Origin of the sequence: Streptomyces sp. NPDC007896 (assembly GCF_042959425.1) — a bacterium.
Taxonomy (GTDB): domain Bacteria; phylum Actinomycetota; class Actinomycetes; order Streptomycetales; family Streptomycetaceae; genus Streptomyces.
Genome location: NZ_JBIBKX010000028.1, coordinates 1 through 115,343 on the forward strand (window position 1 = coordinate 1; position 115,343 = coordinate 115,343).

At 69.1% G+C, this 115,343-nt stretch carries 89 protein-coding genes and 9 pseudogenes (1 of these 98 running past the window's edge); 44 read left to right on the forward strand and 54 right to left on the reverse strand.

Annotated elements, in window-relative coordinates:
* The first annotated feature begins 255 nt into the window (after positions 1-255).
* On the forward strand, positions 256-2,007 hold the full coding sequence (locus tag ACFZDJ_RS50460) for a cellulase family glycosylhydrolase (protein WP_391069679.1): 1,752 nt from the start codon (positions 256-258) through the stop codon (positions 2,005-2,007).
* 131 nt (positions 2,008-2,138) lie between these two features.
* Here the strand turns inward: ACFZDJ_RS50460 and ACFZDJ_RS50465 are convergent, their stop codons facing one another.
* Positions 2,139-3,440 carry a cellulose binding domain-containing protein gene (locus tag ACFZDJ_RS50465; protein ID WP_391069681.1) on the reverse strand — a complete coding sequence of 434 codons (1,302 nt, stop codon included), beginning with the start codon at positions 3,438-3,440 and terminating at the stop codon, positions 2,139-2,141.
* A 31-nt stretch (positions 3,441-3,471) separates the two neighbouring features.
* Positions 3,472-5,118 (reverse strand): ricin-type beta-trefoil lectin domain protein, encoded by a 1,647-nt coding sequence (locus ACFZDJ_RS50470; RefSeq protein WP_391069683.1) that lies wholly within the window; start codon positions 5,116-5,118, stop codon positions 3,472-3,474.
* 466 nt (positions 5,119-5,584) lie between these two features.
* Here ACFZDJ_RS50470 and ACFZDJ_RS50475 point away from each other — a divergent pair, with 466 nt between their 5' ends.
* The 3 genes from ACFZDJ_RS50475 (at position 5,585) to ACFZDJ_RS50485 (ending at position 10,374) form a co-directional block, all read left to right on the forward strand.
* On the forward strand, positions 5,585-7,219 hold the full coding sequence (locus tag ACFZDJ_RS50475) for a family 43 glycosylhydrolase (RefSeq protein ID WP_391069810.1): 1,635 nt from the start codon (positions 5,585-5,587) through the stop codon (positions 7,217-7,219).
* Positions 7,220-7,269: 50 nt separating this feature from the next.
* Positions 7,270-9,312, forward strand: a complete 2,043-nt coding sequence (locus tag ACFZDJ_RS50480; protein ID WP_391069685.1) for a non-reducing end alpha-L-arabinofuranosidase family hydrolase — start codon at positions 7,270-7,272, stop codon at positions 9,310-9,312.
* Positions 9,313-9,408: 96 nt separating this feature from the next.
* Positions 9,409-10,374 (forward strand): glycoside hydrolase family 6 protein, encoded by a 966-nt coding sequence (locus ACFZDJ_RS50485; RefSeq protein WP_391069687.1) that lies wholly within the window; start codon positions 9,409-9,411, stop codon positions 10,372-10,374.
* A gap of 47 nt (positions 10,375-10,421) precedes the next feature.
* Here the strand turns inward: ACFZDJ_RS50485 and ACFZDJ_RS50490 are convergent.
* Positions 10,422-10,643: pseudogene (locus tag ACFZDJ_RS50490) on the reverse strand (FCD domain-containing protein); the annotation flags it as partial.
* A gap of 5 nt (positions 10,644-10,648) precedes the next feature.
* Here ACFZDJ_RS50490 and ACFZDJ_RS50495 point away from each other — a divergent pair.
* A complete protein-coding gene (locus tag ACFZDJ_RS50495; RefSeq protein ID WP_391069812.1) occupies positions 10,649-11,083 on the forward strand; it encodes an RICIN domain-containing protein in 435 nt (144 codons plus the stop codon).
* Positions 11,084-11,114: 31 nt separating this feature from the next.
* On the opposite strand, the pseudogene larC reads toward ACFZDJ_RS50495, so the two are convergent.
* The 13 genes and pseudogenes from larC to ACFZDJ_RS50560 form a co-directional block, all read right to left on the reverse strand.
* Positions 11,115-11,818 (reverse strand): annotated as a pseudogene (gene larC, locus ACFZDJ_RS50500) (nickel insertion protein).
* Between the two features lie 36 nt (positions 11,819-11,854).
* The gene (locus tag ACFZDJ_RS50505; protein ID WP_390939062.1) at positions 11,855-12,577 is read right to left on the reverse strand and encodes an FCD domain-containing protein; all 723 of its coding nucleotides are present in this window, start codon (positions 12,575-12,577) and stop codon (positions 11,855-11,857) included.
* Between the two features lie 2 nt (positions 12,578-12,579).
* Positions 12,580-13,581, reverse strand: coding sequence for an aldo/keto reductase (locus ACFZDJ_RS50510; protein ID WP_391069689.1), 1,002 nt, complete (start codon positions 13,579-13,581; stop codon positions 12,580-12,582).
* A gap of 34 nt (positions 13,582-13,615) precedes the next feature.
* Positions 13,616-14,653, reverse strand: coding sequence for a PfkB family carbohydrate kinase (locus tag ACFZDJ_RS50515; RefSeq protein ID WP_391069691.1), 1,038 nt, complete (start codon positions 14,651-14,653; stop codon positions 13,616-13,618).
* On the reverse strand, positions 14,650-15,297 hold the full coding sequence (locus ACFZDJ_RS50520) for a bifunctional 4-hydroxy-2-oxoglutarate aldolase/2-dehydro-3-deoxy-phosphogluconate aldolase (protein ID WP_391069693.1): 648 nt from the start codon (positions 15,295-15,297) through the stop codon (positions 14,650-14,652). The genes ACFZDJ_RS50515 and ACFZDJ_RS50520 overlap by 4 nt, the downstream gene beginning before the upstream one ends.
* Positions 15,294-16,055, reverse strand: coding sequence for an SDR family NAD(P)-dependent oxidoreductase (locus ACFZDJ_RS50525; RefSeq protein ID WP_391069694.1), 762 nt, complete (start codon positions 16,053-16,055; stop codon positions 15,294-15,296). Before ACFZDJ_RS50525 ends, ACFZDJ_RS50520 begins: the two co-directional genes overlap by 4 nt.
* Positions 16,052-17,095 (reverse strand): alcohol dehydrogenase catalytic domain-containing protein, encoded by a 1,044-nt coding sequence (locus tag ACFZDJ_RS50530; protein WP_391069696.1) that lies wholly within the window; start codon positions 17,093-17,095, stop codon positions 16,052-16,054. Before ACFZDJ_RS50530 ends, ACFZDJ_RS50525 begins: the two co-directional genes overlap by 4 nt.
* The gene (locus ACFZDJ_RS50535; RefSeq protein ID WP_391069698.1) at positions 17,092-17,529 is read right to left on the reverse strand and encodes an RbsD/FucU domain-containing protein; all 438 of its coding nucleotides are present in this window, start codon (positions 17,527-17,529) and stop codon (positions 17,092-17,094) included. The genes ACFZDJ_RS50530 and ACFZDJ_RS50535 overlap by 4 nt, the downstream gene beginning before the upstream one ends.
* Complete coding sequence (locus tag ACFZDJ_RS50540) at positions 17,520-18,422, reverse strand: amidohydrolase family protein (RefSeq protein ID WP_391069700.1); 903 nt, start codon at positions 18,420-18,422, stop codon at positions 17,520-17,522. Before ACFZDJ_RS50540 ends, ACFZDJ_RS50535 begins: the two co-directional genes overlap by 10 nt.
* Positions 18,415-19,749 carry an enolase C-terminal domain-like protein gene (locus ACFZDJ_RS50545; RefSeq protein WP_390939078.1) on the reverse strand — a complete coding sequence of 445 codons (1,335 nt, stop codon included), beginning with the start codon at positions 19,747-19,749 and terminating at the stop codon, positions 18,415-18,417. The genes ACFZDJ_RS50540 and ACFZDJ_RS50545 overlap by 8 nt, the downstream gene beginning before the upstream one ends.
* A 94-nt stretch (positions 19,750-19,843) precedes the next feature.
* Positions 19,844-20,881: an ABC transporter permease gene (locus tag ACFZDJ_RS50550; protein ID WP_391069702.1), complete on the reverse strand. Its 1,038-nt coding sequence runs from the start codon at positions 20,879-20,881 to the stop codon at positions 19,844-19,846.
* Positions 20,874-22,436: an ATP-binding cassette domain-containing protein gene (locus ACFZDJ_RS50555; protein ID WP_391069704.1), complete on the reverse strand. Its 1,563-nt coding sequence runs from the start codon at positions 22,434-22,436 to the stop codon at positions 20,874-20,876. Before ACFZDJ_RS50555 ends, ACFZDJ_RS50550 begins: the two co-directional genes overlap by 8 nt.
* A 45-nt stretch (positions 22,437-22,481) precedes the next feature.
* On the reverse strand, positions 22,482-23,543 hold the full coding sequence (locus tag ACFZDJ_RS50560; RefSeq protein WP_391069706.1) for a substrate-binding domain-containing protein: 1,062 nt from the start codon (positions 23,541-23,543) through the stop codon (positions 22,482-22,484).
* Positions 23,544-23,966: 423 nt separating this feature from the next.
* Here ACFZDJ_RS50560 and ACFZDJ_RS50565 point away from each other — a divergent pair, with 423 nt between their 5' ends.
* From ACFZDJ_RS50565 to ACFZDJ_RS50575, 3 genes are all read left to right on the forward strand, one after another.
* Entirely contained in the window at positions 23,967-26,198 is a 2,232-nt protein-coding gene (locus ACFZDJ_RS50565; RefSeq protein WP_391069708.1) for an alpha-L-fucosidase, read from the forward strand.
* A gap of 117 nt (positions 26,199-26,315) precedes the next feature.
* Positions 26,316-26,450: a hypothetical protein gene (locus tag ACFZDJ_RS50570; RefSeq protein WP_391069710.1), complete on the forward strand. Its 135-nt coding sequence runs from the start codon at positions 26,316-26,318 to the stop codon at positions 26,448-26,450.
* A 275-nt stretch (positions 26,451-26,725) separates the two neighbouring features.
* Positions 26,726-27,757 (forward strand): SGNH/GDSL hydrolase family protein, encoded by a 1,032-nt coding sequence (locus tag ACFZDJ_RS50575; RefSeq protein WP_391069712.1) that lies wholly within the window; start codon positions 26,726-26,728, stop codon positions 27,755-27,757.
* 22 nt (positions 27,758-27,779) lie between these two features.
* On the opposite strand, the gene ACFZDJ_RS50580 is transcribed toward ACFZDJ_RS50575, so the two are convergent.
* The 3 genes from ACFZDJ_RS50580 to trpC form a co-directional block, all read right to left on the reverse strand.
* Entirely contained in the window at positions 27,780-28,154 is a 375-nt protein-coding gene (locus ACFZDJ_RS50580) for a hypothetical protein (RefSeq protein ID WP_391069714.1), read from the reverse strand.
* 244 nt (positions 28,155-28,398) lie between these two features.
* Positions 28,399-29,811, reverse strand: a complete 1,413-nt coding sequence (locus tag ACFZDJ_RS50585) for a non-reducing end alpha-L-arabinofuranosidase family hydrolase (protein WP_391069716.1) — start codon at positions 29,809-29,811, stop codon at positions 28,399-28,401.
* Positions 29,812-30,461: 650 nt separating this feature from the next.
* On the reverse strand, positions 30,462-31,247 hold the full coding sequence (gene trpC / locus ACFZDJ_RS50590; RefSeq protein WP_391069718.1) for an indole-3-glycerol phosphate synthase TrpC: 786 nt from the start codon (positions 31,245-31,247) through the stop codon (positions 30,462-30,464).
* Between the two features lie 369 nt (positions 31,248-31,616).
* On the opposite strand from trpC, the pseudogene ACFZDJ_RS50595 reads away from it, so the two are divergent.
* From ACFZDJ_RS50595 to ACFZDJ_RS50620, 6 genes and pseudogenes are all read left to right on the forward strand, one after another.
* Positions 31,617-32,330 (forward strand): annotated as a pseudogene (locus tag ACFZDJ_RS50595) (SGNH/GDSL hydrolase family protein); the annotation flags it as partial.
* A 460-nt stretch (positions 32,331-32,790) separates the two neighbouring features.
* Entirely contained in the window at positions 32,791-34,776 is a 1,986-nt protein-coding gene (locus tag ACFZDJ_RS50600) for a beta-galactosidase (RefSeq protein WP_390939093.1), read from the forward strand.
* A gap of 36 nt (positions 34,777-34,812) precedes the next feature.
* Entirely contained in the window at positions 34,813-36,948 is a 2,136-nt protein-coding gene (locus ACFZDJ_RS50605; protein ID WP_391069720.1) for an alpha-galactosidase, read from the forward strand.
* A 74-nt stretch (positions 36,949-37,022) separates the two neighbouring features.
* Complete coding sequence (locus ACFZDJ_RS50610) at positions 37,023-38,504, forward strand: family 43 glycosylhydrolase (protein ID WP_391069722.1); 1,482 nt, start codon at positions 37,023-37,025, stop codon at positions 38,502-38,504.
* Between the two features lie 131 nt (positions 38,505-38,635).
* Entirely contained in the window at positions 38,636-40,405 is a 1,770-nt protein-coding gene (locus ACFZDJ_RS50615) for a cellulase family glycosylhydrolase (protein ID WP_391069724.1), read from the forward strand.
* Positions 40,406-40,588: 183 nt separating this feature from the next.
* Complete coding sequence (locus ACFZDJ_RS50620; RefSeq protein ID WP_391069726.1) at positions 40,589-41,539, forward strand: expansin EXLX1 family cellulose-binding protein; 951 nt, start codon at positions 40,589-40,591, stop codon at positions 41,537-41,539.
* A gap of 126 nt (positions 41,540-41,665) precedes the next feature.
* On the opposite strand, the pseudogene ACFZDJ_RS50625 reads toward ACFZDJ_RS50620, so the two are convergent.
* Positions 41,666-41,914: pseudogene (locus ACFZDJ_RS50625) on the reverse strand (hypothetical protein); the annotation flags it as partial.
* Positions 41,915-42,002: 88 nt separating this feature from the next.
* Here ACFZDJ_RS50625 and ACFZDJ_RS50630 point away from each other — a divergent pair.
* The gene (locus ACFZDJ_RS50630) at positions 42,003-44,291 is read left to right on the forward strand and encodes an alpha-L-fucosidase (protein ID WP_391069728.1); all 2,289 of its coding nucleotides are present in this window, start codon (positions 42,003-42,005) and stop codon (positions 44,289-44,291) included.
* 305 nt (positions 44,292-44,596) lie between these two features.
* Here the strand turns inward: ACFZDJ_RS50630 and ACFZDJ_RS50635 are convergent.
* The 6 genes and pseudogenes from ACFZDJ_RS50635 to ACFZDJ_RS50660 all read right to left on the reverse strand — a co-directional run.
* A pseudogene (locus ACFZDJ_RS50635) lies at positions 44,597-45,325 on the reverse strand (helicase-related protein); the annotation flags it as partial.
* A gap of 550 nt (positions 45,326-45,875) precedes the next feature.
* Positions 45,876-46,946, reverse strand: a complete 1,071-nt coding sequence (locus ACFZDJ_RS50640; RefSeq protein ID WP_391069730.1) for a metallophosphoesterase — start codon at positions 46,944-46,946, stop codon at positions 45,876-45,878.
* A 181-nt stretch (positions 46,947-47,127) separates the two neighbouring features.
* Positions 47,128-47,475: pseudogene (locus ACFZDJ_RS50645) on the reverse strand (fibronectin type III domain-containing protein); the annotation flags it as partial.
* Between the two features lie 364 nt (positions 47,476-47,839).
* Entirely contained in the window at positions 47,840-48,532 is a 693-nt protein-coding gene (locus ACFZDJ_RS50650) for a M24 family metallopeptidase (protein WP_391069732.1), read from the reverse strand.
* A 130-nt stretch (positions 48,533-48,662) separates the two neighbouring features.
* Entirely contained in the window at positions 48,663-49,862 is a 1,200-nt protein-coding gene (locus tag ACFZDJ_RS50655; RefSeq protein WP_391069734.1) for a molybdopterin-binding protein, read from the reverse strand.
* Between the two features lie 205 nt (positions 49,863-50,067).
* Complete coding sequence (locus tag ACFZDJ_RS50660; RefSeq protein WP_391069814.1) at positions 50,068-50,673, reverse strand: methyltransferase domain-containing protein; 606 nt, start codon at positions 50,671-50,673, stop codon at positions 50,068-50,070.
* A gap of 311 nt (positions 50,674-50,984) precedes the next feature.
* Here ACFZDJ_RS50660 and ACFZDJ_RS50665 point away from each other — a divergent pair.
* Positions 50,985-51,284 (forward strand): annotated as a pseudogene (locus tag ACFZDJ_RS50665) (helix-turn-helix domain-containing protein); the annotation flags it as partial.
* A 6-nt stretch (positions 51,285-51,290) separates the two neighbouring features.
* Here the strand turns inward: ACFZDJ_RS50665 and cynS are convergent.
* From cynS to ACFZDJ_RS50680, 3 genes are all read right to left on the reverse strand, one after another.
* Positions 51,291-51,734 (reverse strand): cyanase, encoded by a 444-nt coding sequence (gene cynS, locus ACFZDJ_RS50670; protein WP_391069735.1) that lies wholly within the window; start codon positions 51,732-51,734, stop codon positions 51,291-51,293.
* 113 nt (positions 51,735-51,847) lie between these two features.
* Positions 51,848-52,414 (reverse strand): flavin reductase, encoded by a 567-nt coding sequence (locus ACFZDJ_RS50675; protein ID WP_390939167.1) that lies wholly within the window; start codon positions 52,412-52,414, stop codon positions 51,848-51,850.
* A gap of 158 nt (positions 52,415-52,572) precedes the next feature.
* The gene (locus ACFZDJ_RS50680; RefSeq protein WP_391069737.1) at positions 52,573-53,445 is read right to left on the reverse strand and encodes a helix-turn-helix domain-containing protein; all 873 of its coding nucleotides are present in this window, start codon (positions 53,443-53,445) and stop codon (positions 52,573-52,575) included.
* A 241-nt stretch (positions 53,446-53,686) separates the two neighbouring features.
* On the opposite strand from ACFZDJ_RS50680, the gene ACFZDJ_RS50685 reads away from it, so the two are divergent.
* The 3 genes from ACFZDJ_RS50685 to ACFZDJ_RS50695 all read left to right on the forward strand — a co-directional run bounded on the left by ACFZDJ_RS50685 (position 53,687) and on the right by ACFZDJ_RS50695 (position 56,732).
* Positions 53,687-54,562, forward strand: a complete 876-nt coding sequence (locus ACFZDJ_RS50685) for a helix-turn-helix domain-containing protein (RefSeq protein WP_391069739.1) — start codon at positions 53,687-53,689, stop codon at positions 54,560-54,562.
* A gap of 376 nt (positions 54,563-54,938) precedes the next feature.
* On the forward strand, positions 54,939-55,778 hold the full coding sequence (locus ACFZDJ_RS50690) for an SDR family NAD(P)-dependent oxidoreductase (protein ID WP_391069740.1): 840 nt from the start codon (positions 54,939-54,941) through the stop codon (positions 55,776-55,778).
* A 171-nt stretch (positions 55,779-55,949) separates the two neighbouring features.
* Entirely contained in the window at positions 55,950-56,732 is a 783-nt protein-coding gene (locus tag ACFZDJ_RS50695; RefSeq protein ID WP_391069742.1) for an SDR family NAD(P)-dependent oxidoreductase, read from the forward strand.
* Positions 56,733-56,805: 73 nt separating this feature from the next.
* On the opposite strand, the gene ACFZDJ_RS50700 is transcribed toward ACFZDJ_RS50695, so the two are convergent.
* Positions 56,806-57,645, reverse strand: coding sequence for a UTRA domain-containing protein (locus ACFZDJ_RS50700; RefSeq protein WP_390939177.1), 840 nt, complete (start codon positions 57,643-57,645; stop codon positions 56,806-56,808).
* Positions 57,646-57,946: 301 nt separating this feature from the next.
* Between ACFZDJ_RS50700 and ACFZDJ_RS50705 the strand changes: the two genes are divergently transcribed.
* From ACFZDJ_RS50705 to ACFZDJ_RS50730, 6 genes are all read left to right on the forward strand, one after another.
* Positions 57,947-59,176: an extracellular solute-binding protein gene (locus ACFZDJ_RS50705; protein ID WP_391069815.1), complete on the forward strand. Its 1,230-nt coding sequence runs from the start codon at positions 57,947-57,949 to the stop codon at positions 59,174-59,176.
* Positions 59,177-59,205: 29 nt separating this feature from the next.
* Positions 59,206-60,195 carry an ABC transporter permease subunit gene (locus tag ACFZDJ_RS50710; protein ID WP_391069744.1) on the forward strand — a complete coding sequence of 330 codons (990 nt, stop codon included), beginning with the start codon at positions 59,206-59,208 and terminating at the stop codon, positions 60,193-60,195.
* Positions 60,192-61,031 (forward strand): ABC transporter permease subunit, encoded by an 840-nt coding sequence (locus ACFZDJ_RS50715; protein ID WP_390939181.1) that lies wholly within the window; start codon positions 60,192-60,194, stop codon positions 61,029-61,031. Before ACFZDJ_RS50710 ends, ACFZDJ_RS50715 begins: the two co-directional genes overlap by 4 nt.
* A gap of 43 nt (positions 61,032-61,074) precedes the next feature.
* Positions 61,075-62,607 carry a family 20 glycosylhydrolase gene (locus ACFZDJ_RS50720; RefSeq protein WP_391069746.1) on the forward strand — a complete coding sequence of 511 codons (1,533 nt, stop codon included), beginning with the start codon at positions 61,075-61,077 and terminating at the stop codon, positions 62,605-62,607.
* Between the two features lie 48 nt (positions 62,608-62,655).
* On the forward strand, positions 62,656-64,083 hold the full coding sequence (locus tag ACFZDJ_RS50725) for a cellulose binding domain-containing protein (RefSeq protein WP_391069748.1): 1,428 nt from the start codon (positions 62,656-62,658) through the stop codon (positions 64,081-64,083).
* A gap of 171 nt (positions 64,084-64,254) precedes the next feature.
* Positions 64,255-64,590 (forward strand): hypothetical protein, encoded by a 336-nt coding sequence (locus ACFZDJ_RS50730; protein WP_384926825.1) that lies wholly within the window; start codon positions 64,255-64,257, stop codon positions 64,588-64,590.
* 54 nt (positions 64,591-64,644) lie between these two features.
* Here the strand turns inward: ACFZDJ_RS50730 and ACFZDJ_RS50735 are convergent, their stop codons facing one another.
* A complete protein-coding gene (locus ACFZDJ_RS50735; protein WP_391069749.1) occupies positions 64,645-67,545 on the reverse strand; it encodes an alpha-L-rhamnosidase in 2,901 nt (966 codons plus the stop codon).
* 613 nt (positions 67,546-68,158) lie between these two features.
* Here ACFZDJ_RS50735 and ACFZDJ_RS50740 point away from each other — a divergent pair.
* The 3 genes from ACFZDJ_RS50740 (at position 68,159) to ACFZDJ_RS50750 (ending at position 71,341) form a co-directional block, all read left to right on the forward strand.
* Positions 68,159-69,781, forward strand: a complete 1,623-nt coding sequence (locus ACFZDJ_RS50740) for a glycoside hydrolase family 76 protein (protein WP_391069816.1) — start codon at positions 68,159-68,161, stop codon at positions 69,779-69,781.
* 432 nt (positions 69,782-70,213) lie between these two features.
* A complete protein-coding gene (locus ACFZDJ_RS50745) occupies positions 70,214-70,564 on the forward strand; it encodes a winged helix-turn-helix domain-containing protein (RefSeq protein WP_391069751.1) in 351 nt (116 codons plus the stop codon).
* A 204-nt stretch (positions 70,565-70,768) separates the two neighbouring features.
* Positions 70,769-71,341 (forward strand): dihydrofolate reductase family protein, encoded by a 573-nt coding sequence (locus tag ACFZDJ_RS50750; RefSeq protein ID WP_390939192.1) that lies wholly within the window; start codon positions 70,769-70,771, stop codon positions 71,339-71,341.
* Here ACFZDJ_RS50750 and ACFZDJ_RS50755 read toward each other — a convergent pair.
* The 10 genes from ACFZDJ_RS50755 to ACFZDJ_RS50800 all read right to left on the reverse strand — a co-directional run bounded on the left by ACFZDJ_RS50755 (position 71,274) and on the right by ACFZDJ_RS50800 (position 80,387).
* The gene (locus tag ACFZDJ_RS50755) at positions 71,274-72,008 is read right to left on the reverse strand and encodes a helix-turn-helix domain-containing protein (RefSeq protein WP_391069753.1); all 735 of its coding nucleotides are present in this window, start codon (positions 72,006-72,008) and stop codon (positions 71,274-71,276) included. The genes ACFZDJ_RS50750 and ACFZDJ_RS50755 overlap by 68 nt on opposite strands.
* A 220-nt stretch (positions 72,009-72,228) precedes the next feature.
* Positions 72,229-72,783: a dihydrofolate reductase family protein gene (locus ACFZDJ_RS50760; RefSeq protein ID WP_390939196.1), complete on the reverse strand. Its 555-nt coding sequence runs from the start codon at positions 72,781-72,783 to the stop codon at positions 72,229-72,231.
* A gap of 96 nt (positions 72,784-72,879) precedes the next feature.
* Positions 72,880-73,608: a helix-turn-helix domain-containing protein gene (locus ACFZDJ_RS50765; RefSeq protein WP_391069755.1), complete on the reverse strand. Its 729-nt coding sequence runs from the start codon at positions 73,606-73,608 to the stop codon at positions 72,880-72,882.
* 280 nt (positions 73,609-73,888) lie between these two features.
* On the reverse strand, positions 73,889-74,083 hold the full coding sequence (locus tag ACFZDJ_RS50770; RefSeq protein WP_391069757.1) for a hypothetical protein: 195 nt from the start codon (positions 74,081-74,083) through the stop codon (positions 73,889-73,891).
* Positions 74,084-74,215: 132 nt separating this feature from the next.
* Complete coding sequence (locus ACFZDJ_RS50775) at positions 74,216-74,350, reverse strand: hypothetical protein (protein WP_391069759.1); 135 nt, start codon at positions 74,348-74,350, stop codon at positions 74,216-74,218.
* 265 nt (positions 74,351-74,615) lie between these two features.
* Positions 74,616-74,759, reverse strand: coding sequence for a hypothetical protein (locus ACFZDJ_RS50780; RefSeq protein ID WP_391069761.1), 144 nt, complete (start codon positions 74,757-74,759; stop codon positions 74,616-74,618).
* A gap of 82 nt (positions 74,760-74,841) precedes the next feature.
* Entirely contained in the window at positions 74,842-75,204 is a 363-nt protein-coding gene (locus ACFZDJ_RS50785) for a cation:proton antiporter (RefSeq protein WP_390939204.1), read from the reverse strand.
* A 290-nt stretch (positions 75,205-75,494) separates the two neighbouring features.
* Positions 75,495-76,652, reverse strand: a complete 1,158-nt coding sequence (locus ACFZDJ_RS50790) for a SpoIIE family protein phosphatase (protein ID WP_390939206.1) — start codon at positions 76,650-76,652, stop codon at positions 75,495-75,497.
* Positions 76,653-76,952: 300 nt separating this feature from the next.
* Positions 76,953-79,823 (reverse strand): type 2 lanthipeptide synthetase LanM, encoded by a 2,871-nt coding sequence (locus ACFZDJ_RS50795; RefSeq protein WP_391069762.1) that lies wholly within the window; start codon positions 79,821-79,823, stop codon positions 76,953-76,955.
* Between the two features lie 363 nt (positions 79,824-80,186).
* Positions 80,187-80,387 (reverse strand): DUF6229 family protein, encoded by a 201-nt coding sequence (locus tag ACFZDJ_RS50800; RefSeq protein WP_390939210.1) that lies wholly within the window; start codon positions 80,385-80,387, stop codon positions 80,187-80,189.
* A gap of 743 nt (positions 80,388-81,130) precedes the next feature.
* Between ACFZDJ_RS50800 and ACFZDJ_RS50805 the strand changes: the two genes are divergently transcribed.
* The gene (locus ACFZDJ_RS50805) at positions 81,131-82,135 is read left to right on the forward strand and encodes a substrate-binding domain-containing protein (protein WP_385383304.1); all 1,005 of its coding nucleotides are present in this window, start codon (positions 81,131-81,133) and stop codon (positions 82,133-82,135) included.
* A 77-nt stretch (positions 82,136-82,212) separates the two neighbouring features.
* Here the strand turns inward: ACFZDJ_RS50805 and ACFZDJ_RS50810 are convergent, their stop codons facing one another.
* Entirely contained in the window at positions 82,213-83,214 is a 1,002-nt protein-coding gene (locus ACFZDJ_RS50810) for a LacI family DNA-binding transcriptional regulator (protein WP_389601573.1), read from the reverse strand.
* A gap of 215 nt (positions 83,215-83,429) precedes the next feature.
* On the opposite strand from ACFZDJ_RS50810, the gene ACFZDJ_RS50815 reads away from it, so the two are divergent.
* From ACFZDJ_RS50815 to ACFZDJ_RS50830, 4 genes are read left to right on the forward strand one after another with little or no spacing between them, the layout of a single operon-like run.
* Positions 83,430-84,380 carry a TIM barrel protein gene (locus tag ACFZDJ_RS50815; RefSeq protein WP_391069764.1) on the forward strand — a complete coding sequence of 317 codons (951 nt, stop codon included), beginning with the start codon at positions 83,430-83,432 and terminating at the stop codon, positions 84,378-84,380.
* A 9-nt stretch (positions 84,381-84,389) separates the two neighbouring features.
* Positions 84,390-85,835 (forward strand): sugar porter family MFS transporter, encoded by a 1,446-nt coding sequence (locus ACFZDJ_RS50820; protein WP_391069766.1) that lies wholly within the window; start codon positions 84,390-84,392, stop codon positions 85,833-85,835.
* 11 nt (positions 85,836-85,846) lie between these two features.
* Positions 85,847-86,866, forward strand: coding sequence for a Gfo/Idh/MocA family oxidoreductase (locus tag ACFZDJ_RS50825; RefSeq protein WP_391069767.1), 1,020 nt, complete (start codon positions 85,847-85,849; stop codon positions 86,864-86,866).
* The gene (locus ACFZDJ_RS50830; protein WP_391069769.1) at positions 86,863-87,732 is read left to right on the forward strand and encodes a TIM barrel protein; all 870 of its coding nucleotides are present in this window, start codon (positions 86,863-86,865) and stop codon (positions 87,730-87,732) included. Before ACFZDJ_RS50825 ends, ACFZDJ_RS50830 begins: the two co-directional genes overlap by 4 nt.
* 94 nt (positions 87,733-87,826) lie before the next feature.
* Here the strand turns inward: ACFZDJ_RS50830 and ACFZDJ_RS50835 are convergent, their stop codons facing one another.
* A complete protein-coding gene (locus ACFZDJ_RS50835; RefSeq protein ID WP_168504942.1) occupies positions 87,827-89,272 on the reverse strand; it encodes a glyceraldehyde-3-phosphate dehydrogenase in 1,446 nt (481 codons plus the stop codon).
* Between the two features lie 536 nt (positions 89,273-89,808).
* Between ACFZDJ_RS50835 and ACFZDJ_RS50840 the strand changes: the two genes are divergently transcribed.
* The 4 genes from ACFZDJ_RS50840 to ACFZDJ_RS50855 all read left to right on the forward strand — a co-directional run bounded on the left by ACFZDJ_RS50840 (position 89,809) and on the right by ACFZDJ_RS50855 (position 94,922).
* Entirely contained in the window at positions 89,809-91,239 is a 1,431-nt protein-coding gene (locus ACFZDJ_RS50840; RefSeq protein ID WP_391069771.1) for a family 2B encapsulin nanocompartment shell protein, read from the forward strand.
* Complete coding sequence (locus tag ACFZDJ_RS50845) at positions 91,236-92,294, forward strand: family 2 encapsulin nanocompartment cargo protein terpene cyclase (protein WP_391069773.1); 1,059 nt, start codon at positions 91,236-91,238, stop codon at positions 92,292-92,294. Before ACFZDJ_RS50840 ends, ACFZDJ_RS50845 begins: the two co-directional genes overlap by 4 nt.
* 71 nt (positions 92,295-92,365) lie before the next feature.
* Positions 92,366-93,259: a geranyl diphosphate 2-C-methyltransferase gene (locus ACFZDJ_RS50850; RefSeq protein WP_391069819.1), complete on the forward strand. Its 894-nt coding sequence runs from the start codon at positions 92,366-92,368 to the stop codon at positions 93,257-93,259.
* Positions 93,260-93,356: 97 nt separating this feature from the next.
* Positions 93,357-94,922, forward strand: a complete 1,566-nt coding sequence (locus ACFZDJ_RS50855; protein ID WP_391069775.1) for a DUF1254 domain-containing protein — start codon at positions 93,357-93,359, stop codon at positions 94,920-94,922.
* A 57-nt stretch (positions 94,923-94,979) separates the two neighbouring features.
* On the opposite strand, the gene ACFZDJ_RS50860 is transcribed toward ACFZDJ_RS50855, so the two are convergent.
* The 6 genes from ACFZDJ_RS50860 to ACFZDJ_RS50885 form a co-directional block, all read right to left on the reverse strand.
* Positions 94,980-95,345 carry a hypothetical protein gene (locus ACFZDJ_RS50860; protein WP_168487346.1) on the reverse strand — a complete coding sequence of 122 codons (366 nt, stop codon included), beginning with the start codon at positions 95,343-95,345 and terminating at the stop codon, positions 94,980-94,982.
* Positions 95,346-95,428: 83 nt separating this feature from the next.
* Positions 95,429-96,178, reverse strand: a complete 750-nt coding sequence (locus ACFZDJ_RS50865; protein WP_391069777.1) for a glycine betaine ABC transporter substrate-binding protein — start codon at positions 96,176-96,178, stop codon at positions 95,429-95,431.
* A gap of 158 nt (positions 96,179-96,336) precedes the next feature.
* Positions 96,337-96,903 carry a hypothetical protein gene (locus ACFZDJ_RS50870; RefSeq protein WP_391069779.1) on the reverse strand — a complete coding sequence of 189 codons (567 nt, stop codon included), beginning with the start codon at positions 96,901-96,903 and terminating at the stop codon, positions 96,337-96,339.
* 263 nt (positions 96,904-97,166) lie between these two features.
* Positions 97,167-99,254 carry an FUSC family protein gene (locus ACFZDJ_RS50875; RefSeq protein WP_391069781.1) on the reverse strand — a complete coding sequence of 696 codons (2,088 nt, stop codon included), beginning with the start codon at positions 99,252-99,254 and terminating at the stop codon, positions 97,167-97,169.
* Between the two features lie 244 nt (positions 99,255-99,498).
* Positions 99,499-100,719, reverse strand: a complete 1,221-nt coding sequence (locus ACFZDJ_RS50880; protein WP_391069782.1) for a carbohydrate-binding protein — start codon at positions 100,717-100,719, stop codon at positions 99,499-99,501.
* 123 nt (positions 100,720-100,842) lie between these two features.
* Entirely contained in the window at positions 100,843-101,448 is a 606-nt protein-coding gene (locus tag ACFZDJ_RS50885; protein WP_390939225.1) for a hypothetical protein, read from the reverse strand.
* Positions 101,449-101,719: 271 nt separating this feature from the next.
* Here ACFZDJ_RS50885 and ACFZDJ_RS50890 point away from each other — a divergent pair, with 271 nt between their 5' ends.
* Both ACFZDJ_RS50890 and ACFZDJ_RS50895 read left to right on the forward strand, forming a co-directional pair.
* Positions 101,720-102,361: a carotenoid oxygenase family protein gene (locus ACFZDJ_RS50890; RefSeq protein WP_391069784.1), complete on the forward strand. Its 642-nt coding sequence runs from the start codon at positions 101,720-101,722 to the stop codon at positions 102,359-102,361.
* 42 nt (positions 102,362-102,403) lie between these two features.
* Positions 102,404-105,298, forward strand: a complete 2,895-nt coding sequence (locus ACFZDJ_RS50895) for a BTAD domain-containing putative transcriptional regulator (protein WP_391069785.1) — start codon at positions 102,404-102,406, stop codon at positions 105,296-105,298.
* Between the two features lie 44 nt (positions 105,299-105,342).
* Here the strand turns inward: ACFZDJ_RS50895 and ACFZDJ_RS50900 are convergent, their stop codons facing one another.
* A complete protein-coding gene (locus ACFZDJ_RS50900) occupies positions 105,343-106,716 on the reverse strand; it encodes a hypothetical protein (protein ID WP_391069787.1) in 1,374 nt (457 codons plus the stop codon).
* A 65-nt stretch (positions 106,717-106,781) separates the two neighbouring features.
* Positions 106,782-107,540, reverse strand: coding sequence for a helix-turn-helix domain-containing protein (locus tag ACFZDJ_RS50905; protein ID WP_391069789.1), 759 nt, complete (start codon positions 107,538-107,540; stop codon positions 106,782-106,784).
* 238 nt (positions 107,541-107,778) lie between these two features.
* Between ACFZDJ_RS50905 and ACFZDJ_RS50910 the strand changes: the two genes are divergently transcribed.
* The 3 genes from ACFZDJ_RS50910 to ACFZDJ_RS50920 all read left to right on the forward strand — a co-directional run bounded on the left by ACFZDJ_RS50910 (position 107,779) and on the right by ACFZDJ_RS50920 (position 111,028).
* Positions 107,779-108,444, forward strand: a complete 666-nt coding sequence (locus ACFZDJ_RS50910; protein ID WP_390939233.1) for a DUF4097 family beta strand repeat-containing protein — start codon at positions 107,779-107,781, stop codon at positions 108,442-108,444.
* A 155-nt stretch (positions 108,445-108,599) separates the two neighbouring features.
* Entirely contained in the window at positions 108,600-109,436 is an 837-nt protein-coding gene (locus ACFZDJ_RS50915; RefSeq protein WP_391069791.1) for an alpha/beta fold hydrolase, read from the forward strand.
* A gap of 755 nt (positions 109,437-110,191) precedes the next feature.
* Complete coding sequence (locus tag ACFZDJ_RS50920; RefSeq protein WP_391069793.1) at positions 110,192-111,028, forward strand: multicopper oxidase domain-containing protein; 837 nt, start codon at positions 110,192-110,194, stop codon at positions 111,026-111,028.
* Between the two features lie 176 nt (positions 111,029-111,204).
* On the opposite strand, the gene ACFZDJ_RS50925 is transcribed toward ACFZDJ_RS50920, so the two are convergent.
* The gene (locus tag ACFZDJ_RS50925; RefSeq protein ID WP_391069795.1) at positions 111,205-112,371 is read right to left on the reverse strand and encodes an MBL fold metallo-hydrolase; all 1,167 of its coding nucleotides are present in this window, start codon (positions 112,369-112,371) and stop codon (positions 111,205-111,207) included.
* Positions 112,372-112,637: 266 nt separating this feature from the next.
* Here ACFZDJ_RS50925 and ACFZDJ_RS50930 point away from each other — a divergent pair.
* Positions 112,638-113,288, forward strand: a pseudogene (locus ACFZDJ_RS50930) (LysR family transcriptional regulator).
* Positions 113,289-113,342: 54 nt separating this feature from the next.
* Positions 113,343-114,197, forward strand: a pseudogene (locus ACFZDJ_RS50935) (isocitrate/isopropylmalate family dehydrogenase); the annotation flags it as partial.
* Positions 114,198-114,298: 101 nt separating this feature from the next.
* Here ACFZDJ_RS50935 and ACFZDJ_RS50940 read toward each other — a convergent pair.
* Entirely contained in the window at positions 114,299-115,048 is a 750-nt protein-coding gene (locus ACFZDJ_RS50940; RefSeq protein ID WP_391069796.1) for an SDR family oxidoreductase, read from the reverse strand.
* Positions 115,049-115,117: 69 nt separating this feature from the next.
* Positions 115,118-115,343 carry the 3' portion of an SDR family oxidoreductase gene (locus ACFZDJ_RS50945; RefSeq protein ID WP_390939247.1) on the reverse strand. The gene runs 17 nt beyond the window's last position, so 226 of the gene's 243 nt are visible here — the last part of the coding sequence; the start codon falls outside the window, past its right edge; it ends in the stop codon at positions 115,118-115,120.

A 115,343-nucleotide genomic window follows, 5' to 3' on the forward strand; every position in this document is an offset into this window, starting at 1 on the left:
TCAACTCGGAGAACGTCATCTACCTCGCCATGGCCATGCTGCTCCTACGGCGACTCGCAAGAGCGCCCCGCTGACCGGCTTTTCAGACGCCCTCTGGCTCCGCCGCAGCACGGGAAGGGGCCGACCGGCGTGGACGAACGTCGTCGCAGGGGTAGCGGCCTCTTTTCTGTGCCCTTTCTGTGAAACGCGGCAACCTCCTGCCCGGCGGCGACCACTGGAAAGCAAAACCGCTCGATCTTCCAGAACGGATGAGCAATGAGAAAGCAGCAAGCCCCACAGCACCGCCGACGCAGGCTTCGGCTGGCCGTGGGTACGCCGCTGGCGCTGATCGCCGCGGGCGTTCTCGCCTATGGCGCGGTCTTCGGGACGTTCGGCGGCGACGCCGAGCCTCACGCGGCAGCGGCGCCGGCCCCGGTACCCGGCGACGCGACGGCGGCCGTGGCCGCGATGCAGCCGGGCTGGAACCTGGGCAACAGCCTGGACGCCGGCCCCGAGGAGACAAGTTGGGGTCAGCCGCGCACCACCAAGGACCTGCTGGACTCGGTCCGCGCCCAGGGCTTCAAGAGCATCCGAATCCCCGTGACTTGGAGCGACCACCAGGGAGCAGCGCCGAACTACATCATCGACCCGGCGTACATGAGCCGGGTCAAGCAGGTCGTCGACTGGGCGATCGCCGACGGCCTCTACGTGGTCATCGACGTGCATCACGACTCCTGGAAGTGGACCAGCAAGATGTCCACCGACCACGACCAGGTCCTGGCCCGCTTCGACGCGACCTGGCTCCAGATATCCTCCGCGTTCCGGAACGAGCCCGCACAGCTGGTCTTCGAGAGCGTCAACGAGCCCCAGTTCGACAACGCCGACAACACCCGCAAGGCGCAGCTGCTCAACGAGCTGAACGCGTCCTTCCACAAGGTCGTGCGGGCTTCGGGCGGCAACAACAAGAACCGTCTGCTCATGTTGCCCACCGAGGTCTGCACCCCCGACCAGCGGCTGATGGACGGCCTGGTCACCACGATCAAGTCGCTGCACGACTCCCGGCTGATCGCGACCGTGCACTACTACGGCTACTTCCCGTTCAGCGTGAACGTCGCCGGCTCCACCCGCTTCGACGCGCAGGCCCGCGGCGACCTGGACACGACGTTCAAGCGGATGCGCGACACCTTCGTCTCCCAGGGCATCCCCGTCGTCCTCGGTGAGTACGGCCTGCTCGGCTACGACCACGGTCCCGGCGCGGTCGAACGCGGCGAGATGCTCAAGTACTTCGAGGCGCTCGGCCACGCCGCCCGCACCAACAAAGTCACTACCGTGCTGTGGGACAACGGCGCCTTCTACGACCGCGCCAAGCGCCGGTGGCAGGACACGGGGCTGTTCCGCCAGATGAAGTCGAGTTGGACGACGCGCTCGGCGACGGCCTCCACCGACCGCGTCTTCGTGACGAGGTCCGGCCGCGTCAAGGACCGTACGCTCACCCTGGACCTGAACGGCGCCACCTTCACAGGGCTCAAGCAGGGCACCACCAAGCTGGTCAACGGCCGGGACTACACCCTCTCGGGCAGCCGGCTCACCCTGAAGGCGGCCGCACTCACCCGGCTCGTCGGCGACCGCTCCCCCGGCGTCAACGGGACGCTCCAAGCCGGGTTCTCCCGGGGAGTGCCCTGGCGCATCCAGGTGGTCACCTACGACACCCCGGTGCAGACGGACACGACCGGTACGACGGCGTCGTTCGGCATCCCCACACAGTTCCGGGGTGACGCGCTGGCGACGATGCAGGCCACGTACGCCGACGGCAGCAACGCCGGCCCGACCAACTGGACTTCGTACCAGGAGTTCAACACGGCCTTCGCGCCGGACTACGCAAAGAAGACCATCCGCCTGACCCCCGCCTTCCTCGACGCGCTCAAGGACAACACGCGCGTCAACCTCACCTTCCACTTCTGGAGTGGCGCCACCGTGACGTACCACGTGACCAAGTCGGGAAGCACGGTGACCGGCACGACCTCCTGACTACGGCTCCAGCCGTATGGGGCGCCGACCGGGCACCGGGAGGCCCCACTGCCGCGACCACTGACCCGCCGCCCGACCTGGTGCTCAGCCGCAGGCGGAGAGCGCCAGGGCGGGCGCCGACGAACCGTCGGTCACTTCGCCGCAGTCACCGCCGCAGCGCAGGCCGAGCCGTTGAGGGTGTAGGAGCTCGGTGGAGCGGTGTTGCCGGTGTGGGTCGCCTGGAAGCCGATGTCGACCGACGCGCCTGGAGCGATGGTGGCGTTGTGGGCGACGTTCCTGGCCGTCACCTGGCCGAAGGCGGGCGAGTAGACCGCGTTCCAGCCGGAGGTGACGGTCTGGCCGTCGGGCAGGGTGAAGGCGAGGGACCAGCTGTCGATTGCGGTGGTGCCGGTGTTGGTGATGGTGATGTTCGACGTCAGGCCGGTGTTCCAGGCGCTGACGGTGCTGGTGACCCGGCAGGTCGCCGTCCCCGGCGGCGGGTTGGAGGTCTGGAACTGCGTGAAGAACTTCCAGACCTCCTGCGGCACCCAGGTCCTGGATCCGCTGTCACCCGCGGCCCCGTCCTGCGGAGCGGCGATGTGCCCTTCGTCGAACGCGGCCCAGACGACCGGATGCCCAGCCGAGCAACCCGAATAGGCGGTGACCCGGTGCGTGAGGCTGCCCTGCGCCGGCTCCGGCGGGTTCTGGGCGGTGCAGCCGTTGTTCCTGACGAACCTGTCCCGCAACGCCCGTCCGCCGGAGATGCCGAGGACGTTGTCCCTGAGGCCGTGCACCCCGAGGTAGGCGATGGGCTGGGTGCCACCGCTGCATCCGCTGAGCTGCCCGCCGCTCTGGACCGCGACCGCGCGGAAGACCGTCGCGCGGGAACAGGCCAGGGCGTACGACATGGCGGCTCCGTAGCTGAATCCCAGGGCGAAGCGCTGTGTCGTGTCGACGCACAGATCCGTCTCGATGCGCCTGATCATGTCGTCGACGAAGGTGACGTCCTCCCCACCGGCATTGGCCCAGCCGTTGTCGAGACCTTGGGGTGCGACGAAGATGGTGCTGTTGTTCGCCAGTCTCTGGAGCCCGTAATAGGCCCAGGTGCCCGTTTCCACGGTGCGACCGGTGGCGACGTCGGTAGAGGTGCCGCCCAGCCAGTGGAACCCGAAGACCAGCCGGTAGGCACGGTTGCGGTCGTAGCCGTCGGGGACGCGCAGGATGAAGTTCCGGTTCTTGCCGCCGCTCTGGATCGTGTGCGTTCCGCTCGTCAGGACGGGAGCCTTGCCGCACCCTGCGGTCGGGGCAGCGGCGTCGGCGGATGCGGCCGCCGTGGCGGAGACCGTGCGCTGGGTGTTCTCGCCCTGGCCGCGGCCCATCGCCGTGCCTCCCATGCTCAGGACGACCACCACCGCGACCACGGCGGACCATAAGAGGGATCTCGTCCTCGTCATCGTGAAACTCCCCTTCTGAAGCCGCGGTTGCTCACGCGCGGGTCCACTTCTGGTTGGCCTGGCCGTTGCAGGTCCGCAGCACCAACGGGGTCCCGTTCGCGGTGCCGGCCCGGTCGACGTCGAGGCACAGCCCGGCGTGGACGTTGCGGATCGACCCGTCGGAACCGGCGGACCACTTCTGGTTGTCCTGGCCGTTGCAGGGCCAGGTGATGACACGGGTGCCGTCGGTGGTGCCCTGGTCGTAGGCGTCCAGGCACTCGTCGCCGAAGACGCGGATCTCTCCGCCGGCCCACGTGGTCCACAGCTGGTTGGCGGCCGTATGACAGTCCCAGAGCAGTACTGTCGTCCCGGCGGCGGTGGAGGCGTTGTCCACGTCCACACAGCGGCCGGACCCGTTGCCGCGCAGCCGCGAGGTGGTGGCGGCCGGCGGGCTGCCACCACTCACCCGGAACACGGCCACGCCGTGCGCGGGGACGCTCGCCGAGATCTGCCCCGCGGTACTCGACGTGCCGCCGGTCGACAGATCGGTGAGGGTGAACGGCCCGCCGGACAGGCCGACTTGAGCTGCTGTCGTACTGACCGCCGCGGTGCTGCCTCCCCGGTTGAACAGGCCCACCGCTACCGAGCCGTCGGACAGCGGCTTGGCGAACACCTCGGTGCTGCCGTCGTCGCGCACCCTGCGCCCGCCCGCGCCCAGCTGATCCTGGTTCACCGCCAGCAGACGCGGGTTGCGCAGGATCGCGCTCACGTCGGCGGACATGGTGCGGATGTCGTTGCCGGCCATGAGCGGGGCAGCCAGCAGCGCCCACAGGGCGAAGTGCGAGCGGGACTCGGTCAGTGACAGGCCGGGACGGCCCACAACCAGCATGTCCGGGTCGTTCCAGTGCCCTGGACCCGACTGCGCCGCCAGTGGCACGGTGACGTCAAGGACGTTGCCGACGCCCATCGGATAGCTGTTGGTGTTGCCGTTCTGCCAGATGTCGAGCAGGTCCTCGGTCGTCCGCCACAGGTCGGCGACCTCGCCCCAGTTGTACGTGGCGCCGGTGATGGCGTGGAAGCTGTTGGGGTTGATGCTGTAGACGATCGGCCGCCCGGTGGCACGCAGTGCGTCGCGCATCACCGTGAACCGTGCGACCTGCTCGTCACGGGTGCCGCTGGAGGAACACCAGTCGTACTTGAGGTAGTCCACACCCCAGGCGGCGAACGTGGCGGCGTCCTGGGCTTCGTGCCCCCTGCTGCCCGTCGACCCGGGATAGGCGCCGCTGGTCTGCGCGCAGGTACGCTCGCCCGGCACCTGGTAGATGCCGAACTTCAGCCCCTTGCCGTGGATGTAGTCCCCTAGCGCCTTCATCCCGCTCGGGAACTTGGCCGCATTGGCCCGCAGGGTGCCCGCCGCGTCACGCTGCGGGTCGAACCAGCAGTCGTCGACCACCACGTACCGGTAACCGGCGTCCCGCATCCCCGAGGACACCATCGCGTCGGCGGCCTGGCGAACCTGCGCCTCCGTGACCCCGCACCCGAAGCTGTTCCAGCTGTTCCAGCCCAACGGTGGAGTGAGCGCCGGGCTGCCGGGCGCGGCCGAAGCAGTGGAGTGAGCGGACGCCGTCACGGACGCGGTGACCGTCAGCACGATGGTCGCGAGGAGGCGGAGCAGTCGTCCGCCTGGCCGTCTGGGCACCAAGGGCTCCTTCACGGAAGGGCGCCATGGGCGGGTGACACGAAAATCGATGTCACGTCCATGACACATGACAGAAGAGGGATGGGCAGTTCGAAATTTCGTGAGTCATTCGGAAACTAAGGCCTCACGGATACTAGGGAGGCCATCGAACATGTCAACACCCATCACCGCACTGCCTCCACGATCCGGCCATACAGGCTCAGGGAAAGTGGCACATCTGCACTACCCGGGCATCTGACCCGAGGCGACATGGGATCAATCTTCGAATGTTTCGAAGCCGCCAACGATTTGTGCGAGAGGTATTGACGGGGTTCACCGGCTCTCTATCATCCAGGGTGCTCGACAAGCCGATCCACGTTCGACATCTCGTATACGGAGCAGCCGCTCCTGGCGAACCAGCAGGGCACCTCCGGACAACTCCAACCGCCAACGGCTGGGCCACAGAAGGAGAACGCCACACGTGCAGATGTCATGGACTCATCAAGCTTTCTCCCGTCGACGCACGCTGACGGCCGCCACCGGCCTGGCCGCCGGTGCCCTGCTTCCTCCGACAGCGGCCCCCGGCACCGCCTCCACCCAAGTGCCGGCCCTCGAGACCGCGGCGGCCTTCACGAACCCGGTGATCTGGCAGGACCTCGCGGATATCGACGTCATCCGCGTCGGTGACACCTACTACGCCTCGGCCACGACGACGCACTACTCGCCGGGCGCACCCGTCCTGCGCTCGTACGACCTGGTCAACTGGGAGATCGCCGGCCACTCGGTGCCCGTCCTCGACTTCGGCGCCAAGTACGACCTGAACGGCGCCCGTGGCTACGTCCGGGGCATCTGGGCATCGTCGCTGGCCTACCGGCCGAGCAACCGGACTTTCTACAGGCTGGGCCAGATCGACTTCGCCCGGACGTACGTCTACACCGCCACCGCCGCCGAGGGGCCGTGGAACAGACTCACGACGATCAGCACCCCGTACTACGACGCGGGGCTGCTCGTCGACACCAACGACACCTTGTACGTGGCGTACGGCAACACCACCATCAGCGTGGCCCAGCTCTCACCCGACGGCCGCAACCAGGTGCGCACGCAAGAGGTGTTCACCGCACCGTCGAGTGTCGGCACCCTCGAGGGCTCCCGCTTCTACAAGATCAACGGGCAGTACTACATCTTCCTGACCCGACCCGCGAACGGGCAGTACATCCTGAAGTCGTCGAGCAGCCCCTTCGGCCCGTACACGATGCGGCAGGTCCTTCTCGACCTGCGCGGGCCGATCCCCGGCGGTGGCGTCCCGCACCAGGGCGGGCTGGTGCAGACGCGGAGCGGCGCCTGGTACTACCTGGCCTTCGTGGACGCCTACCCCGGCGGCCGGATGCCCGCCCTGGCGCCCATCACCTGGACCGCGGACGGCTGGCCCGTCGTGCAACTCGTCAACGGCGCATGGGGCACCTCGTATCCCAGCCCGGCCGTGCCCACTCCACCCCGCCAGGTCACCCCGATGATCGGCGTCGACACCTTCGACGGGACGACCCTCAAGCCCCGGTGGGAGTGGAACCACAACCCGGACAACACCAAATGGTCGCTCGACAACGGACTGACCCTGCGGACCGCGACCGTCACCAACGACCTGTACTGGGCCCGCAACACCCTCACCCACCGCATCCAAGGCCCGACCTCGACCGCCACGGTCCAGCTCGACCACACCACGATGCGCGACGGCGACCGCGCCGGACTGGCACTGCTGCGTGACTCCTCCGCCTGGATCGGCGTCAAGCGCGACGACGCTACGACGCGGCTGGTGATGGTCAACGGGCTGACCATGGACGGCAACTGGAACACCACCGGCTCCGGCACCGAGGCCGCGAGCGCGACCCTCTCCGGCAGCCGCGTCTGGCTGCGCGCGAACGCGGACATCCGCCCCGGCACCGGACGCCCCGGCACCTTGTCCTACAGCACCGACGGCACCACCTTCACCCGCCTCGGGCCCGCCTTCTCCCAGGACAACGACTGGCGGTTCTTCATGGGCTACCGCTTCGCCCTCTTCAACCACGCCACCCAGGCGCTCGGCGGCTCGGTGCGCATCGCGCGGTTCGAGCTGACCACGCCCTGAAGAGGTCCACCGATCGCACCACGCCCCCCACCCACCCCACAAGGAGAACTATGAACCCGCTGAAACGGCTCGGCTGTCGCCGAGCCTCGGTCCTGGGCCTGCTGGCCGCGACCGTCCTGGTGACACCCGGGACCGCGACCGGCGCGCCCGACGCCGTCCGGGCCTCGACCCTGGGCGCCCAGGCGGCCCAGTCCGGACGGTACTTCGGAACCGCCGTGGCCGCAGGCCGGCTCGGCGACGGCACGTACACCGGCATCCTGGACCGTGAGTTCAACTCGGTCACACCCGAGAACGAGATGAAGTGGGACACCACCGAACCATCCCGCGGCAACTTCAACTTCGGCCCCGCCGACCAGATCGTCAACCGCGCCATCGCGCACAGGCAGCGGATGCGCGGCCACACGCTCGTCTGGCACTCCCAACTGCCCAGTTGGGTCAGCTCCATCAGGGACGCGAACACTCTGCGCAGTGTGATGAACAATCACATCACCGCGGAGATGAACCACTTCAAGGGCAAGATCTACGCCTGGGACGTGGTCAACGAGGCGTTCGCCGACGGTGGCAGCGGCCAGCTCCGCAGCTCGGTCTTCCGGGACGTGCTGGGCGACGGCTTCCTGGAGCAGGCGTTCCGCACGGCTCGGTCGGCCGACCCGGCGGCCAAGCTCTGCTACAACGACTACAGCATCGAGGACTGGAACGCGGCCAAGACGCAGGGCGTCTACCGCATGGTGCGCGACTTCAAGTCCCGTGGCGTGCCCATCGACTGCGTCGGCTTCCAGTCCCACTTCGGCACCGGCGGACCGCCGGCCGGCTTCCAGACCACGCTGTCGAACTTCGCCGCCCTCGGCGTGGACGTCCAGATCACCGAACTGGACATCGCGCAGGCGCCGCCGACCGCGTACGCGAACACGGTCAGGGCCTGCATGAACGTCCCCCGCTGCACCGGCATCACGGCCTGGGGCATCCGAGACAGCGACTCGTGGCGCAGCGGCGAAAACCCCCTGCTGTTCGACCGCAACGGCAACAAGAAGCCGGCCTACAACGCGGCACTGACCGCGCTGGGCGGCACCCCCACCGCCGCGAGCGGATCAACGACCGCTCGGCGTACGGCAGTTCGCTCGGCCAAGTCCGCAGCCGCCCTGCCCTCCACCTTCACATGGAGCTCCAGCGGTGCGCTGATCTCGCCGAAGCCGGACGCGACCCACAACATCACCGGGATCAAGGACCCGACGGTCGTCTACTACAACGGCAAGTACCACGTGTTCGCGAGCACCGCGAACGCCTCCGGCTACAACCTGGTCTACCTGAACTTCAGCGACTGGTCGCAGGCGGGTTCGGCCACGCACCACTACCTGGACCGCACCGCCATCGGGTCCGGTTACCGGGCCGCGCCGCAGGTGTTCTACTACGCGCCGCAACGCCTGTGGTACCTCGTCTACCAGACCGGCAACGCGTCGTACTCCACCAACCCCGACATCAGCAACCCGAACGGCTGGAGCGCGCCGCGTAACTTCTACGCCTCGATGCCGGACATCATCCGGCAGAACATCGGCAACGGCTACTGGGTCGACATGTGGGTGATCTGCGACAACGCCAACTGCTACCTATTCTCCTCCGACGACAACGGGCATCTGTACCGCTCCCAGACGACCGTCGGCCAGTTCCCGAACGGGTTCACCAACACCGTCATCGCGGCCCAGGACTCCCACAGGTACGCCTTGTTCGAGGCGAGCAACGTCTACAAGGTGCAGGGCGCCAACCAGTACCTGCTGCTCGTCGAGGCCATCGGATCGGACGGCCGACGCTACTTCCGCTCCTGGACGACGAGCAGCCTCGCCGGCTCCTGGACACCCCTGGCCGCCACCGAGAGCAACCCGTTCGCACGGGCGAGCAACGTCACCTTCCCCACAGGCGCGTGGACCAAGGACATCAGCCACGGCGAAATGATCCGCGCCGGCTACGACCAGACACTCACCATTCCTGCCTGCCGACTCCAGTACCTCTACCAGGGCAAGGACCCCAACGCGAGCGGCGACTACAACAGCCTCCCGTGGCGGCTCGGCCTCCTCACCCAGACCAACTCCACCTGCTGACCGACCGTGCCGTGGGGAGCGCTTCCGGTGGGAGCGCTCCCCCATGCTCACCGCCGACCTTCGGACATATCCCTGTCAGAAAGCCGAGGTACTGTCATGCGCCGCAGACTCCTCGCTCTGGTGGCAGCGCTCTCCTCGCTGCCCCTGGCGCTCGCCACCGCACCGTCCGCCCACGCGGCCGACCCGACGACCATGACCAACGGGTTCTACGTGGATCCCGACTCCAGCGGGAAACGGTGGGTCGCCGCCAACCTCGGAGACGGCCGGGCGCCCGCGATCAACGCCTCCATCGCCAACACCCCGACAGCCCGCTGGTTCGGCTCCTGGAGCGGCACCATCGGCACGGCCACCGGCGCGTACGTGGGCGCCGCCGACTACTGGGACAAGCTGCCCATCCTCGTCGCCTACAACATCTACAACCGCGACTACTGCGGCGGGCACTCCGCGGGCGGAGCCTCTTCGCCGTCCGGCTACGCGAACTGGATCGCCCAGTTCGCGGGCGGGATCGCGGGCCGCCCGGCCGTCGTCATCCTCGAACCGGACTCCCTCGGGGACTACGGCTGCATGACCCAGGCCCAGGTCGACGAACGCGAGGGGATGCTCACCGGCGCGCTCGCCGAGTTCAATCGCCAGGCTCCCAACACCTGGGTCTATCTCGACGGCGGCAACCCGGCCTGGGCGAGCGCGGCGACCATGGCCCGGCGCCTCCACGAAGCCGGCCTCCGACAGGCCCACGGCTTCTCGCTCAACGTCTCCAACTACCTGACCACGGCCGAGAACACCGCGTACGGCAACGCCGTGAACAGTGAACTGGGCGCCCGGTACGGCTACACCAAGCCGTTCGTCGTGGACACCAGCCGCAACGGCAACGGCTCCAACGGCCAGTGGTGCAACCCCTCAGGTCGCCGTATCGGCACCCCCACCCGGGTGGGCGGAGGCGCCGAGATGCTCCTGTGGATCAAGGTCCCGGGCGAGTCCGACGGCAACTGTGGCGCCGGAACCGGCTCCTCGGCCGGACAGTTCCTGCCCGAGGTCGCCTACAAGATGATCTACGGCTACTGAACGGAGGTGTGTTTCCACTACCGGGGCGGGTCGGAGCACTTCTACGTCTATCCGAACAGGCGTCGCTGAATCTCCCGCCGGTAGTCCTCGAGCGTCCTGTCGAGGTGTGTCGCCGTGGCCTCGGCCGCCTCGTCGGGCCGGCCGTCGCGAATGGCCCGGTAGATCACCTCGTGCTCCACGACCGCGGACTCGGTTCCTTCACCGAGCGTGTCGTGGATCCCGATCGCGCTGGACTGCCGCTGCAGTCGGCGCGCGTCACGCGACGACGATCACCATCGGTCTCCTCAGTGGCGCCTTCCGTCTGGTCAATCGCAGAAGCGGCAAGGTGCTCGACATCAAGGACGGGTCGACGGCCGACGGGGCCGCGGCCATCGTGTGGGCGTGGTCGGGCGGCACGAACCAGCAATGGAGGTTCCAGCCCAACCGCGACGGATCCTTCCGCCTGGTGAGCGTGAAGAGCGGGAAGGTCCTTGAGTCCCCCGGCGGGTCGACCACCAAGGGGCAGGTGCTCGACCAGTGGACAGACAACTCGGCGGCTCACCAGTGGTGGAAGGTCGTCCCCACGAGCGGTGGCTACTACCGCCTGGTCAACGTCAAGGGCGGCCTGTGCGCGGACGCGGAGAACGGCGCCACCGCCGACGGCACCCGCATCATCCAGTGGTCCACCGACGGCGGCTCCAACCAGGAGTGGCAGATCGTCGCGGTCTGAGCCACTGGGCAGGGAGCGGGGTGGGGTTGCCTCAGCTCCTCGCTCCCCTGCCACTGTCGCACTCGCCAGGACGGCCACAGTCGGCCGCCCTCCCGGTTTTGTCACCGCTGTGCCACAGCGCGTCCAGCGCCTCGTCGTTGGTGAGAGGTCGATGGTCTCCGGCGGGCTGGTGGGGAGGTCGCCGCCCATCATCAGCGGGAAACGCGAGATCAGCCACAGGGCTGCGCTCTGTCAGAGACCCATCGGGCCATGCGGGCGAACTGGGCTTCGACGCCCTCCCACCGGTCCCACAGGCTGCCGTGTCGGGTACGGGGGTTCCGAGCGTCACTGCTGTGACGTTCGGCCGGTCGGGCAGGCGGCGGGGGTCCGCCCCGTAGCCGGTGCGGCCCAGGGTGATGGGCGGGAGCGGTCCGTATCGTGTTCCGACGGCACGCAGCAGTGCCGCATCGGTGGGTGTCACCGTCTCCCCGGGCAGGTCGCTGCCCGTGACGGCTGCTCCGGCCGACAGCGCGAGGGTTGCCGGTGCCGTGCAGGTAAGCACGCCGTGCGCGGAGTTCACCCGGCCCCGGCCGAGCGGGAGCGGTGCGCGACGACCTCGGTGACGCCCAGGGCGTGCAGGGCGGCGGTGCCGGAGATGTCGACGAGCATGTGTTGGCCGCCCGGTTCGTGCAGATGAACGGTGGCCTCGTCCGCGTCGTGCGGCCTGCCCTCGGCCACAGCGGCCACAGCGGTCACGGCGGCCGGTGGCCGGTGGCGGGCAGCGGCCGCCCGTCAGTTCCGCGCTGCCGTTCCGAAGGGGAGGGGTTCGCCGGAGCGCAGGTATTCCCTCAGCCACCGCTCGGTGTTGCTCACGTGCAGCAGTGCGGCGGCCTGGCTGAGGGCGGAGTCACGGGTGGACAGCGCGTTGAAGATCGCCTCGTGCTCGGCGAGGGTGCGGCCCGCGGCCTGAGTGTCGATCAGGCCGCGCCAGATGCGGGCGCGCAGGGTGCGGCCGGAGATTCCTTCGAGGAGGGTGAGGAGGGTTTCGTTGCCCGTGGCCGAGATGACGGCGCGGTGGAAGGCGGCGTCGTGGGCGTTGAGTTGTCCGACGTCGTCGCGGGCCTCGCGCATGGCGTCCAAGTGTCGCTTCACCTCGGCCAGTTGGTCGTCGGAGATCCGGGTGGCGGCAAGGGCCGTGGCGATCGGTTCGAGGAGCCGGCGTACCTCCATGAGGTCCTGCAGGGCGACCGAGTCGCCCTGCAGCAGTTCCACCGCGCCGCCGAGCCCCTCCAGCAGCAGGCTCGGCTGGAGGCTGGTCACATACGTGCCGTCGCCCCGCCGGACCTCCAGGACCCGTGCGACGGCCAGCGCCTTGACCGCTTCGCGGGCGAGGTTGCGGGACAGCCCCAGCTGTGCGGCCAGGTCCGGCTCCGGCGGGAGCTTCGAGCCGGGTGGCAGGGCACCGGTCCGGATCAGCTCACGGATCCGCTCGATGGCCTTGTCCGTCAGAGACACCGCTACTCCCTACCCCGACCGCGCTCAGCGGGTACGTCCGACCTGATCAGCCCTTGAGCACGGAGATCATCCCAGAGACCGTCAGGGATGTGCTGATCATGGAGTTCCACGTTTCGTCCGACCTGTTCCGGAGTCCGCATGCCGAGGGTGACGTTGATGATACTGGGATGCGTGTGCGGGAACGCCATGGCGGCGGCGGGCAGGGTGGTGCCGTGCGTCGCGCAGACCTGGGCGATCGCCAGGGCCCGTGCGACGAGTTCCGGTGGGGCGTCCTGGTAGTCGTACTTCATGCCCTTGGCGGGCCGGTCGAGGGAGAGCAGTCCGGAGTTGAAGACGCCGACCGCCACGACGCTCTTGCCGTGTTCCTGTGCGGCGGGCAGGACGTCGTCCAGGCCGGACTGGTCCAGGAGGGTGTAGCGGCCGGCGAGCATCACTACGTCGGCGGCGGTCTCGCGCAGGAAGCGGGCGAGCATGGCCGACTGGTTCATGCCGGCGCCGATCGCGCCGATCACGCCCTGGTCGCGGAGGTCGGCGAGAGTGGGCATGGCCTCCTGGGCGGCCTGCTGCCAGTGGTCGTCCGGATCATGCAGGTAGACGATGTCCAGTCGGTCCAGGCCGGTGCGCTCCAGCGTGTCCTCGATGGAGCGGAGCACGCCGTCCCGGCTGAAGTCCCATTGGCGGCGCAGGTCGTCGCGGACGACGAAGCCCTCGGTGTCGACGCCGTGTGGCTCCTCGTTGGGCACCAGCAGCCTGCCCACCTTGGAGGAGATGACGTACTCGTCGCGCGGGCGGCCTCGCAGGGCGGCCCCGAGGCGTTGTTCGGAGAGGCCAAGGCCGTAGTGCGGTGCGGTGTCGAAGTAGCGGATGCCCGCATCCCAAGCCGCGTCGACGGCGGCCGTCGCATCGTCCACCGGGGTGACGCGATACAGGTTGCCGATCACGGACGCCCCGAAGCCGAGTTCGGTGAGTGAGACGGATGTGTCCTGGATCTTCTGCTGGTGCAAGACGTGCTCCTGGAATACGGGTGAGGGGCGCCGGTCAGCGACTGACGTGGGCTGATCCGCCCGCGATGAGCGCCTCGACCTCGGCGAGCGAAGCCATGGAGACATCGCCGGGCGTGGTCATGGTGAGCGCGCCGTGGGCGGTGCCGTAGGCCAGGGCGCGCTCCAGGCCGGTGTCGCTGAGCAGTCCGTGGATCAGGCCGGCGGCGAAGCCGTCACCGGAGCCGATGCGGTCCAGAACCTGCAGGCCGGGCATCCGAGGGCCGGTGACGAAGCCGGTTTCGGCGGACCAGCCGGCCGAGGACCAGTCGTTGACCCCGGCGGAGGGCACCTCGCGCAGGGTCGTCGCCAGCACCTTCGCCTCGGGCAGCAGGCCGGCCACCTCGGCGAGCGCGTCCGCCACCTCGTCGGCCCCGACGCGCGCCTGTCCCGGATACGTCCCGGCCAGGCCTAGGGCGCCCACCACGACGTCGGCCTGCCGGGCCAGCCGCAGGTCGACCTCGCGGGCGGCGTCGGCGCCGCCCCGGCCGGCCCAGAGGCTGGGACGGTAATTGGGGTCGTAGGAGACCGTGACGCGATGGCGGCGCGCCGCGGCCATGGCCTCGTCCGCGACATCCGGTGTGGTGTCCGACAGGCCGGCGAAGATGCCGCCGGTGTGGAACCAGCGCACCCCGGCGGAGAACACGGCGTCCCAGTCGACGTCCCCTTTGCGCAGCTGGGAGACGGCGGTGTGGGCGCGGTCACTGACACCGAGGGCGCCGCGGATGCCGTAGCCGCGTTCGACGAAGTTCAGCCCGTTGCGGGCGCTGCGGCCGATCCCGTCGTCGGGCACCCAGCGGATCAGCGAGGTGTCGACGCCGCCCTGGAGGATCAGGTCCTCGACGAGCCGGCCCACCGCGTTGTCGGCCAGCGCGGTAACGACGGCTGCCCGCAGGCCGAAGCAGCGGCGCAGTCCGCGCACCACGTTGTACTCGCCGCCGCCCTCCCAGACCTGGAAGGAGCGGGCGGTTCGGATCCGTCCCTCGCCCGGATCGAAGCGCAGCATCACCTCGCCCAGGGCCACCACGTCGATCACGTCATGCTCCTCTCGACGGCCTCGACGGCCTCGACGGCCTCGACGGTCAGTCGGCGGATGTCCTTGTAGTCGCCGCGCTCCAGGTGGGCGGAGGTGGCCATCCAGCTGCCGCCGACGGCGAGGACCACCGGGTCGGCGAGGTAGGCGGCCAGGCGGAAGGCGTCGATCCCTCCGGTTGGTACGAAGCGCATTCCGGGGAAGGGCGCTGCGAGCGCTCGCAGCGTCCGCAGGCCGCCGAGCGCCTCGGCAGGGAACAGCTTGACGGTGTCGAGGCCGGCGCGCAGGGCATGCATCAGCTCGGTGGCGGTGGCGATGCCGGGCACCACGGGCACCCCCAGCTCCCGGCACTTCGCGACGACGTCCTCGTCGAAACCGGGCGAGACCACGAAGCGGGCCCCGGCCGCCACGGCCCGCTCCGCCTGCTCGGGCGTGAGGACCGTGCCGGCGCCGACGGCCAGGCCACCGTGGGCGGCCATGGCCTTGAGCACCCGCTCGGCGCCCGGGGTACGGAAGGTGACCTCGGCGCACCGGGCACCGCCCGCCGCGAGAGCGTCGGCCAGTGGGCCGGCCATCGCGGTGGACGGCACGGTCAGCACCGGAAGGAGACGGCAGCCGTTCAGCACGGAGGCAAAGCCGGCGGTCATCGGCCGAGCCATCCGCCGTCGACGGGCAGGACGACACCGTGGACGTAGGCGGCGGCGTCCGAGGCGAGGAAGACGGTGGCGCCCGCGAGGTCGTCGGCGTTGCCCCAGCGTCCGGCCGGGATGCGGTCCAGGATCGCTTTGCTGCGCACCGGGTCGTCCTGCAGTGCCTGGGTGTTGTCGGTGGCGATGTAGCCGGGCGCGAGGGCGTTGACATTCACGCCGTGCGGCGCCCACTCGTTGGCCAGCGCCTTGGTCAGTCCGGCGATGCCGTGCTTGGCGGCGGTGTAGCCGGGAACGGTGATGCCGCCCTGGAAACTGAGCAGCGACGCCGTGAAAATGACCTTCCCCCGGCCGCGGGCCACCATCGCGGCGCCGACCGTCCGGGTCAGCGCGAACTGCGCACTCAGGTTGACCTGGAGTACCAACTCCCAGTCCGCGTCACTGTGTTCGGCGGCCGGGGCGCGGCGGATGGTGCCCGCGTTGTTGACCAGGATGTCCACCGGCCGCTCCCGCCCGGCCAGGTCCGTACCCAGAGCCCGTACGGCTTCGGGGTCGGCGAAATCGGCGCGGACCGCCTCGAAGGTACGGCCCGCGGCCAGGACGTCCTTCTCCACCGCACTGCCGGACTCCTCCAGCGACGCACTGACGCCGATGACGTCCGCGCCGGCCGCCGCGAGCGCGCGGGCCATGGCCCGGCCGATGCCGCGCCGCGCCCCGGTGACGACAGCGAGTTTCCCGGTGAGGTCGAAGACGGTCATACGGCCACTCCCTCGGTGTCGCCGGTGCAGTCCACGAGGATCTTCATCACGTCACTGCCGCCCTCCAGCGCCTCGAACGCGGCGCGCGCCTCGGTGAGCGGCACGACCTTGCTGATCAGCCGCCCGGCCGGAATCGTGCCGTCCGCCACGAGTGTCACCGCCCGCTCGAAGTCCGAGCGGTCATACAACCGGGCGCCGATGAGGGTGAGTTCGCGCCAGAAGAAGCGATGCAGATTCACCTCGCGGGGCCGGGGGTGGATAGCCACGAGGCACAACCGGCCGCGCACTCCCAGCACGTCGACCGCGGTGTCCACGCCGCCCGCCGCGCCGGACACCTCGAAGGCGACATCCGCGCCCGCGTCCCCCGTCCACTGCTGCACGAGCGCCGACACGTCGTCGTCAGCCGGGTCCCACGCCGTCAGCCCCAACTCCTCGGCCAGCAGCCGACGGTGGGCACTCAGCTCCACCACCCTGACCTCGGCCCCCGTGGCCCGCGCGACCAGCGCGATGAGGATGCCGACCGGACCACCGCCGACCACCACGACCTTCTCGCCCTCGGTGACCTTCGCCCGGCCCACGTCGTGCACGGCGACGGCGGTGGGCTCGACGAGCGCGGCCAGGTCCAGGGGAAGGGTGTCGGGCAGCCGGATGAGGGTGGAGGCGGGCACGGTCCACCGCTGCTGCATCGCGCCCGGGGAGTCGATGCCGATGAAGTCCAGGTGCTGGCAGATGTGCTGATGACCCGCGAGACAGGCCGGGCAGGTGTCGTCCCAGCGCAACGGCATCACCGTGACCGCGTCACCGGGCCGCCAGCCCTCCACACCCGGACCGACGCGTACGACGCGGCCGGACATCTCGTGTCCCAGAACGGCGGGCGCGGCGACCCGGGCGTCCATGTCGCCGTGGAAGATGTGCAGATCAGTACCGCAGATACCGACAAAGGCGGGAGCCAGCTCCACCTCACCCGGACCGGGAGAGGAGGGTTCGGCGGGAGCGGTGTCCAGGGTGCGGGCGGAAATGTAACGGACGGCAAGTGTCATCGTGTCGTCAGGGTCCCTTCAGCGCGGACGCCGATGGTCAGCAGCAGGTTGGCGTAGGTACGGGTGTCGGCGGTGACGATCGCCAGCGCCAGGTCGGGCGAGCGGGCGGCGTCGTAGAACTCGAAGCGGCCGAGCGTGTCGAACGGGACGGGCGCCGGCATCGAGCGGTACTCGGCGATGGCGGGCGGTTCCGACTCGCCCTCGGGCGGCACCATGACGTGGGCAGCCTCGACGGGCAGGGCGCGCAGCAGGACGTCGAGCACGGTGGTGACGTCGAGCAGACCGGGGGCCAGGTTGAGGTGCACGATCCTGGCGCGCTCGCCGGTGGCGGTGCTCGCGGGGTAGTGGCCGTCGGCGAGCAGGACGCGGGCGCCGTGGCCGGCTCCGGCCAGGGCTTCGAGGATCCCGGGGTGCAGCAGTTCCGTCAGGAGCACAGTGTCCCCTCCTTCGTCGGGGCGGGGGTCAGGTGGTAGAAGGCGGTCGCGGTGCCGGCGAGGACCGCGTGGATCTCGGGGCCGGAGCAGCCGTCCAGGAGTTCCTCGACGGTGGCGGCCCAGCGGTTCCATCCGCCGGCGAGGACGCAGACCGGCCAGTCGGAGCCGAACATCAGCCGGTCGGGGCCAAAAGCGGAGAGCAGGACGTCCCAGGCCGGGCGGATGTCGTCGACGGTCCACTTCTCGTGGTCGGCCTCCGTGACCAGGCCCGACACCTTGCAGCGGACCTGGGCATGCCTGGCCAGGGCCCGCACCTGCCGTGCCCAGTCGGTCAGTTCTCGCCGTGCGAGGGACGGCTTGCCCGCATGGTGCAGGACGAGCGGCAGCTCCGCGAGCCGCTCCGCGAGGCGAATCGCCCGCGGGAGCTGGTGGCTGCGGATCAGCTCGTCGTATCCGAGCCCGCGCTCTCCGACCGCCCGCAACCCGCGCTCCACGTCGGGTCGTTGGAGCCAGTGCGAGTCCGATTCACCCTGCACGATGTGGCGTACGGCCCTCAGGTACCGGCCGGCGGACCCTGTCCGCAGGTCGTCGAGGACGTCGCCGATCGCGGGGGATGTCAGGTCCGCCCAGCCGACGACCGCGCCGATCAGCGGGTCCCTTTCGGCCAGAGCGAGGAGGTCGCGGGTCTCGGGCACGGACGTGACGCACTGGACGACCACCGTGCTCGTCAGCCGCCGTCCGGCGATCGGCCGGGTCGCGGCCGAGCGCAGGGCGAGCGAGCTGAAGCTGCGGCGGATCGGCTCATGGCCGGGTTCGTCCAGCCAGGGCTGCGGCCGCAGGTCCAGGTCCCAGACGTGGTGGTGGGCGTCGACGAGGGCCTGACCGTCAGACACGGGCGGTCCAGACGGGGCCGTCGGGGTAGACGTACTCCTTGAGGGATTCGGGGTGCATCTGCGCGCTCAGCCCCGGCAGCGTCGGCGCCAGGTAGTGGCCATGGACGATGCGCACCGGGTCGACGAAGTGCTCGTGCAGGTGGTCGACGTACTCGATGACGCGGTCCTCGGTCGTACCGGAGACGGCGACGTAGTCGAACATCGACAGGTGCTGGACCATCTCGCACAGGCCGACGCCGCCGGCGTGCGGGCAGACGGGGATGCCGAACTTGGCGGCGAGCAGCAGGATCGCGATGTTCTCATTGACGCCGCCGACCCGTGCGGAGTCGATCTGCACGATGTCCACCGCGCCGGCCTGGAGGAGCTGCTTGAAGACGACCCGGTTGGCGATGTGCTCGCCGGTGGCGACCTTGATGGGGCGGACGGCCTTGCGCACGGTGGCGTGGCCGAGGATGTCGTCGGGTGAGGTGGGCTCCTCGATCCAGTACGGCCGGTAGGGGGCCAGGGCGCGCATCCAGTCGATGGCGGGCTGGACGTCCCATCTCTGGTTGGCGTCGACGGCGATGCGGATGTCGTCACCGACCGTCTCGCGGGCGGTGCGCATGCGGCGTACGTCGTCCTCCAGGTCTGCGCCGACCTTCAGCTTGATCTGGGTGAAGCCGTCGGCGACCGCCTCGCGGGCCAGGCGGGACAGCTTCTCGTCGGAGTAGCCGAGCCAGCCGGGGGTGGTCGTGTAGGCGGGATAGCCCTGGTCGAGCAGCCGGCCGACGCGGTGCTCGCGGCCGGGCGCGGCGCGGCGCAGGATCTCCAGGGCCTCCTCGGGGGTGAGGGCGTCGCTGAGCCAGCGGAAGTCGACCTGGGCGACCAGCTCCTCCGGCGACATCTCGCCGAGGAACCGCCACACCGGCTTGCCCGCGCGCTTGGCGGCCAGGTCCCAGGCGGCGTTGACGACCGCGCCGGTCGCCATGTGGATGGCGCCCTTCTCCGGCCCCAGCCAGCGCAGTTGGGGGTCGTGGACCAGGGAGCGGGAGAAGGCGCCGAGGTCGGAGCAGACCTCCTCGACGGACAGGCCGACCACGTGCGGGGCGAGGGCCGCGATGGCGGCGGCCTGAACGTCGTTGCCGCGTCCGGTGGTGAAGGCGAGGGCGTGGCCCTCCAGTCCGTCGGTGGAGTCGGTGCGCAGGACGACATAGGCGGCGGAGTAGTCGGGTTCGGGGTTCATCGCGTCCGACCCGTCCAGGTGCTCGGACGTCGGGAAGCGCACGTCGAGGACGTCCAGGGCGGTGATGCGGGCAGAAGCCGGGGAAGCGGGCAGGGCGGATGACATGGCGGCAACTCCTGTGAAAGCAGGGGCAATACGGGCCCTTGCGACGTGAAATGGGGCGGCGCAGGGTGTCGGGCGGCCCTAAGGGCCGCCCGGTTCACTCCTGGACCTTGCCGCCCGTGATGCGGGAGATGGCGAGGGCGACCAGGATGATCAGGCCGTTGAGGGCGCCGATCCACTGGGCGGGGACGCCGCCCAGGGTGAGCACGTTCTGGATCATGAAGAGCAGCAGGATGCCGCAGAACGCCCCGAACATGGTGCCCTTGCCGCCGTTGAGGCTGATCCCGCCGATCACGGCGGCGGCGAAGACGGTGAAGATGTAGCCGTTGCCCTGTGCGGAGGCGACGGAGGCCAGCCGTCCGGAGAGCATCAGCCCAGCAAGGGCGGCAAGCACGCTGCCGGTGACGATGACGATCCACAGCACCCGGTCGGTGCGGATGCCGGCCGCCTTCGCCGCGTCGACGTTGCCGCCGATGGCGTACAGCGAGCGGCCGAAGCTGGTCCAGCCGAGGACGACGATGGCGACGGCGAACAGGACCAGGCAGATCCAGATGGAGGCCGGCATCCCGAACCATTCGGCGGTACCCAGGTAGAGCATCGACTCGGGCAGCTGGAAGAAGGTCTGGCCGCCGGAGATGCCCGTGAGGACGCCGCGCAGCACGATCAGCATGCCCAGGGTGACGATGAATCCGTTGAGACCGAAGCGGATGATCAGCAGGGCGTTGATCACGCCGACCAGCGCGCCCACGGCGAGCGTGACCGGGATCGCCCAGGCGCCGGACAGCAACCCGAGACCGTGTCCCGCGCCGGTCGGCACCACCAGCCAGGCCGCCACGCCGGGCGCGAGGCCCATCGTGGACTCGAGGGACAGATCCATCTTCTTGACGATCAGGATCACCGCCTGGGCGAGGACCAGCAGGGCCATCTCGGACATGGTCTGCAGGACGTTGATGAGGTTGTCGGACTGCAGGAAGACCGGGTTGACGATCTGGCCGACGATCGCGATGACCACGATGGCAGGGACGAGCGCGAGATCGCGCAGGCGCGCCAGGGGTATCCGGCCGCCGAGCAGCGTGGTTCGCTTCGCTTCCGTTTCCCTGGGGGCGGCGGTGTCCGCGAGGACGGTTTCAGGCATTGAGGTCCACTCCTTCCATCGCGGCCACGAGGTCGTGGTCGTGCCAGCCGCGGGCGATCTCTGAGGTCACACGGCCCTGGAACATCACCAGGACCCGGTCGCACATGCGCAGATCGTCGAGTTCGTCGGAGGCGATGAGCACTCCGGTGCCGGTGGCCGCGGTCTCCTCGACCTTGCCGAGGAGGAACTCCTTGGATCGCACGTCCACGCCCGCGGTCGGGTTGATCAGGACCAGCAGACGCGGGTCGTTCGCCAGGGCGCGGGCCATAACGACCTTCTGCTGATTGCCTCCGGACAGGGCGGAGACGGGCAGTTCGGGACCGGGGGTCTTGATCGCCAGGTACTCGATCATGCCCTCGGCGAGCCGGTCCCGGCGGCTGCGGCTCAGGAACCCGTTCGAGCCGAGGCGCTTCGGTACGGACAGTGTGGCGTTGTCCGCGATGGACATGTCGGGCACGAAGCCCTGGTGGTGCCGGTCCTGTGGAACGAACCCGGCACCGGCGGCGAGCGCCGCGGGCACACTGCCCGGCCGGGGCCTCTGCCCGGCGATCTCCACCTCGCCCGCCGCTGCCGCCCGCAGCCCTACGACGGTCTCGGCGACCTCGGTACGTCCGCTGCCGGCGGCGCCCGCGAGGCCGACGATCTCACCGGCCCCGACCTGGAAGCCGACGTCGTCGTACGCGTCGCCTCGCAGAGCATGGACGCTCAGTGCGGCCGTGGCGCCGGGAGTGAGGGTGCTCGCCCGTTCCTCGCGCCGGCCGGCTGCCGCCTCACCGGTCATGGCGGCGACGAGTTCGACGCGGGGGAGCTCCGCGACCGGCGCGGTCACGATGTGCCGAGCGTCGCGGAACACCGTCACCATGTCGCAGATCTCGTAGACCTCCTGGAGATGGTGACTGATGAACAGGAACGTCACGCCCTGGCGTTGCAGGTCACGGATGCGGTCGAAGAGGCGGTTGATGGCGGCCCCGTCGAGCTGGGCCGTCGGCTCGTCGAGGATGATGAACCGCGCCCCGAAGGACAGCGCGCGGGCGATCTCGACGAACTGCCGCTGCTCGACGCTCAGTTCGCCCGCCGGGGTGTGCGGGTCGACGTCCACCGACCAGGTCGCCAGCAGTTCCTGGGCGCGGCGACGGGTGGCCTGCCAGCTGATGAGCCGGCTGCTTCCGTGGTCGTGCCGGTGCAGGAAGAGGTTCTCGGCGACGGTCAGCGTGGGGATGATCGTGGACTTCTGGTAGACGCAGGCCACGCGTTGTCGCCAGGCGTCCCGGTCGGCGGGCCGGGGCGCAGGCTCGCCGCCGAAGGTGACCGTTCCCTCGTCGGGGGTCTGAAGGCCGGTGAGGACCGACACCAGGGTCGACTTGCCCGCCCCGTTGCGGCCGACGAGCGCGTGGGTCTCGCCGGGCCTGATGGTGATCCGGGCGCCGTTCAGGGCCACCGTCGGACCGAATCGTTTGACTATGCCCGTCGCCTCGACGACGGGCGGGTCCGAGGGGGCCCGTCCGTCGTCCGCCGGGGCGGGCACGGGGGTGATCGCTCGCTCCCCGTCACTCATCTCAACCGCCTTGTTCTCGTGAGCCGTTGCGTGCCGGAGGAGGGATCAGCCGAGGTTGTTGCCCCACAGCGACTTGTCGTCGCTCTTGACGCTGGGCACGCCGCCATAGGTGCCGCCGTCGGAGGTGACGAGCGGGGCGGAGAGCTGGTCCTCCAGCACGCCGTCGCGGACCTTGATGATGGTGCTGTCATGGTCGGTCTTGCCGGGCTTGAACGTCTTTCCGTCGATCGCGGCCTTGAGGTAGAGCAGGGCGTACTTGGCGTAGAGGTCGGCGGGCTGCGAGACCGTGGCGTCGATCTTCCCGGCGGCGATGGACTTGAGCTCCTCGGGGATGCCGTCGTTGGACACGACGAAGACGTGCTTCTTGTCCTTCGGGTCGACCAACAGGCCCTTTTGCTTGAGGACTTGGAGCGTGCCGGACAGGGCGAAGCTGGCCTCCATGTAGACACCCTTGATGTCCGGGTGGGCGGTCAGGTCGGTCTGCAGCTTCTGTGCGGCGACGGCCCCGTCCCAGTTGGTGGCCTCGCCGAACACCTTGATGCCGGGGTAGTTCCTCTTCATGCAGTCGTTGAACGCCTCAGTGCGGTCACGGCCGTTGATGGAGTCGAGACCGCCCTCCAGCATGACGACCTTGCCCTTGCCGTCGAGCTTGGTGCCGAGGTACTGACACGCCTTCTCGCCGTACGCCCGGTTGTCGGCGCGGACGACCATGTAGACGTTGCCGGTGTCGGGACGGGTGTCCACGGTGACGACCGGGATCTTCTTCGACTCCAGCTGCGCCAGGGTCGGCGCGATGGCGGCGGTGTCCTGCGGGGCCATCGCGATGCCCTTGACGCCCTGGCTGATGAACGTCTGTGCGTTGGCGGTGAGTTTGGCGACGTCGTTCTGCGAGTTGGTGGTCTTGAGCGAGAGGCCGAGCTTCTTGCCGTACTCCGGCGTGTACTTGATGTACGAGTTCCAGAAGTCGGTGTCGGAGCGCGGATAGTCGACGCCCACGAGCGGCGCGTCACCCGCCGACGCCGACGTGGAGCCGCTGCTGCACGCACTGAGCAGCGCGAGTGCGGACAGGGTGGAGACGGCGGAACAGAGGGCGGTTCTCAGTCTCATCGGTGCTTCCTCGCGCCGGTCCCGTAGTGGGAGAGGTTTCGCTTCGACGACATCCATGTATCGCCGCGCAGTAGAGATGGGATGTTTATAGAGCGACTTTCGGCCGCCCGTCCAGCCCTCTGCGCAAGTCACGATGAAATCCCAGCCAGTAGGCACCCGCGGGTACGGGAGGGGCATCATAGGGAGAGTATCCATCCCATCAATCGCGGCCCTTAGATGACTCGCGGCCGACCATGAAGCACTGCAAGACATGCCATGTTTACGTGACCGCAATACACGCCCGATCAGGACAAATCCGTCATCTCGCCCGAAGCATTGGCCACTTTCATCCCTGCACGCTGGTTGACATCCCATGGCGACATGGCCGACCTTCATGCGTGGCCCTGTATTCCCCCTGCCCCCTTCCGCATCAGGGATGTGTCCATGTCGAGCTCGATCAACAGACGCCAGTTCCTGGCCTCCGCAACCTGCGTGGCCACGGCGGCCGTTGCCGGAGGTGTGTTCAGTGCCGGTGTCGCCAAGGCGGCGCCCAGTACGTACACGCCCGACTGGAACTCGGTCGACCAGCACCCGCCGGCTCCGGACTGGTTCCAGGACGCGAAGTTCGGGATCTACTTCCACTGGGGCGCCTTCAGCGTCCCCGCCTACGACAACGAGTGGTACCCGCGCAGCATGTACCAGAGCGGGAGCAACGCCAACAAGCATCACATCGCGACCTACGGCCAGCCATCGGCATGGCCGTACCACAACTTCATCAACGGAGCGCAGGACCTGGCGGGCAACACCGTGAAGTTCGCGCCGAAGCTGAAGTCGGCCGGCGGGAAGTTCGACCCCGACGAGTGGGTGCAGCTGTTCGTCGACGCCGGCGCCCGGTTCGCCGGCCCGGTCGCCGAGCACCATGACGGGTTCTCCATGTGGGACAGCCAGGTCAACGAGTGGAACTCGGTGGACAAGGGCCCCGGTCTGGACCTGCTGCGGCTCTTCTCCACGGCCATCCGCGCCAAGGGCCTCAAGCTGCTGGTGGCCATGCACCACGCGTACCACTTCAACGGCTTCTACGAGTACGTCCCCGCCCAGGCGGACCCCAGTCTCAAGAAGCTCTACGGGCAACTGGGCTCGACCGCGGAGAACCAGCTCTGGTACGACAAGCTCAAGGAGGTCATCGACCGCGCCCAGCCCGACATCCTGTGGCAGGACTTCAAGCTGGACGCCGTCGACGAGACGCAGCGGCTGAACTTCCTGGCGTACTACTACAACCAGGCAAACAGCTGGGGCCGTGAGGTCGTCGCCACCTACAAGGACGGCATGAACGGCAAGGGCGAGGTCTTCGACTACGAGCGCGGCGGCCCGGCCGACATCACCACCCCGTACTGGCTGACCGACGACAGCGTCTCCAGCTCCAGCTGGTGCTACACCCAGGGCATCGGCTACTACAGCATCCCGCAGATGCTGCACTCGTTCCTCGACCGGGTCAGCAAGAACGGCAACGTGCTGCTCAACATCGCTCCGATGGCCGACGGCACCATCCCCCAGGCGCAGAAGGACATCCTGCTCGGTATCGGGGATTATCTGAAGCGCTTCGGCGAGTCGGTGTACTCCACCCGCGCCTGGACGACGTACGGCGAGGGCCCGACGAAGATGGGCGGCGGTGCGTTCACCACTCCGCACGCCGGCACTGCGCAGGACATCCGCTTCACCCGCAACAAGGCCGACAACGTCCTGTACGCCACCGTCCTGGGCTGGCCCGGCAGCTCCCTGACGATCAAGACCCTCAGCTCGGACCGGATCAACCTCTCCTCACTGACCTCGGTGAAGCTCCTCGGGAACACTGCCGGCACCTACATCGACCTGTCCACGCCAGCCCAGAACTCCTCCGGCCTCACCGTCACCCTGCCGTCCTCGGCGCCGTACAGCGCGGGCGCCTACGTCCTGAAGCTCGCCTTCTCCGGCACGATCCCGGGGCTCCGGCCGCTCGCCGGCGCTGTCGCCTTCAAGAACGTCAACTACACCGGCGACGCCGCCGTGTTCACCGTCGGCGACTACACCGCGCACAGCCTGGCCTCGGCCGGACTGGGCGCGGGCACCCTCTCCTCCCTCCGGCCGGCCCCCGGCTACCAGGTGATCGGCTACTCCGGAGACAACTTCACCGGCACTTCCTGGACGTTCACGGCTGAGAACCCCGACCTGCGGGTCACCGGCAACAACGACCAGATCACCTCGCTGAAGGTCCAGTTCAACCCGGCCACGTACTTCCGGATCACCAACGTCACCGACGGCCTGGCCCTGGACAGCGGCGGCAACGTCGCTTCCGGGTCCGACCTCAAGCAGTGGACCTGGAACGGCAGTTCCAACCTGCAGTGGCAGGCGGTGGAGGTCGGAGGCGGCTACTACAAGCTGGTCAACCGCACAAACGGCATGGTCGCCGACGGCTGGGGCGCCACCACCGATGGCTCCGCCGCCAGGCAGGCCGCCTGGAACGGTGGCACCAACCAGCAGTGGACCATCACTCACCGCGGTGGCGACCACTATTCGATCGCCAACCGCACCACCGGCCTGGCCCTCGACGGCGGCGGCAACGTCGACTCGGGTTCCATCACCAAGCAGTGGACCTACGGCAGCAGCACCAACCTGCAGTGGACCTTCACCGCGCTGTAGCCGGCGCAGCGCGCTGCCGCGGACGTGGCGGCGCAATCCGTGCCGTGCGAACCGGACCTGCCTCAGTTGCGCGACGTTCGGCTTCAGCGCGATTCCGCAGAGGGGCAGCCTTTCTCCATGGATGACCGTGATACGGATCGTGCCGCCGCAGCCGCTGCCGTCGCACTCGTCGGTGCGATCCGTACCGGGGCGGAGGCGCGGTTCGCCGCGCGGCCGTGGACGCATACGCCGGACGCCCTGGACGTCTCGTAGTCGGTGGCAAGGCTTCAGTAGGCGGTGTCGGGCCGGATCCGGGGCCGTATCAGGTGAGGAGAGGTGATCGTGTCGCTGCCGCCTCGACACCCCCGACGTCAGCTCCGAAGACTCGGGGAATCAGCAGGCGCAGCACTGTTCCCGTGTACGGCGGCGGAGCGATCCCGTTGCGTCCGGGATGCCAAGGCGTGCCTCCACGCGACTGGGCGCGTGTCCCGGGGGACGGGCGGCCACACTCAGTGAAAGGGACACAAATGCAGAGAGATGACATGCATATGACATTCGGGTCGCAACTCGTCCGCGCGACAGGAGTGCCGGCACAGGTGCACACCGCGGGGCGGGTCAAGGACGCCGGCAACACCGTGCAGTACAGCTGGCCTGGTGTGTACTTCGAGGGCCGCGTCAGCGGCACCGGCGTGGGCATCGTGCTCAACGACTCGGCCGCCGACTACGACGTCCAGATCGACGGAGCCACCGTCGCCACGCTCGTCACGCCTGGCAACACCACGCACTGGGTCAACGGCCTGTCGAACAGCACGCACACCGTACGGCTCGTCAAGCGCAACGACACCCCAGGGGACACCAGCACCTTCGGAGGTTTCGTCGCCGCGCCGGGCGGCGCCGTGCTGAGCAAACCGGCCGCCCGCAACCGCCAGATCGAGTTCATCGGCGACTCCCTCACGGTGGGCTACGGCAACCTCTCGACCTCACGCACCTGCACCTGGGACCAGGTCAAACGGAACACCAACTCCGATGTGAGCTACGGCGCCCTCACCGCCCGGCAACTGAACGCCGACTACCAGATCAACGGCTACTCGGGCCTTGGCATGGTGCGCAACTACAACGGAGGCTCGCCGGACGTCACGTACCGGACCTTCTACGACCGTGCCCTGCTGAACGTGTCCGGCGACGTCTGGCAGAACCCCGGTACCTGGCGCCCCCAGGTCGTGGTGGTCAACCTCGGCACCAACGACTTCTCGACCGCCATCAACCCCGGTGAGCCGTGGACGCCGGACAGCCTCGCGGCCGCCTACCGCAGCGCCTACGGCGACTTCATCCAGAAGCTGCGCACGCGCTACGGGGCCGACACGACCATCGTGGCGGTAGGCGCCGGCCGGTACGCCGACCATGTCCAGCAGGTCGTCAAGGCGCGCAACGACGCCGGCGACAGCCGGGTCCGCTACTGGTCCCTCGACGACTCGGGCCTGGACTTCCTCGGCTGCGACTGGCACTACTCGGCCCACGACGACCGCCTCATCGCCGACCGGCTCACCTCGTTCATCGCCGGTCTGCCGACAGGCTGGTGACGGCACGGGCGGCTGCGGGCGGCTACGGCCGGTTCAGTACGACCGAGTTGATCGGCGTCAGGTTGAAGACGCCGAACTCGTTGAGCTCGATGGCGGTCACGCAGTCGACGCCGTTGTAGCCGTTGCACAATTGGGCAGTGGCGTTGCCGCTGCCGTACTGGTTGTTGAGCACATAGTGGTCGCCGAACTGGTCGCTCAGATTGTGGGCACCGTAGCTGTAGAAGATGTCCGTCGGCGTGCTCGTATGGATGTCCGCACCCTCGGGGTAGATACACACCGCCCCGCCCGGACAGCCGTACACGGGCCTGGCATTCGCGTGTGCCGAGCGGGTACCGACCGCCGTCAGAGCAGCCGCGGCGATGGCGAGCGCGGCGGCGCCCCGCGTGATCCTGCGCATAATGGTCTCCCTCAGTCCGCGGCCGACCCCCGTCGGCCCACCCCTGCGAGCCGAGGTCGACGACCTGATCGATGACGGGTCGTGACCTGCGGTCTTCGCGCCAACCCTGCGACGGTTACGCCGCCTCGTCCATGAATTCGATCCTGTTCAAAGCGACTCGGCGACATTCGCCGACGGGCCTCGCCGTAACAGCGAAGGAACCCGAGCCGACCAGCGGCTGGGGTTCCTTGAGACGGTGAGCAGGTCAGCGCTGCAGGGTGAGGACACCCGGCCGCCAGGGCAGTTGGTCGTAGGGGCCGCCCGCGGTGGGGGACTTGCCCTGGTAGAGGAACTGCAGGTTGCAGGGGTCGATGGTCATGGTCTGGTCGGGGTTGTTGCGGACCAGGTCACCGTGGCTGATGTCGTTGGTCCAGTTGGCACCGCTGTTGGCCTTGCCCGCGAAGGGGTTGCTTTCGCTGGCGGCCTGCGGGGTCCACGAACCGCCCAGGCTGGAGGCCGTGAACGAGCGGAAGTAGCGCCCATTCGCACCTATCGCCTCAACGATCATGAGGTACTGGTTCTGGTCCTTGACCTTGTAGACCTGCGGCGCCTCGAACAGGTTGTTCGTCGAGTCGCTCATGATCGTCGTGTACGAGGAACCGAAGTTGCCCGGGAAGTTCCCGATCGGCATGCTCGCACGGTAGATCTTGCCGTCGTCACCGGCGAAGAACAGGTACATGTTCTGGTCGTCGGCGATCAGGGTCTGGTCGATCGGGGCGGAGTTGGGGAGGCTGCCGGTGAACAGCGCCTGCGGCGCGGACCAGCCGTTGGGGTTGGTGGGGTCGCTCGACGTGCGGTAGAAGAAGGGCCACGCACCCCACTGGGACGCCAGCACCCAGATGTTCTTGGGTGCGAAGTAGAACAGCGTGGGCGCCACCGTGGACTGGTTCATCCCGGTCTGGCCGGCCGGCGCCATGTCCGACCAGTTCGTGAAGGGACTGAACGCCATCGAGCCGTACCCCGATCCCGACACGTTCGACGCGTAGACCAGATGCTTGCCGTTGTACACCACGTTGGAGAAGTCCTTCAGCGAGACCCACCCGTTCGCGGGCTGCGCCAGCACACCCGTCGACGACCACCGGTATGTCGACGGAAGAGCACACGAGCCGCCCGGCGCCCCGGACAGGCCGGTCCACTTCTGGTTGCTGCCGCCGTTGCAGGTCCAGATCTCCACCGCCGAGCCGCTGGCCGTATTGGCGCCCGTAACATCCAGGCACAGCCCGGACTCCACGCCGACGATCGTGCCGTCGGAGTTCACCCGCCACTGCTGGTTCGCACCGCCGGTACAGGTCCAGATCTGCACCCGGGTACCGGCCGCGGTGGCGTGGCCCGGAACATCCAGGCACTTGTTGCCGTACACGGTGAGCTGGTTGCTGTCCGTCGACGTCCACTGCTGGTTGGTCCCGCCCGAGCAGTCCCAGATCTGCAGGTACGTGCCGTCGGTCTGGCTGGCGTTCGGCACATCGAGACACCGGCCGGAACCAACACCGCGCACGGCGCCGCTGGTGGCCGCCTGAGCCGGGTTGACGACGAGCATCGCCGCCAACGCGACCAGGACCGTAACCGCGGCGGCGAGCACCACAGACAGATGCCTGCGGCTGAAACTTCGTCTGCGCATGGGGACCTCGTCATCCTTGAGGAAGGGGTTCCGGTCGGCCTCGTTTAGAGGCTGTCCGGACTGTCGATGTGGTGCGGTTCGCAGCGGTCCGTGGGCACCGGGCCGATCCCTTACGGCTTCCCGCCGTTCAGGTCACACTCGGCGCCGAAGTCGAGGACGGGCACCGAGTGGCCGGCACGCATTGATGAGGCCATGACATATGCATCGTGCGACATGCCCCTTGCGACTCGGCCGTTGCGGTGGGCGTGACCCGGAGGTGCCCTGCTGTGCGAGGGGAGCGACTCTGGTGCGTTCGTCATACCGAACGAGGATCGAAGTGCCGAGCAACCTGGATCATAGGGAACCGATGAACGGCGTCAATACCTCTCGCATGATGCGCGAGCAATGCCGAAACATTCGCAGGGCACTATGAATGAAACGCCGCAGGCGAAGCCGATCGATGGAACGAGAAGGTTCGGCGTCGGCGAGGCAACCCCGCCGCCCGCTGCGGCGCGGAACGGGCCCTCGCCCACGCCCAGTTGCTCACGAACAGCGGCCACTTGCATGGGGCCGTGCCCCCGCCGCGGTGGAGGCCGGGGCCGTTTTCAGCCGGTTTGACGGTGAGAGGCTCGGCCACCTTCCAGGCGCGCCGCTGACCGAGCCAAACGCCATCACGCCTCGGCGGCCCCGATGAACTCGCGCACGGCGCCGCGCGGGTCCCCCGAGCGGACGAGTGCCTCGCCGACCAGCACTACGTCGGCTCCCCAACCGCGGTACTCCGCAACGTCCTTCGGGCCCGTCACTCCTGATTCCGCGACCCTGACCGTGCCTTCGGGAATGCCCGTCACGAGGTCCGCGAACACGGTGCGATCCACGTCCAGCGTTGTCAGGTCCCGCGCGTTGATGCCGAGAAGCTCGGCTCCTGCGGCGGCAGCGCGCCGGACTTCGTCGGCCGTGTGCGCCTCCACGAGCGGCGTGAGACCCAACTCCTTGCACAGCCCCATCAGGTCGGCGAGTTGGGCATCGTCGAGCGACACGACCATGAGAAGCGCAAGATCGGCGCCGTGCGCGCGAGCCTCCCACAGCTGATAGGGGTCGACGATGAAATCCTTGCGCAGGACGGGCACGTCGACCCGGGCACGCACGGCGTCCAGATCGGCGAGGGAGCCGCCGAAACGCCTGCTCTCGGTGAGCACGCTGATCGCAGCGGCGCCGCCGGCCGCGTACTGGGCCGCGAGGGACGCGGGATCGGGGATGTCCGCCAGCGCACCCTTGCTGGGACTCTTCCGCTTCACCTCGGCGATGATCGACACCCCGGGCGCACGGAACGCGGGCAGGGGGTCAAGCGCGGGTACCGCGTCCGCTGCCCGGGAGCGCAGCTCCGCCCACGGCGTCGCACGCTTGCGTTGTTCCACGTCTTCGCGAACCCCCGCGAGGATCCCCTCGAGAACGGTCATTGCCCTCTCCCTGTCGAATCGATCACGGCGAGCGTATCGACCTGCCTCGGAGCGCGGGAATGGAACTTCTCGTGCACCAGCAACCATACATGGGATGTTACTGGGTCACTGCCGAAGAGGGAGGGAGCGGCGAACAGGCCGTCGGAGCAGCGGCGACGGGACGAAACGCCGCAGAGTTCACCCTGTGCCGCCGATCCCTAAATTCTGGCATCCATGGGATGTCCAGCCAGGGATGTGCGTGATATCTGTACGAGTCGGCCGTCGACGCCAACGGGACGGTACGACGGCCGAGTTGCTGACTCGTATGGCGATTCAGCCCCGTTTCAGCCCCGTTGATTCGGCACTCACTCGTCATGAGAGGACGCCTGAATGAGAAAGTCCTGGACTTCATCGCCCCTCACTCTTGCCACTGGCGCGCTCGGGGTGACGGAGGCAGGTGTGACCCCTGCCTCCGCCGCCTCCAACACGCCTTTGCGGGTCATGCCGTTGGGCGACTCGATCACCTGGGGTGAGGGAAGCAGTACGGGCAACGGCTATCGGGGTCCGTTGTGGGACAAGCTTGCGGCGGACGGCCATCCGCTGGACTTCGTCGGCACGTTGCGGGGCGGTTCGATGTCCGACCCCGACAACGAAGGCCACTGCGGATACCGCATTGACCAGATCGCCGCGCTCGCCGACGCCTCGCTGACCCGCTACCGGCCCAACGTCGTGACGCTGGAGATCGGCACCAACGACCTCAACGGGAACTACCAGCCCGCCACCGCCACCGCCCGGCTGAAGTCGCTGGTCGACCAGATCACCGCCGCCGTCCCCGACGCAACCGTCCTCGTGGCTTCCCTGGTCGTATCCACCAGCGGCACGGTGGAGCAGTACCGTGCCTCGTACAACCAGGCCGTCCCCCACATCGTGAGCGAGGCACAGGCCGCGGGCAAGCACGTCGCATACGTGGACATGAGCGGCCTGACCACCGCCGACCTGACCGACACCCTGCATCCCAACGACACGGGCTACGAGAAGATAGCGGACGCCTTCCACCGCGGCATCCAGTCCGCGGACAGCGCCGGGTGGCTGAGGAACACCGCCCGGCCGGACCGTACGGATGCGGCATCGCGAACCGCTCGTCGTACCTGAACCGTTCGAGCAGGCCGCGACGCTCCGCGCCCCAGCGATCCGGGGGCACGGAAGGAATGCCGGTCAGTGGCGGAAGGGACGCCGAGCCCCAGCGCGCACCCCTCGGAACCGAGTACGAAGCCGACTCTGAAGCAGGGTTGTCGAAGCGCTTCGACAGTGGCATCCTCCCTGATGGGCTGCCAATGGACCGGCAGAAGAAAGTGTCTGGCGGTAGAGGCTCTTGTTTCGCACGAAACATGTCCGTTAACTTGCGCCTGGAAGTGAAGCGCTTCGACAATGCCGCCCCGCCCTCATGGCCATCCCCCGCACCCGTCCCGCGAGGCGAGCGGCCCGAGAACGAACAAGTACTGCTGTCACCGGCCCTTACGGCCCGACAGAGCACGACTCGACTCTCCGTACCCGAGGAACCGTCATGACGACTCGCAGCATCACCGACCGCCTGGGCGGCCTGGCCTTCGGCGGGGACTACAACCCCGAGCAGTGGGACGAGCCGGTCTGGAAGGAGGACGACGAGCTGATGCGCACGGCCAGGGTCAACCTGGCCACGGTGGGCGTCTTCTCGTGGGCCCTGCTCGAACCGGAGGAGGGACGCTACGACTTCGCCTGGCTCGACGCCCACATCGAACGCCTGCACGCGAACGGCGTGGCCGTCGACCTGGCCACCCCCACCGCCTCCCCGCCGCCCTGGTTCACCCTGGCTCACCCGGACGCATTGATGGTCGGGCCCGACGACACCCGACTCGTCCACGGCAGCCGGGACACGTACTGCCTCACCGCACCCGCCTACCGGAGCGCGGCCCGTCGGATCGCCGGGGCGCTCGCCGAACGCTACGGAGACCATCCCGCCCTCGCGCTGTGGCACGTGCACAACGAGTACGCCACCCTCTGCTACTGCGACCACACGGCTGCCGCCTTCCGGGTGTGGCTGCGCGCCCGCCACGGCTCGCTCGACGCCCTCAACGAGGCCTGGGGAACGGCCTTCTGGAGCCAGCGCTACACCTCCTGGGAACAGGTACTGCCGCCGCGTGCGACGAACTGGCACAAGAACCCCGGCCAGCATCTGGACTTCCACCGCTTCTGGGCCGACGAGGTCATCGCTGCCTACCGCGAGCAGCGCGACGCGATCCGCGCGCACAGCGACCGGCCGGTGACGACCAACCTGATGCTGCCCTCGTACCAGAACCTCGATTTGTGGGGCCTCGCCCGGGAACTCGACGTGGTCACCTCCGACCAGTACCCCACCTCGCCCGGTCTGGGCGCCGCCGCCGACCTCGCCTTTCACGCGGATCGCGCCCGATCGCTGGGCGGCGGCCGTCCCTGGCTGCTGATGGAGCAGGGCACCAACACCGTCTACGACGGCGACCGGGTCCTCGCCAAGGACCCCGGTGACATCCTGCGCCACTCCCTTGGCCACATCGCCCGCGGCTCGGAGGGCGCCCTCTTCTTCCAGTGGCGCCAGTCCCGGGCCGGCGCCGAGACCTGGCACTCGGCGATGGTGCCGCACGCCGGGCCCGACAGCCGGATCTTCCGCGAGGTCACGCAGACCGGGGAGGCCGTCGCCCGGCTCGCCGAGTTGGCGGGCTCGACGGTCTCCGCGCAGGTGGCCGTACTGCACGACCCGGACGCCTGGTGGGCACTCGGCGTGGACGGCCTGCCCTCCACAGAACTCGACTACCACACGGCACTCGGCCGGACGCACCGCGCGCTGTGGGACGCCGGCGTCACGGTCGACTTCGCCCACCCCGAACACGAGTTGAACCACTACCCGCTCGTCGTCGCGCCGGCCCTGTTCCTCCTCTCCGACGCGGTGGCCGAGAAGCTGCGCCGATACGTCGCCGACGGCGGAACGCTCCTTGTCCAGCACGCGAGCGGCTACGTCGACGAGCGCCTCCACGCCCACCTCGGCGGCTACCCGGCCGCTCCCCTGCGCGAGGCACTGGGCATCCGCGTCGAGGAGTACCGGCCACTGCGGCGCAGCGAGCGGATCACCCTGTCGGACGGCACACAGGGCACTGCCTGGAGCGAGTCCCTGCGCACCGAGGGCGCCGAGACGCTCGCCACCTACACCCACGGGATGCTCACCGGCAGCCCGGCGCTGACCCGTCACCGCTTCGGCACCGGGCAGGGCTGGTACCTCTCGACCCACCTCGACGACGCCGACTACGGCGCCCTGGTCGCCCGGCTGCTCGACGAGGCCGGAGTGGGCCCCGAGCTGCCGGGCCTGCCCCCGCAGGTCGAGGCCGTCACCCGGCACGCCCCGGACGGCCGCCGCTGGCGCTTCCTGATCAATCACAGCGCTGCACCCGTGTCCTTGCCCGAGCCAGCCCACGACCTGCTCACAGACGGCACGGTGTCCGAACTGCCGCCCGGCGGTTGCGCGGTACTGCGCGGGCACTGACCTCGAAAGGGCCGACATGACCAAGGAACAGCCGACATGACCAAGGAACAAGGGCCTTTCCACTGGGGGCACGAGGCCCTTCACCTCGAGATCGTCCTCGATGACGACGGCAGCCCGCGCCTCACGAACCTCGGACTGCCCGGCGAAGCGCAGAACGTCACCGGTGCGTCCCTGCCCCTGGTGGAGGTGACGGCCGCGGGTCACGGCCGTGGCTGGTCGGGAGACCGCCTCGTGGGCACCGATCTCGGCGGGCGTCTGCGCCACCGGACCCACCGCGCGAGCCGCGACGGCGACTGGCACACGCTGACCGTGCACCTCCACGATCCGGAGACCGGGCTGGTCGCGGAGGTGACCTACCGCTCACCGGACGGTATCCCCGTGCTCCGCAGCGAGGTGACCCTGCGCAACGAAGGACAGATGACGCTGCACCTGGAGTCGGTCAGCTCGCTCGCGGCGGGCTGCCTCACTCCGCAGGACCCGGCGGCCATCGACGCCGCGGACCTGCTGTGGGCGGAGAACGACTGGCTCGCCGAATGCCGCTGGCAGCGACAGCCGATGCGCCTGACCACACCGGCCCACAGCGGACGCGTGAGCTACGCGAACCGCAGAGCCGGCTTCCCCCTGAACGGACAGGGCACCTGGTCCAGTTGCGGACGCCTCCCCATGGGCGGCCTGACGGACCGGCGTACCGGCCGCACCTGGGTGTGGCAGATCGAACACAACGGCGGGGGCTGGCGCTGGGAGTGCGGCGAGCGGGACAAGGCGGCCTACGCGGCGCTGTTCGGACCCACCGACACCCACCACAGCTGGCGGCACGCCCTTGAACCCGGCGCCGTCTTCCGCACCGTACCCGCCGCCCTGTCCTTCAGCGCCGACGGCGGCCCCGACGCCGCGTTCGCCGCGCTGACCCGCTACCGCCGCGCCCAGCGCCGCCCGCATGCCGACCACCAGCGCCTGCCCGTCATCTTCAACGACTACATGAACTGCCTGATGGGCGACCCCACGACCGAGAAGCTGCTGCCGCACATCGACGCGGCGGCCGACGCGGGCGCGGAGTACTTCGTGATCGACGCCGGCTGGTACGACGGCGACGACGGAGGCTGGTGGGACAGCGTCGGCGCCTGGGAGCCCGCCGCCTCCCGGTTCCCCGGCACCCGCGGGATCCACGAGGTCCTGGACCGTATCCGGGAGCGTGGCATGGTGCCCGGCCTGTGGCTGGAGCCGGAGGTGATCGGCGTACGCAGCCCCATGGCCAAGTCCCTGCCCGACGAGGCGTTCTTCCGCCGCGACGGCATCCGCGTCACGGAGGCCGGCCGGCACCACCTGGACCTGCGCCACCCGGCCGCCCGTGCCCACCTGGACGAGGTCGTGGACCGCCTGGTCGGCGAGTGGGGCGTCGGCTACCTCAAGCTCGACCACAACATCGACCCCGGCTCCGGCACCAGCGCCCACCCCGGCGAGACCCCGGGCGCCGGACTGCTCGGCCACAACCGCGCCCACCTCGACTGGCTCGACGGCGTCCTGGACCGCTACCCGCACCTGGTGCTGGAGAACTGCTCCTCCGGCGGCATGCGCTGGGACGACGCCCTGCTGTCCCGGATGCAGCTGCAGTCCACGAGCGATCAGCAGAACCTCCACCTCTACGCGCCCATCGCGGCTTCCGCGCCCACCGCCGTCACCCCCGAACAGGGTGCCGTCTGGGCGTACCCCCAACCGGAGGACTCCCTCGACGAGGTGGCCTTCACGATGGCCAACGCGCTCCTCGGCCGGATCCATCTCTCCGGCCGCATCCCCGAACTCGAGCCGGAGGCCCGCGCCCTGGTCCACGAGGCGGTAGCCGCGTACAAGGCCATCCGCGGCGACCTGCCGGGGGCCGTGCCGTCCTGGCCCCTGGGCCTTCCTGGCTGGGACGACCCCTGGATCGCCCTGGCCCTGCGCACGCCGGCCACCACCTACCTCACTGTCTGGCGCCGACCCGGAACCGACATCACGGCGACGCTGCGCCTGCCCCACCTGCGGGACACCGCCGCACGTGTCGATCTGCTCTATCCCTCGGTCAGTCGGGCCGTTTCCGCCTGGACGCCCGGCACGGCCGAGCTGAGCCTGACCCTGCCCACCGCGCCGTCCGCCGTCCTGCTCCGCATCACCGCCACGGACCCCGGCGCTCCCTGAACCACCCCACGCCCGCATCACGAATCCACGAGAGGACCTATCGGGTGCCCCCTCTGCACCAGCCGGATGGACGCTTGACCAACCCCGTGATCCCCGGCTTCCACCCCGACCCCAGCATCTGCCGCGTCGGCGACGACTACTACCTGGCTTGCTCCAGCTTCGAGTACTTCCCTGGGGTGCCCCTCTTCCACAGCCGTGACCTGGTGCACTGGACGCAGATCGGCAACGCCCTGGACCGGCCGGAGCAGCTGCGTCTGTCGGACGCCTGGTCCTCCGGCGGGATCTACGCCCCCACCCTGCGCCACCACGACGGCCGCTTCTGGTTGATCGTCACCAACTGCACCGAGGGCGGCGGCAACCTGATCGTCACCGCCACCGACCCCACCGGACCCTGGTCGGACCCCATCTGGGCGCCGGGTGTCCCCGGCATCGATCCCGACCTGGTCTGGGACGAGGACGGCACCTGCTGGTGCACGGTCGCCGGGGTCTCGCAGGTCCGTCTCGACCCGTCCACCGGGCAGACGCACGGAACACCGCACAAGCTCTGGTCCGGCGGGCCCGGCGCCAAGGCCCCGGAAGCACCGCACCTGTACCGGATCGGCGACTACTGGTACCTGCTCATCGCCGAGGGCGGCACCGAGCGCGGCCACGGCGTATCGATCGCCCGCGGCCGTACGCCCGCCGGCCCGTTCGAGCCGTGCCCGGACAACCCGATCCTCACCCACCGCGGCACCGACCACCCCGTCCAGAACACCGGGCACGCCGACCTGGTCCAAGGCCCCGACGGCTCCTGGTGGATGGTGTTCCTCGGCGTCCGACCGGGCGGCGGCACACCGGGCTGGCACGTGCTCGGCCGGGAGACCTTCCTGGCCCCCGTGACCTGGGTGGACGACTGGCCGGTCGTCGGCGAGGTCGCCCTGGACCTGCCCGAGCTCCCGTGGCCGCTCTCCCCCAGCTCTGTCGAGGAGCACCGGGACGACTTCGAGCTCGCCGAACTGCGGCCGTCCTGGATCTCCCTGCGGGACCGGCCCGCCGAACACTGCACCACCAAGGAGCGCCCCGGATGGCTGACGCTCCGCGCGCGGGGCGGCTCCCTGGACGAGCCCGACGTGGTGTTCACCGGTCGGCGCCAGCAGCACAGGTCGTGCCGGGCACGCACCCTGGTCGATGCCACGGAGGGCGGCGGTGGCCTCGCCGTGCGGCTCGACGAGCGACACCACTACGAAATCGAGGTGTCCGGCACGCGGGTGCGGGTGGTCGCGCGTATCGGCTCCCTGCGCACGGTCGTGGCCGCACAGTCCGTGCCCGCCGGGCCGGTGGTCCTCGCCGTCACGATCGCGGAACCGCCGTCGCCGCACGGGCCGTGCACGGGACCCGACGTCGTCTCCCTCGGCGTCGAGCAGCCCGACGGCACGTTCACCGAGCTCGCGACCCTCGACGGCCGCTACCTGTCGACCGAGGTCGCCGGCGGCTTCACCGGTCGGGTCATCGGCATGTACGCCGCGGCAGGCACCGTCCACTTCGACTGGTTCGACTACGAGCCCCTCGACGGCTGAACCAGGCCCCTCCCGCTGCATCTCTCTGCATCCCTCCGCCTCCCTCTACTCACCATGAGCCGACGGTGGCGCCTGACCGCTGCCCGGCCACGGACCGGATCACCCGCACCACCGACCGAAAGGCATGACACATGAAGGACATACGCAGACCCGCACACCACCGCAACCGCGGCCCCGGACGCCTGGCCGGCCTGCTGATGGCCCTGCTCGTCGTCCTGGGACTGTCCGGCAGCACCGCGCTGGCCGCGACCGACGGCACGGCACAGCAGGCACTCGCCACGGTCAAGGTGCCGGCCGGTGCCAAGGACGCCGTCGCCGCGATGCAGCCCAGTTGGAACCTGGGCAACACCCTGGACGCGATTCCGGACGAGACGTCCTGGGGCAACCCCAAGGCCACCAGGGAACTGTTCAAGACCATCCGGTCGCAGGGCTTCCACAGCGTCCGCATCCCGGTGACCTGGAGCGCACACCAGTCCACCACCGCGCCCTACACCGTCGACGCCGCGTACCTGAGCCGTGTCAAGGAGGTGGTCGACTGGGCACAGGCCGAGAACCTCTACGTCGTGCTCAACGTCCACCACGACTCATGGCAGTGGGTCTCGAAGATCTCCACCGACCACGACAACGTGCTCGCCCGCTACGACGCCCTGTGGACCCAGATCTCCGCGACGTTCCGGGACGAGCCGCGCACCCTGCTCTTCGAGAGCATCAACGAACCGGGCTTCGACAACGCCACGGCGGCGCAGAAGACCGAGTTCATGAACGAGCTGAACACCTCGTTCCACGAGATCGTCCGCTCTTCGGGCGGCGCGAACAAGGGCCGGCTGCTCGTCCTGACCACACAGGGCGGCACCCCCTCACAGGACCTCATGGACGACCTGTACACGACGATCAGCGCGCTGCACGACAGCAACCTGGTCGCCACCGTGCACTACTACAGCTACTACCCGTTCAGCGTGAACGTCGCGGGCGGCACCCGGTACGACACCGCCGCCCAGAACGACCTGACCGACGCCTTCGCCCGCATGCACGACACCTTCGTCGACAGGGGCATCCCCGTCTACCTCGGCGAGTACGGCCTGTTGGCCTGGCCCGACCACAACCATCCCGACCGCGTCGAGCGGGGTGAGGCGCTGAAGTACTTCGAGCACCTCGGATACACGGCGCGCCATGCCGGCGTCACGACCGCCCTGTGGGACCCCGGAACTTTCGCCTACCTGAACCGGGACACCCTGAAGTGGCAGGACCCCGCCCTGTTCGCCTGGATCAAGTCGAGCTGGACCTCCCGCTCGGGAACCGCCTCCTTCGACAAGGTCTTCGTGGCGAAGTCGAGCCGGATCACGGCCCAGTCGCTCACACTGAACCTGAACGGCACCAAGTTCCAGAGTCTGTGGGACGGCGACACCAAGCTTGTCGTGGGCAAGGACTACACCGTCTTCAAGGATCGGCTCACTCTCACGGCTCAGGCGCTGACCCGGCTGACCGGTGAGCGGGACTACGGGGTCAATGCGACGCTCCAGGCCCGGTTCTCTCGCGGCCTGCCCTGGAAGATCGACGTGGTCACCTACGACACCCCGGTGCTGTCGAACGCCACGGGCACACCCGATTCGTTCACCCTTCCCACGAAGTACCAGGGCGACCTGCTGGCGACCATGGAGGCCACGTACGCCGACGGCAGCAACGCCGGCCAGACCAGCTGGACTCCGTACCAGGAGTTCAACGCGGCCTTCTCGCCTGACTACCCGAACGGCACGATCATCCTGACTCCCGAATTCCTGAAGGCACTGCGTGACGGGGAACCGGCGACGCTGACCTTCCACTTCCACAGCGGCGCCAAGGTGAAGTACAAGGTCACGAAGTCCGGAGACTCCGTCACCGGTATGGCTGTCACGGAATCCTGACCGACCGACCCTCGCCCTGGTTGCTCACCTCCCGGGCAACCAGGGCTCTGACGTCTCTGCGGCGCCGCGGCATATCCCCGCTCGCGCGTGGGCCACTTCCTGTGAGAAATCGTTGGCAACCTTTGCGCTTCCGGTGGTCACTCAGTAGTGCACCATCGGCTCGATCTTGCGAACGGACAGGAAATGAACACATCGAGGCAGGCCGCGCGGCAGCGCAGACAAAGACGCAGGCTCATGCTGGCCGGCACATCGGCGCTGATCGCCGCGGGCGTTGTCGCCTACCTGGTCATGGCGTTGCTCCCCGACCGCAACGTCGACGCAGGGCCTGCCGCAGCCACACCCCTCGCCAGCACCCAGGTGAAAGCCACCGCCGCCGGCGGCGAGAGGGCTACCCCGGCCGCGACGGCGAGCCCAACCGGCTCGCCCAGCCCGACGGGTGCCTCGACCACCAAGTCGGCGCGACCGTCACCCACTCACACCCCGGAGCCCAAGCAAAAGCCCGCTACAACAACTGCGCAGGCAGGACGGATTCAGCCGCACACCAGCTACCGGGGCGTCGCCACCGCCTACGAGGCCGCGGACGGAAACGGCGCCTGCCTGTTCGGCCCCAGCCCCGACCTCATGATCGCGGCCATGAACACCACCGACTACGAGACGTCCAGGGCGTGCGGCGCATACGTGCTCGTACACGCGGCCAACGGCAAATCCATCACGGTACGCATCACCAACGAATGCCCCCTGCCCTGTGCACCCGGGCAACTCGACCTCAGCCAACAGGCATTCGCCAAACTGGCCGACCTCAAGGTCGGCCGGATCCCCATCACCTGGAGCCTGGTGAGCCCCAGCATCTCCAACATGATCTCCATCCGGTACAAGACCGGATCCAGCCGCTACTGGTGCGGCATCCAGGCGATCGGCCACCGCAACCCCGTCGCCAGGCTTGAGGTCCGCACCGCGGGCGGCTGGCGGCGACTGCCCCGCACCTCCTACAACTACTTCATCTCCGCGGACGGCAGCGGGTGCGGCAGCGCGATCAGACTCACCGACATCTACGGCGAACGGTTGACCATCAACGGAATCGCGGTGCGGCCGAACGTCGCGCAACCCACCCAGGTCCAGTTCGCCCGACACTGATCCCACCGCCCGCCCAAGGCCGACGTCGAAGCCATCTTCGCGGACCGCAACGCACTGAGGGCCGAGGTCGACCGCGCCTGAGAAAGGACGCGGACCGACCTCGGCCCTCATGTCACTGCTGTCGGGTCAGCCGCCGCTGACGGTCAGGTTGTTGGTGTTGAAGTTGAGTCCGCCGGACGACGAGGTGATCTCATAGCCGAACTGCACGTCGCCGATGACTTCGTTGCCGGGCATCCAGCCCTTGGTGTACGCGATCCAGTTGAGGACCGGCTTGACGTCCACGGTGCCGGAGTTGGAGTCGGACGTCCGCAGGAACGAGAACACCTGGTTCGACCCGTTGGTGCCCTTGTAGACGTTCCAGTTGTGGCCGCCGACTCCGGGCGGCGTTCCGACGACCGAACAGGACGCATACACAGTGCCGGAATCCATCTCACGAAGATCAGTTCTCGCCGGATTGGCGGCCATGACGGTGGCCGCCACGGTCGGCTCCGCCGCACTGGCGACACCCGCGTACGCGGCGACGGCCGCCATCCCCCTGCCGCTCCCTCCCCTGCGGATCCCCAAGGTCGACCTGGGTCTGGAACAGCAGCCGGACTCCAAGATCCAGTGGCTGATGGACGCCAAGCTGGGCATGTTCATCCACTGGGGGCCGTACGCGGGCCCGGCCAAGGGCGAGTGGTGGATGCACGCCGGGCCGGTCACGCCTGCGGACTACCGGAAGTACGTCACCGACGCGACGAGTGAGCAGTTCACCGCCGACGCCTACGACCCGGCGGCCTGGGCGCAGTTGGCGAAGGACTTCGGGGCGAAGTACACGACGCTGACCACCCGTCACCACGACGGGTTCGCGATGTGGCCGCTGAACCACCCCAACGCCTGGAGCTCCGGACAGGCACCGCTCAAGCGTGACTTCGTCAAGGACTACGTGGCGGCGGTGCGGGCGGCCGGGCTGAAGGTGGGCCTGTACTACTCGCCCATCGACTGGCGCTACCCCGGCTACTACGACGTCACCGGCACCAACTGCGCGAGCAACCCGTGGAATTACACCACCGATCCGGCGCACAAGGAGAACGCACGGATCATGAAGACCGAGGTGTACGAGTCGGTCAAGGAGCTGGTCACCCAGTACGGCGTGATCGACGACCTGTGGTGGGACGGCGGCTGGATCGCCGAGCAGGGCACCGACGCGGACGGCGCGTTCTTCTGGGAGCCCGGCCAGTTCCGCGACACCGCCAACCAGTGGCAGGTGGACGCCACTTACGGCGAGACGGACGCCAGTGGCAAGCCGCTGGGACTGATGGGCATGGTCCGTAAGCACCAGCCCGACATCGTCGCCACCTCACGCTCCGGCTGGAAGGGCGACTACGACAGCGACGAGGGCCCGGGGGTCCCGACCGGGGCGATCCGCACCGGCAGGCTCGTCGAGAAGGTCTTCAGCATCATCGGCACGTGGGGCTACTCCAACACCGCTGTCATGAGCTACGGCACCGCCCTGAACATCCTGGTCAACTGCTGGGTGCGGAACATGACCGTGATGGTCAACGTCGGCCCGGACCGGCACGGCACCGTCTCCGACGCCCAGGCCGCCCTCCTGCGCCAGATCGGCACCTTCATGACCGCCTGCGGCCAGTCCGTCTACGGCACTCGCGGCGGACCGTGGAACCCGGTCGACGGCCAGTACGGCTTCACGTACAAGGACAACACCTTCTACACCCACCTGCTGCCCGGCTACAGCGGCACCACCTTCACCACCCCGTCGATCGGGGACGCCCAGGTCACTCGGGTCTTCGATGTGCGCTCCGGTGCCAACCTGTCGTACTCGGTCGAAGGCGACGGCCGGATCACGGTCAACGGCATCGACCGCACCACCCACCCCCAGGACAGCGTCGTCGGCGTCGCACTGGACCGCCCCGTGCAGCCTGCCGACGTCGCCACCGGCAGGACCGCGACCGCCGACAGTGAGGAGACCTCCAAGGGCAACACCGCGGCCAAGGCGGTCGACGGAGCCACCGCCACCCGCTGGTGCGCCAACGACGGAAACACCGGCCACTGGCTCAAGGTCGACCTCGGCTCGACCCGCTCACTGACCGGCACCCGGATCGCCTGGGAACGGGACAAGACCAACTACCAGTACAAAATCGAGGGCTCCACCGACAACAGCACGTGGACCACACTCGTCGACAACACCGCCACCGCCGGCACAAGCCAGGTCCAGACGGCCGTGTTCCAGGCCCAGGCACGCTACGTCCGCGTCACCGTCACCGGGCTGCCCGCCGGGGTGTACGCGTCCGTCCGCAACCTGGAGGTCTACGACCGGCCCTTCACCGCGGACCTGGGCACCTACAAGGTGATCAACCGCAACAGCGGCAAGGCGCTGGACGTCAGCAACGCCTCGACCGCCGACGGCGCCACGCTCATCCAGTGGCCCTACGGCGGCGGGACCAACCAGCAGTGGAGCCTCCTGCCGAACACCGACGGATCGTTCCGACTGGCCAACGTCAAGAGCGGCAAGCTCCTGCAGAGCCCCAACAGCACCCAGGGCGCCACCCTGACCCAGGAGTCCGACAACGGCGGTGACAACCAGTGGTGGAAGCTGGTCCCCTCGGCCACCAGCGGCTACTACCGGCTCGTCAACGTCCGCACCGGCCGGTGCGCCGACGTCGCCAACGCCTCCACCACCGACGGCACCAAAGTCATCCAGTGGCCCGTGACCGACGGCTCCAACCAGGACTGGCAGATCGTCAGCCTCTGACCGGCCACCCGCCCGAGGCCGTACCTGACCGGCGAAAACGGGGTCACATCCTGCCAGGACGTGACCCCGTTCCCCGAATGCCCCCCGCAGCCCACGCGACGTCGGATACGCCGAGGCGGCCACCGGGTTTCAGGACGGGGAAGGTCACGGGCCGGGTGCGGCGCCCACCGTGGCCGACGCCTGCGCCCCTTTCCCCAACTCGACAGCGTCAGCGTCTACAACGGCTGGTTCCCCGCCCTCAGCCGCCTCGTACAGCTCATCTCCACGGCAGCCACCACAGGGGCACGGCACCCCTACGGCCGGAATCAGCCGCCGCGCCGCACCCGGGCCGCCTTGCGGACCTCCGCGATCTCGCGGGCCTCGCTGCTCGTGCGGGACGACCTGCCGCCGGAGCCGCTCTTCGCGTCCATGGTGCTGCCCAGGCCGCGGAACGGGGCGTTGTGGTTCTTGGGGCGCGGTGCGGCGGGCCCGACGTCGAGAGGCTTTCCGGAGGGGGCCTTGTCGCCGGTGATCCGGCTTATCTCCGCTCGCCGGACCGCACTTTGGTGACCTTGGGGACGACGCCGGCGTCCGCCGTGACCTGGCTCGTCTCGCGCCGCTGTCCCGACAGCACGAGTGTCACGACGGTGCCGGAGCGTCCGACCCGGGCCGTGCGGCCCGCGCGGTGCAGATAGTCCTTCGGGTCGGTGGCCGGGGCGACGTTGACCACGAGGTCGAGGTCGTCGACGTGCAGGCCGCGTGCGGCGACGTTCGTCGCTACCAGCGAGGTGACCTGCCCGTTCTTGAACCGGGCCAGCGTCCGGGGGCGCTGCGGCTGCGACTTGCCGCTGTGCAGTGCGGCGGCGGCCACGCCGCTGGCCCGCAGATGCCGCGTGAGCTGGTCGACGCCGTGCTTGGTGTCCAGGAACAGCAGGACGCAGCCGGGCGGCGATCTCCGTGGTCACGGCGTACCGGTCCGGGCCGTGCACGGCGAAGACGTGGTGCACGATCGCAGAGACCGCGCCGGACGAGGGGTCCACGGAGTGGACGGCGGGTCCGAAGGGACCGTACCGAGGAAGGCGCGGCGGGGACGCGGCCACCAGCCAGGGACACCTGACGGAGCACCGGCACAGCGACGCTGCAAACGCTCAGCGTTAGCACGGGGCACGCCGCCTGAGCCTCCCGCGGCCGCGCCGCCAGGCCGAGGAACGACAGCCGGACCTGCCTGCGCGGATTGCCTCGACGCACCTGGACCACAAGGCCTCCACCTGAGAAACGCCCCCGCCCTGGACCTTGTGAACGCCAGAAAACGCTTCGAACGATCTGCGCCATGTGGCGCCACAGGGACACCCCCAGCCTCGAAGTCGGGCTTCTTCCAGACCCGCAAAGAAAGGCGCCTGACCTGGGCGTGTACCCGTCAGGCACCTTTCACGCGCAGTGCTCTCGGCTCAGGGACTGCTCGATGAGCGTCAAGCGCATTCGGCACGGCCTACACCGATGTAGAGCCAGAACTGGATCCCGGTGTGCTGGTGTGCGGTTCACCCCTGCCTCGTCCCGACGCGACCACGTCCATGGGCCGGTGCCGGTGGCGGACCGGCGGCAGGGTCACCTCGAGTGGCCGTCGGAGCGCCGGCGGTGGAGCGTGAAGGTCTCGAACACCGACAGGTCGCCGTTCGGCTTGTTCACGTTGTAGTAGGTCACGTGCATGCGGGTGGTGTCACCGGCGTGCCGGCCGGGGTCGACGGTGAAGGCGGCGAAGCCGTAGGGGTGCTCGATGTCCCGGACTCCGGTCCAGACCGCCTCCTCCTTGGTGTAGGTGGAGGTGCGCTTGCCGTTGGAGCCGGGGGTCGCCGACACAGCGGTGATCACCTTGGCGGTGCCGTCCGTGAAGAACTTCTCGTTCGTCGTGCCCGAGACGCCTCCGCCGCCGAGGATCATGTGCACGGTGCCAAGACCGGTGTCGATGGAGTCGGTGGCCTGGGAGACCGGACGAGGGGTCAGCGTCTCGCTGCCGGTGACGACGCCGCGGACGGCGAGCGAGCGCTCGTAGTTGTGCTCATGGCCGCACAGCACGAGGTCCACGCCGTACCTGTCGAACAGGGGACCGTACTTCTGGCGCAGACCGAGGTCGGCGCCGTTCGCGTCCGAGGAGCTGATCATGACCTGGTGCATGGCGACGACCACCCAGTCGATGTCCCCGGAGGAGCGCGCCGCCTTCAGCTCCTTTTCCAGGAAGGCGAGTTGCCGTCCGCCGGAGTAGCCGCTGATGTAGACGTCGCCACCGTCCTGGAGGCAGTTGTCGTCGTTCTGCAGCACGATCACCCGGACGGAGCCGACCGTGAACGCGTACCACAGGCCCGCGAGTTCGGCGTCGGTCTCGGTCGAGGGGAGGGTGAAGTAGGTCTGGTAGGCGCCGAGCCCGAGTGGGCCGTTGGCCTTCTCGATCTCGTGGTTGCCGGCTGCGGGCATCCAGGGGCGGAAGCGCGCGGAACGGGTGTTGTTGGTGAAGAAGTTGTTCCAGGTACGCACCCGGTCGACGTCCAGGTTCGCGTAGCACAGGTCGCCGTTGAGCAGATGGAAGAGCGGGGCGACCTGCTCGATGCCGGTGACGATGTCCTTCGTCGCGGGGGTGGAGTTCGCGTCGAGCGCCACCGTGCCGTTGGCCGCCCAGGTCACCTGCGGAGCGGACTGGTCGCCGAAGCTGGTGAAGGTGAACGGCTTCCGTCCGCGCGGAGCGGTGCGGAACGTACCGCTGTCGGGCGTCGTCCCCTCGTGGGTGGCGAGGTAGACGTAGTCGGTGCCCTGGGGTGAGCCGGTTCAGCGAGGCGTGGTGAACATAGACGGTACGGCTGGAGGTGCCGTCCACGTAGGTGACGGTCCGGGCGTCGGCGCTGGATCCGAAGCCGTGCTCCAGCGTGCCGTAGTGCACAACGGGTCTGGTCACCGGTCTGTCGGTGATCCACGACACCGTCATCTGGGTGCGCGGGTCTGCCCCGAAGGTCAGGTGCAGCCCTTGGACCGGCGGCGCACCGGCCGAGTCCGCGGTGAGGTGAAGGGCCGGAGCGGCCTGTGCCGTACCTGCTCCCAGCAACGGGGTGACGGCCGCGCCGGCCCCTGCCGTACCGAGGAGGCCCAGCGCGTGGCGACGGCTGACCCCCTCGGAAGACTGCGTCGACCCGTCCGGTGTCCCTGTCTGTGTGGCCATGGTGCCCTCTCTGGCGAGCAGTTGAGCTGACAACGACCGCACCCTGGCGCGCCCCGGCGGCCCCTGAGTGAACGGTGCGTTGCCAGACGGTCATTGCGCCGCGAGTGGCGGGCCACGGAGGCGATTCTTGCCCCTGCCTTTGCCAGTGGCCGCCCCGCCGTTGACGCGACCGCCCCGCGCATCCGCTCAACGGCGGCCCGTGCGGCGGCCTCACGACGTGACCGGGCGCTGGACGCCACTGGACGCCAGTTGGGCAGGACAGAGAGGGCAGGGGCTCCGCCAGTACGCGATCGGCCCGCTCGGCGCCAGGTCGATGAGCGGGTCCCTTCAGCCCGGTCGCCCTTCGTGATGCGGGCGCGACGGATCAGCCGAGGTCGAGCCGTTCCTCGTAGAAGCCGCCGAACTCGCGCCCCCGGTCGACGAGGTGGATCTCGAGGATCCAGTGGCAGCGGCGCCCGGCCTTGTCGGTCCGCCGCATCGGGGTGTCGTTGCCGGGCGCGACATACGACTCGACGTCCGCACCGTCGATCGTCTCGTGCGGGAACTCGCCGACCAGGTGTCCGGCGTGCCAGCCGCCCAGTTCCCAGCCCGCGTCGGTAGCAAGCCGCTCGACCTCGGCGTACAGCCGCTTGCCGGTGATGTCCGGGTCGCGCTCGAAGAAGTGCCGCCCGGCCGCGAAGACCTTGGGCAGGTCGTCGCGCAGCCGCTGCTTGACCGGGTCGTCGCCGAGGACGAAGGTGCGCCCGAAGTCGGCCTCGTACTCCTCGAAGATGGGCCCGAAGTCGGCGAACACGATGTCGTCCGCGCCGATCACCCGGTCCGGCGGATTCTCCCGGTACGGCTTCAGCGTGTTCGGGCCCGAGCGCACGATCCGCTTGTGCCAGTGGCGGGTCGTGCCGAACAGTTCGTTCGCCAGGTCCCGGATCCGGTCACTGACCGCCCGTTCGCCCTCCCCCGGCGCGACCAGCCCGCGCACCTCGATCTCCGCGAACAGCCGCTCGGCCTTCGCCTGGGCATCCAGCAGACGCGCGGCGCGCGTGGGTTCGTCATCCGCCATGGGGCCGACCGTAGGCGTGTGAATCATCGTCCGGCAACCTGGTTCGTCACGGCTGCAGTCGCCGCCAGGACCAGTCCACGCCCTATGACCGAAGTGCCGGACAGTCCGGCGCAGCGGCGTGCGGTGCCCCTCATCCCGTCAGCGGGATCAGCGGCACCGGGGTGTGGGGCTGCCAATCCGGTGGTACGGCGGCGAGCGCGTCGGCGAGGGCGGCGCCGTGCAGGAACGCGGGCCGGTGTCCGCCGACGGGGCTGGCGGTGGCGCCGTCCCAGGTGACGGGGATCAGCCGGGTACGACCGGGGGCGGCGGTGATGTCACCGGTCAGCGGGATGCGGGGCAGGGCCGGCAGTGGGCGTCCGGTCAGGCCTGCGAGGAGTGGGGCGAGCAGGGTGTGGGCGGCGGTCAGGGCCGCGTACGGATTTCCGGGAAGGCCCACGATCCAGCGGCGGTCGGGGAGTCGGGCGAGCAGTTGAGGGTGGCCGGGGCGGACGGCGACCGCGTCCACCACCCACCGGGCTCCGTGCTCGACCAGCAGCCGCCTCAGCTGGTCGGTGGCTCCGACCGAGGTGGAGCCGGTCACCACGATCACCTCGGTGTCGTACGACGTGGTGAGCACGACGGTGGCCAGTGACCCCACGGGGTGGTCCGGCACGGGGCGTACGTCGGTGACCTTGCCGCCGAGCGTGTGCACCAGCGGCGGCAGCAACGGGCCCAGCGCGTCGCGTACCTGGCCGGGGGCGGGCTGCCCGGAACGGATCAGTTCGTCGCCGGTGACCAGGATCCGGACGCGGGCCCTGGGCCGTACCGGCAGCATGTCCTGGCCGCAGGCGGCGGCCAGGCCGAGCAGGGCGGGACCGACCCGCGTCCCTGCCGGCGCCAGGCACGCGCCCGCTGAAGCGTCCTCGCCCACCCGGCGGAGGTGTTCCCCGGGAGCCGGCACCGGGCCGCGTACCGTCGCCCCGTCCCGCACCGCGTGCTCCAGTGGCAGCACCGCCTCGGCGCCGCGGGGCATCTGCGCCCCGGTGGAGATCTCCACCGCCTCGCCGCCGGCCAGTCCCGCCGGCGCCTCGGTGGCACCCGCGCGCATCGCTCCGGCCGACAGCAGCCACGGTCCGGGGCCGGCGACGGCGTATCCGTCCATGGCCGCGGTGTCGAAGGCCGGCAGTGGCTGCCGGGCGCACAGGTCCTCGGCCAGCGTCAGTCCGGCGGCCCGTGTGAGCGCTACCTGCCCGGCGGGCAGGGGCGTGGGGGCCGCGTGGGCCAGTTCGCGCGCCCGCGACCACGGCCCGTCGCGGCAGGAGGTCACCGGGGCTGCGGCAAGTACGGTCATGTGTCCACCGTGCCGCCGTCGTTTTACCCCCTATGGCGCCGGAAGTTGCCGCCGCGCACCAAGCCGCTCACGCCTGCCTCGCTGGGGCGGTGAGGCGGTGAGGCGGTGAGGCGGCGGGTGCACACGACCAGCCGTACCGCCCGTGGAACTCGGACCGCGTCCGGCTGGAGCCGTAGTTCTCGTCCCAGGCACTGAGCCGAGAGGCTCAGCCGACCCGTACGGCACGGGCCAGGAAGTGCTGCCGCGCGTCCTCGTAACGGGCCAGCCGCCAGCCGGCCGCATCCAGCGCGGGCCGCAGGTTGGTCTCGGCCAGCGGGTCGTCGGGGTCCAGTGGGCGGCCGTGCCGGGCGGCGCGTCCGACGCGGCCCGAGGGGTGGAAGAGCAGGAGGGTGCCGCCCGGAGCGGTCACCCGGGCCCATTCGCCCAGTGCCGGTGCGGGTTCGGGAAGGTGGTTGATGAGTCCGGCGCTGAAGATGCCGTCCACCGAGCCGGAGGACAGGGGCAGGTGGCAGGCGTCGGCGAGCAGCAACGCCGCAATCTCGTTACGGCCGTGCCGGGCGGCGGCGTCGAGCATCGCCGCGGTGACGTCCACCCCGAGGACCACACCCTTGTCTCCGACTCCCGCCCGCAGCGCGGGCAGCGCCCGTCCGGTGCCGCACCCCAGGTCGACCACCGTCTGCCCCGCGCCGATCCCCATCCGGGCCACGGCAGCCGCGTAGACGGGTCCGTCGGCCGCGAAGCGCTCCTCCCAGGTCTCCGCCCTCGGCGTGAAGAACGTACGGGTCGACGTGTAGCCGGCGCGGGCCGCCACCAGCGCGGCGAACCGATCCAGTACCCGGGCCCGGTGGGGCGCGAGGACCGCCAGCTCTTCGAGCGCGTCCTCGCGCACGCCCGGCGCGGCAGCCGCGTCATCCGGGAACGCGGTTGCGAAGGCGTCGACCGCGGCGACGTCGACCTCCAGTGGAGCGGGCGCGGAGCGCCCGTAGGGCTGCGCGGCGGAGCCGGGCAGTGCTTTGTCCAGGCCGGTGTTGCCCGCGTGACGGCAGTGCAGGAGTGTTCCGGCGGGGCTGGGTTCGGCTGATCGGGTCCGGGGTGTCGGTGGTGGGTGTTAGCGTCCGGATCATGCAGCTTCGGTATGCCTTCCGTCTCGACCCGAATCTGGGCCAGCGTGCTGCGCTGGCGCGGGCATTCGGGTGTGCGCGGGTGGTGTACAACGACGCGGTTGCCGCCCGTGAACAGGCCCGGCGGGAGAGATCCCCGTACCCGGGCGCGGCCGTGCTGTCGAAGACGCTGATCACTCAGGCGAAGACCACGTCCGGGCGGCACTGGCTGGGCGAGGTGTCGGCAGTGGTACTGCAGCAGGCACTGCGGGATGTGGAGCGTGCCTACACCAACTTCTTCGCCTCGGTGAAGGGCGTCCGTTAGTCACTACCACTGGTAAGGCAGGTACTTCCCGTCGAGGGTGATGACGACCCGGTCGCCCTCGGGGTCAGGAACACGCCGGACGTCGAGCCGGAAGTTGATCGCGCTCATGATGCCGTCGCCGCACTGCTCGTGGATCAGCTCCTTGATGGTCGGCCCGTACACTTGGACGACCTCGTAGAGACGGTAGATCGTGGGATCCACGGGGACGGCCGCGTCCAGGGCTCCCCGGGTCGGCTGGAGTTGGAAGGCCAGGGCGGCGTCGTCACCGAGTTCGAGCAGTGCCGCCGCTGTGGCCGCCTCGTCCTTGCCCATCGGGTGCTGGCCGAGCAGGGCCGCCGTGGTCCAGGCGAGCGGCTTGCCGACCGCTTCGGCCAGTTGGGCCCATGTGACCCCGGTCTTCACCTTGGCCTGACGTACGGCTTCGGCGGCTTCCTGCTTGGTGAGCATGTGCATCTCCCTTGACGGCGGTGGTCCTGGTCGCACGTCACACCAGAGTAGGAGCCGTGTCGGGGCATTGACCTATTGACCCACTGGCCTACTAACGCACTGGCCCTACTGGCCTACACGAGGTACTGCCACTTGGTCATGCGGTCCTTCAGGTCCACGGTCGGCCCGTCCAGGGTGAAGGTCCCGTCTCCGCGGTGGTGAAACAGCTGCGGTTGGGGCTCGGAGGGGTCGGTCCACGCCCTGACGGCCTCCAGCAGGAAGAGGCTGTAGGGGGCCACGAGGCTGCTGTCGGCGACCCTGCACTCGATGTTGGCGAAGCATTCGGCCACCAGTGGCGCCTGGACCTCCGCAGCGGATACGGCGGTCAGGTCGAACTCCTCGAACTTGTCCACGTCGGCGCCCGAGCAGTTGCCGATGTCGACCACGGTGGCAGCCATGTCCGCCGTCGGGACCGAGATGACGCACTCGCCGGTTTCGACCAGAGCCTGATAGCTGTGGTCCCAGGGGCCGATGGTGCACGCGATCAGAGGCGGGTCATGGCGCACCATCATGTTGAACCCGTTGGTCATCACGTTCGGGATGCCGCGGTGCCGGGTGGTGACCAGGATAACGGGGCCAGGCTCGATCAGACGGTGAACCTGGTCCAGGGGGTGGGGCTGAAGGTCCTTCACGGTGATCATGTCTGCTCCTGGTGCCGTGCGATCCGCGCGTCGGCATCCCGGCCGGCGCTCTGTCTGTCGAATCGAGTGTCGGCAGTCGGGCACACCGCTATGAAGGCCGCGTTGTTCCTGGGTGCGGCAGGACCAGCCTCCACCGGCTCACCTGCTCACGTTCGCCGCTACTGCTCCTTGGCGGCGAGGTCGGACGCGGGCACAGCCGCCTGGGCATGCTTCGGATCGGTGGCCATGGTCCTCAGAGTCTCGAAGGCATCCGCGGTCGGGCTGGCCGGCTCAGCCTGATAGACCACCAGTTGCTGATGCGGGGCCCCATTGACCGTGAATGCCGCGAACTTGATATGCAGGTCTCCGACCACGGGGTGCTTGAGATGCTTCCCTTCCTGGGACTTTCCCTTGACCTCGTGCATCTGCCAAATCTCTGCGAACTCCTCGCTCTGGGCGGACAGTTCCGCCACGACCTCGGCGATGCGGGCCGATTCGGGATCGTGGCCGTAGGCTGCCCTGAGTTCGGCGACACAGGAGTGCGCCGCACGCTCCCATTCCTGGTAGAACTCGCGTCCTGCCGGGTCGACGAAGACCATGCGTGCGAGGTTGTCGAACTGTTCGAACCCACTGTGGAGAGCCGTGGCAAGGGAGTTGCCCGCCATGATGTCGAGGGCCGGGCCGATGACGAAGGCCGGAGTGTGCTCCCACCCGTCCATCAGCTGCAACAACTGCTGACTGACGTCCGCCTCTCCCCAGCCGTGCGGGCGCTGCGAGGAGGTCAGACAGAGGCGGTTGAGATGGTCGGCGGCCTCCGCATCCAGTTTCAGCGCTTGCGCCACGGCCTCGAGCACCTGCGGGGACGGGCTGTTTTCGCGCCCCTGTTCCAGCCTGATGTAGTAGTCGGAACTGACCCCGGCGAGCAGCGCGACTTCCTCTCTGCGCAGTCCCGGCACCCGACGTCGCCCATGTTCGGGGAGACCGACGTCGTGCGGCTTGAGGGCCTCTCGGCGGGCTCTGAGGAAATCACCCAAAGGTGTCCCATTGCTCATGTGGCAAGACTAGATGGTTTCCGGCCGATGAGAAGTGCCGGTCGCGGACTATTGCACCAAGTCGCACACTCTGCACACAGAGTAATTCACCGTCTTGGCGTACTTGGGTGGCCTCTTGTCGTCCGTCGGCTCCTTTGTCGTCCGTCGGCTCCTTGTGCCACCCGGGAGCCCGCAATCCTGGGTGTAATGCACCCACCGTCGGCGGAAGCTTTCCGGGCGTTTTCCGCCTAGCCTCGGCAGCATGGACAACGACACGCGCGCTGACTCGGTTGAAGGGCTGGGTCGGTTCCTCCGCTCCCGCAGGGAACGCCTCAGCCCCGTGGACGCAGGACTGCCCAGCGCCGGCCGGCGACGAGTGCCCGGCTTGCGGCGTGACGAGGTCGCGACGCTCGCAGGTGTCAGTCCGAGCTACTACAGCCGACTCGAGCAGGGCCGTGAACTCAGCCCCTCGCTCCGAGTGCTGGAGGCCATGGCCCGCGTGCTGCAACTCGGGGAGGAGGACAAGCGGGAACTCTTCCGGCTGGCCCAGCCGGCAACCCGCCGCACGAAGCGACCCTTCCGGGTCGAGCGTGTCCGCCCGCATCTGCGGCAACTGATCGAAAGCTGGACCAGGACGCCGGCCTTCATCGTCGGCCATGCCCAGGACCTGCTGGCCACCAACGCATTGGCCGACGCGCTCTACCGCGACTTCGCGCAGCACGACAACGTGCTGCGCATGCTCTTTCTGGACCCCGCGGCGAAGACCTTCTACAGGAACGCGGAGCGGGCCAAGCACCGTGCGGTCGCCGACCTTCAGCAGTCCGCCGCAAGCACGCCCGAGGATCCCCGCATCCTGGAGCTCGTCGGTGAACTGTCGGTGCACAGCGGGGAGTTCCGCTCCCTGTGGGCACGCGAGTACACCCGGGTCCCACCCTACGACGTCAAGCAGATCCACCACTCCGGCGTGGGAGATCTGGAGTTGCGGCATGAGGCCCTCGGCATCCGCAGTGTTCCGGGACAGCAGCTCGTCATCCTGCAGGCCGAGCCGGGCTCCCCCTCCGCCGACGGTCTGGCCCTGCTGAGCTCCATCGGCGCACCTGAAATACCTCACCAGCAGAATCCCGCACACGGCGCCTGAGCCGGGTGCCGTCGACGGCACCCGGAATTCGATCCAAGAAGTCACCGAAAATATGCACCGCGTCGGGTGTCAGCGGACTGAAAACCAGCTTCCGCACGTTTTCCGCACGTCGCGGCTCATCTGGCGGGACGGACGGCTGTGGTCCCAGCCCACCTCGGCTCAAGGACCCCTCGCCCGCAACACGTCCTCGACGGCGCGCTCGCGCCGCAGCCTCCGGTACTTCGCCCGGGCATCGGCTCGGCATGGCTGCCTCGTCTTCCTGGGTGTGGGACTCCCAGGAAAAGCGCGGCCTTCATACCGCCGTAGCCGACGGGCACACTCGAATACGTCAACAGGAAATCCCCGAGAAGGGGAAGCGACGAAAGAGGTCTTTCCCATGGCTACGTGGTTTGTCACCGGCGCCTCCCGTGGAATCGGCGCTGAAATCGCCCGCGCCGCTCTGGCCGGCGGTAACAATGTCGTGGTCGCCGTACGAAACCCGGAACGCGTGCCGGCCGATCTGAAGAACTCCGACAACGTCTTCGCGGTCGCCCTGGACGTCACGGACAACGACAGCATCCCGCGGGCGGTCGAGGCCGCCGTGAACCGGTTCGGCGGCATCGACGTCCTGGTCAACAACGCCGGCCGCGGCCTGCTCGGCGCGTTGGAGGAGATCACCGACGCGGAGGCCCGGTCACTGTTCGACCTCAACGTCTTCGGCCTGATCAACGTCACCCGTGCCGTACTGCCCGTCATGCGCAAGCAGGGGTCCGGCAGGCTGGTGCACATCGGTTCCCGGTCCGGTTTCGAGGGCGAGCCCGGCGTCAGCCTGTACAGCGCGTCGAAGTTCGCGGTCGCCGGCATCAGCGAAGCGCTCTCCGCCGAGATGGCGCCGTTCGGGATCCAGTCGATGGTCGTCGAGCCGGGCGTCTTCCGCACCGACTTCCTCGACGCCAGCTCCCTGTCGGTCGCCGCGAACCGCATCACCGACTACGACGACACTCCCGCGCACGTGACGCTGGACTGGATCGACCGGGCCAACCACGCCCAGCTCGGCGACCCCGTCAAGGGCGCCGCCCTGATCGTCGAGGTCGCTTCCACCGAGAAGCTGCCCACGCACCTCTACCTCGGGCTCGACACCCTCGAGCGGCTCGAGGTCAAGTACCAGCAGGTGCAGGACGATCTCGCCCCGTGGCGCGAGAAGTCCGCCGCCACCGCGCATGACGACGCCGCCTGACGCCATCGCGGTCGGGCACGCACAGCCTCCTCAAGCAGCCCTGCCGGGCAGGACGCCCGGCCCGGCCGGGCACCACACCGATCCGGCTGGCCCCGTTTTCCGATCATTCCGACACTCCCCCCTCCGATCAATCCGGTATTCCCCCCTTCCGATCACAGAGACTGAGGTTTTGTGATGTCTGCTGCTCTGCTCACCGGCACTCCCCTGGCCGGCCGTGTCGCTGTCGTCTCCGGCGCCTCCAGCGGCATGGGTGCCGTCACCGCCGAGCGCCTCGCCGAGCTCGGTGCCACGGTGGTCGTACTGGCCCGGCGCAAGGAGCGCCTCGACAGCCTGGTCAAGAACATCGAGGCCGCCGGCGGCACGGCACTCGCCCTGGCCGTCGACGTCACCGACCGCGCCGCCGTCCAGACCGCCGCCGACCAGGTCGCCGAGCGCTTCGGCAAGGCCGACCTCGTGTTCAACAACGCCGGCGTCCAGCTCATCTCCGGCATCGAGGAACTCAAGGTCGACGACTGGCAGCGCCAGATCGACCTCAACATCAGCGGCCTGATGAACGTCATCGCCGCGTTCCTCCCCCACCTGACGGACTCCGCCACCCAGGGCAAGCCCGCCGACCTGATCAACACCTCGTCCATCGCGGCCACCCGCATCCTGGCGAAGTTCTCGATCTACTCGGGCACCAAGGCCTACATCAGCCACCTCACCCGACTGCTCCGCGTCGAACTCGGCCCCAAGATGGTCCGCGTCGCCACCATCGAACCCGGCATGGTCGACACCGAACTCCCCGACCACGTCACCGACCCCGACGCCTCCAAGCTGATGGCCGACCTCATTCACGACATCGACTGCCTCCAGAGCGCCGACATCGCCGAAACCGTCGCCTTCATGGCCGCCGTGCCCCGCCACGTCAACCTCACCGAGATCACCATCATGCCCACGGCTCAGGCCATCTGAGGTCGGTCCCGTCATGGCGGGGGAGGAACAGCACTCGGCTGTTCCTCCCCCGCCAGCCCGGCACCGGGGTGGCTCACGGTGCCGACTGGATGTCCCCGTGCGTGGAGGACGCGATGGTGTCGCGGTGGGCGAAGTCGCCCGGGGGGATGCCGGGGTGGTGGCCGAGCCTGGCCGGCGGCACCGCGGCCGAGGGGCCGAGGGTGAGCCGGGAGACGATGCGATAGCGGTCGCCGCGGTAGATCGAGTGGACGTACTCGACGGGCTGCCCCGTGGTGTCCGAGGTGAGCCGCTCGAAGAGCAGCGCCGGGGACAGCTCGGGCACGTCGAGCAGCTCGGCCTCCGCCCGGGTGACGACGGTCGGCTCGATCGCCTGTACAGCCTCCTGGACGTGCACGCCATGCTGTTCGCGCAGGTGCTCGTACAGGTCGCCGGCTTCCAGTTCCTGGGCGGACAGGGTGGGGACCAGATCGGCCCTGATGTGCAGATGCTCGATGGCCATCGGGGCGCCGTCGACCTGGCGCAGCCGTGCCACGTACACGATCTCGACGGCGGGCGAGATGCGCAACTTGCGGCCCACACGCGCGCCGGCCGGAATGGTGGTGAACTCCAGCAGGCGACTCGACCAGGTCCCGGAGGCCTGGGGCACCGTCATGGCCTGCTGACCCGAGACGAGTTCCTGGGTGATCTTCTCGGGTGCCACGAACATGCCGCGACCGTGCTCCCGGACCAGGAGACCCGCGGCGACGAGCTCGTCGACCGCCGCGCGCAGGGTCGGGCGGGACACGCCCAGGCGGGCACACAGGGAACGCTCGGAGGGGATCGCGTCTCCCGGGCGCTGTGACTCGATGAGATCGAGGATGAAGTCGCGAACTCGCTCCCGTTTGAGCACCGCACCTGGTGCGTCAGCCTTCATGGTGCCCTCCCTCATGCGCGGAATATCCAGTTAACCAGTTGACCAGTGGTCACCCGCAACTGCCCCCTCGATCAGGCAAGTGTAACTGCCACCGAGAGATGATCCCCCAGATCCCGACTGGCCTGCGCCCCAAAACCCTTTGAAGTACGGGGGGTTGACGCCCTCGATTGGTCTATGCCACCTTCAACCCCACATCAAGAGGTGAGCTGTCCAGTGGACTTCACTGGTCAGGTGGTCAGGTCATGTCCTCCAGAGGTGAACCGTGAAGCTCCGCTTGTTTGCCGGTGTGTCCGTGCTCGTGATGACGGCCGGGCTGAGTGCCTGCAGTAGCTCCTCCGATACCTCCGACGACAGCTCCGGCGGGAGCACCACCATCGACGTCTGGCTGATGCGCGACAGCGTCTCGGCCCAGTTCCAGAACGAGTTCGTCAAGGGCTTCGAGACCGCTCACCCGGACATCAAGGTCAAGGTGCAGATCCAGGAGTGGGACGGGATCGGCGAGAAGGTCACAGCCGCCCTCGCCAGCAACGACGCACCGGACGTCATCGAGACCGGCAACACCCAGGTCGCCCAGTTCGCGCAGAGCGGGGGGCTGCTCGACCTCAGCGACAAGGTCGACGACCTCGGGGGGAAGAACTGGCTCAAGGGTCTCGCGGAGCCGGGCGTCTACGAGGGCAAGCAGTACGGCATTCCGTACTACGCCGCCAACCGCGTCGTCATCTACCGGACCGACCTCTTCAAGGAGGCGGGCGTCGACGCGACCGCCATCAAGACCCGCGACCAGTGGATCGCCGCCACCAGGAAGCTCAACACCGGTGACACGCAAGGCATCTATCTGCCCGGCCAGAACTGGTACACCCTCGCGGGCTTCGTCTGGGACGAGGGCGGCGGCCTCGCCACCGAGTCCGGCGGCAAGTGGAAGGGCACGCTGGACTCCCCCGAGGCGATCCGCGGTATGGAGTTCTACGAGAAACTCCAGGCCCTCGGCAAGGGCCCCAAGGACTCCGACGAGGCCAACCCCCCGCAGGCGGACGTCATGGCCAAGGGGAAGGTCGCCCAGGTCATCTCGACACCCGGCGGCGCCAACGTCGTCATCCAGAACAACCCGGCGCTGAAGGGAAAGCTCGGCTTCTTCCCGATCCCGGGGAAGGCCGCCGACAAGCCCGGCGCGGTCTTCACCGGCGGCTCCGACCTCGTCATCCCCACGGCGTCCACCAAGCAGGACGCGGCCTACACCTTCGTCAAGGAACTCACCGGCGACACCTGGCAGAAGAAGCTCGCCGTCGCCATGAGCTACGTCCCGAACAAGACCACCCTGGCCTCCGCGGTCGCAGCCGACCCCGGTGCCGCGGCCATGGCGGTCGGCGCCGCCCAGGGCCACGCCACACCCAACACCCCCGGCTGGGCCGCCGTGGAGGCCAAGAACCCGATCAAGGACTACATGACGGCCGTCCTCACCGGAGGAGACATCCAGAAGAAGGCCGCCACCGCGTCCGCGGCCATCACCGCGGCCATGAACTCCGGCTCCTGAACCGTCCACGCACCGGAAGGAGGAGCGCCGTGTCGGCCGTCCGCGAGCAGACCGCCCCCCGCCCCCCACTCGGTACCGGGCCGCCCCGGCGCTCCACCGGTCCAGGGCCGCGCCGCCCGTCGAAGTCCACCGGCCGTGGGATCTGGCCGTACGTACTGATCGCCCCCGCCGTCCTCGGCACGCTCTATCTGCTCGTCTATCCCCTGGTCCGTGCCGTGGTGATATCGCTGCAGGACTTCGGCCTGCGCCAACTCATCCTGGGCGGCGCACGTTTCGTCGGATTCAAGAACTACGAGACGCTGCTGGGGGACGGCCGCTTCTGGGAGGTCGTGCGCCGCACCTTCCTCTTCATGGCGATCAACGTCGTCCTGATCATGGTGCTGTCCACGCTGGTCGCGCTCATGGTCGAGCGGCTCGGCCGGTTCGGCCGGACCGCGGTCCTCAGCGCGCTCGTGCTGACCTGGGCGATGCCCGTCATCGCGGCGACCACCGTCTTCCAGTGGCTGTTCCACTCGGAGTTCGGCATCGTCAACGCGGTCCTGACCGACCTGGGATTCGAGTCCTTCCACCGCTACCCCTGGTTCGCGCACGGACCGGCCGCCTTCGCCATCGTGGTCGTCCTCGTCGTATGGCAGTCCGTGCCCTTCGCCGCGATCACCCTGTACTCGGCCCTCACCACCGTCCCCACCGAGCTGTACGAGTCGGCGCGGCTCGACGGGGCGTCGGCGCCGCGGATCTTCCGCTCCATCACCTTCCCCATGGTCCGGCCGATCTTCATGCTGGTGTTCTCGCTCGAGGTGATCTGGACCTTCAAGGCGTTCGTCCAGATCTGGGTCATGACCAACGGCGGGCCCGGCGACGCGACCACGATCCTGCCCGTGTACGCGGTGCAGACCGCCCTGTCGCGCCAGCGCTACGACCTCGGTTCGGCGGCCTCCATGGTCACCGTCGTGCTGATGTCGGGCGTGCTCGTCTTCTACTTCCGCCAGATGTTCCGCCAGGAGGACGAGCTCGCATGAGCACGACCCGGCCCCGCATCCGCCGTCTGCCCCTGAACGCCGCCGCCGTCGTCACGGTGGTGGTCTGTCTCTTCCCGGTCTACTGGATGGTCGCCACCGCGTTCACCCCGACCCGCGACATCCAGTCCGACAACCCCCGGATCGTCCCTCGGACCTGGACACTCGACCACTTCCGGACCGCCGTCGGCGCCGCAGGCTTCGGCCTGTTCTGGCGCAACAGCATTCTCGTCACGCTGAGCGCCGTCCTGCTCGCCCTCGTCATCGCGCTCGGCGCCGCCTACGCGGTCGCCCGGATGAAGTGGAAGGGGCGCCGGCAGTTCATGCTCATGGTCTTCATCGCGCAGATGGCGCCCTGGGAATCACTGATCATCCCGGTCTACATCATCTCCCGGGACACCGACATGCTCGACCGGCTGCCGACCCTGACCCTCGTCTACTTCATGATGACGCTGCCCTTCACCATCATCGTCCTGCGCGGCTTCATCGCCACGATCCCCCCGGAGCTGGAGGAGTCCGCCCAGGTCGACGGCTGCACCCGGCTCGGCGCGTTCCGGCACATAGCGTTCCCGCTCCTTGCCCCGGGCCTGATGGCCACCTCGCTGTTCGGCTATATCACCGCCTGGAACGAGTTCGCCTACGCCAACTTCCTGATCATCAAGCAGCAGGACAACCGCACCCTGCCCGTGTGGCTGTCCTCGTTCCAGAACGTCTTCGGAACCGACTGGGGCGCCACGATGGCCGCCTCGACCCTCTTCGCCGCCCCGGCGCTGGTGGTGTTCCTGCTGCTCCAGCGCCATGTCACCTCCGGCTTCGCGGCCGGCGCAGTCAAGGGCTGACCTCACACCCCACCCCCACGCGACCCCGTCCCGGAGCTGATCCATGCCCGCACAGCGATCCTTGCTCACCCTCGTACCCCGCCCCACCAAGGCCGCACTCCGGCCGGGACACTTCACTCTCGACGCCGGCACCGGACTGCACATCGGCGCGGGCGCCGAACCGGCCGCGGACCTGCTGCGCACCCTGCTCGCCCCCGCCACCGGGCTGTCCCTGCGGCCCTCCCCGGCCGGACAGTTCGCCCTGACGCTCGACCCCGGACTCACCGGCCTCGGCGACGAGGGGTACGGGCTCACCGTCGCCCCGCACGCCGTGCTGCTGCGCGCCGCGCACCTGACCGGTCTGCTGCGCGGCATCCAGACGCTCCGCCAACTCCTGCCTCCTCAGGCATTGTCGGACACTCCGCAGCGCGGTACACGGTGGCTGCTGCCGTGTGCCGAGATCACCGACGTCCCCCGCCACCCCTGGCGCGGCGCGATGCTGGACGTGGCACGCCACTTCCAGCCCGTCTCCTACCTGCGCCGGTACGTCGACCTGCTGGCCCTGCACAAGATCAGCGTGTTCCATCTGCATCTCACCGACGACCAGGGCTGGCGCATGCCGGTCGCCGCACTGCCCAGGCTCACCGAGGTCGGCGGCCACCGCGCCGAGTCCCAGAAGGGCCCGGCCGGCAGCGACACGTACGACGGCATCCCGCACGGCGGGGCGTACACACGGGACGAACTCGTCGGCCTGGTCCGGTACGCGGCCGCTCGCGGCGTCACCGTCATGCCGGAGATAGAGATGCCCGGCCATGTACGCGCCGCCCTCGCCGCCTACCCCGAACTGGGCAACCATCCGGAGCGCACCCTCGACGTCTGGACCCGCTGGGGGGTGTGCGACACCGTCCTCGGTGTCCACGACGAGGTCCTCGACTTCTGCCGCACCGTCCTCGACGAGGTCATGGACGTCTTCCCCTCGCCGTACATCCACGTCGGCGGCGAGGAGTGCCCCACCACCGAGTGGACGCACAGTGTCGCCGCGCGGGAGCGAGCGGTGGCGCAGGGCCTGCCGGGCCCCGGGGCCCTGCACGGCTGGTTCCTCGGGCTGATCGGCGACTTCCTCGTCCGGCACGGACGCCGCCCGGTCGGCTGGGCCGAGACCGGCGCCGAACTGCCCCTCGACTTCACCGTGATGACCTGGCGCGACTCGGCGCACACTCTGACGGCGGCCCGCCACGGCCACCCCGTCGTCAGCGCCTACCACCGGGCCACCTACCTCGACTACGCCCAGTCCGGCGACCCGCGCGAGCCACTGGCCCAGCCCGAAGGCGTCGTCGATCTGCGCGCCGTCCACGCCCACGATCCCGTACCCGAGGACGCGGACCCGGACGTGGCCGGGCGGGTGCTCGGCACCCAGACCCAGCTGTGGACCGAGTTCGTCACGACGCCCGCCCACATCGAGTACCTGACCTACCCGCGCCTGTGTGCCCTCGCCGACCGCGCCTGGAGCGGCGCGACCGACTGGGCCGACTTCCGCTCCCGCCTCGACGAGCACACCGTACGGCTCGACGCCCTCGATGTCCGGCAACACCCCTGACCCTGTCCCGTTCCGGGAATCACCCCACCTTTCTGGAGAGGAACAACCATGAGATTCGCGAAGAACCGGCTACGCGCCGCAGCGTCCGCCGCCGTCGCGGTGGCCATGGGCGCCGCCGCGCTCACCGCACTCCCGGCCACCGCGAGCGCCGCCGGCGACGGGCTGAGCGTCCAGTACCGTACGAGCGCCACGGGAGCCACCGCCGACCAGTCCGAACCCTGGTTCAAGGTGAAGAACACCGGCAGCACGTCCGTGCAACTGGCGAACGTCAAGATCCGCTACTACTTCAAGGCCGACTCGGCCGGCGCGTCCTATCGCTTCGCCTGTTCCTGGGCCGTCAAGGGCTGCGCCAACGTCACGGGCACCTTCGGCACGCTCGCCAACCCGACCGCCACGGCCGACCGCTACCTGGAGATCGGCTTCACCTCCGGCGCCGGCACGCTCGCGCCGGGCGCCGACACCGGCGACATGCAGCTGCGCTTCTACCAGTCGACGTGGCAGTCGCTCAACCAGAGCGACGACTACTCCTTCGGCGCCTCCCAGACGTCGTACGCCGACTGGTCCAAGGTCACCGCGCAGCTGTCCGGCACCACGCTGTGGGGCCAGGCCCCCGCTGACAACGACCCGACGAACCCGCCCACCGACCCGCCGACCGACCCTCCGGCCACCGGCGCCACGCTGTTCGACGACTTCAACTACAGCGCCTACAACGACCCGAAGGTCTCGGCGCACGGGTGGAGCGTGCGGTCCACCTCCGGCGGCCCCGGCGTGTCCGGCGCCACCTGGGCGCCCGACAAGGTCACCTTCGCCACCACGAGCGGCAACTCCGTCATGAACCTGGAGACCTCGACGTCCGGCACCGGGGAGAGCACCAAGCAGACCGAGATCGTCACCAACGCGCGCAAGTTCAAGAACGGCACCTACGCGGCCCGGGTCAAGTTCAACGACGCGCCCAAGTACGGCCCGGACGGCGACCACCTCGTCCAGACGTTCTTCACCATCAACGACCTCACGGCACCGATGGCGGACGACTACTCCGAGTACGACTTCGAGTACCTGCCCAACGGCGGCTGGGGCGAGACCTCCGACATCCTCTACACGACGTCCTGGGAGACCTACCAGGCCGACCCGTGGGTGGCGGTCAACCAGCACACCGAGGGCAGGCAGAGCTACAACGGCTGGCACGACCTGGTGCTGACCATCGACAACAGCAGCATCAAGTACTACATCGACGGACAGCTCTTCGGCACTCATGACTCCGCGTACCTGCCGGAGCGGCCGATGTCGATCAACTTCAACCAGTGGCTGATCGACCTCGCGGGCCAGACCAGCACCACCGCGCGGGCGTACGACGAGCAGGTCGACTACGTCCTGCACGTCAAGGACCAGGTCCTCACGCCGGCGCAGGTCGCCGCCAAGGTGACGGCGTACCGCAGCGCGGGCACCACGTTCGAGGACACCGTCCCCAGCAGCTGATCCCCTCGCCCGATGACGAAAGGCCAGGGCGACGGCGCACCCGGCGCGCAGGCACGCACCGGGTGCGCGGCCCGCCGCCCCGGCGGCACAGGCCGGCGGCGAGTGGGCCGAGCCTCTGAACCTCCTCAAGTCGCTTGGCACGCGGAGAACAGGGCAGTCAGTCTGATCCCCATGACAGGAATCACGGGACTGAGCAAGAAGAACAACTTCGTGCTGGCCATCCGGGACGCGGACATGGTCGCGGCGACCCTGCGCCAGGCACTGGCCGAGGCCTCGCCCGAAGAGCGCCTCGGTCTGGAACGCGCTGCCGCGCTCGTCGAGTCCACCGCCTCCGCCACCGAGACCCAGCTGCGTGCCCGCTGGGTCCGCTCCCGGCTGGCCGACGTCGGCTTCACCGGGGACATCACCTCGGTCGCGGCGGTGCGGGCGCTGCGCCAGGCGGAACCGAAACTGAGCCTGCTGGCGGCGGTACAACTGCAGAAGGAGGCAGTGGCCCATCCGGAGTGATCCGGCAGCCCCCTGATACGCGGGGAACGGAGGCTGCCGGAGGCGTTGCGCTGCTCAGGAGGTGAGGTAGCAGGTCTTGATCACGCCCGGCAGCGGATCGGTGCCGAACGCCGCCGTCGTGCAGCCGGTGCCGCCGGTGAACGCCTTGTAGAGGAAACGGCCCCGGGCGCCGTAGGCGACGGTCTGCTGTCCGCTGAAGGCGCACGTGCCGCCTTCGGCGGAGCAGGAGGCGGCGTAGCCGACCGGACCGCCGGTGGCGGTGTAGCAGGCCTTCGACTCGCCTGGGATCGGATCTCCGAACGTGGCGTCGGTGCACGGGGTGTCGCCGGTGGCCGTGCTCGTCGTGAACGCTCCGAAGGCGCCGTACATCACCGGCTGTCCCGCCGCGGCCGGGCAAGTTCCGTTCTGGGATGCGCACTTGGTCCAGCCGCCGGCCGGGGCTCCGTCGGGGGGCAGGTAGCAGGACTTGGCGACGCCGTCGATGGGATCGCCGAAGTGGGCGTTGGAGCAGTCGACGGAGCCGTTGGTAACCTGGTGGACGAAGTTGCCGTTGGCGCCGTAGGCGACGTCGCGGTTGTAGCCGGGCACGGCGCACGTGCCGCCTTCGGCCGCGCAGGCGGTGTATCCGGGCGGGCCGCCCGCGTCGGCGACGTAGCAGGACTTGACGAGATTGGACGCCGGGTCGCCGCCGAAGGAGTCGTTGGTGCAGGCGGTGCTGCCGGTCACCGTCTTGTACGTGTACGTCCCGGCGCCGTAGGCCACCGAGCGGGTGCCGCTGAAGGTGCAGGTGCCGCCCTCGCCCGCGCACCGGGTGAAGCCCGGCCGCAGGACGCCGGTACCGGGGTCGGCGGGTGGCGACGGATTGCCCAGTCCGGCGGCGGTCACGGTGTAACTGCCGGGGGCGACGCCGGTGAGGTAGACGTAGGTGTCGTCCTGGCTCGCGCCGGTGATGCCGGAGGTGGGCGTGAAGGTTCCGTTCCGCCATACGGCGGTGCCGTTCACGGACACCGAGATGTTGCCGCCGCCGAACTTCGGGACGCCGATGCGGCCGGTGGTGCCGGACGGGCTGGTCAGGTGCGCCGTATAGGTGCCGGCGGCGGGGTCGCGGGACCAGGACGCGTTGATGGCGCCCTGGGGCATGGTGATGCGGCCCTCGGCGCTGGTGAGGTCACCTGGGTGCGGGACGAAGCGGAACGCGCCGGTCGCCGACTCCGGTGCGGTGCCCAGCACGTCGAAGGTGAGCGTGGAGGTGGGCGCGGTGGACCAGCCGTGGGCCAGGCTCATGAACGAACCGCCGTAGGCGAGGCCGCCGTCGGCCTTGACGCCCTCCCAGAAGGTGCTCTTGGTGCCGATGTCGCTGGTCAGCATGTGGCCCCAGGTGCGGCGGATCTGGTCCAGGGCGGTGTAGTCGTCGTTGGCGGTGAAGCGGGCGTTCAGCTCCATGCCGCCGGCGAAGGGCGAGACGTTGCCGCCCCACTCCGGGGTGGTGGGGCCGTAGATGCCCCAGTTCTTGCCGAGCCCCGCGATGATGCTCTTCGACTTGGCCGTGGAGTCGCTCAACCCGTACCAGACGGCGAGGGAGTTGCCGTCCTGCGGGTACAGGCCGCTGGTGGGGTTGTCCTTGTACAGGCCCTTCGCGGCGTCCCACAGCAGGGAGTTGGCGGCGGACTTGATGGCGGCCGCCTTGGCGTTCCAGCTCGCGGCGAGCGCGCTGTCGCCCTCCTCCGTGGCAAGGGTGGCACCACCCTTGAGCGCGCCGTACAGCAGCGCGTTGGCGGAGATGTTCTCGCCGCCTTGACCGACCCTGGCCCAGTCCTGGGTGCGGGTCACGTTGAGCAGGTTGTTGCCGTCGATCTTGTTGGTGATGAAGGCCATCCCCCGCTTGTAGTTGGACCATTCGGAGTCCAGCCACGCCCGGTCGGCCGTGTAGGTGTAGTAGGTCGACGTCCCCAGCAGCGTCCAGGTGTGGTAGGTGTCCGAGCCGGTGAGGTTGAACGGCGGGCCGGACCAGGGGATTTCGCCCGCCGCCGACTGCGCGTCGTACATCGTGGTGAGCGCGTTGCGGGTCGAGGTGAGGTCGTTGGAGTACGCGTACTGCGTGGGTACGGCGATGCCCATGTCGCCGGGCCACACCGTACGGTCGCGCTTGGCGCCGTCGACCAGGACGGAGTCACCCACGCCGACGGTGGCGCTGTTGTCCCACGCCGAGGCGGGCGGGGGCCAGGCGCGGCCCTGGTTGGAGGCGATCGTGTTGAGTTGCACCGTGTACGCCCCGGCGTACCAGATGCTGTTGAGCAGCTCGTCGCTGGAGGAGAAGTAGTTGGCGTAGTCGGCCGGGTTGGCCTTCCCCGGAGCGGCGGTGAACGCGAGGCTGACGCCCTTGAGGTCCACCCAGCCCGAGGTGTCGAGGAAGACGGTCAAGTAACGGAAGCCGCCCCGCAGTTGAGCGGCAGGCATCGTGTAGGTGCCGTTGGCGGAAGGCGTGGCGTAGAGGGCGCCGTCCTCGCCGTCGCGGCCGCTGCTGCGGTCGCTGTTGTTGCCCACGTACAGGGACGACTCGCTGAAGGCCAGGCCGACCCGCTGGCCGCTGGAGCTGGTGCTGCCGAAAGACAACGTTGCCAGACCCCCGACCTCCTTGCCGAAGTCGAGAGTGATGGCCGACTGTGCGCCGGAGATCCGCGTCGACTGTCCGCTGAGGACGTTCTGCGGGTTCGCGACGCTGCCCGACGTGCGGTAGACGGCGGTCGGCTTGAGGGTGCGTGAGGTCGGCGAGTAGTTCAGGGCGTCCAGTGCCGCCCGGGCACCGGACGTTGTGGCTGCCGACAGGGACGTGGGAGGGGCCGCGCCGGCAGGCGGCGCGGGTGCCGCGACCAGCGCGGCGGCCACCACCGTGGCGAGGCCGAGTAGGCGCCCTGGACTGGGCTTTCGGTTCAGCGGGGGCCGGCGGCGGCGCATGAGTACCTCCCGGATCGGGTGCGGAAACTGACTGCTCGATTCGGCGACCAATCGCTTGAATCGATTCAAAAAAATTGCCGGTGCAGGCCTGGGACTGAAGAAACAGCAGGGGTGCGAGATGACTCGCCGAAGTTCGCACCGATGATGGGCGCCCGAAAAGCGGGTGTCAACCCATCGCGGCAACCGTCAACTCCTGTGAAAAAAGACGCCCGTTGCGACATTGACAAGGCAGGGGCGAGCCGGTTCACTGCCTCGGAGACAGGCACAGGTATGGACCATTGATCCATTTCCCCGGCGCGGCTCCGTGCGAGCCGTCGGCTCCCGTCACGCCCGCCAACCGGCGTCCCCCATCGTGAAATCGAGGCGAGTTCCGGTGCCCCTACGAAGCTCCGACATCGTTGTCAGACCACGGCTTCTCAGCTTCCTGCTGACAGCCGCTCTCGCGCTCGTGGCACTGGTCCCGGCCGCGACGCCCGCGGGCGCCGCCACCCAGGTGTGCGTACTGGCCTGCGACACGCTGGACCCCTCACAGGCCCGGCAGGAGAGCTTCCCGGTGCCGAACAAGGACCTCAACGGCCGTCGCCTCGAACTGCACGTGTCCGACGCGGACGACATGGCCTGGGCCAGCATCGACAACGGCGTGACCGGCGACTCGGTGTGGCTGGACCGCTCCTGGGACGGCGGCGCCACCTGGGAAGGACTGCTCGGCAAGGCGAGCATCCCGGGAACCTGGACCGGCACCAGGACGCTGATGTACAACATCACCGACCCGCGCAACCACCGACGCGGCCTCGTCCGGGCCTGCGGCGACGCCGCCGGCGTCGGCTGCACGAACTGGGTCTACCCCACCGTCTGCGACACCCTCTGCGACGGCACGAGCGCGGGCCAGGCGGCTGGCGACGACCAGCCCGTGCCGTCAACCACCTTGTACGGCCGCACGATCCGGCTGCACGTCGACCAGAAGAACTCCATGGCCTGGGCGAGCATCGACACCGGGGGCGCCGGCGACGAGATCTGGCTCGACCGCTCCTGGGACGGCGGTTCGACCTGGCCGGACGGCTCCTCGCTCGGCCGTACCAGCACCCCCTCCGGGGCCACCGGCGCCCGTACCGCCATGTACGCGACCCGCGACCCGCGCGGCCTCCTCTACGGCGGCGCGGTCCGCGCGTGCGGCCGGGAGGCGAGCCACAACGAGGGCAGCTGCACCGCGTGGGTCAGGCCCGCGCCGACCAGGGCGCGCGCCGCGGCGGACACGCTGATGACCTCGTACGACCCGTACAACGGCTGGTGGCCCAGAAGTTGGTGGAACTCCGCCGCCACCCTCACCTCCCTCATCGACTTCGCCAGGACCACCGGCACGCACAACTACGACTGGGTCATCGCGCGCACCTTCGACCAGAGCAAGGGCTCCTTCGCCGCCGGTGTACGCAGTTCGGACGCGATCGAGGGCGACTTCATCAGCCGTTCCATCGACGACTCGGGCTGGTGGGCCATCGCCTGGATCGACGCGTACGACTACACGGGTGACTCCCGCTATCTGAACGAGGCGGTCACCATCGCCAACTACGTCCAGCAGTACTGGGACCCCAGCACCTGCGGCGGCGGCGTGTGGTGGGACCGCGAGCGCACCTACAAGAACGCCGTGACGAACGGACAGTACCTCTGGCTGACCACCGCGCTGCACCAGCGCATCCCGGGCGACACGGTGTGGCTGCAGCGGGCCAGGACATCCGCCGCCTGGTACAAGGCCAGCGGGATGATCAACTCCTCGGGGCTGGTGAACGACGGGCTCACCTCGGCCTGCGCCAACAACGGCAGCACCGTGTGGAGTTACAACCAGGGACTGGCCATCGGCGGCTTCACCGAACTGTGGAGGACGACCGGGGACAGCTCCCTGCTGGCCACCGCACGAACCCTGGCCGACGCCGCCGTCAGCAGCCCGACGCTGACCCGGGACGGAGTGCTCACCGAGTCGTGCGACATCGGCTCCGCGTCCTGCGACGACAACCAGAAGCAGTTCAAGGGCATCTTCATGCGGAACTTCGCCGACCTCGCGAAGGCGACCGGTTCCAGCACCTACCAGAGTTACGTCCAGAAGCAGGCGGACACGTTGTGGGCGCGGGACCGTAACTCCCTCAACGCCCTCGGGGAACGCTGGGCCGGCACCAGCCCCAACCAGACCGACTGGCGTACCCAGGCCGGCGCCCTCGAAGCGCTCACCGCCGCCGCGGGCTGACGGCCGGTTCCGAAAGCCGGCTCGCACGCGGGTCCCCGACCCGCGTGCGAGCCGGTGCGCGAGATGAGTGCCGTACACCTGGGCGCACGGATGCCTGGTCCCGTTGATCGGCCTCCCCTGGAATCCGTCCGCTCCGGGGAGGACCAGCGAACTCCGCGGGTTCCGCGGGTGGCGATCGCCCCGGTCGTGAACGCCATCCGCGTCTTGGAACGCACGGTCCTGACGGCCATCTGCTGTTCGACCACCGTGCCCATGACCTGCGCGGCACACGGACCGGTACCGGCTTCCCCACCATCTGGCTCTGACCAGCCCCTTCGAGTCGGTCCCGGACGGGTGCGTGTTCCGGCCACTCTCCGGCACCGCACCGGCAATCCCCTCGCCGACAATATTTCTCGCCTTGACAATTTTTTTTGTCGGATGGATTCTGGAGCGGTGCTGGACGTCGCTGTGATCGAAGAACCCGCCGTGGCCGAGGCGTCCCCGGACCCGATACGGGCCCGGACCCTCGCCGCCCCGACCGAGCCCTGCGCGGCCGCCATGCCGGCCGCCCGCCTGGGGCTGCCCCGGCAGAAGGCCAACCACCGACTGAAGGAGCTGGGGCGGCATGGGCTGGTCGAGGTCGCCGAGCAACGGCGAAAAGGCAACCTCAGCGAGCGGGTGTGCCGCGCCACCGCCGCCTCCTACATCGCCGCCACCGCGCTGATGTCCCACCACCTGTTCGGGCCGGACACGGGCGGCGCCGAGGCGGCCTGGCACCAGTGGCTGAGGGGACTTCTCGGCTGACGACCGCAGGCGCGTCCGGACGCCCGTCCGCGCGGCCGGCACCCCGGCCCCGCCACGGGAACGCACCCGATGCCGACAGCGCCGCACCGGCCTCCCTCCGGGGTGGCCCGCAAAGACTCCTCACCAGGAGGCCGCCGCCTCGAACGTGGTCGAAGCGGCGGCGAGCAATCGAAATCCGCACACCAGAAACCCGAGGAAACCAGCATGCGTACCCTGATCAGCTCCGCCTTCATCTCGCTCGACGGCGTCATGGAAGGCCCGGGCGGCGAACCCGGCTACCGCAACTCCGGATGGACCTTCAAGGACGTCGAGTTCGTCCCCGAAGCGTTCGACATCAAAGGGCGGGAGCAGCAGGAATCCACCGCGGTCCTGATGGGCCGGACCAGCTACGAGGCGTTCAGCCCGGTGTGGCCGGACATGAACGAGTTCGCCCACTACAAGACCATGCCGAAGTACGTCGTCTCCACCACCCTCACCGAGGACAAGCTCGTCTCGAACTGGGGCGAGACCACCATCCTGTGCTCCCTCGACGAGGTCGCCGCCCTCAAGGAGACCGACGGAGGCCCGATCATCATCCACGGCAGCGTCGCCCTGAACCACAGCCTCGCCGACGCCGGCCTGATCGACCGCTACCACCTGCTCGTCCACCCGCTGCTGCTCGGCGCGGGCAAGCGCCTGTTCCCCGCCACCGACAAGGACACCCAGAAGCTCAAGCTCGTCGAGCACGCCGTGTACTCCAACGGCCTGCAGATGAACGTCCTCGATGTCGTCCGCTGACCAAGCCCCGGCAATCCGCCCGTCCGCCCCGGCCCCTGACGACACCCGGCCGCCCGTACCCGGGCGCACGCCGATCCGAGCGCAACCGGGAGTGTCTGACTTGTTGAATCGACCGCAGGCGCTCGGTCTGCAGCCGTAGCGTCCAGGGTGCCGGTCGGCACGGGCTCGTGTAGGTGGAGGTCTTCTCGTCCGCGCTGATCACGTACTCGTCCGCGCCCAGCGGCCGGCCTTGCCAGGTGCGGGCGTACAGGTCCAGCACGCGCTGGGCCTTGGGGCGGAAGTCGGGGTCGGTGATGGAGATCCAGGAGCGGTGCTGCCACGGCTTGAGCGCGTCGTTGGCGAGCCATCGGCGCACGGTGGAGGCCGAGACGAACGGGGCGATGCCGCGCTGCATGGCCTCGCGCGCCGGCTCCGGGCACGACCAGCGGGCCGGCGGCACCCCTGTCTCGGCGAGCAACTGGCAGGCCAGCGCCTTGACCTGGGCGGTGTGCAGCGGTGTGAACGCGGGCGGGCGGCCCGAGCGCTTACGGTCGGTGAGCCCGGCCAAGCCCCGTTCGGCAAACCGGCGCCGCCAGCAGCGGACGGTGTCCACGTGCAGGCCCGTCTCGCGGGCGATGCGCGCGTTGGAGCGTCCGCGCGCCGCGTGCAGCACCACCTGCGCGCGCATCCGCAGCCGGTGCTCGGTCTTGTGGCCCTAGGCCATCTTCTTCAGCCGCTCGCGTTCGGCCGGGGTCGCGGCTATGGGGCGGGCAACCGCAACGGGCAGGGCAGGCAGGCCGATCGGGAGAAGCGGATCATGATGGGCCGTAGCCTGCCGCACCGGGTTTGGGCCTGCCGTTTCCTGCTGCTGGGGCTTCTCGTGGGCTCACGCCCGCGCCGAGCAGCGCTCAGCGTGTCGGACGGTAGGTCGCGATGATCACTCCGCTGCTGGTCGGCCGGGCGCTCACCAGCTGCAACTTCTTCAGGGGGGCGTCATCAGTGAACAGCTTCTTGCGGCCCTCGCCGGCCACCACCGGGTGGATCAGCAGCACCAGTTCGTCCAGCAGGTCCTGCTCCAGCAGTGAACGCACCAGCGTCGGGCTGCCCGCGACGGTGATGTCCTTGCCCTCGCCCGCCTTGAGCTCCTCGATCGCGGCCGCCAGATCGCCGTTGATGAGCGTACTGTTCGCCCAGTCCTCGACACTGTCCAGCGTGGAGGAGACGACGTACTTGGGCGAATCGTTGATCCACTTGGCGAAGCCGACGTCCTCGCCGCTGGTCACCGTCGGCCAGTACCCGGCCCACTCGGTGAAGGTCACCCGGCCCAGCAGAATCGTGTCGGCCGTCTCCAGCGTCTCCCCCAGCACCGCGCCCATCTCCTCGTCAAAAGCGAACTGCCACTCGTTCGGCGACTGGGCGACACCGTCGAGCGAGACGAACAGACCCGAAACGACCTTGCGCATGATTCCTCCGTGATGAGTCCGGGGTCGTCTGCCCGGTCCGAGCCGGGACGGCCCTTTGACCGGGACGAGCCGACCCCGTCGGCTACGCCAGGAACACTATGCGGGCATCGAAGCTGAGGTCTTGTACAGAAGCGACAGGGGCTCCGCCCTGTCCGGAGCGCTCAGTTGAGTGGCGGTCCGGCCGATGTACCGGGTCAAGGACCGCGCCAGGTGCGGCTGGTCGAAGTAGCCCAGCCGGTGCACGATGTCCTGGGCCGGCGCACTCTCCTGGATCAGTACCGCCGCCTCGCGGGCGCGGTGGATCTGCCGGATGGCACCCCGGGTGAGGCCCGTCGCCGCGACAAAGCGCCGCTGGAGGGTGCGCTCGGAGAGGTCGGGGGTGGCGCTGTCGAGCACGGTGGGCACGATCGGGTCGCAGTCCACGATGCCCTCACGCACCATGCGCCGTACGAACGCCTCCGCGTTGTCGTAATCGGGCGGGTGCCAAGCGGAGCCCTTCAGCCAGACGGAGCGCCGCGTCACGTCGGGTATCTCCGCGCTACCGCCCACGAGTCGACTGATCGGTATGTGCGGCATCGAGGTGCCGAGGGCAAAGCTGATGCCGAAGAACGTGGCGTCCTTGGGGACGGGGGCCAGGCAGGCCTTGGGCTCCGGGCCCAGTACGGCCGCCCGGACCTGACCGTGCTGCTCCCAGAAGACGAGCTCCCAGTGCGATGTCGCGATCGACGTCATTCTGCCCACGTCGTCGCTGCGGCTGCGCCACACCCGCTCGATGTACGGCAGCTCCGACGGCCGGCTCTCGATCTCCAGACCCAACCGGATCACCCCGTTCACCGCTGCCTGAACGGCCAGTGTGTCACGTCGTCCGGACGGCCAGAGCGCGTGCGAGATGCGCGGGGAGGATCAGTGCGGCTCGGCCTGAACGCGGCCAGTGGCCCGATGCCCGCAAGGCGCGTGGGAAGCCCAGCCACATCGGGGAAGTTCACCACTCCGCCCTGGACGATCTGCTGGCCAGGCTCGACCGGCACGCCGCCGATCATCAGGAAGAATCCTCGTTCCGCCTCGCCGCATGATCAACCCCCGAAGGACTTCCGGAGCCGACCACTTAGGAGTGCGCCCGGTCGTCCCGGGAAGACTCCGCCGCCGCGTGATTCGACTTCCTCCCCAGACGGACCTCCTCCACATCGAGCACTTCCTGAACGGTGCGGAGGACGATGTCGTCGATGCGGCCGGCGTCGCGCAGGTCTGTGAGGGTGTCCCGCTTGACCTGAAGCAGGGCGAGTTCGAGGCGCCGCGTCAAGGACTACATCGACAACCAGAAGCGCCCGGCCTGACCGTCACCCCGCAGACGCAGAGAACTCCGGCGCTTCGCGCCTCCGGGCCGAGGATCGCATTCCCGCCCGGCCCGAAGGCCGGGATTCCCTGCGAAGATTCAGAAGATGGCAGCGAGGGTGCGTTCCGCGGTCTTGTCCTCGTCCTCGGGGAAGCGGGCCCGGCGGACCACGGTCGGCAGTGTGGGACCGAGGAACGTCAGGGTGACGACGATGACGACAGCCGTGATGAACACGACGGCGTCGCGTTGCTCGACGACATGTCCCTCGGCGATGCGGCGGGCACCGTCAGCGCCGCGGCCAGCGAGATGGCTCCGCGCATCCCCGCCCACGCCAGCGGCAGGCGTTGAGGGGCGGTGATACGGCGGTCCCGCTGCTGAGGACGCCAGTCCAGGAACCTGACCAGATAGGGGACCGAGTAGAACCACAGCAGCCGTGTCCCGATCACAGCGACGCTCACGGCGCAGGCGGCGATCGCGGCCTGCGCCAGGGAGACCGAGGTCAATGCCCGGACCGCAGCGAGCAGTTGGATGCCGACGAGGATGAACAGCGCGTGTTGAGCAGATAACTGGCCACTTCCCAGAAGGCGACGGCCTGGATGCGGGCGTCGGAACCGATGACGCGGGGGCCGAATCGGGTGGTCACGAGGCCGCAGGTGACGACGCGAGGACGCCGGACACATGCAGGAGTTCGGCGGGCAGGTAGGCCAGGAAGGGGGCGGCGACACTCAGCGCGCTGTGGAGCAGGGGCTCGGGCAGCCGGCGCCGGACCAGCTGTAGCCCAACGCGTGGGCCACGGCGGCGACGGCGGTGGCCAGGACCAGCCCGGTGGACTGCAGAGCGATGCTGCGGAAGTTGTTGCGGATCTCGCGCACCGAGGAGGTCAGCGCCTCCCAGTACAGCAGGGCGGGGAGAAAGAGGAACAGGACGACGTCGGGGGACAGCGCGAACGCGGCGAAGGATGGTGTCAGTCCGATGAGGCAGCCTGCGCCGAGCAGCAGTAGCGGTTCACTCAGGCCCGTACGACGCGACAGCCAGCCCATCGCCAGTACACCGACGGCGACGACAACGATCAGTTCCCGGCTTTCCATGTCGGTTACCTCTGCTGTGGCGCGTACGGCCGTGCACTCTTGGGCCCATGGCCGTCCGGCGTCACCCGCATGCCGACGAAGGGGTGTGGTGCCGCGTTCGTGTTCATGGCTCTACCGTGGCGCCTCGACACACGTGTAACCAGGTCACGCCTTTCTCAGGAGCTGCGCTCCTGGGAGTCCGGCACCCACCCCCCGGAATTCACGCCTCCATGGGATTGTCACCGGTGGTCACCGCTGAGGTCGCACGTTTCCACGAGTCCGGTCGCCGTGACCACGATCCAGGCACTCGCTCAGGCTCGCTCGGTGTGGATGAGCCTTGGGAGGTGGTGGCCGGAGTGGGTGGGCGCCCGGCGAATGGCGATGAGCGCGGCGTCGTCGCCGAGGCGTCCGCCGACGTGGGCGAGGAGGTCACACCGGATGTGACGCAGGAGTGGTTCGGGGCCGCACTCGGTCCACTGGGCGGCTCGTTCGGCGAACGGGTAGAAGTCACCTCTTTGATTGCGCGCCTCGACGACGCCGTCGGTGTAGAGCAGGAGGGTTTCCCCGGCTTCGAAGGTGAACACGTCCAGCGTGCGCGCCGACGGGCCCAGGACGCCGACTCCCAGTGGGGGTGTGGGGTGCAGCCTCAGTGCGGTGACGGAGTGTTCCGGGTTGAGCAGCAGGGGCGCCGGGTGCCCGCAGCTGGTCATCCGGACGATGGCGGCATCGTCGGGGATCTCCAGCAACAGGGCCGTCACGAAGCGCTCCTCGGCCCCGGCCTCGTCCTCCGGCGCGGTGAATTCGCCGTGGTAGCGACCGACGCTCTGTTCCAGCGCGTCCGTCAGCGCGATGAGCTCGGCGTGCTGATGGGAGGCTTCGCGGAACGCACCGAGCACCAGGGCGGCCTCGCCGATGGCAGCCAGGCCCTTGCCCCGGACATCTCCGATGAGCACGCGCGTGGCGTTGTCGGTACGCGTGACGGCGTACAGGTCTCCGCCGATCTCGGCCTCGTCCTCGGCGGCCAGATATACCGACGCCGTACGCAGGGGGCCGATCCCGCTGGGCAACGGCCACAGCAGTACGTGCTGTGCGGCCTCGGCGACCGATCTCACCTGGGCCAGTTCCTGTCCGTGCCGCTCGCGTACCACGGAGTAGCCCACGATCAGAAGAGTCAGTACGGCGAGGGCGACGATCTGCACGACGACGTTGCGCGAGAAGAGGGTGCCGTCGTGCAGGCCGATGCCTGCCTGGGTCGCGAGCGCCAGGACGCCGATCGCCCCGGTCAGCCGGGGACCGGCGAAGGAGGCGGTGATCGCGGGCGCGATCACCAGCAGCGGCCCCAGGTGGATGTCGGCCGGGGCCACGACGTCGACGACCGTGATCATCACGATGAGCAGGACGGGGATCGCCAGCAGCGCATGGTTCGACTGCCGCGGGCCGAAGCCGGCAAAGCGATTCCAGATCCCCACATGTTCCACAGTGCACCGCCCCAGGACGGCTTGCTAGCGCAGCCAGGAACTATCGGCAATGCGCCGTCAAGGCTGCGGAGCGCGTCCCGCACGCGCCGGATCAGGCGTCGACGGAACCGGCCCCGCACCGGCGCCCGGCGCGCGGCCGGCAGCGCCGCCGCCGGGTCGTCGGCCGCATGCGACCAGGGGCTCGGACTGCCCGTCCGGCGTTGTGATCACCTCGGTGGCCGCCCTGTCGGTCACGGAGCGCGACTGGCTCCGCGACCACACCCGAGGGCCACCGCTGTCCCCGAGGCCGGGTCAGTCGAGGAGAAGGGGATTCGGCAGGGTGGCCGCGGGGTGCATGCGCAGAAGAGTGTGAAGGACTCCTGAGAGGCCGGACATGAGGCTGGGCGAGAACGCTTCGCGGGCCAGGCCGCCGACCGGGCCGCGCTGCTCGAGGCCGGTGAGGATTTCGGCGTCGAGGTCGGCGGGGTCGCCGAAGTCCATGGACGTGAGGAATTCCCAGAGGCCGAGGTCGCCGTGGCACAGGGTATGGCTCCAGCCGAAGCCCTCGGCGGCGCAGGCGCGCGCGGCCCGGCGGGCCATGTCGAGGTGGGCGGGATCGCCCGTACGCCGGTGGAGATCGAGCATGCCGATGCCTACCCCCGCGCTGCCGTGGCACCAACTGGTGAAGAAGTCCTCCTCGGCGCCGATGCGGACGTCGAGCCAGTTGCCGTGCTCGGGTTGGTAGAGGGACTCCTGATAGGCGAAGGCCCGCTCGGCGAGGTGGTTCCAGTCGCGCCGTTCGGCCGCGGAACCCGCGTCGCCGAGAGCGAGCCGGGTCAGCGCCCAGCCGATACCGGTGGCGCCGTGGGCGAAGCCGCCGATGCCCTCGGGGTTGAGCCGGGTCGTCCAGCGGGCGCCGCTCGCGTCGATGGCGGCCAGCCCGGTCAGCCGGCGGCCGATGTGCGCGGCGGCGCCGAGCCAGCGGTCCTGCCCGGTCGCCGCGGCCAGGTTGAGCAGGGGGACGACTCCGCCGACCGCGCCGTTGAGGAGGTCCACCTCGATGTCGTCCTCGACCAGTCGGCCCTCCGTGAGCAGCAGGGCCCTTGCCGCGGCCCGCTCCAGCAGCCAGTCCTCACCGAGCACCCGATGCAGCGCCAGCCACGTCCACACCTGCGACGCGGCACCGCTGAACGCTCCGGGTGACGGCGTCGGTGTCCGGTCCTCGGTGCCGACCAGGACCCGCAGCGCCCCCTCGAACGTCTCCTCGACGCCCGGCACCTCCTGCGCCCGCCCGGCCCGCACCTCGGTCACGTACTCCGCGAGCGTCAGCGCCACCCCGCCCTGCCCGGTGTAGAGGTCGGCGGGCAGCACCCTGATGGACCACCCCGCGGGGGTGAAGACGGGGCTGATCCAGGTGACCGTGCCGTCCTCACCACGCACCGCCCCGTCGCACAGCCGCCGCACCATCTGCGCGGCCAGGTCGCGGCGGCGGCGCTCCCGGTCCCGGGCGTGCGGGTCGCGGGCGGCGGCCTGCGTACGCGTAGGCAGCGAACGCTCGTTGAGGTACGCGCCGACCAGCGCGTCCTGGATCACCGCCTCCTCCAGCGCCAGGTCGGCGGTGCGCCAGTCCTCGACGGTGGTCCGCACGGCGGCCGAGTCCACGGTGAAGGTGAACATCGGCACGTCGCCGGTCAACAGGTCCGCGATCTCGCCGTCGATGGCCGCACGCTCGGTCGGCGCGCCGGGCAGCACCTCGGCGTTGCGCCGCAGGATGTCCCGGGCCCGTTCGACCGCCGCCGCCTCGTCGTGCAAGGACGCCGGGTGCCAGAGCATCCGGCCGATGTCGACGTACGCCTGCGTCGGCCGCAGGATCCGCCGCGCCTGGGCGCCTTCGAAGCGGCGCAGCAGCCGGTACGGGTCGGTCCCGGACCGGCGCAAGTGCGCGGTCATCTCGCGGAAGCCGGCCAGAATCCGGTCCCAGTACGCGCTCAACACGGGAGTGGGGCTGGGGTGGTTGCCCGCGGTGGGCATCGCCACCAGGTCCACCTGGAATCGGGCCGCCGCGGTACCGGCGTCCGCGATCACCGGGTTCGGGATCAGCGGCTGCTGGCCGGGCAGCGACCCGACCCCGGAGATGTCCACCCCGCCGAGCGCGAAGCCGGTGCCTCGTACGGGCAGCAGTCCGGTACGCAGCACCGTACGGCGGATGGCCGCCGCGGCCACGTCCACCGCGTCGCCCCTGCCGCTGGGCGGGAAGGGCGCGGGAGCGTCGAAGAGCGTCTCGGCGTCCACGATCACCGGCACCGGGCCCGCGGCGATCATGTTCTCCGCGTGCATGTCGGTGCCGCCGGTGAAGCGGAGGACGGCCAGCCAGTGCCCTACGTTCCGGTAGAACGCGGCGAGTTCCGCCTCGCCCGCACAGTAGCGGTGGCGGACGAACTCGGCCCAGCCGTAGCCCTCGCGTGCTTGCGTTCGCGGCACCCGGATGCGCTCGTCGGGCGCCGGTGCGCCGGGGAAGTCCGCGTAGAGCTCGTCCAGCAGCGCGCCCAGCGCCACGTCGGCTTCGGACGGCCGGGGCTTGTACATGACGCTCCCGCCGGCGAAGTCGACCCGGCTGACCGTCAGGCCGCCCCGGTGGGTGTCGCCCGCCCCGAACGCGACGGTTCGCATCTCTCCCGCTGATCCGCCCAGCAGCGGCCGCAGCACTTCGCGGTCCGCGGCGAGCCGTTCCGCGAATCCGGCCGTCGCCGCCACCGACAGCCGTGCCACCGACGCGATCCGCGGGCCGACCTTCGGGTATCGGTCGGCCAGCCGGTCGAGATAGCCCTCCTCCCCGGCCTGCTCCAGGAACGCGGTCCACGTCCGCGTGTCGGATCCCGCCCCCGTGTCCTCGGCGTGGCGTCCGCCGCCCGCCGTCATGCGCAGCGCGTGCAGTTCGATCAGGAACAGGCGGGACAGCTTCGCGTGCAAGGACTTGAGCAGGGCGGTGTGGCCGGCCTCCAGCACCGCTTCCCGTTCTTCCCGGCTCAGGGCGTCAATGGAGGCCAGCCGCCGGGCCAGCTCCTCCCGCCAAGGGCGGGCGATGGTCCGTACGGGTCGGGCGAACCATTCCGCCTCGTCCCGCCTCCCCGGCTCCCCCGGCCTCCCCGGCCTTTCCGATCTTTCCGGCGCCGATCCGCTCACCGTCCACCCTCCCCATTCCGCCGTGAACTCGCTTCTTGCGGTCGTTCCCTGGGAGCGCGGCAACTGTGCGGCCGGCCACGCCCCATCCGCACCCGGCAGCAACCGGCGAGCCGGAAACCGCCGCATCCCCGACGCGCTCGGGGGCGGGCGGCAACCGACTCGGCAGGCTGCGGCGCGTTCCCGGGTGCGGACGCGTCGTGGCTCGGCGCGCGGTTTCCCACGCTCCGGCTTTATGAACCGCACTCCGCACGGGCGCTCCCGAAGAGGCGTACCGCGCAGGCGATACGGTCAAAAAGCGCGCCCTGGAGAGGGCACTCAGCGGGCAGGCCCTCCACAAAGGGCCCTGGAGTCACCGCAGGCGGATCAGCAACACCAGCTGCCGTGCGACCCACTCGGGCTGGAACAGAAGCCGTAGAGGGAGTCGCTCGGGTCGGTGAGCGCGGCCTCGGCGGCGGCGCCGCCGACGTAGAGGGGCCCAGCGGGGTTGGTCTGGCCGTACGCGTTCTCGGCGCCCGCCAGCCAGGCATCGAGCACGGCGGTGGTGGCAACGCTGGTCTGGGGCATGGGAGACCTCCGGTGGATGTGGGGATTGGGGCGGATTGCCCAGCCCTGAGTATCGCCGGGTTCGAACACCCGTCAGACGTCCAATCTGGCCAAAGCCATGTGGTGTTCATGCGGCCTGCCGCCTTCTGCGGGACGGGTGGGACGGCCGCACGGCCGAGCGGTGACCGGGCGTGCGCAGCGGACGCCGGGCCTCCGACTACATGCTCCGGCCTGGGCTCCGCATCTACGAGGAGCCCCTGAAGAGCGAAGCAAGGGTGCCTCGGTACTCGTCCAGTCACCGCAGGCCGACCGAGAACCGGACGACCCCGATCTCGCGCCCCCTCACGTTCCGGTCCAGACCGGCCACTTGGCCAACAAGCGCACCGGCGGTCTCCGATGCCGGCTCCCATGAAGTCGACGGCCGCCGAGGGCCGCCCACCGCCGTATCCGGGCCCCGTCGCATGTCGGAACGTCCTGACAAAGCTGTTGACATCACTTGGAGAGCGTTCCATAGTACGTGCCACTAGAGCGCGCTAATAAAGCGCTCTAGTCTCCAGTCGCGAACGGCCGACGGTCCGCACCCATGACCGCCGCGCCACCCCACCGCTCCACGTTCCGCCGTCACACACCAACCGCGGCCGCCGAGCCGGGCCGAGCGTGTCCCTCCCCGTCACCGAAAGCCTTCAAGCCCGCCCGCCGGGCGTCGACGCCATCCCCCGCCCCGCCAAAACCCACCCTGACCAGTACAGAGAGGTGCAACAGACATGCGCAGAAACCACCGAGCGGCCGCCTTGGCCGGTGTTGTTCTCACCTGCACACTCATCGCAGCCGGCTGCTCCAGCAGCTCGGGCGGCAAGAAGTCCGAGGAACGCGGCGCGGCCGCCTCCGCGGGCAAGGCCGACACCCCCCGCATGACCGTCGCCATGATCACCCACGCCGCCCCGGGCGACACCTTCTGGGACCTGATCCGCAAGGGCGCCCAGGCCGCCGCCGCCAAGGACAACGTCAAGCTCGTCTACTCCAGCGACCCCAACGCGGGCAACCAGGCCAACCTCGTGCAGAACGCCCTGGACCAGAAGGTCGACGGCATCGCGCTCACCGCGGCCAAGCCCGACGCGCTGAAGGCGGTGGCGGCCAAGGCCGAGTCAGCCGGCATACCGGTCGTGGGCTTCAACTCCGGCTTGGACGACTGGAAGCGACTCGACATGCTCGAGTACTTCGGCCAGGACGAGAACATCGCCGGCCAGGCCTTCGGCCGGCGCCTGAACCAGCTCGGCGCCAAGCACGCTCTCTGCGTCATCCAGGAGCAGGGACAGGTCGCGCTGGAAGCGCGCTGCGCAGGGCTGAAGAAGGGATTCACCGGCAAGACGGACACCCTCTACGTCAACGGCACCGACATGCCGTCCGTGAAGGCGACGATCACCGCCAAGCTCCGGCAGGACTCCTCCATCGACCAAGTGGTCACGCTCGGTGCCCCGTTCGCGCTGACGGCCGTGCAGTCGGCGCAGGACGCCGGCGGCAAGGCCAAGATCGCCACCTTCGACCTCAACAAGGACCTGGTGAAGGCCGTCCAGAGCGGATCGGTCGAGTTCGCGGTCGACCAGCAGCCGTATCTCCAGGGCTACCTCGCCGTCGACGCCCTGTGGCTGTACAAGACCAACGGAAACGTCAGCGGAGGCGGCACCGCACCGGTGCTCACCGGACCGGCCTTCGTCACCAAGGAGAACGTCGACACCGTCGCCGCGTTCGCGGAGAACGGCACGCGATAGCGGCATCCGACCGGCGCTGTGGGCACGGCGGCCGAGCTCCCTTCGCCGCACCGTGCCCCGACGCCGCTCCCTACTCCTCAGGGCCGTGCCGACGGGACCGGCCCGCTGGTGCCGCGCACCACGAGCTTGGGGTCCAGCACCGCCTCTCGAGGCTCCAGGCCATCGTCCTCCAGCCGTTCCACGGCGAACCGCACCGCGTGCTCGGCCATCAGGACCGCGTCTTGGCGAACGGTCGTCAGGCCGATCGGCATCAAGTGGGAGAGATGGCTGTCGTCGTAGCCGATGACGGACATGTCGCGTGGGACATCGACGCCTGCCCGCGCCAAAGCCATCAACAGCCCCATCGCGCAACGGTCGTTGCCCGCGAGGACCGCTGTCGGCAGCGATTGCCCGCTGTCGCGCTCCGCCAGGAGCACGCGGCCGGTCTCGATGCCCGACCGCTCCGTGTGGTCGCCGGGGATCACCCGTATCTCCGACTCCAGCCCGTGGTGGCGCATCGCGGCCCGGTACGCGCGACGGCGTTCGGCCGAACCGGGGCCCCGGCCGCCGTCGATGTGCACGATGCGGCGGTGGCCCTGTTCGACCAGGTGGTCCATGGCCTGCCGGATGCCCTTCGCCTCGGCGCTGTGCACGAAGTCGACGCGGGCGCGGGGGACCCGGCGGCTGACCGAGACGGTCGCCGTACGGTGACCGAGTTCCTCCAGGTACGCGGGCTCCGCCTCGGGACCCAGCAGGATCAGCGCCTCGCAACGGTGACTGAGCAGAGCCTCCACCGCCTTGGCCTCACTGCGGCCCTGGGAACTCGCGGAGAGGACGACGTCGTAGCCGAGCCGCTCGGCCTCGGGGTAGATGCCCTCGATCAGGTCCGAGTGGAACGTCTGGTGGACGGTGAACATCACGCCGAGTGTGCGACTGCGGCCGCGGGCCAGGAGCCTGGCCGCGCTGTCCAAGCGGTAGCCGATCTCGTCGGCGACACGCAGCACCCGCTCACGGGTCTCCTGACTCGCGCCGGGCTGATTCCGGAAGATGATCGAGACCAGCGCACGGGAAACACCAGCCTTCTCAGCGACGTCCGCCATCGTGGGCCGCTGCTTGCCCGATGCGTCCACCTGCGTACCCACCCTTCGACGGCGCCCACCCTATGGGCAGTCGCGAATTCTCCCAGCAACAAGCTATTGACATGACATTTGGACAGGGGCCATCGTACTCGCACTAGAGCGCGCTAGTAGAGCGCGCGAGAGAACCCACCGGAAGACCGCCGAAAATCCCCCGCCCCCTCCCCCAAGGACACGCCATGGCACCGGCGCCATCCCCGCTCCGCACCACCGCGGGCAACCTCTGCCTGGGCTCCGCCCCCGACTCCTGGGGCGTCTGGTTCCCCGAGGACGAGCAGCAGGTCCCGTACACCCGCTTCCTCGACGAACTCGCGCAGGCCGGCTACGCGTGGCTGGAGCTCGGACCGTACGGCTATCTCCCCACCGACCCGCAGCGGTTGAAAGCCGAACTCGACGCCCGTGGGCTCCAGGTCTCCGGCGGCACCGCCTTCGGTGCGCTGCACCGGCCGGAGGCCTGGGACGAGATGCTCGCCCACGTACGACAGGTGGCCGCGCTGACCGCCGCCGCGGGCGCCCGCCATCTGGTCCTGATCCCGCCCATGTACCGGGACGAGAAGACCGGCGAGTTCACCGAGTCGCCCGAGCTGACCGCCGCGCAGTGGGCGGGCTTCGGCCGGGCCGCCGACCGGCTCGGCCGACTGCTGCTCGACGAGTACGACGTACGGCTCGTGATCCACCCGCACGCCGACAGCCACATCCAGACCCAGCCCGAGATCGAGCGGCTGCTGAACGAGTCCGACAACCGGTACACCAACCTCTGTCTGGACACCGGCCATGTGGCGTACGGCGGTGGTGACAACCTGGACCTGATCCGCCGCTTCGGCGAGCGCGTCGGCTACGTGCACATCAAGCAGATGGACCCGGCGGTCCTCGCCCAAGTCGCCGCGGAGAACCTCTCGTTCGGCGAGGCCGTACAGCGCGGGGTGTGCGTGTCGCCGCCGGAGGGCGTGCCGAGCCCGGCCGACGTGGTGGCCGAACTCGCAAGACTCGACGCCGAGTTGTTCGTGATCGTCGAGCAGGACCTGTACCCGTGCGCTCCCGATGTGCCGCTGCCCATCGCCGTACGCACACGTGCACACCTGGACGGCTGCGGCCTCTCCGGAACCCGGCGTCCGAAGACCACCCGATAGGAGGCAGCCATGGACGTCAGGGACGACGCGCCCCATGTCTGCGCCCCAGCCACCGGCATCACGGACCACGCCCCGCCATCCGTCTCCCGGCGGCTGCGGCTCATCACCGTCATCGCCACCTTCGGCGGACTCCTCTTCGGCTACGACACCGGCGTCATCAACGGTGCCCTGCCCTACATGACCGACGACCTGGGACTGACCCCGGTCACCGAGGGCATGGTCACCAGCTCGCTGCTGCTGGGCGCCGCACTCGGGGCGATCACCGGCGGTCGGCTGTCGGACGCGCGCGGACGCCGCCGTACGATCCTGACCCTCGCCGTGGTCTTCTTCATCGGCGCGCTCGGCTGCACCCTCGCACCGACCACCGCGGTCATGGTGCTCGCCCGGTTCGTACTCGGCCTCGCGGTCGGCGGCGCGTCGGTGACCGTGCCCGTCTACCTCGCGGAGATCTCCCCCGCCGAGCGACGCGGCGCGCTGGTCACCCGCAACGAACTGATGGTCGTCAGCGGTCAGTTGCTCGCCTTCACCTCCAACGCGGTCATCGCCGACGTGGGTGGTGAGACCGGCGGTGTCTGGCGCTGGATGCTCGTGGTCGCCACGGTCCCGGCCGTCGTGCTCTGGTTCGGCATGCTGGTCATGCCGGACAGCCCCCGCTGGCTGGCTTCCCAGAGCCGCTTCAACGAGGCCTTCGAGGTGCTCAAGCAGGTCAGGTCCGAGGCCCGGGCCCGGGCCGAACTGCGCGAGGTGTCCGCGCTCGCCGTCAAGGACGAGCAGGAGAAGCTCGGCGGCCGGCGCGATATGAAGGCCACCCCCTGGGTGCGCCGACTGATGTTCATCGGCTTCGGCATCGCGGTCGTGCAGCAGATCACCGGTGTCAACACGATCATGTACTACGGCACTCAGATCCTCACCGACGCCGGCTTCACCTCGGACAGTGCCCTGACGGCGAACATCGCCAACGGTGTGATCTCGGTGCTGGCCACCTTCGTCGGCATCTGGCTCCTGGGCCGCGTCGACCGGCGGCCCATGCTGATGAGCGGTCAGATCGGAACAACCACCGCCCTGCTGCTGATCGGCGTGTTCTCGCTGGCGTTGCCGGAAGGCACGGGCCGGGCGTTCGCCGTGCTGGCGATGACCGTCACCTTCCTCGCCTTCCAGCAGGGCGCGATCTCACCGGTGACGTGGCTGATGCTGTCGGAGATCTTCCCGATGCGGATGCGCGGTTTCGGGATGGGCGTCGCGGCCGTGGTGCTGTGGCTGACCAACTTCGCGATCGGCTTGGTCTTCCCGTCCCTGGTCGACGGGATCGGTATCTCCAACACCTTCTTCCTCTTCGTGGCGGCGGGCGTCCTCTCGTTCGCTTTCGTCAAGCGCCACGTCCCCGAGACCAGGGGCCGCACCCTCGAAACCCTCGAAGCCGAACTCCGGACGCGCTTCTCCCGACCCCTCTCCTGAAGGAAACGACCATGACCGTACGTGTAGGTGTCATCGGTGCCGGAATGATCGGCCAGGACCACATACGTCGACTCACCGAGGCCGTCACCGGCGCACGCGTCAGCGCGGTGACCGACATAGACCAGGCCCGCGCCACCGAGGTCGCCGCCCGCGTCGGCGCAAGCGCGCTGCCGACCGGTGCCGACCTGATCGCCTCGCCAGATGTGGACGCCGTTCTCGTCACCTCCTGGGGCCCCACCCATGCCGAGCACGTCCTGAACGCCGTCGCGGCCGGTAAGCCGGTGTTCTGCGAGAAGCCCCTCGCCACGACCGCCGAGGACTGTCTGCGTATCGTCGAGGCCGAACACGCCCACGGCCGCCGGCTCGTCCAGGTAGGTTTCATGCGCCGCTTCGACCCCGGCTACCGCCAGATGAAGGAAGTCCTCGCCTCCGGAGCGATCGGCGCCCCGCTGATCGTGCACTGCGCCCACCGCAACCCGACCGTGCCGGAGTCCTACACCTCGGTGATGGCCGCGCAGGACACGGCCGTACATGAGATCGACGTCCTGCGCTGGCTGCTCGACGACGAGATCGTCTCCGCCCAGGTGATCACCCCACGCGCCACCGGCAAGCGGTTCGCGCACCTCAAGGACCCGCAGATCATGCTCTTCGAGACCGCGAACGGGGTCCGCATCGACCTGGAGGTCTTCGTCAACTGCCGGTACGGCTACGACGTCCAGTGCGAGACCGTCGGCGAGGAGGGCCTGGTCCGGCTGCCCGACCCGGCCGCTGTCGGGGTCCGCACCGCCGGACACCACGGCACCGCCGTGGCACAGGACTGGAAGGTGCGTTTCGCCGACGCCTTCGACACCGAGTTCCGCGAATGGGTCGCGGCCGTCGGGACCGGCAGCGAGCCCACCGGCCCGTCCGCCTGGGACGGCTACGCCGCCACAGTCGTCACCGACGCCGCCGTCCGGTCCCTGGAGTCCGAGGGCGCCGTCGTCACCGTGGACATGAAGCCCCGCCCCGTCCTGTACGGAGGCGCCGCATGAAGATCGCCCTCGACCCCTACATGTTCCGCGCCCTGCCCATCGACGACATGGTGCGCACGGTCGCCGAACTCGGCTACCAGTACATCGAGTTGTCCCCGCGAGGCGACTTCATGCCGTTCTTCCTGCACCCACGGGCCGACGACGAGCGCGTGGCCGGCTTGAAGAACTCACTGCGCAGGTACGGCGTCCAGCTCTCCTCCGTACTCCCGCTCTACAAGTGGTCCTCGCCCGACGAGACCGAACGGCAGGCCGCCGTCCGCTACTGGAGGCGGATGATCGAGATCACCGCGGAGCTCGAATGCCCTTTGATGAACTCGGAGTTCAACGGCCAACCCGACCGAGCCGCCGAGAGCGAGGCCGCCTTCTGGCGTTCCATGGAGGAACTGCTCCCCGTCTTCGAACGCGAGGGCATCGCCCTCAACCTGGAGGCGCACCCGGACGACTTCTGTGAGGAGAACACGCCGGCGGTCGACCTCGTACGCGCCGTCAACAAGCCCTGGGTGAACTACCTCTACTGCGCCCCGCACTCCTTCCACCTCTCGGGAGCCTCGGACGTCGGCGCGGACATCGCGGCGATGATGCGTTACGCCGGCGACAAACTCCAGCACGTGCACATCGCCGACTCCTTCAACCACAAGGGATCATCCGGCCTGCGCTACATCCTCAACCCGCCCGGCACCACGGCCCGTATCCACCAACACCTCGACATCGGCCAGGGCGAGGTCGACTGGGACGCCTTCTTCGGCACGCTCCGGGAACTGAGCTTCGACGGCGTCGCCACCGCGTGCGTCTTCGCCTGGGAGGAACGCGCCAAGGAATCCTCCGCGTTCATGCTGGACCGCATCAGCAAGGAGCTCTCGGCGTAACGCGAGCGACCCACCGTGCCCCGGCGGTCGGAAGACCGCCGGGGCACGGTGGGAGCGGAGGCGACTGGATGCCGATCGGGAGAGACTGCCGCGATCAGGCCGCCGGGGCCGGGTAGGTCGGGTATTCCACGCCGGAGACGTGCTGGACGACACGGACGACCTGGCAGGAGTAGCCGAACTCATTGTCGTACCACAGGTAGAGGATCGCGTTGTCGCCTTCGACCTTGGTCGCGCCGGCGTCGACGATCGAGGCATGACGCGAGCCGATGAAGTCGCTCGAGACCGCGTCGGGGGCGGTGATGAAGTCGATCTGGCGCTTGAGCGGCGAGGTCAGCGAGACATCGCGGAGGTGGTCGAGGACTTCCTCGCGTGTGGTCTCGCGGGCGAGCTGCAGGTTGAGGATGGCGATCGAGACGTCCGGAACCGGGACGCGAATGGAGCTGCCGGTGATCTTCGCCTTGAGGTCGGGCAGCGCCTTGGCGACGGCGGAGGCGGCACCGGTCTCGGTGATGACCATGTTGAGCGGCGCAGAACGACCGCGACGGTCGGAGTTGTGGTAGTTGTCCAGCAGGTTCTGGTCGTTGGTGAACGAGTGGACGGTCTCCACATGGCCGCGCAGAACGCCGTACTCGTCCGCCATCGCCTTCAGCGGCGGGACGATCGCGTTGGTGGTGCAGGAGGCGCAGGACATGATCTGCTCGTCCGGCTTGATCGTGTCGTGGTTGACGCCGTGGACGATGTTGGGAACGTCGCCCTTGCCCGGTGCGGTCAGGACGACCTTGGCGATGCCGGGGCGAAGGTGCTGGGACAGGCCCTCGCGGTCACGCCACCTGCCGGTGTTGTCGATGAGGATGGCGTCCTTGATGCCGTACGCCGTGTAGTCCACTGACAGCGGGTCGTCGGAGTAGATCACCTTGATCTCGTTGCCGTTGGCGACGATCTTGCTGTTCGCCTCGTCGACGGTGATCGTGCCCCGGAACTGGCCGTGAATGGAGTCACGCCGCAGCAGCGAGGCGCGCTTGACGATGTCCTGGCCGGCACCCTTGCGGACGACGACGGCACGCAGTCGCAGCCCGTTGCCGGAGCCGGCCTTCTCGATGAGCAGGCGGGCGACGAGGCGGCCGATGCGGCCGAACCCGTAGAGGACGACGTCGCGCGGCTCCTGGCGCTCGATCTTGTTGACCCCCGTGGCGCCGGCCACGGCCTCGGCGGTGAACTCCGCCACCGACAGACCACGGTCGTCGGACTTGTAGGTCGCGGCGAGCATGCCGATGTCGATCTGCGACGGGCCGAGATCGAGCGTGGTGAGAGCCTGCAGGAACGGCAGCGTCTGGATGACCGAAAGTTCCTCACCGGCGATCTGCCGGGCGAACCGGTGGGTCTTGAGGATGCTCACCACTGACTTGTTCACCAGGGAACGGCTGTGCAGCAGGACCGTGACGTCCCGCTCCCGGTGCAGCTTCCCGATGATCGGGATCATCGACTCCGCGATCTCCTCGCGGTTGTTCCAGTTGGTGAACGAGTCGTCATTGACAGTCACAGATTCATCTTTCGAGCTAGGTGGCGCTCAGATGGTAGCTCGACGCCCTTTTGATCATTCGAGCGGGGCCACCTGATCAAGAGGAACGCGCAGCTGAGGCCCTCGTACGCCCTCGCGCCGGTGGCACGGGACCCGGCGACCGGCGTGAGAGCGCGCCCTCGTGACCGGTCTGCCTCGCGCGAGGGATGCCCACATCGAGGACACGAATGCGCCCCTTTCACGCGGTTCCGACTGCCACCGGTGACTGTTTCGCTTGACATGGGGCGCGCGCAGCCCACCTGCCCGGACCGTCACGAGGTTGCTGTCCTGGCGTCCACCTCCCCGGAATCCGTCTTCGACCTCCACCGCCTCCGTGCACCCACGCCGCACGGCTTCTGACGCGTCGCCGAGGCGACCCTTCGACACGGTTCAGGTCAGACGTCGTCCATGGCCAGGCAGTAGGAGCCCTTGCCCGAGGCGCACGGCGTAGACGCCCCGCCTCGTTCGCTGATGTTCATGCGTATCCGCCCACGCCCGCTCACGTATCGGGAGGACATGTGACAGTCCCGGAAAGCTCCCCAGAAAGCGCCGCCGGACCCACCGACGAGGGACCACGGTCCACCAGTCTCAGCACCCACGCTGCACGTCAGCTGGCCACCACCACCAAGTCCGAACCTCAGATGCAGGCCATCACCTCGCGATGGCTGATCAAGATGCTGCCTTGGGTGGACGTCAAGGGCGGCACCTACCGGGTGAACCGGCGACTCCAGCTCCGCGTCGGCCGGGGGCGGGTGCAGTTCGAACAGAACGGCGCGGACGACATCAAGGTCATTCCCGAGACGCTGACCGAGCTGCCCGCCCTGCGCGGCTACTCGGACACCGCGGCCCTGCGGGAGATCTCCTCACGGTTCAGGGTGCGTGAGGTGCGTTCGGGCCAGGTCCTCTTCGACGCCGGGCAGCCCGTCACGGAGGCGTACCTGGTCGTCCACGGCCGGTTCACCCGCTACACCACCGGCAAGTACGGCGAGCAGGAGGTCACCGGGGTCATCACGGACGGCGACGGGATGGGAGACGAGGCCATCGGCCAGGCCGACCCGCTGTGGTTCAGCTCGGTGCGGGCCGAGACTCCGGGCGTGGTGCTGGCGCTCAACTGGGACACCCTGACGCAGTTCATGGAGCGCACACCGTCGCTCGCCGCCCAGCTGGACGCCTTCGCGCAGCAACAGAGCAAGCCCATGAACCGCAAGGGCGAGGCCGACGTACCCGTGCAGGCCGGGCACGTGGGCGAACCGATCCTCGCCGGCGGCTTCGTCGACTACGACCTCGCCCCGCGCGAATACGAGCTGTCCCTGACCCAGACCGTGCTGCGTGTCCACACCAGGGTCGCCGACCTCTACAACCATCCGATGAACCAGACCGAGCAGCAACTCCGCCTGACCATCGAGGAGATCCGCGAGCGCCAGGAGTGGGAGCTGGTCAACAACCGCGAGTTCGGTCTGCTCCACAACGTCGACTACGGCCAGCGCGTCAGCACCTTCTCCGGTCCTCCCACACCCGACGACCTCGACGAACTGCTGTCGATGCGCCGCAAGACCCGGCTGTTCCTGGCCCACCCGAAGGCGATAGCGGCCTTCTTCCGGCAGTGCAACCGGCGAGGGCTGGTGCCCGGCACCGTGAACCTCGACGGCCACGAAGTACCCGCGTGGCGCGGCGTTCCGCTCTTTCCGTGCAGCAAGATCCCGATCAGTCCCCAACACACCAGCAGCATCATCGCGCTGCGCACGGGAGAGAAGGACCAAGGGGTCGTAGGCCTGCACCAGACCGGCATTCCGGAGGAGTACGAACCCGGCCTGAACGTACGGTTCATGGGCATCGGCAGCACCGCGATCATGAGCTACCTGGTCACCGCCTACTACGCGATGGCCATCCTCGTACCCGACGCCGCGGGGATCCTGGAGAACGTCCAGGTGGGGCGGATCGCGGAATGAGCGAGCCATCGGCTTGCGGATCGCCGCCGCGACTGCCCGGGCCACCCCGTCTGGTCCCCGTCACGCAAGCCCGGCGGAGCGGGGCGATCCCCGGGCTGCGCCACCGACCCGCCGCCCCCGCGGACCCGGGGAAGGCAGCGGAGGTCGACCGCAGGCTGGAGGCCTGGGTCCGTCGGCTCGACGCGTTCCCCAAGGCGTGGACGGGGGACTTCGCGGGGTTCCAGTTCGGCCGGGCCGTCGTACTCCAGCATCCGGGCGCGGCCGACCTCGAACGCCTCACGGCGGCCGGCAAGCTGCTGCTGGCCGAGAACCTCGTCGACAACTGCTACTGCGAGGAGGACGAGGACAAAGGCGGCTCATCGCGCGGACTCGGCGGCAGGCTGATCAGGGCCCAGTCCGCGCTCGACCCCTTCCACTCCACTCCCGAACTGGAAGCGCGGTGGCGGCGCGGCGTACAGGCCGACGGGCCGCTGCGCTCGTACCACGGGGCCCTCAAGGACTTCGCCGTCTTCGCTACTCCCAGCCAGACCGACCGACTGGTGCACGATCTCGCCCGGCTGCATCTGGGCTATCTCGGTGAGGCCGCCTGGTCCGAGATCCGGTACGTGCCACCGGTCTGGGAGTACCTGATGATGCGGCAGTTCAACAGCTTCCGCCCCTGCCTGTCGATCGTCGACGCCGTGGACGGCTACGAACTGCCCGAGCCCCTGTACGTCCGGCCCGAGATCCAGCGGATCACCGCGCTCGCCGGCAACGCGACCACGCTCGTCAACGACCTGTACTCCTTCACCAAGGAACTGGCGAACGATCCCAGCCATCTCAATCTGCCTCAGGTCATCGCCGCCAACGAACGGTGCGGGCTGAAGGCCGCCTATCTGAAGGCCGTCGAGATCCACAACCAGATCATGGAGGCGTTCGAGGAGGAGGCGGCGGCCCTGTCCGCCACCTCGCCTCTCGTCGAGCGCTACGCCAGGGGCCTGGCCGCCTGGGTGTCCGGCAACCACGAATGGCACGCCACCAACACCCACCGCTACCACCTGCCGAACTACTGGTAACACCCCGCCGTCCGGCCCGTCACCCACCGCGCCACAAGGAGTCACCTTTGCCCATCACCGATGCCGACACCATGGCAGCGCCCATGCCGACCCAGGCCACCTGCCAGTCGACGTACCAGACCCGCGTCGCGGACTACTGGAACGCCGAGGAGAACCCGGTCAACCTCGAACTCGGAAAGATCGACGACCTCTACCACCACCACTATGGCATCGGGGACGTCGACTGGTCCGTGCTCGACGGAGACCGCGACGAGGCCGGGGGCGGGGACAGGGACGACGCTGCCGAGCGCCGTGACCGGATCACCTCCGAACTGCATCGTCTGGAACAGGCACAGGCCGACCTCCTCGCCTCCCATCTCGGCCCCCTCTCCCCCGCCGACCGTGTCTTCGACGCCGGCTGCGGGCGCGGCGGCGGAAGTGTGGTGGCCCATCTGCGGTACGGATGCCACACCGACGGCGTCACGATCTCGAGGAAACAGGCCGACTTCGCCAATGCCCAGGCACGCAAACGGCACATCGACGACAAGGTCCGCTACCACCACCGGAACATGCTCGACACCGGTTTTCCCTCCGGCGCGTATGCGGCCTCCTGGAACAACGAGTCCACCATGTATGTGGAGTTGGACCTGCTGTTCGCCGAGCACGCACGGCTGCTGCGCCGCGGCGGACGCTACGTGACGATCACCGGCTGCTACAACGACGCCTACGGGCGTGCCTCCCGGGAGGTGTCTCTCATCAACGCCCACTACATCTGCGACATCCACCCACGGTCGGAGTACTTCCGCGCCATGGCCCGCAACCGCCTCGTACCCGTCCACGTCCAGGACCTGACCGCCGGCACCATCCCCTACTGGGAACTCCGCAAGCAGGCCGACCACCTGGTCACCGGCATCGAGGAAACGTTCCTGAGCGCCTACGAGAACGGCAGCTTCCAGTACCTGCTCATCGCGGCCGACCGCGTCTGACATCTCCGCCGCGTTGGCGCTCCTGCGGATGAGTCCTATGGTGAGAAGTGGTGCAGAGGCTTTCCCACGAGGTGTTCACGACGGGGAGGACATGATCATGTCCGAAGCCACACATCCCACACATCACCGTCCGCTTCGGCGGACGCACGACGATGCCGCAGGCGTCACGGCCACCATCAACCGGGCAGCGAGCGCCGCGGGCGCCGCCGGTCGGGCCGCGGCGGATGCCGTACGGCACCCCCAGGCCGTGGTGGACCGGTTGCGGCATCTGCCGCAGGCGCTGCCGCTGGTGCGGCAGGCGGTGGCACCCATACTGACCGGACGAGTGCGTGACTGGCGTGGCGAGTACGCCTACACGTTGGGTGAGCAGGCATTCGTCTACGGTTTTCCGTACATCTACAATGCCCGGCTGCGTCACCAGTGGGTGACCCAGCCGCGTGACCCGGCGACGGTGCCGTATGCGGCGGTCAACCATTTCTGGCACGCGCAACGGCTGCTGGACGCCTCGTATCGGGACGGCGGATGTCCCAACAACGACACCCTGTACTCGACGGCGTGGGTGGACCTGCGCGGCGAGCCGATCATTCTCTCGCACCCGGACATGGGTGATCGCTACTTCTCCTTCGAGCTGATGGGCATCACCTCGGACAACTTCGACTACATAGGCCAGCGGACCACGGGATCCAAGGCCGGCCATTTCGCGATCGTCGGTCCGGACTGGAGCGGGCAGCTTCCCGATGGTGTGCGCCGTGTCGCGACCGCGCCGAGCCCGTGGATCCTGATCCTCGGCAGGACGCTGGTCGACGGCGAGGACGACGTGCCGAACGTACAGACACTCCAAGCCCAGTACCGGCTCACTCCGCTCAGCTTCTTCGACAGGGGCGGTGGGCCCGTTGACCCGGCGCGGCTCCCGGCGAGCCATGAGGTGCCGGCGCCGGTGGACCCCGCCCAGGATCCCCTCGGCCCCTGGAAGACGCTCAACGCCATGCTGGCCGAGAACCCGCCACCGGCGCACCACGCCATCCTGCTCAAGCAGTTCGCAGAGGTCGGCATCGGTCCCGGTCTCGACGTCGAGGCCCAGCCTGAGGCCGTCAGGCAGAACCTCATCCGGGCTGCGACCGTCGGTACGCCGATGCTCAAACAGCAGATGCTCAGCGGTGAGTGGGCACATGTGGTGAACGGTTGGCGTTATCCGCCACCGCAGATGGGCCGCTTCGGCGACGACTTCGTCAAGCGTGCCGCCGACCAGTCGTTGGCGGGCATCATGGCCAACGATCCCGACGAGGCGGTCTATCTGCTCAACTACGACGACGCGGACGGGAACAAGCTGTCGTCCGGCCGGTACACGCTGCGTTTCGGCGCGGGCGCGATGCCACCCGTCGATGCCTTCTGGTCCCTGTCCGCGTACGGGGACGACATGAACCTGATCCCCAACCCGGCCGGTCGCTACTCGGTCGGGGACCGCACGCCCGGGCTCGCCATGGACGCTGACGGCGGTCTGACCCTCCATCTGCAGTCCACATCACCGGGAGAGGACCGTGAGGCCAACTGGCTGCCCACGCCCGAAAGCGGCACCTGGTTCGTGATCCTGCGCATGTACCGTCCGCACCGCGAGGTCGTGGACGCGGTGTGGGAATGCCCTCCACTCACCCGTGTCGACTGACCTGACGGATCCGCGGGCCGCGCGTGGCGGCCCACGGACCGGTGCGTGGGACTGCTCTCAGCCGATGTAGAGCTGGTACGTGGCGCCGTTGCTGGTGTCGTTCGCCGAAATGAGCCGGGGTTCCCACCGCCATCCGGTGCTGGGCTTGCGGTGGTGGAACTCGACCGACTGCCCGGCTATCCACCAGTAGCCTTCCGCCAAGGTGCAACCCTTCGGGGCGATCTCCCAGAACCTCGAGCCGCCCCAGTCGCCGTACTGGTTCTCGCCGACGAAGTAGAACTTCACCGTCTCGGTGGACCCGCTGCAGACCTTGAGCTGTACGTACTTGTTGGCGGCGTAGGCCGTTCCCGGAACCGCCAGACTGCCGAAGAGGGCGCCTGCGGCGAGTGCCGCCGTGGCGACTTTGCGCTTGAGACTGTGCATGGGACTGTCACCATTCTTGTTCTTGGACCGGTTGGACTGGATCGGACCGGGTTTGACTGGATGGGACCGGATCGGATGTGGGCTCAGCGCAGTAGGCCTTTGGACCGCAGCCAGGTCCTGGCCGCTTTCCCGGGAGCCTCGCCCGCGTTGACCAAGGAGGCGAGCGCGGTCAACTGGCCGGTCGTCAGCGGGGTGTTGACGCGGGCCAGGGCCGCCCTGCCGGTCGCGTCCACGGCAGGGGAGCTGATGAGTGGGAAGACGTGCGCGGGCGGGACGACGGACTTGGGATCGGCCAGCACGACCAGGCCGTCCCGGGTGATCGCGGGGTCGGTGCTGCGCAGCGCCAGCACATCTGCCCTCCCCGATGTTCCGGCAGCGGTGAGAGTGACGCCGTACGCCTGCTTCAGGGACGAGGTGGACGGGGCATCGGGATCGCCGGAGGCGTCACCGCCCAGTGTCAGGCGACCGCCGGCGCTGCCGAGGTCGGCGAGGCTGCGCAGTGTGCGGCGCTTGGCCGTGGCCTTGGTGACCGCGAGGACGACCCCGCGCTGCGCCGCGGACGACGGCAGCGCGACGGTCCCCGGAGGCAACGCCATGCTCAGCGTTGCCTCCATGTCGCCGGGCATGGACTGACCGCCCGGCAGCGCACGCAGCAGGGCGCTCTCGTAAGCGGGCGCGATACCGATCCTGCCCGCCACCACGGCCTGGGCGGTGTCGGCAGGGGACGCGTAGGTGGCACTCGCGGTCCGCACCTCCTGCCCGGCGGCGGTGAGGAGTTCGCGGTAGATCGCCGCCACGACCCGGCTCTCCGCGGAGCCGTCGGTGCCGATCACGGTCGGCCCCTGACGGTCCGCGTGGCCGCTGTACGTGCCTTCGGTCCGCCCGTCCGCGCATCCGGAGAGAACGAAGAGCGAGCAGACGGCGAAAGCGATGATTCGGAATGGAGAACGAATTCCTGGCATCACGGATGACCACATCGCGATGAGCCGATTCAGCAGTGTGCGCCGATTTCGGCCGAGGTCATCGGCCGGTCCTTGAAGTTGACGTAGCCGTAGCCGGGGTTGTCCTTGTTGAAGCCGGACTGCTGAAAATCGTAGAGGTACCAGACATAGTGGTCGTAGTACTTGTTCTTGAACTGGATTTCCCACCAGCCCTTGGCCTGCTGCTTCGAGGTTCCGCGCTCGAGCCACCCGACACTTCTGGGCGAGATGTTGATCGTGTTGGACTCGGTGTCGGTGTGCGAGTTCTCCCAGCTGTGGCTGTAGCTGGTCTCCACGGAGGCCTCGAAGACCAGGGAGAACTTGTAGGTCGCCGAGACGGAGACGCCGACCGTGTTGCCGGCGGTGGTCGTGTCCGACCAGTCGATCCGGTGCTGGTTGGTGTTGCTCCCGCAGTTGTACGCGGTACTGCCGACCTGGTGCTTCGGCCCGGTGTACCCCCAGTAACTCTGTGGGTGGAACTTGCAGAGACTTGCCCAGTTGCAGGCCTTCAGGAGTTCGGCGTTGGTCGGACTGCTCGCCGCGAACGCCTGGGGGGCCACGAGCAGTGAAGCACCCATGGTCAGAGCTGCGAGCGTCCCGGCCGTACGGGCAATGTGTCCGGCCGATCCGTTCCTGAGGTGCGCGAATACCATTGATCACTCCATGAGGAGGGCGGACTTCGGGGAATGTCCCGCCGACCGCGGCCACGTGCGATCGGCGTTCAACTCGTTCATGAGCCTCGCAGCGTTCCATCAGGGATTGATCAGAGCCGGATCAGAGGTGGCTCACAACCGAGCGGAGCGAGCGCGGCCCGCCCGGCGTCATGAAAGGCCCGTCGGGCTCAGTCCTTGGGGCCGACGGAGTCCTCGATGCGGGCGAGCTGACGGTCGATGTCGGTCAACCACACTTCGAGATCGATGAGTGCGGGCAGGGCCGGGTGGTGCTCCGGCAGCGGCGGGCCAGGGGGACTCCGGCCCGGCGCGAGGCATTCGTTGGTGGTGAAGTACGTGGCGATGCGGTCGGCGTCCGTCGTCAGCTCGGCGGCCGTCCTGCGGACCCATGTGCTCGCGTCCGGCGGCACATCGGTCAGGGGCGCTTCGAAGCAAGGAAGCCGCTGGGCGCCGAGCACCGTGTGGTACGCCACGATGAGCACCCCGTGCCAGTCGGCCTGGGCACCCTCCCAGGCGGTGGGTGGCTCGCTGCGGTACTGCGCGTAGGCGGACTCCGCCAGACGCAGATGACGCAGGGTCGGCAACGTCGCGGGCGCAGACGGTACGGGCGCGGCCAGGAGCGCTTCGGCCGTGGCAGGTATCAGCGCCCCGCACGAGCGCAGCAGGCTCGCCATGGTGCGGTGTACCTCCCTGCGTGCCCCCGCGGGCCAGGCCAGCAGCCCGCACAGCAGGCCGATGACGCTGCCGGTGACGACATCGACGATGCGGGCTTCCGACAGTCGCCAGGAGGTCGGAGTGATCTGGGCGAAGGCGAGGGAGACCACCAGCGTGAAAAGCCCCTGTGCGTAGGCGACTCCGAGCCGTGGGCCCAGAGCGAAGGCGATGAGCATGCCCGGCACGAGCAGGACGGCGTAGGCGTCCAGATGTCGGCCGAGGGCGATGAGCAGCGCACCTGCCGCGACAGCCCCCACCAGGTTGCCGACCATGGCCTGGCGCACGGCCCGCCAGGTGGCGCCGACCGTGGTGCGCCCCAGTGTGAGGACCGCGAGGAGGACCCAGAATCCGTGCGCGAGGTCGAGGGTGCCCGCGACAAGACGGGCGATGGCGAGGCCGCACGCGACCCGTACGGCGTTCTGGAACCACACCGAGCGATGTGTCGCGTTGCCTGCGATGCGCCGCGCCCACAGATGCGTCGTGGGCAGGTCGGCGTACCAGAAGAGTTCGCGGGGCGGGAGAGGCGAGGTTCTGCGCCCGGCGGCGGAGACGCCCAGGGCGGTCACCGCGATCCACGTCGACTCGGCCAGTGTCAGTTCCGTCGCCTGTCGCCGCAGGACGCCGGTGTCCGCGCCCGGTTCCTCCGGGTCGGCCGCACGGCGGATCCGTTCCGCCTGGAACTGGCGGATCGCGCTGTCGAGCGCGTCGGCCGTCGGTGGACGCTCACCGGCGCGCAGGGCCGCACCCGTGTCCTTGCACGTCCGCGCGACGCGCTCACGGAGCGCGGCGGACGATCGATCCGTGCGCGGCGCTGCTCCAGAAGACACGGATGTCGCACTCCGCGACGCCAGCTGGTCCACTACCCGGCGGACCGCGGCTCCCGCCTGTGCCAGGGCCCGGTCCCGGCGCCCCGGGCCGGTCGGGCGCTCACCTGGGGAAACCTGCGACAGCCGCATCCCCTCGCTGAGATCACGCAGCCTCGCGACGGAGACGCGGGCCGGATCGGCCGCTGCCGCGGCGGCCGTCTCCAGCGCGTCGGCGAGCAGGATCCGGAAGCCAGTGGCAGGTGGACCGGACAGCACGAACACCTGGCACAGAGTGAGGAGTACGACGCCCACGGCCACGCCCGTCAGCCGTGCGCCCAGCGTCTGAGGAGCGTACGGCGGGAAGCAGGCGAGGATGTAGAGGAGTTGGAGGCCGGGGGCTGGACCCGCCGTACGCGGTCCGGCCACCACAGTGAAAGCCAAAAGGAATCCGACGATCAGCATGCCTGCCACGGCGGCCGCCGTGCTCACCGCGAGTGCCGTGCCCAGCGCGACGAGAACCACTCCGAACGGCAGGGTCCGCAACGTGATCCATGCCTGCTGCCGGCCTGTCCCGGGAATGGTGGACAGCAGGCCGAGCGCGATCGGTGTGAACAGTGCGTACAGCGCCGCCACGGGTTGCTGAAGGCCGTAGAGGAACGTGTAGAAGCCGACGCTCGCCGAGCAGGTGACCTGGATCGACCGTCGTACGATCGCGCCCCCGCCCGGCCCCGGCGTCATGCGTGCTCGCCACCCGCGCCGGTACGTGCACCGAGGACGGCCCCTGACGGCGATGGCGGCTGTCCGCGCATGGCGACGTTCCTCTCGGCAGGCGCCGCGTGTCCTCGACGACCGGGCCTGTGCCTATTTTCGGCCCTCTGAAGGGTCGGCGCACGTCCGGCGCCGGTGGGCGGGGCACCTCAAGGGCCCCGCCGAACCGGTCCGGCAAACCGTCAGGCGGTCAGGTCGTCAGGCGGTCAGGTCGTCAGCAGGCGCCCTCGTCCTGCCAGACCCCCCACTCGGAGGCAACGGGAGTCTCGTTCTGAGTCCACCACTTGGCCTTCCAGTTGTGGTTGTTGTACGACACCTCGTTGCCGGCGGTGTAGACCGCGGTCGAACTCCAGGCCGGCTTGCACCCGGCGCCCGGGGGCGTCGGCGTCGGCGTCGGCGTCGGGGTGGGAGTCGAGGAGGGCGGCGTGGCCCCGGCGAACTTCACCGAGTACTTGGCGAAGTCCCAGGAGTTCTGCGCCACGCTGGAGCAGGTGCCCGAGGTCCGGCCACCGTTGTCGGCCGGGGTGCACTGGCGGTCGCGGTTGAGGGACCAGAACGTGAAGCGGTCCATGTTGTGGCTGGTGGCGTAGTCCAGCACGGTCTGGAAGTCGGCCTGTGTGAAGTACTCGCCGGTGTCGCTGCGCCCGTTCATCCCGGAGAAGCCCTCGTGGGCGTACGCGGTCGCCTGGTCCCATCCGAAGGTGGACTGCAGGATCTGGTTGAAGTTGGTCAGCGCGCTGGTCTGCGAGGCCGCGCCGCTGAAGCCGCCGTCGAACGGCATGATGGAGAAGTTGTTCGGGGTGAAACCCTGTGACTTCGCCTCCAGCAGCATCTGCTTGCCGAACCAGCCGGTGCCGTCGGCGGTGCCGGCGGTGGTGACGGAGACGTAGAGCCCGGGGTTGTTCTGCTGGAGGATCTTTGCGGCGCCGATCTCGTTCTTGATGGCCGCCGTGTTCTCGTACTCCGGCTCTTCGAGGTCGAAGTCGATGGCGTGCAGTCCGTACTTGGTGATGACCTGCTGGTACGCCGCCGCCGTGGCAGCCGCGTCCGAGCACACCTGGCCGAGCTTGGTACCGCCGTAGCCGCCGATGGAGACGGAGACGTCCCCGCCCTTGGCACGGATGGTGTTGACGACCGACTGCACGGCGGTGTCCGAGGAGACCGCGGCCGTACCGCCCCATGTGGGGCTGCAGCCGCCGCCGTTGGGGGCGAGGACGAAGGCGAGCTGGAACGCCTTGAGGCCGGTGGCGTCCATGATGGCGGCCGGGTCCGGTGGGTCGTTGTCGAGCGGCATCAGGTAGGGAGCCGCGGCGTACCAGCGGTTGCCGAGTGCGGAGGTCGCGCCGGAAGCGCTGCCCGCGACCAGTGCGGTCGCGCCCGCTGCGGCGAGTCCAACGGCGGCCGCCGCGCCCAGACATGCGCGAAGACGTCTCACTGCGTGCCTCCAGGGAGTGGGGAGAGTCGCCCCAGCTTCCTGTAGGTGTTGCGTCCATGCCAATAGATTGGCCTAGACCAGATAACTTTTGGACTAGACCATACGATTTCTTTACCTCTCGGGTCAGCCCCTCGCCCGCGCCCTGACATGTGCCGGGTACCACTTCGTGAAGCGGATCGCCGCGACCAGCAAGGCGATCGGGATGACCCAGTTGAGCCAGTCCGACCCCGACTTCACGTGCAGTGCGAGCAGTCCCAGCAGGGCCGTCGCCAGGAACACCCCGCCCCACATCGCCGTCAGGATCCGGTTGGTGCGCCGGAACAACGGTGAGTCCCAGTACCTGCGGGGCACCGACTCACGTGCGTACTGCTCGGTGAACGGTGTGAAGGCGAGGGAGCCGAGTGCCACGACGGCGATCACTCCGTTGGACAACGTCTGCGCGTAGGTTTCCAACCACATCAGGTCCTGGCGGTCCACCACGAGCCCGAGTACGAAGATGACGGCGAAGAACACCAGACTCGCCGCCTCCAGAATCTTGAAGCTCCCGCGCCGCAGGTCGGGCACATTGAGCACAAGGGCAGCGATGAGCGCGGCCAGTGCGGCGTATTTCCACGTACTGGGGCTCGCCACCACGTCGAAGATGATCCAGGGGGCGAAACCGAGGAAGACACTGTTGGTGCGCAGGACTTCGCGGCTGGACGTATCAGCCTGCGCATCGGCCGCCGGCATTCCGGACGGCGGCATTCTCGACGGCGCAGACTCGTGGCTCCCCGTCGCTCCGCGTCCTCGATTCGCATCGGGTTGAGCCATCGGACACCTCCGCGGACGGCGCCTCCATGTCGGAAACCGAGAGCGCGAGGAAACCCCCGGCCGGGCGCTGAGGCGAGGACCTCCGCTTCTCATGCTGCGACCGCCCCAACCCCGCCGCATCCGCTGCGGAAGTCCCCCGGTGTCTGTTCGGCACTCCGTTTGCAGGCGGCAGACCCGCGTCGCGCACCTCATGGGCTCCTTCGCCCCGGTCACCGAAGAGGCCGACGTCATCGATCCGGAGGTCCAGGGGCGCCTGCCGAACGACCTGAACGGGCTGTACCTGCGCAACGGCCCCCATCCACGCTTCAGCCCCATCGGCTCGTCAGGCCGGCCCGGTGAGGCGGACGCGCCGGACCCGACGGTGACGCTCGACTACGTACAGTGGCCCCGGTTGGCACTCGGTGACTCCGAGACGTCGGGCTCGGGACGTGCGGCCGACAGGGAGGGCGGCAGCGGTCTGGCACGAGCCGTGATCGATCCGGCCGCCGGGACCATGCGGCGCACCCTGCTCGACGACTCCCATGTGGAGTTCCCGCGCGTCGACGACCGCCTGATCGGCCGCCGACACAGCCGCTGCGCGCTGGCAGCGCGTACCCCTGGTGCGGAACTCCTCTCGGGCGAATTCGACGCGTTGCGCTGGTACGACACCCAGGGCGCCGCGGGCTCGTGGCCTGCGGGGAACCTCTTGGTCGGGGAACCGGTGTTCGCACCGGTGCCGGGTGACCCGTCGGAGGATCACGGCTACTGGATGACGTACGCGACGGACAGAACGGACGGGACGAGTCGGCTGCTGGTCTCGGTCGTCCTTCAGGTAGGCGTCCCAGCGGCGTGACGTAGGGTGAGCGCCGGGGTGGAAGACCGGAGGGGGCATGTGGTGGCACCGGAACCGGTGCGGTTCGCGGTACTTGGACCGGTTCGGGTCTGGCGGGCGGGGACGGAGTTGCACCTCGGGCGTCCGCAGGAAAGGGCGCTGCTGGCCCTGCTGTTGGTACGGGCAGGGCAACCCGTCTCCATGAGTGAGATCGTCGACGTCCTGTGGGGCCGGCGTCCGCCGGACACCGCGGTCAATGTGGTCCACCGGCATGTCGGGGCACTGCGCCGCCTGTTGGAGCCCGGCCTTCCCACCCGGGCACCGGGCCACTGGCTGCTCCGGGACACGGGCGGATACCGACTGGTGGCCGACAGCGGCTCTCTGGACCTGTTGCGCTTCCGTGCGCTGCGGGTCGAGGGCCGGCGGGCCGCCTCGGACGGGGCGCCCGCACTGGCCGTGGATCTCTTCACCGAGGCGTTGTCGCTGTGGCAGGGGCCGGCCGCCCACGGGATCCCCGTGGAGGCGCGCGCACACGCGGCGTTCGGCTCACTGGACGACGAGCGCCTCGCGACCGTGAAGGAGGCCGCCGATGTCGCGCTGCGTGCGGGCGTGCCGGGTGTGGTCCTCCCCCAGCTCCGGGAGGCCGCTGCCGACAGCCCGTTGGACGAACCGCTGATGGCCAGGCTGATGCTCGCTCTCTCGGCCACCGGTCAGCGGCCTGAGGCGCTCAGCACCTACCTCACCGTGTCGGACCGTCTCGCCGACGAGTTGGGCATCGACCCCGGACCGGAGCTGCGCGACGCCCACCATGCGGTGCTGCGCGACGCGGCATCGACAGCGGCCGGGCCCGGAGCCGGGGCCTCCGAGGCGCGCACCGCCGAAGGTCCGGCGGCCTCGGACCTGGTCGGTCCGCGAGCGGCCTCCCTGCCCGTGCCCGCGCAACTGCCGCTCGATCTGCCGACGTTCACCGGTCGACGGGCCGAACTGGACGAGGCCCTCGCGCCGCTGTCGAGCGAGGGACGGTCCGCCGAAACAGTGGTGATCAGTGCCATCGGCGGAATGGCCGGAGTCGGCAAGTCCACGCTCGCCGTGCACTGGGCCCATCGGGTCACGGACCGCTATCCCGACGGGCAGCTCTACGTCAATCTGCGGGGCTTCGACCCGTCGGGGGCCGTCATGCGTCCCGACGAAGCGATCCGCGGTTTTCTGGACACGCTGGGAGTACCGCCGGAACGCGTCCCGCACGGTCTGGACGCCCAGGCCGCGCTCTACCGCAGCATGCTGGCCGGACGCCGGTTCCTCGTCCTGCTGGACAACGCACGGGATTCCGATCACGTACGGCCGCTGCTGCCCGGCACGCCCGGCTGCCTCACGATCGTCACCAGCCGGAACCAGCTCTCCGGTCTGGTGGCCGCCCATGGGGCCCACTCCCTCACACTGCGTCCGCTCGACACCGACGAGGCACGGGAACTCCTCATCCGTCGGCTGGGGGCCGAGCGGGTCGCCGCCGAGCAGGAGGCGGTGGCGGAGATCATCGCACTGTGCGCCGGGCTGCCACTGGCCCTGGCCTGCGTCGCCGCCCGCGCGGCCGCCCACCCGCACTTCTCGCTGTCGGCCATCGCCGCCGAGCTGCGCGAGGCCCATGGCAGTCTCGACGCCTTCATCGAGGCCGACGCGTCGGCCGATGTCGGCGCGGTCTTCTCCTGGTCCTCCCGCGCCCTCTCACCCGCCGCCGCCCGCCTCTTCCGACTGCTCGGACTGCATCCCGGACCTGATTTCACCGCACCGGCCGCTGCCGCCCTGGCCGGGCTCGCGGTACGGGAGGCGCGGCTGCTGCTGACCGAGCTCTCCCGCGTGCACCTCATCAACGAGCATGCCCCCGGCCGGTACGCCTTCCACGACCTGCTCCGCGCCTACGCCGCCGAACTGGCGCACACCCAGCACAGCGAGGCCGAGTGCCGGGCGGCCGTAGACCGGCTGTTCGAGCACTATCTGTACTCGGCGCACGCCGCCGGTCTGCTGATCGCACCGTACGTGGACACGATGCCGCTCCCGCCTCTCCCCGAGGGGGCCCGCCCCGAACCACTCGCCGACGACGAGTCGGCTCTGACCTGGCTGGCGGCCGAGTACGCGGTGCTGCTCGCCGTCATCGACGCGGCCACGAGCTCCGGTTCGGACCGCCTTGTCTGCCTGCTCGTCTCGTCCCTGGAGCGGTTCTTCGACCGGCAGGGGCACTGGCACGACTGGGTGGTCGCCCAACGGACCGCGCTCGACGCCGCACTGCGGCTGTCCGACCCCGTCGTGGAAGCTCACGGCCTGCTCGGACTGGCCCGGGTGGAAGGCCGGCTGGGCCTGCGCGACGAAGCCGGTGCCCACCTCGACCGTGCCCTGGAACGCTTCACCGAACTCGGAGACGACGTCGGACGGGCCTACGTCCACCTGAGCCTCGGCTGGGAGGCCGAGCAGCACGGTGACCTCCCCGGGGCCCTCCGTCATGACCAGCTGGCCCTGGACCTCTTCCGGGCCACCGGTCGACAGGCCGCGCAGGCAACCGCCCTCAACGCGGTCGGCTGGGACCACGCGACGCTCGGGGATCACCAACAGGCCCTCAGCCACTGCCTCGAGGCCTTGACCATTCAGCGGGATCTCGGAGACCGCATCGGTCAGGCCGCCACCTGGGACAGCATCGCCTACGCCCACCACAGCCTCGGCGACCACCCGCAGGCACTCACCAGTTACCGCAACGCTCTCGCCATCTTCCGGGACCTGGGCGTGCCGTCCGAGGAGGCCGGAACCCTCGTCCGTATCGGTGACACACACCGTACGACAGGCGACCACGAGGCCGCCCGCGCCGCCTGGCGCAGCGCCCTCGCCCTCTTCACCGAACTCGCCCATCCCGACGCCGAGCGGGTCCGTGCCCGGCTCGATGAACTCGGCGAACCGCACGGTGACGTGTGACGGGAACCGTGCCCCGGGAATCTCGGTCCCGGGGCACATATCGGTCAGCTGAGTGAGCTGTCTATCGAGGACAACGGCACGGAGAACAGCACCCGTTGCGGAATCGCGGTGTCGGTTCCTGTCCAGTGCCCCGCGCTGTCGGCCGCCCATTCGGTGAGCGTCCACACCCGGCCCGTACTCCACCAGTAGGACATGCTCTCGGTGTGCTGGCCCCAGCAGGCGTACATGATGTCCTGCCCGCAGTTGGCGGCCGCCGTGGCTCCGCTGGTGTTCTGCCGCCACAGGATGCCGTGCTGGCCGACACCGCCGCGCGCGTCGTCGACGTAGAAGTTCGGTGTGCCGCCGCTGGTGGCGCTGTGCGACAGCACGCCCTGCAGCCCGACGGCGTTCGTCTCGTACGCCGCCGAGGCGTTCACGTGGCTGCTGCTGGCCGTGGCGAGGTAGCCGGGGTCGGAGCTGAAGTCGTACCGCCAGATGCGGGCCGGCTCCGTGCCGCCGGAGGAGAACCACTCGGTGGCGACCAGGCTGTCGGGCACGCTGCTGCGGTCCAGCGAGATGGAGCCGAAGCACGGCCGGGAGTCGTCGTTGGTCGAACTACAGGCCCCTCCGGCGAGGCTGTAGGAGCCGACGGCCGGCATCACGTACTGGTAGCCGTCCGCCGACCATCCGCCACTCACCTTGCCGACCGCGGAGCTGTTGACGGTCGCCTGGAGGATGCGCTTCATGTCGAAGATGTACATCACGTTGTTGTCGGAGTCCTTCTCCCACGACGTGACGATCAGCTTGTCCTGGTACCAGACCATGCCGCCCATATGGGACTGAAGCGCGCGGTAGTCGGTGCCGCCGTTGAGCGGGATGACCGGCAGCACCCAGCGGTACTTGAGGTTGTTCGGGTCGTTGGCGTCGATGAAGGCGATACGGCCCATGTGGTCGGTGGTGGTGGTGCCGTTCTGGCCCCAACCGGACAGGATGACCTTGTTGGTGCCCCACACGCCGTCGTTGTCCGCGTCTCCGGAGGAGGTCACGGACTGCGGCAGCCAGTCCTGTGTCACCGCGTCACCGGTGTCCCAGCAGTACGCGGACTCAGCGGTCGGTTTCACCGGCAGGGCGGCGGTCTCGGTGCTGTTGCAGTTCGCCGCGTTCCGCATCGGGTGGTTGGCACTGGCGAGGACCTGGTCGACCCCGCGGGAGGTGCCCATCTCGCTCGCCAGGTTGTCGAGAGAGGCCGTCGGGACCCGGTGCTCGACCAGTTGGAGCTTCGCCAGCTCCGAGGACGAGGTGATCGTGGTCAGCTTGTTGGTGTTGTCGCCGGGGGCCGCCTGAGCGGTGCCCGCCGACACCAACAGCATGGCCACCGCCAAATACGCGGTGGCCGCAGCGGGTCTCAGGCCCTTTTTGAATATTCCGTTGATCTTCACCTGCCAGATGCTAGGGCGTTGTTGACCCCTGTTCTCGGTGATTGAGAACGGAACTTCACCGTTCGTCAGGTCGCACTCCCGCCTCCGGGTCGGGCGGTGTCGTTCGAGGTTGTTTCGGGTTTGGTGTGGAGGACTTCGCGGGCCTGTTCGGCGGCGCGGGTGATGCTTTCGCTGATGAAGTCGAGGAAGCGGGCGATGTTCTCCAGGCGGGCGGCGGCGGGGGTGTGGGGGCCGAGGACGGCCACGCCTTGGCGTGCGGTTTCGACGAGCTGGTCGTTGGATCGGGCGCTGGCGATCGTCGCCTGGTAGAAGAGTTCGTCGTCGACGACGTAGCGGTCGCGGCGGCGTTCGTCGCGTTCTCTGCGGACGAGGCTCTGGCTCTCCAGGAAGGCGATCGCCTTGGAGATGGACGCTGGGCTGACCTGGAGGCGCTGGGCGAGTTGGGACGCGGTGAGGCTGCCCGCGTCGGTGGTGAACAGGCAGGTCAGCACCCGGGCCGTCATCTTGGTCAGGCCCGAAGCCATGAGGACGGTGGTGAACGTCTCCTCGTACTCGGCCACGGCCTCGGCATCGCGTCCGTGCGGCTGGGGGACCGACTCCCATCCTTGGGAGGAGGCGGGCCTGCGCCGGTGGGCGCGGCGTTCGGTGGCGCGGTGGGCCAGGTCGGCGCGGTAGGCGGTGGGGCCGCCGTTGCGCATCACCTCACGCGTGATCGTCGAGGTCGGACGGTCGAGGCGTCGGGCGATCTCGGCGTAGGGGAGGCTGTCGGCCAACCCCAGCGCGATCTGCTGGCGTTCCTGCTGGGTGAGCCTGCCTCCCGGCATCGCGATCTCCTTGGTGATCCTTCGTGGCGGTCCTTGATCCCCTCACCATAGCGTTCACTTCTCACCCATTGCAATGGCCGTAGCGATTGCCGTTGCGTTGCCCTCAAGGTCATTGCAACGGTTTCATATGTTCTACCTGCACAGATATCGATTCGACGCAACAAGCATGTTGTCGGACTCTGGAAAGCAACGTAGCGTTTCCGATGTCAGAAACAACGAGCGAGCACGGGAGAGCACGATGCAGAAGTTCGACACCCCCGCCCCGATCTCCGCCGTCCTGGACATCCCCGCCGGACGTATCCAGTTCATCGCCGCAGACCGCGCCGACACCACCGTCGAGGTCCTGCCCGCCGACCCCTCCAAGAGCCGCGACACCAAGACCGCTGAGCGGACCACCGTCGCCTACGCCGACGGCGTCCTGCGGATCAAAGCCTCGACCCCCGACAACCGGCTCTTGGGCCCCTCCGGATCTGTGGAGGTCACCGTCCAACTGCCCGCCGGCTCCCGCATCGAGGCCAAGGCCGCCAGTGCCGAGCTCCGCGGCGTCGGACGCCTCGGCGACGTCGCCTTCGAAGGCGCGTACCGCCAGATCAAGATCGACGAGGCCGCGAGCGTCCGCCTCACCGCGATCGACGGCGACGTCGAGATCGGCCGGCTGGGCGGCTCCGCGGAGATCAGCACCGCAAGGGGCGACATCCGGATCACCGAGGCCCTGCGCGGCACGGTCGTGCTCCGCACCCAGTCCGGCGACATCTCGGTCGGCGCCGCCGCCGGCGTCTCGGCCGCCCTGGACGCCGGCACCGACTACGGCCGCGTCAGCAACGCCCTCAAGAACGACGGCACCGCCGAACTCGACATCCGCGCCAGCACCTCCCGCGGCGACATCACCGCCCGCAGCCTCTGAAGGAGCAGAACCAGGACCAACCGGCCGGGCCCACCGCGATCGAGATCCTGTCGGTCGCCGCCGAGGTCCCGGCCGGTCCGTCCGAGGGGCCTGCGATCCACGTCCAGGGCCTGAAGAAGGCGCACAAGACGCTCTCACGCGACCAGGGGGAACACATGACGAAGAACAGCACTTCCTCGACCAGTTCGATTTGGACCGGCATGGTGCCGGTCGACGATACGGCCCTGGCCGTCACCGACACCGGCGGTCCCGGTATCCCCGTGGTCTACCTCAATGGCCAGTTCGCCACTCAGGGGTACTGGCGGCGGGTCATCGACGAACTGGGGTCGGGGTGGCGGCACATCACCTACGACGAGCGGGCCCGTGGCAGATCGAAGCGTTCGGCGGACTATTCCTTCGAGGCGGCCGTCCGGGACGTCGATGCCGTTCTCGCGGCCAGGGGTGTGGACCGGGCGCTGGTGGTGGGCTGGTCCTACGGGGCGGTCGTCGGGGCGCACTGGGCCGGCCGGAATCCGGAACGTGCCTTGGGCGCGGTCCTGGTCGACGGCGCGTTCCCGTACGACTGGCTCGACGAGGCCATGGAGCAGCGGATCCGCAAGCTGTTCGGGCGGATGAGCTGGTTCCTGCCGCTGCTGCGCCCGACGGGCCTGGCCCCGCGGATGAGCGCGGAACAGCAGGCGGACAGCAACATCGAGCTCGGCAGGCTCTCCCGCGAGCGCGAGCTGGGCCCCGTGCTGGACGACATCACCGTCCCGGTGCGGTATGTGGTCGCTTCGGGAACGTCCTTCGGAAGCCGCGGTGATGAACAGGAACGGATACGCACCAGCCTCGACGCGGTGACCGCCCACAACCCGAACATCCAGATCAGTGCGAAGGTCGCCGGCAACCACGGCGCGATCCTCAAGAAGGACTTCCCGGCCGTCGCCGAGGCCGTACGCGAGGTCGCCGCCCTCGACCGCAGCGGGGCGCTGAAGACACGACCGGCGGACTGACGACAACCGCGCTTGCCGTGGCACATGTCGCGGGCCGGCCTGTGGCGGCACTCTCGCACGGCGGCTGCCGGTTCATCTGTCGGCGGTAGGAGCACTTCGACGAGTGCCACATCCTTCGTGACGCCCGCCGGCGCGCGGCCCGCGGGCGCCCCGAATTCCACCACCACAACGAAGGCGCCCACCTCACCCTCGCCTCTGATATCCCGAAAGGGCCCGCAGTATTGAATTGGCGCACAGGGAAGCGGCGAAACTTGGACCCGCAGTCGCAGTTACGTTCCGAACCAGCCCCTGTATCCCTTTGTCGTTACGTAAGGCGATGAAAGGCCGGAGACGATGATCGAGCGAAGGAAATTCCTCATGGCCGGTGGACTGGGGGGTGCGGCCATGTTTTCGCGAGGTGATCTGGGAACGCGGTCGCATGCGGCGTCGGCTCACCCGCCGGCAGGGTGTGAAGACCCCGCGGGGACGCCGAACACCCCTCCGCTGGAGAAGTTCGTCGACCCGCCGCCCAGGCCGATGACAGCCATCTCGGATCCTTCCGTCTATCCGGGCGCCGACTATTACAAGGCCACGATGCGGCGGCTTGCCCTTACCTGGCCGTCGAACGGCGACGCTACCGGCTGCGCATTCTCAACGCTTCGAACGAGCGTTTCTGGCGGCTGAAGTTCGATGTAGACCCCAGAGACGCACTTCTTGAGCCCCCACTGCCGTTCTGGCTGATCGGCACGGACGGCGGCTTCCGCGCCCCGCTGCACATGCTGGACTTCCTGATCAGTCCAGCCGAGCGGTACGACCTGATCGTCGACTTCAGTCAGGTGCCCATGGGCACGAAGGTCAAATTGACGAACTACCCGGGAACGCAGGTCCACTTCCCCGGCATCCCCGGCTGCGGACCTGAAATCGGGGACATCATGGAATTCCGGGTCACCAAGCGACTGTCCGGAGGTGGGGACAGGACGACGCCGCCCGAGAAACTCAAGCTGCAGGCGGTCGCACCCATCGAACCGAAACCGCACACCCGTCGGCGGGAATGGGTCGTGTACCAGCACCAGCTCTACAGGACGATGACGTTCAACGCGGTGCCGTACAAGGAGCCGTCCCAGGACTTCATCAAGGAGGGCTCGACCGAGATCTGGGAGTACATCAATCCCAACCACGACGCCCACCCGATGCATGTCCACCTCGTCAACTTCCAGGTGCTGAACAGGCAGCCGATCGACGCGGCCGCCTACCAGAAGGATTACGACAAGTGGATCCACGGTGGCCGCAAACCAAAGGACCACCCGGTGTTGGCCAACTACTTCACCGGCCCGCCGGTTCCGCCGGACCCGGACGAAGCGCTGTCCTACAAGGACACGGTCAAGGCCCCTGCGCAGATGGTGACCAGAATCATCATTCAGGAATTCATCCCGCCGACGGATGAGATCGCGTCGATTCCGAACAGCGGCGCCGAGCTCCCGGCGACGTACATCCACCACTGCCACCTCCTCGAACACGAAGACGACGACCTGATGCGCCCGTGGACGATCGTCGGCCACGACGGTGGCGACCAGGGCAGCGGCCACGGCGGCAGCCACGGCCACGGTCACTGACGGGATCGATCGACCCGCGTGTGCCGGTGCGCGCCCAAGGGGCCCGGACCGGCACTGCCGCCGTGACCCGCTCCTCCCCGGACCCCTGCAGGTACGGCGCCCGCAAGAGGGCGGATGCTCTCGGCCCTCGATACAGGGCCGTGAGACACCGCTCGCGGCCCTGTCGTGCCTCGAGGTTACGGCTGCTGCTGAGCCGGAATGGGGTGGGCGCCCGCCGGGTGGCGAGCCTTGGAGACGGTCGAGGCTCCGTCGGAGACAGGCGCTGCCACCGCGCGCCACCACGGGGCCTGAGGCAATTCGCCGCCAGGTTCGAAGGGCTGACCCGGTATGGGCACGGCAACCCGAACACCTGCTTCAGCAGCGGCGGCGTACGTGCGCTCGGCGGGCTCTTCCCACGGATGCGGGGCCAGGTTGAAGGTCCCCCAGTGGATCGGCAGCAGCACGCCGTGCGGCTCGCCTCCGGCCAGGTCGAGGTGGGCACGGAGGCCCTCCTCCGGTGTCATGTGGATGTCCGGCCAGAAATCGCTGTAGGCGCCGATCTGCATCATCACCGCGTCGAACGGACCGTGCTCCGCCCCGATTTCGGCGAAGCCGGGAAAGTAGCCCGTGTCCCCACTGTGGAAGACCCGGTGCCTGGGACCGGCCGCCACCCAGGATGCCCAGAGCGTCCGGCGGTGCAGGGCTCGTCCGCAGAAGTGACGGGCGGGTGTGGCAGTCAGTGTCAGGCCTGCGACCTGTGTCGACTCGTGCCAGTCCAGTTCCGTGATCCGCCCGGGTGCGACTCCCCAGCGCTCCAGGTGCGCCCCCACGCCCAGCGGGGCCGCGAACTGGGCGCCCGTGCCGGCGAGGGCGCGGATGGTGGGCATGTCCAGATGGTCGTAGTGGTCGTGGGAGATCACCACCACGTCCACGGGGCCGAGGTCCTCAAGAGGCAGCGGGACCGGGTGGAGCCGCCGGGGTCCCGCGAAGCCCACCGGCGAACAACGCTCGCCCCATACCGGGTCGAACAGCACCCTTGCGCCGTCGATCTCGGTGAGAACGGTGGAGTGCCCCGTCCAGGTCAGTCGCAGACCGGATTCCGGCGCCGTGTCGGGTCCCGTGAGGGCCGGTCGGTGCAGGGGGATCGCCGCGCCCGGCCTGCGACGGACGCGATCGGCCCGGTGAATGTTCGTCCGGGCCAGGTCGAGCGCGGAGCCGGAAGCCATGGTCAGGGTGACCGTCGGGTTGCGGAAGCTGCCGTCGGCGTACTGAGGAGATGCCTGCATACGCTCCAGTCGTGCACCGGTGGGGATGCCGCCGAAGGCGGCGGGGCGAAGCAACCGCCCGAGGCGCGGCAGAGGCATGAGAGGTCTCCGTAGTGATAGCCGGGTGGGCCGAGGCTGTGATGAGACGGGAGGTTCACTGTCGACCTGACGCCTCGACGAACAACCCTCGGGGTTTCCGCAGGATCTGCGACTGAATGTAGTCACTGGAAACAATGATGTCAACGACAACAATGATGCCAGTGTCTACATCTTCTGCATGTCGGCTTCGCGCCCACGCGCTCCGGCTGACCACCGGTGACCGCCGCCCGGCTCTCGGTACCGTGCGCCGAGGAGAGGATGTGGGCATGGACATTCGGCAGCTGGAGTACTTCCTCGCGATCGTGGATCACGGGGGTTTCAACCGGGCGGCGTCAGCCCTGTACCTCTCGCAGCCGTCGCTTTCACCGGCCGCTATCCCGGGGTGTCGGTGAACATCCGGGCCGTCTTCACCTTCCGCGACGTCGTCGACGTGGTGCGCACCGGCGCCGCCGAACTGGGCCTGCTCGCCACGTCGGAACCGCTCACCGACAAGGAGGTGGTCTCGCACGCCACAGGGGAGCAGCGTTTCCCGCTGGTCACCCCTCCCGACGGGCCGTTCCCGGCGGGCCGGCCTCGCCTGCGAGGAGCTGGCCGGGCAGCGGCTGATCGTGGGGCAGCGGGGCACCGGGATGCGGGCCTACGTCGACGGGCTGCGCGAGCGCGGCATCGGCTTCGCCATCGCGGCGGAGACCGAACACCGGGTGGCGATCCTCCCGTTGGTGCTCGCGGGGGTCGGGCTGGCCGTAGTCACCGAGTCGTGGCGCACAACGGCCGAGCGAGCCGGGGCACTGGTCCTGGACATCGAGCCGAGGACGACGTTGCGGATCGCGCTGGTCAGCCGTCACGCCGAGCAGTCCCCCGCCGCCCGTACCTTCGTGACCTGCGCGCTTGAGGCCATCAAGCACATCAGGCACTGATCGTGAACCTTATAGGCCAAGCTTGTAGGGCAGATCGGCAGAGCGTGTTGGACGGACGCGATCCTGCTCGGCGCGGTCGGACGCCCGAGCGTGCCGGACCATGTCTCGCTGTGAGGGCTGCTGATTCCGATCCGGCGCGGTTTCCGGCAGTACGTCAACCTGCGGCCGATCCGTGTCTTCGACGGCGTCGACAGTCCGGTGCGCGGGGCGGTGCCCGGGAAGGTCGACCTCGTGGTCGTACGGGAGAACGTCGAGGGCGAGTACAGCGAGATCGGGGGGCGTCTGCACTGCGGCTTCCCGTCGGAAATGGCCGTACAGGAAGCCGTGTTCACCCGGGCCGGTGTGGCCCGGGTGCTGGACTACGCCTTCGAGCTGGCCGCGCGGCGGGACGGAAGGCTGACCTCGGCCACCAAGTCGAACTGCATCGTGGACATCCTGCCGTTCTGGGGCGAGCTGGTCGCCGGGCGAGGTGCCGGGTATCCGCAGGTGGCGTGGGACCAGGAGCACATCGACGCGCTCGCCGCCAAGTTCGTGCTCGACCCGGCCCGTTTCGACGTGGTGGTCGCCTCCAACCTCTTCGGCGACATCCTGAGCGATCTGGCCGCGGCCGTGGCCGACTCCATCGGCATCGCCCCGTCCGCCAACCTCAACCCCGAGCGCCAGTTCCCCTCGATGTTAGAGCCGGTGCACGGCTCCGCGCCCGACATCGCGGGCCGGGGCATCGCCAACCCGCTGGGCACGATCTGGTCGGCCGCCCTGATGCTCGACCACCTGGGCCACCCCGAGGGGGCCGGGGACATCACCGACGCCATCGCCGCGGTGCTCGCCAAGACCGACGTCCGCACCCCCGACCTCGGCGGCAGTGCCACGACCACCGAGTTCACCGAGAAGCTCCTCGAACTGCTCTGAGCCTCTCTCCCGGCAAGGGCAGCGGATCCCTATGACGGGCGCTCCGAGTTGGTACGCCTCACCCCGGAGGGCGCCAAGGCGCTGTTCGACGGGCTCCAGTCTCAGACTTGCGCCATGCCGCCGTCGACGGTCAGTTCCATGCCTGCGCAGAAGCTGCTCTCGTCGGATGCGAGGAAGACGGCGGCCGCGGCGACTTCCTCGGGACGTCCCATACGTCCGAGCGGGATGACGGATGCGAAGGCCTCCTTGATCGCGTCGACGCCTTCCTTGGAGTCCGCCTGGCTGTCCATGATCGGGGTGTCGATCGGGCCGGGGCTGAGGACGTTGACCCGGATGCCGCGGCCCTTGAGCTCCTTGGTCCAGGTGCGGGCGTAGGAACGCAGGGCGGCTTTGGTGGCGCTGTAGGTGGTGTACCCCTCGACGCCGATGTGGCCCGCGATCGATCCGACGAGGATGATCGAGCCACCGTCGTTCATCAGGGGCAGAGCCTTCTGCGCGGTGAAGAGGGTGCCACGGGCGTTGACGTTGAAGGTCCGGTCGAAGCCCGCTTCGGTGATCCGGCCGAACACCTGCGGATCGACCAGACCCGAATTGGCGACGACGATGTCGATCTTCCCCTTCTCCTCCGCGACGGTCCGGAAGAGCCGGTCGAGGTCGGCGGAGACGCCGACGTCACCTTGGACGGTCGTGACGTTCCTGCCGATCTCATCCTTCGCCTTGTCCAGTTCGGGCCGGCGCCGTCCGGTGATGAACACGAAGGCGCCTTCCTCCACAAACTGTTGCGCCGTCGCAAATCCGATTCCGCTACTGCCGCCGGTGACGACGGCGACCTTGCCGTCCAGCCTGTTCATGGCTGTGACCTTTCATGTGTGCGTCGTATCAGCTCCGGTGCCCGATCCCTGTGCAAAGAGCGGGCGGGTTCAGATGGCGGTGCGGCCGCCTTCGACGGCGATGGTCGCGCCGGTGGCACAGCCGGCCTTCGGCGAGGCGAGGAACGCGACGACCTCGGCGGGCTCGGCCGCGCGTTTCATCGCGGTGGTCTCGGCGAGGGCGTCGAACAGGTCGCAGGCCTCGGGCCGGGTGTGGACGGGACCGGGGGCAACGGTGTTGAAGCGGACGCCGCGGCCGCTGCACTCGGCCGTCCAG

Excerpts from the sequence above, each read along its gene's own strand:
- ACFZDJ_RS50460 (WP_391069679.1), top strand. The coding sequence starts at position 256 with ATGAGAAAGCAGCAAGCCCCACAGCACCGCCGACGCAGGCTTCGGCTG.
- ACFZDJ_RS50465 (WP_391069681.1), bottom strand. The coding sequence starts at position 3,440 with ATGACGAGGACGAGATCCCTCTTATGGTCCGCCGTGGTCGCGGTGGTG.
- ACFZDJ_RS50475 (WP_391069810.1), top strand. The coding sequence starts at position 5,585 with ATGTCATGGACTCATCAAGCTTTCTCCCGTCGACGCACGCTGACGGCC.
- ACFZDJ_RS50480 (WP_391069685.1), top strand. The coding sequence starts at position 7,270 with ATGAACCCGCTGAAACGGCTCGGCTGTCGCCGAGCCTCGGTCCTGGGC.
- ACFZDJ_RS50485 (WP_391069687.1), top strand. The coding sequence starts at position 9,409 with ATGCGCCGCAGACTCCTCGCTCTGGTGGCAGCGCTCTCCTCGCTGCCC.
- ACFZDJ_RS50520 (WP_391069693.1), bottom strand. The coding sequence starts at position 15,297 with ATGACCGCCGGCTTTGCCTCCGTGCTGAACGGCTGCCGTCTCCTTCCG.
- ACFZDJ_RS50525 (WP_391069694.1), bottom strand. The coding sequence starts at position 16,055 with ATGACCGTCTTCGACCTCACCGGGAAACTCGCTGTCGTCACCGGGGCG.
- ACFZDJ_RS50530 (WP_391069696.1), bottom strand. The coding sequence starts at position 17,095 with ATGACACTTGCCGTCCGTTACATTTCCGCCCGCACCCTGGACACCGCT.
- ACFZDJ_RS50545 (WP_390939078.1), bottom strand. The coding sequence starts at position 19,749 with ATGTCATCCGCCCTGCCCGCTTCCCCGGCTTCTGCCCGCATCACCGCC.
- ACFZDJ_RS50550 (WP_391069702.1), bottom strand. The coding sequence starts at position 20,881 with ATGCCTGAAACCGTCCTCGCGGACACCGCCGCCCCCAGGGAAACGGAA.
- ACFZDJ_RS50555 (WP_391069704.1), bottom strand. The coding sequence starts at position 22,436 with ATGAGTGACGGGGAGCGAGCGATCACCCCCGTGCCCGCCCCGGCGGAC.
- ACFZDJ_RS50560 (WP_391069706.1), bottom strand. The coding sequence starts at position 23,543 with ATGAGACTGAGAACCGCCCTCTGTTCCGCCGTCTCCACCCTGTCCGCA.
- ACFZDJ_RS50565 (WP_391069708.1), top strand. The coding sequence starts at position 23,967 with ATGTCGAGCTCGATCAACAGACGCCAGTTCCTGGCCTCCGCAACCTGC.
- ACFZDJ_RS50570 (WP_391069710.1), top strand. The coding sequence starts at position 26,316 with ATGGATGACCGTGATACGGATCGTGCCGCCGCAGCCGCTGCCGTCGCA.
- ACFZDJ_RS50575 (WP_391069712.1), top strand. The coding sequence starts at position 26,726 with ATGACATTCGGGTCGCAACTCGTCCGCGCGACAGGAGTGCCGGCACAG.
- ACFZDJ_RS50580 (WP_391069714.1), bottom strand. The coding sequence starts at position 28,154 with ATGCGCAGGATCACGCGGGGCGCCGCCGCGCTCGCCATCGCCGCGGCT.
- ACFZDJ_RS50585 (WP_391069716.1), bottom strand. The coding sequence starts at position 29,811 with ATGCGCAGACGAAGTTTCAGCCGCAGGCATCTGTCTGTGGTGCTCGCC.
- trpC (WP_391069718.1), bottom strand. The coding sequence starts at position 31,247 with ATGACCGTTCTCGAGGGGATCCTCGCGGGGGTTCGCGAAGACGTGGAA.
- ACFZDJ_RS50600 (WP_390939093.1), top strand. The coding sequence starts at position 32,791 with ATGACGACTCGCAGCATCACCGACCGCCTGGGCGGCCTGGCCTTCGGC.
- ACFZDJ_RS50605 (WP_391069720.1), top strand. The coding sequence starts at position 34,813 with ATGACCAAGGAACAAGGGCCTTTCCACTGGGGGCACGAGGCCCTTCAC.
- ACFZDJ_RS50615 (WP_391069724.1), top strand. The coding sequence starts at position 38,636 with ATGAAGGACATACGCAGACCCGCACACCACCGCAACCGCGGCCCCGGA.
- ACFZDJ_RS50620 (WP_391069726.1), top strand. The coding sequence starts at position 40,589 with ATGAACACATCGAGGCAGGCCGCGCGGCAGCGCAGACAAAGACGCAGG.
- ACFZDJ_RS50630 (WP_391069728.1), top strand. The coding sequence starts at position 42,003 with ATGACGGTGGCCGCCACGGTCGGCTCCGCCGCACTGGCGACACCCGCG.
- ACFZDJ_RS50650 (WP_391069732.1), bottom strand. The coding sequence starts at position 48,532 with ATGGCGGATGACGAACCCACGCGCGCCGCGCGTCTGCTGGATGCCCAG.
- ACFZDJ_RS50655 (WP_391069734.1), bottom strand. The coding sequence starts at position 49,862 with ATGACCGTACTTGCCGCAGCCCCGGTGACCTCCTGCCGCGACGGGCCG.
- cynS (WP_391069735.1), bottom strand. The coding sequence starts at position 51,734 with ATGCTCACCAAGCAGGAAGCCGCCGAAGCCGTACGTCAGGCCAAGGTG.
- ACFZDJ_RS50675 (WP_390939167.1), bottom strand. The coding sequence starts at position 52,414 with ATGATCACCGTGAAGGACCTTCAGCCCCACCCCCTGGACCAGGTTCAC.
- ACFZDJ_RS50680 (WP_391069737.1), bottom strand. The coding sequence starts at position 53,445 with ATGAGCAATGGGACACCTTTGGGTGATTTCCTCAGAGCCCGCCGAGAG.
- ACFZDJ_RS50685 (WP_391069739.1), top strand. The coding sequence starts at position 53,687 with ATGGACAACGACACGCGCGCTGACTCGGTTGAAGGGCTGGGTCGGTTC.
- ACFZDJ_RS50690 (WP_391069740.1), top strand. The coding sequence starts at position 54,939 with ATGGCTACGTGGTTTGTCACCGGCGCCTCCCGTGGAATCGGCGCTGAA.
- ACFZDJ_RS50700 (WP_390939177.1), bottom strand. The coding sequence starts at position 57,645 with ATGAAGGCTGACGCACCAGGTGCGGTGCTCAAACGGGAGCGAGTTCGC.
- ACFZDJ_RS50705 (WP_391069815.1), top strand. The coding sequence starts at position 57,947 with ATGACGGCCGGGCTGAGTGCCTGCAGTAGCTCCTCCGATACCTCCGAC.
- ACFZDJ_RS50715 (WP_390939181.1), top strand. The coding sequence starts at position 60,192 with ATGAGCACGACCCGGCCCCGCATCCGCCGTCTGCCCCTGAACGCCGCC.
- ACFZDJ_RS50720 (WP_391069746.1), top strand. The coding sequence starts at position 61,075 with ATGCCCGCACAGCGATCCTTGCTCACCCTCGTACCCCGCCCCACCAAG.
- ACFZDJ_RS50725 (WP_391069748.1), top strand. The coding sequence starts at position 62,656 with ATGAGATTCGCGAAGAACCGGCTACGCGCCGCAGCGTCCGCCGCCGTC.
- ACFZDJ_RS50730 (WP_384926825.1), top strand. The coding sequence starts at position 64,255 with ATGACAGGAATCACGGGACTGAGCAAGAAGAACAACTTCGTGCTGGCC.
- ACFZDJ_RS50735 (WP_391069749.1), bottom strand. The coding sequence starts at position 67,545 with ATGCGCCGCCGCCGGCCCCCGCTGAACCGAAAGCCCAGTCCAGGGCGC.
- ACFZDJ_RS50740 (WP_391069816.1), top strand. The coding sequence starts at position 68,159 with ATGGCCTGGGCCAGCATCGACAACGGCGTGACCGGCGACTCGGTGTGG.
- ACFZDJ_RS50750 (WP_390939192.1), top strand. The coding sequence starts at position 70,769 with ATGCGTACCCTGATCAGCTCCGCCTTCATCTCGCTCGACGGCGTCATG.
- ACFZDJ_RS50755 (WP_391069753.1), bottom strand. The coding sequence starts at position 72,008 with ATGCGCGCGCAGGTGGTGCTGCACGCGGCGCGCGGACGCTCCAACGCG.
- ACFZDJ_RS50760 (WP_390939196.1), bottom strand. The coding sequence starts at position 72,783 with ATGCGCAAGGTCGTTTCGGGTCTGTTCGTCTCGCTCGACGGTGTCGCC.
- ACFZDJ_RS50785 (WP_390939204.1), bottom strand. The coding sequence starts at position 75,204 with ATGGAAAGCCGGGAACTGATCGTTGTCGTCGCCGTCGGTGTACTGGCG.
- ACFZDJ_RS50800 (WP_390939210.1), bottom strand. The coding sequence starts at position 80,387 with ATGCCCCAGACCAGCGTTGCCACCACCGCCGTGCTCGATGCCTGGCTG.
- ACFZDJ_RS50805 (WP_385383304.1), top strand. The coding sequence starts at position 81,131 with ATGCGCAGAAACCACCGAGCGGCCGCCTTGGCCGGTGTTGTTCTCACC.
- ACFZDJ_RS50810 (WP_389601573.1), bottom strand. The coding sequence starts at position 83,214 with ATGGCGGACGTCGCTGAGAAGGCTGGTGTTTCCCGTGCGCTGGTCTCG.
- ACFZDJ_RS50815 (WP_391069764.1), top strand. The coding sequence starts at position 83,430 with ATGGCACCGGCGCCATCCCCGCTCCGCACCACCGCGGGCAACCTCTGC.
- ACFZDJ_RS50820 (WP_391069766.1), top strand. The coding sequence starts at position 84,390 with ATGGACGTCAGGGACGACGCGCCCCATGTCTGCGCCCCAGCCACCGGC.
- ACFZDJ_RS50825 (WP_391069767.1), top strand. The coding sequence starts at position 85,847 with ATGACCGTACGTGTAGGTGTCATCGGTGCCGGAATGATCGGCCAGGAC.
- ACFZDJ_RS50830 (WP_391069769.1), top strand. The coding sequence starts at position 86,863 with ATGAAGATCGCCCTCGACCCCTACATGTTCCGCGCCCTGCCCATCGAC.
- ACFZDJ_RS50845 (WP_391069773.1), top strand. The coding sequence starts at position 91,236 with ATGAGCGAGCCATCGGCTTGCGGATCGCCGCCGCGACTGCCCGGGCCA.
- ACFZDJ_RS50850 (WP_391069819.1), top strand. The coding sequence starts at position 92,366 with ATGGCAGCGCCCATGCCGACCCAGGCCACCTGCCAGTCGACGTACCAG.
- ACFZDJ_RS50855 (WP_391069775.1), top strand. The coding sequence starts at position 93,357 with ATGTCCGAAGCCACACATCCCACACATCACCGTCCGCTTCGGCGGACG.
- ACFZDJ_RS50860 (WP_168487346.1), bottom strand. The coding sequence starts at position 95,345 with ATGCACAGTCTCAAGCGCAAAGTCGCCACGGCGGCACTCGCCGCAGGC.
- ACFZDJ_RS50870 (WP_391069779.1), bottom strand. The coding sequence starts at position 96,903 with ATGGGTGCTTCACTGCTCGTGGCCCCCCAGGCGTTCGCGGCGAGCAGT.
- ACFZDJ_RS50875 (WP_391069781.1), bottom strand. The coding sequence starts at position 99,254 with ATGACGCCGGGGCCGGGCGGGGGCGCGATCGTACGACGGTCGATCCAG.
- ACFZDJ_RS50885 (WP_390939225.1), bottom strand. The coding sequence starts at position 101,448 with ATGCCGGCGGCCGATGCGCAGGCTGATACGTCCAGCCGCGAAGTCCTG.
- ACFZDJ_RS50890 (WP_391069784.1), top strand. The coding sequence starts at position 101,720 with ATGGGCTCCTTCGCCCCGGTCACCGAAGAGGCCGACGTCATCGATCCG.
- ACFZDJ_RS50905 (WP_391069789.1), bottom strand. The coding sequence starts at position 107,540 with ATGCCGGGAGGCAGGCTCACCCAGCAGGAACGCCAGCAGATCGCGCTG.
- ACFZDJ_RS50910 (WP_390939233.1), top strand. The coding sequence starts at position 107,779 with ATGCAGAAGTTCGACACCCCCGCCCCGATCTCCGCCGTCCTGGACATC.
- ACFZDJ_RS50915 (WP_391069791.1), top strand. The coding sequence starts at position 108,600 with ATGACGAAGAACAGCACTTCCTCGACCAGTTCGATTTGGACCGGCATG.
- ACFZDJ_RS50920 (WP_391069793.1), top strand. The coding sequence starts at position 110,192 with ATGCTGGACTTCCTGATCAGTCCAGCCGAGCGGTACGACCTGATCGTC.
- ACFZDJ_RS50925 (WP_391069795.1), bottom strand. The coding sequence starts at position 112,371 with ATGCCTCTGCCGCGCCTCGGGCGGTTGCTTCGCCCCGCCGCCTTCGGC.
- ACFZDJ_RS50940 (WP_391069796.1), bottom strand. The coding sequence starts at position 115,048 with ATGAACAGGCTGGACGGCAAGGTCGCCGTCGTCACCGGCGGCAGTAGC.